This is a genomic window from Streptomyces sp. NPDC025651, from assembly GCF_055558735.1.
This window is the reverse complement of the sequence record NZ_JBVHLZ010000003.1, coordinates 1-115,343: the sequence shown is the minus strand read 5'-3', so window position 1 is coordinate 115,343 and position 115,343 is coordinate 1. Positions and strand designations below refer to the sequence as shown.

The 115,343-nt window shown below is 72.5% G+C and carries 87 protein-coding genes and 2 pseudogenes (1 of these 89 running past the window's edge); 51 read left to right on the top strand and 38 right to left on the bottom strand.

Going from position 1 to position 115,343, the window contains the following annotated elements:
* Nucleotides 1-199, top strand: partial view of a hypothetical protein gene (locus tag ACZ4D5_RS12765; protein WP_467772366.1) — the end only. It extends 209 nt beyond the left edge of the window; 199 of the gene's 408 nt are visible here — the last part of the coding sequence; the start codon falls outside the window, past its left edge; its stop codon occupies nucleotides 197-199.
* Between the two features lie 23 nt (nucleotides 200-222).
* On the opposite strand, the gene ACZ4D5_RS12760 is transcribed toward ACZ4D5_RS12765, so the two are convergent.
* From ACZ4D5_RS12760 to ACZ4D5_RS12745, 4 genes are all read right to left on the bottom strand, one after another.
* Entirely contained in the window at nucleotides 223-1,137 is a 915-nt protein-coding gene (locus ACZ4D5_RS12760) for a hypothetical protein (RefSeq protein WP_467772365.1), read from the bottom strand.
* Nucleotide 1,138: 1 nt separating this feature from the next.
* Nucleotides 1,139-1,636 carry a hypothetical protein gene (locus ACZ4D5_RS12755; RefSeq protein ID WP_467772364.1) on the bottom strand — a complete coding sequence of 166 codons (498 nt, stop codon included), beginning with the start codon at nucleotides 1,634-1,636 and terminating at the stop codon, nucleotides 1,139-1,141.
* A gap of 77 nt (nucleotides 1,637-1,713) precedes the next feature.
* Complete coding sequence (locus ACZ4D5_RS12750) at nucleotides 1,714-5,319, bottom strand: CHAT domain-containing protein (RefSeq protein ID WP_467772363.1); 3,606 nt, start codon at nucleotides 5,317-5,319, stop codon at nucleotides 1,714-1,716.
* 306 nt (nucleotides 5,320-5,625) lie between these two features.
* Nucleotides 5,626-7,521 carry an ATP-binding cassette domain-containing protein gene (locus ACZ4D5_RS12745; RefSeq protein ID WP_467772362.1) on the bottom strand — a complete coding sequence of 632 codons (1,896 nt, stop codon included), beginning with the start codon at nucleotides 7,519-7,521 and terminating at the stop codon, nucleotides 5,626-5,628.
* Nucleotides 7,522-7,902: 381 nt separating this feature from the next.
* On the opposite strand from ACZ4D5_RS12745, the gene ACZ4D5_RS12740 reads away from it, so the two are divergent.
* The gene (locus tag ACZ4D5_RS12740) at nucleotides 7,903-8,673 is read left to right on the top strand and encodes an SDR family oxidoreductase (RefSeq protein WP_467772361.1); all 771 of its coding nucleotides are present in this window, start codon (nucleotides 7,903-7,905) and stop codon (nucleotides 8,671-8,673) included.
* 69 nt (nucleotides 8,674-8,742) lie between these two features.
* On the opposite strand, the gene ACZ4D5_RS12735 is transcribed toward ACZ4D5_RS12740, so the two are convergent.
* Both ACZ4D5_RS12735 and ACZ4D5_RS12730 read right to left on the bottom strand, forming a co-directional pair.
* Nucleotides 8,743-9,642, bottom strand: a complete 900-nt coding sequence (locus ACZ4D5_RS12735; RefSeq protein WP_467772360.1) for a LysR family transcriptional regulator — start codon at nucleotides 9,640-9,642, stop codon at nucleotides 8,743-8,745.
* Nucleotides 9,643-9,787: 145 nt separating this feature from the next.
* Nucleotides 9,788-10,166, bottom strand: a pseudogene (locus ACZ4D5_RS12730) (cupin domain-containing protein); the annotation flags it as partial.
* A 2-nt stretch (nucleotides 10,167-10,168) separates the two neighbouring features.
* On the opposite strand from ACZ4D5_RS12730, the gene ACZ4D5_RS12725 reads away from it, so the two are divergent.
* Both ACZ4D5_RS12725 and ACZ4D5_RS12720 read left to right on the top strand, forming a co-directional pair.
* Complete coding sequence (locus ACZ4D5_RS12725; RefSeq protein ID WP_467772359.1) at nucleotides 10,169-10,324, top strand: hypothetical protein; 156 nt, start codon at nucleotides 10,169-10,171, stop codon at nucleotides 10,322-10,324.
* A gap of 132 nt (nucleotides 10,325-10,456) precedes the next feature.
* Nucleotides 10,457-11,296 (top strand): polysaccharide deacetylase family protein, encoded by an 840-nt coding sequence (locus ACZ4D5_RS12720; RefSeq protein WP_467772358.1) that lies wholly within the window; start codon nucleotides 10,457-10,459, stop codon nucleotides 11,294-11,296.
* Nucleotides 11,297-11,315: 19 nt separating this feature from the next.
* Here the strand turns inward: ACZ4D5_RS12720 and ACZ4D5_RS12715 are convergent.
* Nucleotides 11,316-11,450 (bottom strand): annotated as a pseudogene (locus ACZ4D5_RS12715) (RNA polymerase subunit sigma-24); the annotation flags it as partial.
* A gap of 515 nt (nucleotides 11,451-11,965) precedes the next feature.
* Between ACZ4D5_RS12715 and ACZ4D5_RS12710 the strand changes: the two are divergent.
* The 3 genes from ACZ4D5_RS12710 to ACZ4D5_RS12700 all read left to right on the top strand — a co-directional run bounded on the left by ACZ4D5_RS12710 (nucleotide 11,966) and on the right by ACZ4D5_RS12700 (nucleotide 15,242).
* Nucleotides 11,966-13,204, top strand: a complete 1,239-nt coding sequence (locus ACZ4D5_RS12710; protein WP_467772357.1) for a cytochrome P450 family protein — start codon at nucleotides 11,966-11,968, stop codon at nucleotides 13,202-13,204.
* A gap of 155 nt (nucleotides 13,205-13,359) precedes the next feature.
* A complete protein-coding gene (locus ACZ4D5_RS12705; protein ID WP_467772356.1) occupies nucleotides 13,360-14,595 on the top strand; it encodes a cytochrome P450 family protein in 1,236 nt (411 codons plus the stop codon).
* 116 nt (nucleotides 14,596-14,711) lie between these two features.
* Nucleotides 14,712-15,242 carry a nuclear transport factor 2 family protein gene (locus ACZ4D5_RS12700; protein ID WP_467772355.1) on the top strand — a complete coding sequence of 177 codons (531 nt, stop codon included), beginning with the start codon at nucleotides 14,712-14,714 and terminating at the stop codon, nucleotides 15,240-15,242.
* A gap of 80 nt (nucleotides 15,243-15,322) precedes the next feature.
* Here the strand turns inward: ACZ4D5_RS12700 and ACZ4D5_RS12695 are convergent, their stop codons facing one another.
* The 7 genes from ACZ4D5_RS12695 to ACZ4D5_RS12665 form a co-directional block, all read right to left on the bottom strand.
* The gene (locus tag ACZ4D5_RS12695) at nucleotides 15,323-17,188 is read right to left on the bottom strand and encodes an ABC transporter ATP-binding protein (protein ID WP_467772354.1); all 1,866 of its coding nucleotides are present in this window, start codon (nucleotides 17,186-17,188) and stop codon (nucleotides 15,323-15,325) included.
* A 223-nt stretch (nucleotides 17,189-17,411) separates the two neighbouring features.
* The gene (locus ACZ4D5_RS12690) at nucleotides 17,412-19,190 is read right to left on the bottom strand and encodes an ABC transporter ATP-binding protein (RefSeq protein WP_467772353.1); all 1,779 of its coding nucleotides are present in this window, start codon (nucleotides 19,188-19,190) and stop codon (nucleotides 17,412-17,414) included.
* Between the two features lie 71 nt (nucleotides 19,191-19,261).
* The gene (locus ACZ4D5_RS12685; protein WP_467772352.1) at nucleotides 19,262-20,482 is read right to left on the bottom strand and encodes a lanthionine synthetase LanC family protein; all 1,221 of its coding nucleotides are present in this window, start codon (nucleotides 20,480-20,482) and stop codon (nucleotides 19,262-19,264) included.
* Nucleotides 20,483-20,697: 215 nt separating this feature from the next.
* Nucleotides 20,698-20,874: a hypothetical protein gene (locus tag ACZ4D5_RS12680; RefSeq protein WP_467772351.1), complete on the bottom strand. Its 177-nt coding sequence runs from the start codon at nucleotides 20,872-20,874 to the stop codon at nucleotides 20,698-20,700.
* Between the two features lie 49 nt (nucleotides 20,875-20,923).
* Nucleotides 20,924-21,100 (bottom strand): hypothetical protein, encoded by a 177-nt coding sequence (locus ACZ4D5_RS12675; RefSeq protein WP_467772350.1) that lies wholly within the window; start codon nucleotides 21,098-21,100, stop codon nucleotides 20,924-20,926.
* Nucleotides 21,101-21,226: 126 nt separating this feature from the next.
* Nucleotides 21,227-23,734 (bottom strand): lantibiotic dehydratase, encoded by a 2,508-nt coding sequence (locus tag ACZ4D5_RS12670; RefSeq protein ID WP_467772349.1) that lies wholly within the window; start codon nucleotides 23,732-23,734, stop codon nucleotides 21,227-21,229.
* The gene (locus ACZ4D5_RS12665) at nucleotides 23,731-24,642 is read right to left on the bottom strand and encodes a thiopeptide-type bacteriocin biosynthesis protein (RefSeq protein ID WP_467772348.1); all 912 of its coding nucleotides are present in this window, start codon (nucleotides 24,640-24,642) and stop codon (nucleotides 23,731-23,733) included. The genes ACZ4D5_RS12670 and ACZ4D5_RS12665 overlap by 4 nt, the downstream gene beginning before the upstream one ends.
* A 183-nt stretch (nucleotides 24,643-24,825) precedes the next feature.
* On the opposite strand from ACZ4D5_RS12665, the gene ACZ4D5_RS12660 reads away from it, so the two are divergent.
* Complete coding sequence (locus tag ACZ4D5_RS12660; RefSeq protein WP_467772347.1) at nucleotides 24,826-25,608, top strand: helix-turn-helix transcriptional regulator; 783 nt, start codon at nucleotides 24,826-24,828, stop codon at nucleotides 25,606-25,608.
* A 46-nt stretch (nucleotides 25,609-25,654) separates the two neighbouring features.
* Here ACZ4D5_RS12660 and ACZ4D5_RS12655 read toward each other — a convergent pair whose 3' ends face one another.
* Nucleotides 25,655-27,757, bottom strand: a complete 2,103-nt coding sequence (locus ACZ4D5_RS12655) for a tetratricopeptide repeat protein (protein WP_467772346.1) — start codon at nucleotides 27,755-27,757, stop codon at nucleotides 25,655-25,657.
* A gap of 422 nt (nucleotides 27,758-28,179) precedes the next feature.
* Here ACZ4D5_RS12655 and ACZ4D5_RS12650 point away from each other — a divergent pair, with 422 nt between their 5' ends.
* Nucleotides 28,180-31,797: an AAA family ATPase gene (locus ACZ4D5_RS12650; RefSeq protein ID WP_467772345.1), complete on the top strand. Its 3,618-nt coding sequence runs from the start codon at nucleotides 28,180-28,182 to the stop codon at nucleotides 31,795-31,797.
* Between the two features lie 136 nt (nucleotides 31,798-31,933).
* Here ACZ4D5_RS12650 and ACZ4D5_RS12645 read toward each other — a convergent pair whose 3' ends face one another.
* Nucleotides 31,934-32,449 carry a lytic polysaccharide monooxygenase auxiliary activity family 9 protein gene (locus ACZ4D5_RS12645; protein WP_467772344.1) on the bottom strand — a complete coding sequence of 172 codons (516 nt, stop codon included), beginning with the start codon at nucleotides 32,447-32,449 and terminating at the stop codon, nucleotides 31,934-31,936.
* Nucleotides 32,450-32,544: 95 nt separating this feature from the next.
* On the bottom strand, nucleotides 32,545-33,465 hold the full coding sequence (cynR, locus tag ACZ4D5_RS12640; protein WP_467772343.1) for a transcriptional regulator CynR: 921 nt from the start codon (nucleotides 33,463-33,465) through the stop codon (nucleotides 32,545-32,547).
* A gap of 160 nt (nucleotides 33,466-33,625) precedes the next feature.
* Here cynR and ACZ4D5_RS12635 point away from each other — a divergent pair, with 160 nt between their 5' ends.
* From ACZ4D5_RS12635 to secD, 12 genes are all read left to right on the top strand, one after another.
* Complete coding sequence (locus ACZ4D5_RS12635; protein ID WP_467772342.1) at nucleotides 33,626-34,231, top strand: carbonic anhydrase; 606 nt, start codon at nucleotides 33,626-33,628, stop codon at nucleotides 34,229-34,231.
* A gap of 94 nt (nucleotides 34,232-34,325) precedes the next feature.
* Nucleotides 34,326-34,796, top strand: coding sequence for a cyanase (cynS, locus tag ACZ4D5_RS12630; RefSeq protein ID WP_467772341.1), 471 nt, complete (start codon nucleotides 34,326-34,328; stop codon nucleotides 34,794-34,796).
* 35 nt (nucleotides 34,797-34,831) lie between these two features.
* The gene (locus ACZ4D5_RS12625) at nucleotides 34,832-35,626 is read left to right on the top strand and encodes an aminoglycoside adenylyltransferase family protein (protein WP_467772340.1); all 795 of its coding nucleotides are present in this window, start codon (nucleotides 34,832-34,834) and stop codon (nucleotides 35,624-35,626) included.
* Between the two features lie 135 nt (nucleotides 35,627-35,761).
* On the top strand, nucleotides 35,762-37,057 hold the full coding sequence (locus ACZ4D5_RS12620) for an ABC transporter substrate-binding protein (protein WP_467772339.1): 1,296 nt from the start codon (nucleotides 35,762-35,764) through the stop codon (nucleotides 37,055-37,057).
* Nucleotides 37,054-38,028 (top strand): carbohydrate ABC transporter permease, encoded by a 975-nt coding sequence (locus ACZ4D5_RS12615; protein ID WP_467772338.1) that lies wholly within the window; start codon nucleotides 37,054-37,056, stop codon nucleotides 38,026-38,028. The genes ACZ4D5_RS12620 and ACZ4D5_RS12615 overlap by 4 nt, the downstream gene beginning before the upstream one ends.
* Nucleotides 38,029-38,041: 13 nt before the next feature.
* On the top strand, nucleotides 38,042-38,854 hold the full coding sequence (locus tag ACZ4D5_RS12610; protein ID WP_467772337.1) for a carbohydrate ABC transporter permease: 813 nt from the start codon (nucleotides 38,042-38,044) through the stop codon (nucleotides 38,852-38,854).
* Between the two features lie 30 nt (nucleotides 38,855-38,884).
* The gene (locus tag ACZ4D5_RS12605) at nucleotides 38,885-42,058 is read left to right on the top strand and encodes a glycoside hydrolase family 38 N-terminal domain-containing protein (RefSeq protein ID WP_467772336.1); all 3,174 of its coding nucleotides are present in this window, start codon (nucleotides 38,885-38,887) and stop codon (nucleotides 42,056-42,058) included.
* 107 nt (nucleotides 42,059-42,165) lie between these two features.
* A complete protein-coding gene (locus ACZ4D5_RS12600) occupies nucleotides 42,166-43,860 on the top strand; it encodes a class I mannose-6-phosphate isomerase (RefSeq protein ID WP_467772335.1) in 1,695 nt (564 codons plus the stop codon).
* Nucleotides 43,857-44,720 carry an ROK family protein gene (locus ACZ4D5_RS12595; RefSeq protein WP_467772334.1) on the top strand — a complete coding sequence of 288 codons (864 nt, stop codon included), beginning with the start codon at nucleotides 43,857-43,859 and terminating at the stop codon, nucleotides 44,718-44,720. Before ACZ4D5_RS12600 ends, ACZ4D5_RS12595 begins: the two co-directional genes overlap by 4 nt.
* 69 nt (nucleotides 44,721-44,789) lie before the next feature.
* Entirely contained in the window at nucleotides 44,790-45,863 is a 1,074-nt protein-coding gene (locus ACZ4D5_RS12590) for a LacI family DNA-binding transcriptional regulator (protein WP_467772333.1), read from the top strand.
* Between the two features lie 172 nt (nucleotides 45,864-46,035).
* Complete coding sequence (locus ACZ4D5_RS12585) at nucleotides 46,036-46,407, top strand: hypothetical protein (RefSeq protein WP_467772332.1); 372 nt, start codon at nucleotides 46,036-46,038, stop codon at nucleotides 46,405-46,407.
* A 99-nt stretch (nucleotides 46,408-46,506) separates the two neighbouring features.
* Entirely contained in the window at nucleotides 46,507-48,855 is a 2,349-nt protein-coding gene (gene secD, locus ACZ4D5_RS12580) for a protein translocase subunit SecD (RefSeq protein WP_467772331.1), read from the top strand.
* Between the two features lie 172 nt (nucleotides 48,856-49,027).
* Here the strand turns inward: secD and ACZ4D5_RS12575 are convergent, their stop codons facing one another.
* Nucleotides 49,028-50,512 carry a pyridoxal phosphate-dependent aminotransferase gene (locus tag ACZ4D5_RS12575; RefSeq protein ID WP_467772330.1) on the bottom strand — a complete coding sequence of 495 codons (1,485 nt, stop codon included), beginning with the start codon at nucleotides 50,510-50,512 and terminating at the stop codon, nucleotides 49,028-49,030.
* A gap of 222 nt (nucleotides 50,513-50,734) precedes the next feature.
* Here ACZ4D5_RS12575 and ACZ4D5_RS12570 point away from each other — a divergent pair, with 222 nt between their 5' ends.
* Nucleotides 50,735-51,472, top strand: a complete 738-nt coding sequence (locus ACZ4D5_RS12570) for a DUF1326 domain-containing protein (protein ID WP_467772329.1) — start codon at nucleotides 50,735-50,737, stop codon at nucleotides 51,470-51,472.
* 34 nt (nucleotides 51,473-51,506) lie between these two features.
* Here the strand turns inward: ACZ4D5_RS12570 and ACZ4D5_RS12565 are convergent, their stop codons facing one another.
* On the bottom strand, nucleotides 51,507-54,308 hold the full coding sequence (locus tag ACZ4D5_RS12565) for an AfsR/SARP family transcriptional regulator (protein ID WP_467772328.1): 2,802 nt from the start codon (nucleotides 54,306-54,308) through the stop codon (nucleotides 51,507-51,509).
* 235 nt (nucleotides 54,309-54,543) lie between these two features.
* On the bottom strand, nucleotides 54,544-55,137 hold the full coding sequence (locus tag ACZ4D5_RS12560; protein ID WP_467772327.1) for an acyl-CoA-like ligand-binding transcription factor: 594 nt from the start codon (nucleotides 55,135-55,137) through the stop codon (nucleotides 54,544-54,546).
* A gap of 118 nt (nucleotides 55,138-55,255) precedes the next feature.
* Between ACZ4D5_RS12560 and ACZ4D5_RS12555 the strand changes: the two genes are divergently transcribed.
* Nucleotides 55,256-56,191 carry an oxidoreductase gene (locus ACZ4D5_RS12555; RefSeq protein WP_467772326.1) on the top strand — a complete coding sequence of 312 codons (936 nt, stop codon included), beginning with the start codon at nucleotides 55,256-55,258 and terminating at the stop codon, nucleotides 56,189-56,191.
* Nucleotides 56,192-56,234: 43 nt separating this feature from the next.
* On the opposite strand, the gene ACZ4D5_RS12550 is transcribed toward ACZ4D5_RS12555, so the two are convergent.
* The 3 genes from ACZ4D5_RS12550 to ACZ4D5_RS12540 form a co-directional block, all read right to left on the bottom strand.
* Entirely contained in the window at nucleotides 56,235-57,068 is an 834-nt protein-coding gene (locus tag ACZ4D5_RS12550) for a DUF1206 domain-containing protein (RefSeq protein ID WP_467772325.1), read from the bottom strand.
* A gap of 56 nt (nucleotides 57,069-57,124) precedes the next feature.
* On the bottom strand, nucleotides 57,125-57,544 hold the full coding sequence (locus ACZ4D5_RS12545) for an STAS domain-containing protein (RefSeq protein WP_467772324.1): 420 nt from the start codon (nucleotides 57,542-57,544) through the stop codon (nucleotides 57,125-57,127).
* A 174-nt stretch (nucleotides 57,545-57,718) separates the two neighbouring features.
* Nucleotides 57,719-58,699: a GlxA family transcriptional regulator gene (locus ACZ4D5_RS12540; RefSeq protein WP_467772323.1), complete on the bottom strand. Its 981-nt coding sequence runs from the start codon at nucleotides 58,697-58,699 to the stop codon at nucleotides 57,719-57,721.
* A 70-nt stretch (nucleotides 58,700-58,769) separates the two neighbouring features.
* On the opposite strand from ACZ4D5_RS12540, the gene ACZ4D5_RS12535 reads away from it, so the two are divergent.
* The gene (locus tag ACZ4D5_RS12535) at nucleotides 58,770-59,105 is read left to right on the top strand and encodes a cupin domain-containing protein (RefSeq protein WP_467772322.1); all 336 of its coding nucleotides are present in this window, start codon (nucleotides 58,770-58,772) and stop codon (nucleotides 59,103-59,105) included.
* Between the two features lie 205 nt (nucleotides 59,106-59,310).
* Nucleotides 59,311-59,874: a DUF1062 domain-containing protein gene (locus ACZ4D5_RS12530; RefSeq protein ID WP_467772321.1), complete on the top strand. Its 564-nt coding sequence runs from the start codon at nucleotides 59,311-59,313 to the stop codon at nucleotides 59,872-59,874.
* Between the two features lie 165 nt (nucleotides 59,875-60,039).
* On the opposite strand, the gene ACZ4D5_RS12525 is transcribed toward ACZ4D5_RS12530, so the two are convergent.
* Nucleotides 60,040-60,819, bottom strand: a complete 780-nt coding sequence (locus ACZ4D5_RS12525; protein ID WP_467772320.1) for an SDR family oxidoreductase — start codon at nucleotides 60,817-60,819, stop codon at nucleotides 60,040-60,042.
* A 227-nt stretch (nucleotides 60,820-61,046) separates the two neighbouring features.
* Here ACZ4D5_RS12525 and ACZ4D5_RS12520 point away from each other — a divergent pair, with 227 nt between their 5' ends.
* Nucleotides 61,047-62,159: an ABC transporter substrate-binding protein gene (locus ACZ4D5_RS12520; protein WP_467772319.1), complete on the top strand. Its 1,113-nt coding sequence runs from the start codon at nucleotides 61,047-61,049 to the stop codon at nucleotides 62,157-62,159.
* Between the two features lie 18 nt (nucleotides 62,160-62,177).
* On the opposite strand, the gene ACZ4D5_RS12515 is transcribed toward ACZ4D5_RS12520, so the two are convergent.
* Both ACZ4D5_RS12515 and ACZ4D5_RS12510 read right to left on the bottom strand, forming a co-directional pair.
* Nucleotides 62,178-62,831, bottom strand: coding sequence for a M23 family metallopeptidase (locus ACZ4D5_RS12515; RefSeq protein WP_467772318.1), 654 nt, complete (start codon nucleotides 62,829-62,831; stop codon nucleotides 62,178-62,180).
* Between the two features lie 65 nt (nucleotides 62,832-62,896).
* Nucleotides 62,897-63,841 (bottom strand): beta-ketoacyl-ACP synthase III, encoded by a 945-nt coding sequence (locus tag ACZ4D5_RS12510; RefSeq protein WP_467772317.1) that lies wholly within the window; start codon nucleotides 63,839-63,841, stop codon nucleotides 62,897-62,899.
* Between the two features lie 107 nt (nucleotides 63,842-63,948).
* On the opposite strand from ACZ4D5_RS12510, the gene ACZ4D5_RS12505 reads away from it, so the two are divergent.
* Nucleotides 63,949-64,575: a TetR/AcrR family transcriptional regulator gene (locus tag ACZ4D5_RS12505; RefSeq protein WP_467772316.1), complete on the top strand. Its 627-nt coding sequence runs from the start codon at nucleotides 63,949-63,951 to the stop codon at nucleotides 64,573-64,575.
* On the opposite strand, the gene ACZ4D5_RS12500 is transcribed toward ACZ4D5_RS12505, so the two are convergent.
* The gene (locus ACZ4D5_RS12500; RefSeq protein WP_467772315.1) at nucleotides 64,559-64,696 is read right to left on the bottom strand and encodes a hypothetical protein; all 138 of its coding nucleotides are present in this window, start codon (nucleotides 64,694-64,696) and stop codon (nucleotides 64,559-64,561) included. The genes ACZ4D5_RS12505 and ACZ4D5_RS12500 overlap by 17 nt on opposite strands.
* A gap of 132 nt (nucleotides 64,697-64,828) precedes the next feature.
* On the opposite strand from ACZ4D5_RS12500, the gene ACZ4D5_RS12495 reads away from it, so the two are divergent.
* Entirely contained in the window at nucleotides 64,829-65,950 is a 1,122-nt protein-coding gene (locus ACZ4D5_RS12495; protein ID WP_467772314.1) for a hypothetical protein, read from the top strand.
* 20 nt (nucleotides 65,951-65,970) lie between these two features.
* Here ACZ4D5_RS12495 and ACZ4D5_RS12490 read toward each other — a convergent pair whose 3' ends face one another.
* The 3 genes from ACZ4D5_RS12490 to bdeA all read right to left on the bottom strand — a co-directional run bounded on the left by ACZ4D5_RS12490 (nucleotide 65,971) and on the right by bdeA (nucleotide 71,492).
* A complete protein-coding gene (locus ACZ4D5_RS12490; RefSeq protein ID WP_467772313.1) occupies nucleotides 65,971-67,557 on the bottom strand; it encodes a sigma-70 family RNA polymerase sigma factor in 1,587 nt (528 codons plus the stop codon).
* A gap of 137 nt (nucleotides 67,558-67,694) precedes the next feature.
* Nucleotides 67,695-70,532, bottom strand: a complete 2,838-nt coding sequence (locus ACZ4D5_RS12485; protein WP_467772312.1) for a helix-turn-helix transcriptional regulator — start codon at nucleotides 70,530-70,532, stop codon at nucleotides 67,695-67,697.
* Between the two features lie 99 nt (nucleotides 70,533-70,631).
* Entirely contained in the window at nucleotides 70,632-71,492 is an 861-nt protein-coding gene (gene bdeA, locus ACZ4D5_RS12480; RefSeq protein WP_467773010.1) for a bis(hydroxyethyl) terephthalate hydrolase, read from the bottom strand.
* Between the two features lie 296 nt (nucleotides 71,493-71,788).
* Between bdeA and ACZ4D5_RS12475 the strand changes: the two genes are divergently transcribed.
* From ACZ4D5_RS12475 to ACZ4D5_RS12435, 9 genes are all read left to right on the top strand, one after another.
* The gene (locus ACZ4D5_RS12475; RefSeq protein WP_467772311.1) at nucleotides 71,789-72,097 is read left to right on the top strand and encodes a hypothetical protein; all 309 of its coding nucleotides are present in this window, start codon (nucleotides 71,789-71,791) and stop codon (nucleotides 72,095-72,097) included.
* Nucleotides 72,098-72,258: 161 nt separating this feature from the next.
* Nucleotides 72,259-73,686 carry an MFS transporter gene (locus ACZ4D5_RS12470; protein WP_467772310.1) on the top strand — a complete coding sequence of 476 codons (1,428 nt, stop codon included), beginning with the start codon at nucleotides 72,259-72,261 and terminating at the stop codon, nucleotides 73,684-73,686.
* Between the two features lie 98 nt (nucleotides 73,687-73,784).
* Nucleotides 73,785-75,377, top strand: coding sequence for an FGGY family carbohydrate kinase (locus tag ACZ4D5_RS12465; RefSeq protein ID WP_467772309.1), 1,593 nt, complete (start codon nucleotides 73,785-73,787; stop codon nucleotides 75,375-75,377).
* A gap of 2 nt (nucleotides 75,378-75,379) precedes the next feature.
* Nucleotides 75,380-77,053: a glycerol-3-phosphate dehydrogenase/oxidase gene (locus ACZ4D5_RS12460; protein WP_467772308.1), complete on the top strand. Its 1,674-nt coding sequence runs from the start codon at nucleotides 75,380-75,382 to the stop codon at nucleotides 77,051-77,053.
* Entirely contained in the window at nucleotides 77,050-78,624 is a 1,575-nt protein-coding gene (locus ACZ4D5_RS12455; RefSeq protein WP_467772307.1) for an FAD-binding oxidoreductase, read from the top strand. Before ACZ4D5_RS12460 ends, ACZ4D5_RS12455 begins: the two co-directional genes overlap by 4 nt.
* A 7-nt stretch (nucleotides 78,625-78,631) precedes the next feature.
* Nucleotides 78,632-79,327 (top strand): glycerol-3-phosphate responsive antiterminator, encoded by a 696-nt coding sequence (locus ACZ4D5_RS12450; protein ID WP_467772306.1) that lies wholly within the window; start codon nucleotides 78,632-78,634, stop codon nucleotides 79,325-79,327.
* Nucleotides 79,328-79,334: 7 nt separating this feature from the next.
* On the top strand, nucleotides 79,335-79,637 hold the full coding sequence (locus ACZ4D5_RS12445) for a putative quinol monooxygenase (RefSeq protein WP_467772305.1): 303 nt from the start codon (nucleotides 79,335-79,337) through the stop codon (nucleotides 79,635-79,637).
* On the top strand, nucleotides 79,634-80,776 hold the full coding sequence (locus ACZ4D5_RS12440) for a zinc-binding dehydrogenase (RefSeq protein ID WP_467772304.1): 1,143 nt from the start codon (nucleotides 79,634-79,636) through the stop codon (nucleotides 80,774-80,776). Before ACZ4D5_RS12445 ends, ACZ4D5_RS12440 begins: the two co-directional genes overlap by 4 nt.
* 33 nt (nucleotides 80,777-80,809) lie before the next feature.
* Nucleotides 80,810-81,433, top strand: a complete 624-nt coding sequence (locus ACZ4D5_RS12435; RefSeq protein WP_467772303.1) for a hypothetical protein — start codon at nucleotides 80,810-80,812, stop codon at nucleotides 81,431-81,433.
* A gap of 25 nt (nucleotides 81,434-81,458) precedes the next feature.
* Here the strand turns inward: ACZ4D5_RS12435 and ACZ4D5_RS12430 are convergent, their stop codons facing one another.
* Together ACZ4D5_RS12430 and ACZ4D5_RS12425 are read right to left on the bottom strand one after the other, a co-directional pair.
* A complete protein-coding gene (locus tag ACZ4D5_RS12430; protein WP_467772302.1) occupies nucleotides 81,459-82,931 on the bottom strand; it encodes an SLC13 family permease in 1,473 nt (490 codons plus the stop codon).
* A 206-nt stretch (nucleotides 82,932-83,137) separates the two neighbouring features.
* A complete protein-coding gene (locus ACZ4D5_RS12425; protein WP_467772301.1) occupies nucleotides 83,138-83,992 on the bottom strand; it encodes an IclR family transcriptional regulator in 855 nt (284 codons plus the stop codon).
* Between the two features lie 97 nt (nucleotides 83,993-84,089).
* On the opposite strand from ACZ4D5_RS12425, the gene ACZ4D5_RS12420 reads away from it, so the two are divergent.
* From ACZ4D5_RS12420 to ACZ4D5_RS12400, 5 genes are all read left to right on the top strand, one after another.
* Nucleotides 84,090-85,262: a pyridoxal-phosphate-dependent aminotransferase family protein gene (locus tag ACZ4D5_RS12420; RefSeq protein WP_467772300.1), complete on the top strand. Its 1,173-nt coding sequence runs from the start codon at nucleotides 84,090-84,092 to the stop codon at nucleotides 85,260-85,262.
* On the top strand, nucleotides 85,255-88,167 hold the full coding sequence (locus ACZ4D5_RS12415) for an FAD-binding and (Fe-S)-binding domain-containing protein (RefSeq protein ID WP_467772299.1): 2,913 nt from the start codon (nucleotides 85,255-85,257) through the stop codon (nucleotides 88,165-88,167). The genes ACZ4D5_RS12420 and ACZ4D5_RS12415 overlap by 8 nt, the downstream gene beginning before the upstream one ends.
* A 151-nt stretch (nucleotides 88,168-88,318) precedes the next feature.
* Nucleotides 88,319-89,848 (top strand): MFS transporter, encoded by a 1,530-nt coding sequence (locus ACZ4D5_RS12410; protein WP_467772298.1) that lies wholly within the window; start codon nucleotides 88,319-88,321, stop codon nucleotides 89,846-89,848.
* A gap of 150 nt (nucleotides 89,849-89,998) precedes the next feature.
* The gene (locus ACZ4D5_RS12405) at nucleotides 89,999-91,624 is read left to right on the top strand and encodes a class I adenylate-forming enzyme family protein (RefSeq protein ID WP_467772297.1); all 1,626 of its coding nucleotides are present in this window, start codon (nucleotides 89,999-90,001) and stop codon (nucleotides 91,622-91,624) included.
* 84 nt (nucleotides 91,625-91,708) lie between these two features.
* The gene (locus ACZ4D5_RS12400) at nucleotides 91,709-91,936 is read left to right on the top strand and encodes a hypothetical protein (RefSeq protein ID WP_467772296.1); all 228 of its coding nucleotides are present in this window, start codon (nucleotides 91,709-91,711) and stop codon (nucleotides 91,934-91,936) included.
* Nucleotides 91,937-92,027: 91 nt separating this feature from the next.
* Here the strand turns inward: ACZ4D5_RS12400 and ACZ4D5_RS12395 are convergent, their stop codons facing one another.
* A complete protein-coding gene (locus ACZ4D5_RS12395) occupies nucleotides 92,028-94,913 on the bottom strand; it encodes an ABC transporter substrate-binding protein (protein WP_467772295.1) in 2,886 nt (961 codons plus the stop codon).
* A gap of 270 nt (nucleotides 94,914-95,183) precedes the next feature.
* Between ACZ4D5_RS12395 and ACZ4D5_RS12390 the strand changes: the two genes are divergently transcribed.
* Entirely contained in the window at nucleotides 95,184-96,995 is a 1,812-nt protein-coding gene (locus ACZ4D5_RS12390; protein ID WP_467772294.1) for a serine/threonine-protein kinase, read from the top strand.
* A gap of 21 nt (nucleotides 96,996-97,016) precedes the next feature.
* On the opposite strand, the gene ACZ4D5_RS12385 is transcribed toward ACZ4D5_RS12390, so the two are convergent.
* From ACZ4D5_RS12385 to ACZ4D5_RS12370, 4 genes are all read right to left on the bottom strand, one after another.
* Nucleotides 97,017-98,225 carry a cytochrome P450 gene (locus ACZ4D5_RS12385; RefSeq protein WP_467772293.1) on the bottom strand — a complete coding sequence of 403 codons (1,209 nt, stop codon included), beginning with the start codon at nucleotides 98,223-98,225 and terminating at the stop codon, nucleotides 97,017-97,019.
* A gap of 48 nt (nucleotides 98,226-98,273) precedes the next feature.
* Entirely contained in the window at nucleotides 98,274-99,113 is an 840-nt protein-coding gene (locus ACZ4D5_RS12380) for a phytanoyl-CoA dioxygenase family protein (RefSeq protein ID WP_467772292.1), read from the bottom strand.
* A gap of 88 nt (nucleotides 99,114-99,201) precedes the next feature.
* Entirely contained in the window at nucleotides 99,202-100,431 is a 1,230-nt protein-coding gene (locus ACZ4D5_RS12375) for a beta-ketoacyl-[acyl-carrier-protein] synthase family protein (RefSeq protein WP_467772291.1), read from the bottom strand.
* Entirely contained in the window at nucleotides 100,428-100,676 is a 249-nt protein-coding gene (locus ACZ4D5_RS12370; RefSeq protein WP_467772290.1) for an acyl carrier protein, read from the bottom strand. Before ACZ4D5_RS12370 ends, ACZ4D5_RS12375 begins: the two co-directional genes overlap by 4 nt.
* 396 nt (nucleotides 100,677-101,072) lie before the next feature.
* On the opposite strand from ACZ4D5_RS12370, the gene ACZ4D5_RS12365 reads away from it, so the two are divergent.
* The 6 genes from ACZ4D5_RS12365 (at nucleotide 101,073) to sbnA (ending at nucleotide 110,140) form a co-directional block, all read left to right on the top strand.
* Nucleotides 101,073-102,212 (top strand): cytochrome P450, encoded by a 1,140-nt coding sequence (locus ACZ4D5_RS12365; RefSeq protein ID WP_467772289.1) that lies wholly within the window; start codon nucleotides 101,073-101,075, stop codon nucleotides 102,210-102,212.
* A 117-nt stretch (nucleotides 102,213-102,329) separates the two neighbouring features.
* Nucleotides 102,330-104,279: an AfsR/SARP family transcriptional regulator gene (locus tag ACZ4D5_RS12360; protein WP_467772288.1), complete on the top strand. Its 1,950-nt coding sequence runs from the start codon at nucleotides 102,330-102,332 to the stop codon at nucleotides 104,277-104,279.
* A 536-nt stretch (nucleotides 104,280-104,815) separates the two neighbouring features.
* Nucleotides 104,816-107,065 carry a non-ribosomal peptide synthetase gene (locus ACZ4D5_RS12355; protein WP_467773009.1) on the top strand — a complete coding sequence of 750 codons (2,250 nt, stop codon included), beginning with the start codon at nucleotides 104,816-104,818 and terminating at the stop codon, nucleotides 107,063-107,065.
* Between the two features lie 4 nt (nucleotides 107,066-107,069).
* Complete coding sequence (locus ACZ4D5_RS12350) at nucleotides 107,070-108,059, top strand: TauD/TfdA family dioxygenase (protein ID WP_467772287.1); 990 nt, start codon at nucleotides 107,070-107,072, stop codon at nucleotides 108,057-108,059.
* Nucleotides 108,060-108,088: 29 nt separating this feature from the next.
* Entirely contained in the window at nucleotides 108,089-109,126 is a 1,038-nt protein-coding gene (gene sbnB, locus ACZ4D5_RS12345) for a 2,3-diaminopropionate biosynthesis protein SbnB (RefSeq protein ID WP_467772286.1), read from the top strand.
* Between the two features lie 15 nt (nucleotides 109,127-109,141).
* Complete coding sequence (sbnA, locus tag ACZ4D5_RS12340) at nucleotides 109,142-110,140, top strand: 2,3-diaminopropionate biosynthesis protein SbnA (protein WP_467772285.1); 999 nt, start codon at nucleotides 109,142-109,144, stop codon at nucleotides 110,138-110,140.
* Here sbnA and ACZ4D5_RS12335 read toward each other — a convergent pair.
* A complete protein-coding gene (locus ACZ4D5_RS12335) occupies nucleotides 110,122-110,490 on the bottom strand; it encodes a hypothetical protein (protein WP_467772284.1) in 369 nt (122 codons plus the stop codon). The genes sbnA and ACZ4D5_RS12335 overlap by 19 nt on opposite strands.
* 346 nt (nucleotides 110,491-110,836) lie before the next feature.
* Between ACZ4D5_RS12335 and ACZ4D5_RS12330 the strand changes: the two genes are divergently transcribed.
* Nucleotides 110,837-111,052, top strand: a complete 216-nt coding sequence (locus ACZ4D5_RS12330; protein WP_467772283.1) for an MbtH family protein — start codon at nucleotides 110,837-110,839, stop codon at nucleotides 111,050-111,052.
* Between the two features lie 166 nt (nucleotides 111,053-111,218).
* On the top strand, nucleotides 111,219-115,343 hold a 4,125-nt coding region (locus tag ACZ4D5_RS12325; RefSeq protein WP_467772282.1), incomplete at its 3' end, for a condensation domain-containing protein.

Genomic DNA, 115,343 nt, shown 5'->3' with positions numbered 1-115,343 from the left:
CAGGAAGCACTACCCCGATCTGGACCGCATCAGCGACGACGTGCTCGTCGCCCATGGCGACGCACTCTGCGTCGCCCGCGGGCAGGACCTCGTCGACCAGGCCATCGAGACCAAGAAGGAACTCGGCCTGACCGGGAAGCAGGCGTCGCGGATCCTCGGCACGGCGCACGGCGCTTGCGGCAGGGACGCGTTGGGCTGAGGTCCCGCGGAGTGCCGCGGCGCTCACTGCCCGCGCGCCTCCGGGCCAGGAACACCTTCTCGCCGGCACGGCACGGGCTCGGACGGATGGGTGTACCGCAGCGGATCCGCGGGTGGTTCGCCGCGGTAGAGCCACTGGGTGAGTTGCTCCCATTGCCGCCGTTCCGCCACCAGGTCGTCCGGCGGCGCGATCCGCATCGCCGTGAGGACATCATGGCGGTAGAGGTCGAAGGTGGTGCGGACGCACTCCGCGTACTGTCCGGCCTGCGCCAGCGCGGCGCGGTACGTCACGACGGCGACCAGCGTGGCGGACGTGCCGAGGACCGCGGCCGCGGTCCAGCGGCCGGAGGCGGCGAGGAAGGCGGTGCCGGTGCCGCCGCTGACGGCGAGGGACAGCGTGAGGCTCGTCAGCGAGGTCAACGGCAGGAGCGCCTCGTCCAGTTGGTCCCGGAACGCCTGGGGCAGGACGGGAGTGAACCTCGGCCACCAGATCACCGCGTCGATCCGGTAGCGCTGATAGGAGTGCTCCTCGGCGGCGGTGAGCAGGTTTCCCAGGCGGGTGGGGCGGATCAGCCGGCTGTTGCGCGGGTAGGCGCGCAGCGATGCGCCTTCGGAGAGCCGGTCGCGGCGACGCGTCTGCCGCGACCGGCCCCATTCCTTGATCCTGGAGGGCAGCGGATAGCCCTCGAACAAGCGGACCACCGGGGCCACATGGAGGAGGAACGCGATCAGCGTGACCCCCGCGACCGCGGCGATGCCCAGCCAGGTCTGGGCGACGGCCCCCAGCCCGGTCCATTCCTCGACGGTCGTTCGCCGGCCACGGGCCAGCGCGTAGGCACCGCAGAGCAGCAGCGCCCCGCAGAGGGAAGGGAACCAACTCCCCAGCAGGAACCGGCGATCCAGCAGGCTCCCGAAGCGGTTGACGAAGGCGCCGAGCACATCACTCCTGATCGTCGGCAGGAGGGAGGAAAGCGGTCATCAGCCTGCCGTCGAGCGGACAGCGGGCCCGCAGGTCGGTGGTCCACACCTCGATGCGTGACGGCGGGAAGACATGCTCACCGGGCTCCGCCGGGCAGCGGTAGGTCAGCCCGCTGGCCGGCGCGACCGGATCGCCCGGCAGACCGCCCCGGTCGGCCGCGGCTCCCGCGAAACGTTCGAGGGGCGGCGGCACCAGCTCCGCCCGGGCCAGCAGACCTCCGGCCTCGGACACCAGCCAGCGCATCTCGGAGTGGGCGAGCAGGACGTGGAAGGCCTGTTCCAGAGTGAGGTGCGCGGGTACCAGGAGCGCGGACTCGGCCGCCTCGGCGAGGGGCGTTCCCTCTTTGAGGGCGGCCAGCCGTTCGTACCGTACGACCCCTGTGATGACGCCCCGTGCCGGGTCACCGAGGACGGCCGGCCGACCGGGGGAGAGAACACCGAGGGCTTCGTTCGGGCTCATGCCGTCCGTGAGTACTGGGGCGGCCTTGCCGCATGCGTCGGTCACCGTGCGGGGAGAGGGCACACGGCCATCATGGGTCAGTCGGCGGTGAGCACGAAAGGGGCCCAGTAGAGGGAATGGTCGAACGGCCTGACGGCCGCCCACAGCGGGGCCGGCGGTGTCTCGTCGCCCAGCTCGGCTGCGACGTCGGCGAGGGTCAGTTCGCGCAGCCACCGCTGGGCCTGCCCCAGTGCGGTCGCCGACGGGTGACGGTCCACCAGGAGGTGGTGGTAGAACCGGCCGACGTACAGTGCGGTCGCCAGGTCGTCCACGCGCCACAGGGTGCCGAGCACGGCCTGGGCACCGGCGATGAGGAACCCCGTCGCCAGCGAGAAGGGTTCGTCCTTGAACGGGACTCCGGCGGGAACGGCGCTCTGGCAGGAGGTGAGCGTCACCAGGGCCACGCCGTCCAGCAGCCGGGTGTCGAGGAGGTCGCGCACCATCATCGGCCCGTCGGACAGTTCGATGCCGGAGTCGAGGGCGTACAGGTGATGAATCCGGCCGTGACAGGCGAAGTCCACATGGGTGGCGTCGGCGATGGCGGTGCGTACGGCGTCGCCGGTCGCGGCGTGCTCGGGGAGTTCGACCAGGGCGGCGCCACCGGCGTGGGCCGCCTTGGCCACCTCGGCCCGCTGGGTCGCGGCATGGGGGAGGGGCTTGGGGTTGGGCAAGGGGTTGGTGACGGTGACCATGCGGTCGCGGCCCGTTCGATGTGAGCGGGCCCGCAGGGAACGGAGTACGGCCGCGGAGGGCAGGTAGGAGGTGGCGAACTCTTCACTGAGGGGTGTCTGTTGCGCCTCGTCGACCGCGCAGGCATGCAGGGGAAAGGTGTTGAGGATCCCGCAGGCGACGAGATGGACCCGCGCGATGTCCGCGTCTCTCAGCTCCTCGGCCAGCGGCCCGCACACCAACTCACCGATGACGGGGAACGCCTTGTCGAGCGCTCGGCGGAGCAGTGGCACGAACTCCGGCGCGAATTGGTTCGGGAGCCAGGCACCGACGCCGTAGATCTCGGCCAATCCGCCGGAGCACCAACGCATCCGGACCGTTCCATCGGGAAGGACGAGCAGAATCAGCGGACGGTCCGTCCCGTTGGCGCCGTCGTCGTCGCACATGACGTACGCGATGGCGGCTCGGTCGTCCAGCAGAGCGGCGATCTCCGCGAGCGTCAGCGGCTCGACCGCCAGGTCCAGGCCGGTGCGGTCCTGGATGCGGGCCAGGACGTCCTTGTACCGGGCCCATGCCGCGCGTGCCTCTTCCCGGTCGGCGAGCCACTTCTCGGCGTCACGGATGACGGCAATGGGTTCGGTCCCGAGGGAGGAGCCGGTCAGGGAGGTGCGATCGGCGCGCCCCGCGGCCTGGAACCGTGCGGTCGCGTCCGTGTACTCCTGGTGCAGGCCGGGGTCGTGCGTCGCCAGCAGAGCGAGGTGCGTGGCCGCGTACTCCGGGAAGCCGTTCAGCCTGCCCGCCTCGGTGCTTTCGACCGCGAGCGTCAGCAGCCGCTGTCGTTCGCCCTCGTCCACCGTCCGCTCTGCCGCCCGGGCGAAGCACAGGCCGGCCTCCTCGGCCACGTTCTCGCGGAACCAGCCGCGCACCATCTCCTGGTCGGTGGGCAGCCGCGCGGCGCGCAACGCGTAGCGGCGGGCGGTGACCACGGCGCGGTAGGCGTGGCCCGCCCGCTCCTGATCGCCCTGGCTCAGATGGGCGTGGGCCAGCCACTCACTGGCGATGCCGAACTCACGTGGCGACACCTCCATGGGGGTGAGTCTGCGGGAGGTGAGAGCGGCCCGGAAAGAACGGGGGTCGGCCGGGCCGTAGGCGCGGGCCAGCCGCAGTTGGACACGGGCGAAGTCGTCGGCGCGGCCCAGCTCTTTGCAGGCGTCCCTGGCCTCCTCGAGCGGCGCGATCGCGGCCTCCCGGTGCCCATAGGTCAGATGCGCCTCACCGATGATCGCTTTCACGCGGGCGGTGCCCTCGGGGGATGTGGCGCTCTCCAGCGCTTCGTCGAGACGGCCGAGGACCTCCGCATAGCGTGCCTGCCTGGCCTCGTCCCCGACCTTCGAGCCGGATTCCCGGTCGATGACCCACGCGGCGAGCGAGGATTGGACGTGCGACCACAGCTCCGGCTCGTCCTCCCTGGTGATCTCCGTGAGCGCACTCTCCAGAGCCTGTGTCGCCAGCTCCTCGAAGCCACCGAACGGGTGCTGGGCCCAGGCGATTCCGAGCGTGACGAGGGCACGGGCCAGCTGTGGTCCCGATCCCAGGACGGGGAGTGCGGCCATCAGAAGCTGAACGGCCTGTTCGTGGCCGTCGGCCTGCGTGGGGCTCCCGTGGGCGAGCAGTGTCGAGGCAAGGGCCATCGCTTCGTCCGCCCAGGCCTGCGGGTCGTCGTCGACGGACACCAGGGCGAGGGCCGACCTCTGGTGCTCGACGGCGGCCTCCTGGGCGCCGGGGTCGGTGGTGCCCAGACGCAGGAGGACCTCGGCGAGGTGGTGGTGCACGTTGCGACGGTCGTCCACATCGGCGGTGTCCAGCGCCGCTTCCAGGGCCGTCCTGCTCGCCTCGAGGTCGGTCGGGGTTCCGGCCAGTTGGAAACGTGCGAAATACGCCCGGCCCAGGCCGTGTTGGCTGTGTGCGTGCTCCGGCCGATCCGGCGGGAAGACCCCCAACGCCGCGGTGAAGTGGCCGATGGCGCGGTCCAGGTCGGCGGCGCGCTCCGCCGGCCTGAGCCGGAGCAGACGGCACCAGCCGAGCCCGTCCTCGGTCATCGCCCAGCGCATCTCGTCCTGTTCACGGCTCCGCAGCCCTGCCACTTCCTCGAGGGCGGCCAAGCCTTGCTCGAAGTCGTCGGCACTGCCGCCCCGCAGCCCGCGGCTCACGTACGCGCCGCCTAGACCGTAGGTCGAGATGGCCCAGCGCTTCGGGCTCGACTCGCGCCCGAAGACGGACAGCGAGGCCCGATAGCCCGCGATCGCCTCGTCGTACCGACGCAGTCCCACGAAGCAGTTCGCGCGGCTCGTCATGACGAGCCCCCACAGCTCCGGGTCGTCTTCTCTGCGCCAGCCGTCCAGGGCCGCCTCACAGATCTCCAGCGACCTTACGGCGTTGTTCTCGCCGAGCATGACGACATGCGCGAGCGCCTGTTGGTACTGGGCCCTGGACGGCACATCGCCGTGCGCCGAAGCCAGTTCGACTGCCGCCTCCAGCAGTTCCCTGGACTGCCGGAGGTTCTCGTCCCGGTCCCCGAGCTGCCGTCGCATGAGCAGGATGCCCAGAGTGCCGAGGGCCGACGCCGCGGCCGGGTCCTCGCGGTCGCCGACGAGGTCGGCGAGGCGGGCCGCCGCCAAGAGCTGGTACTCGGACGGCAGCGCGGCGCCGGCACCCACGTGCGCGGACGTCTGCCACCGGGCGACGGCCGCGTCCACACCGGTGGCCCGGCATTCCGTGAGGAACTCGACGAGTGTTTCCAGCACCCACGCGTCTTCCTCGTGCACATGGGACCGGATCGCCTCCAATTGCTCGGGGAACTCACTCCCGAAGAGTTCGGGGTGACTGCCCAGGAGCATGTGCCATGCGCTCCAGTCGGCCTGGTCGGCCATGTTCACCAGCACCGACGCATGCGGTGAGCTCGTCAGCATCTCCATGAGCGACGTATCGGCGCCAACGATGGTCTGCCCCCGTAACGCCCGTAACACCTGGCTCACTTGCTCCAGAGCAACCACCAGGCGGACGTCTCCCTGAGCTGCCGCCGTCTGTCCCACCCCGGTGACCAACCGCTCGAATTCCGGGGCCATTGTTTCGGGGAAGTTTTCGACGACAGTCACGATCTGTTCGACAGATCCCGCATTCAAAAGCTTGACCAAGAGCCACTCTTGATGGCTGAGCATTGGTCCACGATAGGGCGCGGGCCGGCACGGGGGCCAGGTCACCGACAGGCGCCGAGCGGCAACTCACCGGTCCTTGGACAAGGCCACGAGTTCCGCGAACAGACCACCGGCGTTCTCCAGGTCCTCGTACGTTCCCTGCTCGATGACTCGGCCCCGGTCCATGACGAGGATGCGGTCGGCGAGTCGCGTGTTCTCCAGTTGGTGGGTGACGACGATCGTCATGCGGGCGGCGGCGATGCGCTTGATCTCCAGGAAGATCTGGTGTTCTCCGCGCGGGTCCATCTGGGAGGTCGGCTCGTCCAGGATCAGCAAGGGGGTGCGGCGGTACAGGGCCCTTGCGCAGACGAGTCGTTGCCACTGGCCTCCGGACAGCTCGGCGCCGCCGAAGAGCTCACGGGCCAGCAGCGTGTCGAGCTGCTTGGGCAGCTTCTCGATCGCCTCCCGCATCCCCACCGCGTCGACGGCCTGCCACACCAGGTCGTCGTCGAAGGTCTTGGGCTGGCCCAGGGTGACGTTCTCGCGGGCCCGCAGCGGCCAGCAGGCGAAGTTCTGCGGGACGAGCGCGGTCCGTGACCACACCGAGTCGGGGGCGGCGTCGGCCAGGTCGACGCCGTCCCAGCACACACGCCCCTTGTCGGCGAGCAGGATCCCGGTGATCAGCTTGGCGAGGGTGGACTTCCCGGACCCGTTCTCACCGACGACGGCCAGGATCTCACCGCGGCGCAGGGTGAGCGAGACGCCGTCGACGGCGGGCTCGCTCTTGCCGGGGTACTTGTACACGACCTCGTCGAGGCGGATCTCCTCCACCTGGTCGGGCAGGGTCAAATCGCCGCGTTTGGGGGCGCGTTCGGTGGCCATGTCCAGGAAGGACCGCATGTCGGCGAGGTACAGCGACGTGTGGAACAGCGCGGCGCCGTAGACGACGAACTGCGACAGCGCGGCCAGGGTCGTCTGCACGGCGACCACCGCGGTGGCCGCCACCGGAAGCGCGACACGGCCGGTCGTCGCCAGCCACGCGAGGGTGGCCCACGTGCCGAGCAGGAAGACCCCGCCGAGGGCGCTGGTCGCCAGGACGATGCGCAGCATGCGGGGCGCGGCGGTCAGGGTGCGCTCGTCGATGCGCTCGGACAGGGCCCGGTACCAGTAGATGACGTAGCCGGTCATGCCGTTGGCGCGGACCTCGTCCCCGTGCCGGGGGAAGGTCGCCCACCACCGCATCATGCCGCGTACGTTGCGGTCGCCGACGTTGGCGTAGTGGGTCTCGTAGTCGACGCGGGCGGTCAGGACGGCACCCAGGCCGGCCGGGAGCACGGCGAGCAGGAGCAGGGGCAGCATCATCCAGTGCAGCAACGTGATCACACCGCCCGCCGCGATCATGCGGACCAGGGACGCCATGAACCGCTGGGCGTCCTGGACCATCAGCCGCGTGCGCGTGACGCCGACCTCGGCCGCCTCCTGCCGGTCGGAGAACCCGTCCTCCCCGTACGTGGCGGCCTCGACCCGGCACACCGCGGAGACGAGGGCGACGTCCGCCTCCGTCATCAGGAGCGGCGTGATCCTTCCGTCGGCGTAGGAGGACAGGGCGCCGCTGACGCGGCCCGCGCTCGCGGCCGCCGCGACGACGACGAGTGCGGGCAGCGCGGCGTGCAGGCGTTCGGACACCTGCCCGCTGCCCAGGATGTGGGTCATGGCCTTCGCGGTGAACGCGAGGAGCAGGGCGGCCGACGCGCCGGTGAGCACCTGACAGGCGAGCAGGAGCACCACGGCGGTGCGGTCCACGCCCCAGGCCATGCGCGCGGTCTGCCGCAGCACCGAGGGGAGCCGCCCGCACATCTTCTTGAAACTGGCCTCCGCCAGCGGGTTCTTGGCGTACTTCCCCTCGAAGGAGAGGTGGGCGGGGGGAGGCGGGGGTGGCATCTCCCCGTTCGTGGTCGCGGCGTCGGCAGCAGTCACCTGCATCCCTCCCAGAGATCGATGCCGCACCTGGACGGCCCGGCAGTGCATGGCATAACGACGCGACCAAGGAATCGAACGCGCGCGAATTCGGACGTGCCACGCCCCTTGAACCGCAAGGGCTCGCACGCGCGACCGCCGGACCGGGGCACGTCGTGGGGCGACGGCGGTTGGCCGAAACGCCGGTTCTGAGACGCGTGTGGCGTGTGGGGTTCCGACGCCCGGACATTCCGTCGCCGCTGCCCCATAGGGATTCCCTATGGCGGCTGCTGATATTTCGTCTTTGCCGCGCGTTCTTTCCCGTACGTACGGTGAAACCGCTCAACGGGTGCTTCTCCGCAGAGCAGTTGACCATTACGTATACGCATTTTTGAGAGGACCGGTGGCATGACGACGATCGAGAACGGAGCGAGTGCGGGGGAACTGAAGGGAAAGCGGGCCCTGGTGACGGGTGGTACGCGCGGCATCGGCGCGGCCGTCGTGCGCCAACTCCTCGCCGCGGGCGCCGAGGTGCTCACCACGGCCAGGTCGGCGGCGGGCACGACGCCCGAGGGGGCCGGTTTCGTGGCGGCCGACGTGCGCACCCGAGTCGGCGCGGAAGCCCTCGCCTCGGCCGTGCGGGAGCGCCTCGGCGGGGTGGACATCCTGGTCCACAACGCGGGCGGGGCGGATCCGTTCCAGGGCGCGTTGGCCATTCCCGACGAGGAGTGGCGAAACGCCCTGGACCTGAACTTCCTCGCCTCGGTGCGGCTGGACGCCTTGCTGGCGCCGGGGATGCGGGAGCGGGGTGCGGGGGCGATCGTGCACGTCTCCTCGGCCGCGGTGCCCACCGTGGCGCCGCCGTTCCTGCACTACGTGGCGGCGAAGGCGGCGCTGGAGGCCTACAGCCGGGGCATGGCCGCGGAGTTGGCCCCGTTCGGCGTCCGGGTCAACACCGTCCTGCCGGGCCGGACCGCGACGCCAGGCGGCGAGCGGACGCGGGAGCGGTGGGCGCGCATGGACCAGGGGCCGGGCCAGGACACCACCACGCCTCCTCTGGGGCGTGACGGCCGGCCCGACGACATCGCCCACGCGGTGCTGTTCCTCCTGTCCGACCGGGCGAGCTGGCTGACCGGGAGCAGCCTCGTCGTGGACGGCGGTGAATTCCCCAGGGGCTGATGCCGACGGAATTCCCAAAAGCGATTCCTGACGAAGAGAATCAATCCGCACCCGCCTCCTTCTCGGCCGTCAGGGCGCTGCCGAGAAGGAGGCGGACGTGTACCAGCCCTCTTGGCGCAGGAATTCGAGCAGCGCCGTCTCCGCCGGGCCCGCGCCGGGCCGGACCGCGGCGACGACGGGCTGGGACACGGCAGGGAACACCGGGCGCGCGAGGTGTTCATGACCGTGGGGCACCGCGGAGGCGGGGACGAGCGTCGCCCCGAGGCCGTGCGCGGCCCAGCGCACGGCCGTCGCCGTCTGGGTCACGCGGGCGACGGTGGTCGGGGTCAGGCCGTTGTCCCGCAGGACGTCCTGGAGTACGTCGTCGAGCGCGCTGCCGTGGTCGAACCGGACCCACGCCTCCTGTTCCAGTGTGCTCAACTCGACCCGGTCCACGGAGAGTTGGCGGTGCCCGGGTTCAAGGACCACGACGAACTCCTCGTCGCCGAGGTGGTGTCCGTCGTAGACGGCCTCCCCGCACGGCCCGGCCATCAGGGCGAAGTCCAGCACGCCCCGGCGCGCAAGCCGCTCCAGCTCGGCGCGGTTCGGCTCCTCGAAGACGGTCACCTCAAGGCGCGGGAAGCGGCGGTGCAGCGCGCCCAGGGCGCCCGGCAGCTGCCGTGTGCCGAGGCCCATCTGCGCCGCGACCACCAACTCGCCCACCAGCTCGTCGGCGCCGGCCCGCGCCGTCGCTCTCGCCCGCCGCGCCGCGCGCACCGCGGTCTCGGCGTCCCGCAGGAACGCGCGGCCGACCGAGGTGGGCACCAGTCCGGTCGGCGTGCGGGCGAAGAGCTCCACGCCGAGCTCCCGCTCCAGGCCGCGGATCTGCTGGGACACCGACGGCTGGGCGACGTGCAGCCGCTGCGCCGCCGCCGTCACCGAGCCCTCCTCGGCAACGGCCAAGGCGTACTCGAACTGTCGAAGGCTCATGGGTTCCCCTCCCTTCACTGCCGTGGACCGCGGTCCACCCCGACGTCGTCCGTCGTCGCTGTAGGGGTAAGAGGCTCTGCCCTCCCGTTATTTCATGGAGTTCGCTCATGTCTTCGCTGAGGTTGCGTCGTTCCGTGCGCCTCGGTCAGGCGAAGTCGGTGGCGGGCTCGGTGGCGCAGCGGCTCATCGTGCGGATGTTGGCCTGCGGGGTCGGCGTCCCGCCGTCGGCCGTGCTGCCGTACAGGTCACGGAAGTACTGCAGATACAGGTCCGGCGTGAAGATGCTGAGCATGACGGCCGGTTGGCCGGTCGCGTTGGCGAAGGCGTGCGGGGCGCCGGGCGGGACCCTCGCGAACGTGCCCGCGGGCGTGTCGTGCTCGGTGTCGCCGACGGTGAACCGCACCGTGCCGGAGAGGATGTAGAAGCCCTCGTCGTGCCGGGGCATGCCGGTGCTGCGGCGGGCCCGGGGTGTGCGGCGCGAGGACGGACTCGGTGACCCCGAGGCGGTGACCGCCGCTGGTTCCGCTTGACGCCCCTGGGCCACGAGCCGCTGCCCGAGCTCACCGTGGTGCCACTGATCGACATGCCGCCGAGCCGCGTGGTGGTGGCGTGGAACGACGGCGACAGAAGCCCTTTGGTCCGCTCCTTCATCCGGGACGCGGTGCTCGCCTACCGGCACTGAGGAACCGCTCCGTCGTTCCGGCGCGAGCCCGCACCGGTCATGCGTGGGACCGGAGGGAACACGCGCGCTCGAAGGGGGTGTTGGCGAGAACACCACGATCAAACAGCCCCGGCACTCGACTGAGGAGTCTTCATGCCGCTCGACCTGCCCGAAGGCAAGCGTCTCGCCGTCAACATCGGCGTCGACTTCGACGCGCAGTGCGCGCCCGACGGCGACACCTCCAAGCTCAGCCCCGCCTTTTTGTCGCGCGGGGAATTCGACGTCGAGGTGGGCACACCGCGCCTGCTGTCGCTGTTCGAGAAGTACGAGATCCCGACGACCTGGTGCACACCCGGGCACACGTTGATCACGTTCCCGGACCGCATCCGGTCGGTGCTCGACCACGGGCACGAGATCGCCGCGCACGGCGCGTACCACGAGTCGGTGCCCTCGCTCTCGGAGCAGGAGGAACGGCGCCTGATGGAGCTGCAGCTCAGCCAGCACGAGAAGATCGTCGGCCGGCGCCCCCGCGGGTACCGCTCACCGGCCTGGGACTTCTCCGACTCCACGCTCGGCATCCTCGAGGAGTTCGGCTTCGCCTGGGACAGTTCGTTGATGGGCCGCGACTTCATCCCCTACCGGCCGCGCCCCGTCGTGGTCCACCGCGAGGAGCCGAACGAGTTCGGTCCGCCCGGCCCGGTGCTCGAACTGCCCGTCTCCTGGCACATGGACGACGTCCCCGCACTCGACCACGTCCCCGGGGCGCTCGCCGGACTCATGTCGACCGAGGGGGTCTTCGCGCGGTGGCGGGACACCTTCGACTACGCCTACGAGAACGAGCCCGGCGGCGTCGTGATCCTCACCGTGCACGGCCTCGTGAGCGGACGGGCACACGCGATCATGATGCTGGAGCGGTTCATCCGCCATGCGTCGCAGCACGACGATGTGTGGTTCGCGACGCTGAGCGAGATCCACGACCGCTGGAGCGACTGAGCCGGAGCGGCTGAGCCGGAGCGACTGAGCCCGAGCGACTGCGCGGTCCGTCCGCCTCGCCCACGGCCCCCGCGCGGTTGAGCCGCACGACCGGGCTGTCGGTGAGGCGGGCGAGCTCGTCGTACCACTCGACGATCTGCACCCAGTCGGTCGAGGGTTCTGGACATCGCCGCCCAAGAACTCTTCCGCTCGCACGGAACGACGTCCCCGGCGCGGGTCGCGGCCTTGATCCAGCACACACAACGGACCCAACAAGACGAACGCGTACCAATGGAAAGAGATTCGAAAACAATGGGTCTCGATCTTGGTTGACACCCGAGGAGGCAAGCCGTTTAACTGATGTCGCCATTAGTTGAACCCACTGATCCGGCGGGGGAAGCATTCGCATATGGATTCTCGGCTCGGCTGTCACTTGCGACGAGGTCCCGTCACCGGGACCCGATATTCGTGAGCGTCGCGACGGCTCACCCACGGCCTGTCCAGCGACCTTCTCCCGCGGCCCGGCGCCGGTCTGTTCAGCCGGGCGTCAGCGCCCTTTCATTTTGACGCGGCCCGCCCGTCATTGACGCGTACGTCAGCCGCTTTGCCCCCCCGCCGCAGATATGCATGCGCGGGTTCAACGTGTCTCCGAGTGTCTCCGATTGCACTGTGAAAATAAGGGACTGTTCCATGACCAAAACCTATGAGCCCAATCTTCTTGATCCCGCCATCATGGCCGATATCCGAGGGGAGTTCGGGCGGCTGAGGGACGAGTCGTCGCTGTGGCGCGGATGGGCCATGGACGGCACACCCGCCTGGTACGTGACGGGCGCGGCGGAGGTGCGCACGGTGCTGAGCGACGCGCGGTTCGCCACCCGCAAGGCGCCGGAGCCCGGCACCGAGGACCCGCTGATCAAGAACCTCACCGCGCTGGGCATCTCCGAGGACTTAATGGTCTACGTCACCGGGATGCTGATCAACTTCTCGGGGGCCGAGCACGCCCGACTCCGCAAGCTCGTCTCGTACGCCTTCACCGCCCGCCGGGTCGCGAGCCTCCGGCCGCGGATCGAGGAGATCGCCGAGAAGCTGCTCGACGACATCGACGCCGCGTCGGCCGGTGACGAACCCGTCGACCTGATCGAGTCGTTCGCCTACCCGGTGCCGATCGCCGTGATCTGTGAGCTCGTCGGCGTGCCCGAGAGCGACCGTCCGGCGTGGCGCGAGTGGGGCGACGCGCTGGTGTCGATGACGCCCGACCGTACGCCGGGCGCCCTGCGGTCGATGGTCGAGCAGGTCAAGGACCTGGTGAAGCGCCGACGCGCCACCCCCGCGGACGACCTGATCACCGCGCTGCTCAAGGCCCAGGCCGAGGACGGCGACCGGCTCTCGGACGACGAGCTCGTCACGCTCGTCATCAACATCGTCTTCGCCGGTCACGAGACCACGGCCCATCAGCTCGGCAACTCGATCGCCGCGCTCCTCACCCACCCCGACCAGCTGGAGCTCCTGCGCCGCGAGCCGGACCGCTGGCCCGACGCCGTCCACGAACTCGTGCGCCTGTGGACGCCGTTCCCCATCAGCCCGCTGCGGTACGCCCTCGAGGACGTCGAGCTCGGCGGCTTCACCATCGCCGCGGGCGAGGCGGTCCAGCCCGTGCTGATCTCCGCGAACACCGACCCGAAGCAGCACACCGACCCCGACCGCTTCGACATCGCCCGCCGTGACGGCGAACGAGCCGGCGGCAACATGGGCTTCGGCCACGGCATCCACTACTGCGTGGGCGCCCCGCTGGCGCGCATGGAGACAGAGATAGCCCTGTCGGCGCTGTTCCGCCGGTTCCCCGACCTCCGTCTGGACACCGATCCCCACTGGGCCCCGCACCCGCTGATGGTGCGCCTCGGGCAGCTGCTCGTCCACCCGCGCCCCTGACGTTCCCCTCGAACTCAGCCCAGCACCACCCCATTTGGAGGGCCCTCACGCGGAGGCCCTCCTTCAGCACGGCCCCCCCACCCAGTCGACCAAGAGCGGCGTCGTCGCGTTCGGCTTCCGTCCGCGGCGGCGTGCGCCTGAGGAGGCGCTGGCCGATGACCAGCACGTACGAGCCCAACCTGTTGGACCCCGAGCTGATGGCCGACCCCCACGGCGGTTTCAAGCGGCTCAGGGAAGAAGCACCGGTCCGCCGAGGCCGCACCATGGGCGGCGACCCGGCCTGGTACGTGACCCGGGCCGCGGACGTCCGCGCGGTGTTGAGCGACCCGCGTTTCGTGGTGACGAACATCAACTCGGCGCCGGACGCCAAGGACCCGAAGATACAACTCGTCGCCGGCCTCGGCGTATCCGAGGAACTCGCCACGTACATCGTGGACTTGCTCCCCGACCGGGACGGCGCCGACCACACCAGACTGCGCCGCCTCGTGGCGCCGGCCTTCAGCGGGCGCCGAATATCCGGCCTCCGACCACGGGTGTCGGAGATAACCGAGCAGCTCCTCGACGAGATGGAGGCCGCGGGACCCGGCCCGGTGGACCTCATCAACTCCTTCGCGTACCCGCTGCCGATCACCGTGATCTGTGAGCTCGTCGGCGTGCCCGAGAGCGACCGCCCCGCGTGGCGCGAGTGGGGCGACGCGCTGCTCACCCTGGACCCGGCACGCTTCGCCGACGCGCTCCAGGCGATGGTCGACCAGGTCGAGGAACTCCTTGAGCGCCGCCGTGCCGAGCCGGCCGACGACCTGATCAGCGCCATGCTCAAGGCCCAGGCCGAGGACAGGGACTACCTCACCGACCGCGACCTGGTCCGGATGATCATCACGCTGGTGAACACCGGGCACGAGACCACCGCCCATCTGCTTGGCAACGCCGTGGCCGCGCTCCTCGAAGAGCCCGCCCAGCTGGAGGAGCTCCGCAGGGACCCCCGGCGCTGGCCCGTCGCGGTGCACGAGCTGATGCGGCTGTGGACCCCCGTCCGCGTCACCGCCCTGCGGTACGCCACCGAGGACGTGGAGATCGGCGGTGTGCCGATCCGGGCGGGTGAGGCGGTGCAGCCGGTCCTCGTCTCCGCCAACACCGACCCCGCCGAGCACACCGATCCCGACCGCCTCGACCTCCGGCGCCGCGAGGGGGAGCGCGGCGAGGGACACGTCGGGTTCGGCCACGGCATCCACTACTGCCTCGGCGCCGCGCTCGCCCGCCAGGAGGCGGAGATCGCCCTCTCCGCACTGTTCGACCGCTTCCCGGACCTCGCGGTCGACGGTGAGCCCGAGTGGCTCGCCGGTCCGCTGATGGTCCGGATGTCCCGACTGCCGGTGTCGTTACGCCGGTGAGCTCCGCGGGGCCGGGGCCGAGGGGGCTCCGGTGCCGGTCCCGCGCGCTCTGCCCGATCGGCGCGGCCCCGACCAGGCCGCGCCGGCACCATCACCATCACAGGAGGATTCCCCTCGTGGCCGAGACCGCACCGCACGACACCGACACCCTGTCGGTGCTGCGCGACCATGCCTCGATCCTCAAGACCTGCACGATGTCGGCCTGGGTGACAGACCGCCGGGAGTGGTCCGTCTTCCAGGACCTGTTCACCGAGGAGGTCGACATCGACTACACCTCTCTCAACGGAGGAGAGCCCCTGCAACTGAGCCGCGAGAACGTCGTCTCCGGCTGGAGCACGGCCCTCGGCGGCCTCGACGCCACCCAGCACCTCGTCGGCAACCACCTCGTCACGGTGCACGGCGACACCGCCGAGTGCACCGCGTCCGTCCTGGCCACCCACATCCTGGCCAACGACAAGGGCGACCCCACCTGGACGGTCGGCGGGCACTACCGCTACAACCTGTGCCGCACCGCCGACGGCTGGCGCATCAGCGGCCTGAAGCTGGACGTGGACTGGACGGCGGGGAACCGGGACATCATGCTGCTCGCCATCCAGGACCAGCCCGATCACGTCAAGGAGTGGAAGCACGAGAAGAGTTCGTCTTAGAGGCACTCAGTCCCTCAGTCCCTCAGTCCCTCGGGCACTGAGGCGCTGAAGTGGTCGGACGCTGAGGCACCCGGGCACCCTCACTCGCTGCCCCGCATTCCCAGGCGGTACAGCTCCGCGTACACGCCGCCGCGGGCCAGGAGCCGGTCGTGGGTGCCCCTCTCGCGGATGGTCCCCTCGTCGAGGACCGCGATGAGGTCGGCCATGCGCACCGTCGCGAAGCGGTGGGAGACCAGGACCGTGACGGGCGGGGCGGCAGAGGCACGGGAGGCCGCCGTGTACCGCGTGAAAAGATCGTGTTCGGACGCCGCGTCGAGACTCGCGGTCGGCTCGTCGAGGATCAGCAGCGCGGGCCGTTCCCGCATCGTCGCGCGGCTCATGGCGACCTTCTGCCACTGACCGGTGGACAGGTCGACGCCGCCGGGGAAGGCCGCCCCGAGCTGTGTGTCAAGGCCCTGCGGCAGCACGGCGGGCAGGGCTGCGCCACCACCGCGGCGCAGCCCTTCTTCGACGGCGTGCGGAGCGTCGGCGCGCGGCAGGTCGCCGATGCCGACCGCCGTGCGCAGGGTGAACTCGAAGCGCTGGAAGTCCTGGAAGCAGGCGGTCAGCGCCCGGCGCCAGGCGTGCACGTCGTACGTGGCGATGTCCGTCCCGTCGTACGTGATGGTCCCCGACGTCGGCTCGTACAGTCGGCACAGGAGCTTGGCCAGCGTGGTCTTGCCCGCGCCGTTCTCGCCGACGACGGCGAGCGTCGTCCCCGCGGGGACGCGCAGACACACGTCGTCGAGGACGGGCCGTTCCGCTCCCGGGTACGTGAACGACACGTGGTCCAGGACCAGTTCGCCGCCCGGCCGCGGTGCCGTGCGCACCGACCCCGGCCGGGCGGCGGCGTTCTCCGGAAGGGCCGCGTGGTCGGCGAGCCACAGGAAGTGCCCCGCGGCGCGCAGGGCGTGCTGCAGCCACGAGCCGAGCGCGACCATTCCCGACACGGAGCCCAGGAGCTGCGCGCCGAGCACGAGGGTGAGCACCACGTCACCGGGCGTGCCCCGGCCCCGGGCCACCGCGACGACGGACAGGAGGACCCCGCCGAGATACCCGGCGGCGAAGACCAGCCAGCCGCCGCCCGACCACACCGCGGCCCGGGTGTCTGCCCTGCCGCGGCGGCGGATGACGTCGTCGTGCAACGCGTCGTGGCGGCGGGCGAGTTCGTCGGCGAGGCCGTAGATCCGTATCTCGCGGGCGGCCTCGGGGGAGCAGGACAGTTCGAGGAGGGTGCGGCGCAGCCGGTCCGCCTCGGCCGTCTCCTCCTCCGCGCGCCCGATGAGCGCGTTGCCCCGCTGGGCCGCGGCCACCGTGGGCAGCGCGAAGAGCGGCAGGGCGAGCAGCGCCGGGTGGACGGTGACGAGCAGGCCCAGGGTGGTGGCGAGCCCGAACAGCGCCCGCAGGTTCTCCACGAGCGCGCCGAAGGCCCCGCCGAGCTGCCCGCGGTGGGCGCGCAGCAGGTCCATGCGGTCGAGGTAGCCGGGGTGTTCGTGGTGGGTGAGGGTGGGGACGCCGCCCGTCAGCTGGATGAGCCGCCGGTCGAGGAGCAGCCCGACCTGCTGCTGAAGGTGGATGCGGAGCACGGAGACGAACGCGCCTGCCGCGTACGTGGTGACGATCGCGGCGGCGAGCAACGCGGCCGCCGTCAGCGCGGGCCGCAGCTCGTGGCGGAGAGCGGCGTCGGTGGCCTCGCGGATGGCGAGCCCGCTGATGACCCCGCAGCCGCCGACGACCGGGGCGAGCACCAGGACGAGGACGGCCCTGCGGGCGTCGGCACGGAACGCGGTGGCGATCAGCAGGGCCCCGGCCCGCAGCTGCGTGCGGGCCTGACGCGGGGGGCGTTCGGCGGGCGCGGGCGTCGTCTCGGGCACGGTCCCCTCCGGTGCGGGCGTCGTCTCGGGCACGGTCCCCTCCGGTGCGGGTGTCGTCTTGGGCGCGGTGCTCTCCCGTGTGGGCGTTGTGGTGGGCGCGGGTCCCTCGGGCGCGGGGGGTGTGGTGGGCGCGGTGGTCTCCCGTGCGGGCGTCGTCTTGTGTACGGGTCCCTCGGGCGCGCGCCTTGTGTTGGGCGCGGTCCCCTCCGGTGCGGGTGTCGTCTTGCGCGCGGGCTCCTTCCATGGAGGCGTCGTCTCAGGCACGGGCCCCTCCCGCGTATGCGGCACTCCGCAGTGCGAACGCCTTGGCGTACGGGCCGCCTTGGGCGACGAGTTCCTCGTGGCTTCCCTGTTCGACGATGCGGCCGCCGTCCAGGTAGCAGACGCGGTCGGCGAGGCGTACGGTCGCGAACCGGTGCGAGATCAGGACGGTCGTGAGCCCTCGGGTGAGGTCGAGGAACCGCTCGTACAGCTCGGCCTCGGCCCGCACGTCCAGGTGCGCGGTGGGCTCGTCCAGGACCAGGACCCGGGCGCCGTGCTCCACCGCGTACAGGGCCCGCGCGAGGGCCAGTCGCTGCCACTGGCCGCCCGACAGGTCCGTGCCGTCGGTGAAGCGCCGGGACAGGGGCGTGTCCCAGCCCAGGGGCAGCCCGGCGAGGACGGGGCCGAGACCCGCGAGGCCCGCGGCACCGGCCAGAGCCGCGTCATCCCGGGGCCGGTCCACCGCGCCGAACCCGATGTTGTCCCGGGCGGGGAGTTCATAGCGTACGAAGTCCTGGAAGACCACGGCGAGTTGGCGGCGCCATGCCTCGACGTCGTAGGTCCGCAGGTCACGTCCGTCCACGGTGACGAGCCCCGCCACCGGGTCGTAGAGCCGGGCGAGGAGCTTGACCAGGGTGGTCTTGCCCGCGCCGTTGCCGCCGACCACGGCCAGCGAACTGCCCGCAGGGAGCCACAGATCGAGACCGTCGAGCACCGGCTCGCGGGCGCCGGGGTAGGCGAACACCGTCCCCTCGAAGCGGATCCCGGCCCGCGGGAGCCCCGCGGCCTGCCGCACGCCGCTCACCACCGTGTCCCGCTCCGGGAGCGCGGCCACTTCGAGCGCGGGCGGCACGGCGGCGCTCGCCCGGTTCAGCGTCCACTGCAGATCGCCGAGCCAGCCCAGCGCGGCGGTGCCGACGACGGCCTGCAGGAACACGGTCGTGCGGGCCACCCCGACCTGGCCGTGGGCGGACTCCACGGCGAGCGGCACCAGGACCGCCGCGTGCGCGCAGACGAGCAGGGCGAACGACACCGCGTCGCGCGCCGCCGCCCGGCCCCGGCCCGCACCCACCTGCCCCACACCGGTGCGCCACGCGCGCGTGAACCGGTCCACCAGCCACGGGGTCAGACCGAACACGCGGATTTCCTTGGCCCCCGCCCCGCCGAGCGCCACGCCCCGTACGTACTCGGCGTGCCGCAGCTCGGTCGTCGAGCCCGCCTGGACGTCCACCGCGCGGCGGACCTCACGGTCCCGCCAGACGCCCGACAGCGTCCACGCCGCGATCAGCGGGAGCGGCGCCCACCAGTGGAAACCCAGGAGCAGCACGGCCGAAGTCGCCCCGGCCATCCGCGCGGAGACGAGTGTGGGGAGCGCCGTGACCGCCTGCGCCACGGGAAGCGTCCCCGTGCTCTGCCCCTGGGCCAGCAGCAGCCGGTCGGCGACCTTCGGGTCCTCCAGGGCCGCGATGCCCGCGGGGCGCAGCGTGCCGCGCAGGACGAGGCGCGCGGTGCGGGCCGCCACCCGTCGGCCGAGCCGGCCCGCGGTGAGCTCGACGGCGGGCTCCACCAGGACGCTCGCCACATAGACGGCGCACAGGACGGCGAACGCCACCAGCACGCCGTGCCCCGCGGCCGAGTCGAGCCCGGCCGTGACGTCGGGCAGTCGGCCCACCAGCACCCCGGTGCTCAGCATCAGAGCGGGCGTCAGGGCGGCATCGACGAGGACCAGCGCGAGCAGCGTGGCGGCCAGGGGAAGCGAGGCGTGGGGCAGCATCCGGAGTAGGGAGCGCACGGGCTTCGGTGACGGAGGCCGTGGCGTCGCCGGTGCCGCGCGGCGCATCCCCCTCACCGCAGTCCGAAGGCGGGCAGCCAGGTGCGGTTGCCGGTCTCCAGGGTGAGCAGCGCGGCGCATGCGCCGGTGGCACCGGTCAGCAGCGTGCCGTCCCGCTCGGCTAGCTCCGTCACCTCGTCGAGCCGCTCCATGAGGCGGCCGGCCAGACGGTCGCGCAGCGCCGCGGCCCCCGGCAGACGCGCGTGCCGGTCGAAGGCGTCGCACACCAGGGCCAGCCCCGGCAGTCCATGACACAGCGTCAGATCGGGCCGGTCGGCCTCCTCGTCGTAGCCGCGCAGGAAGGCGGCGGCGACGTGCAGCGCGAACTCCCGCAGCGGCGCGTCGTCCAGGACCCGCCCGGTCTCCCACAGCGCCCACGCGATGCCGGGCGATCCGTAGCACCAGGTCAGCGGGCGGCTCGGCAGGTGTGACAGCTCACCGGCCGGCGGCCACGTGATGACACCGCGGACCCCCGACTCGTACCGCGTGAGATACCAGGAGGCCAAGTGGTCCAAGGAGAGCGTCAGTTCGGGGGTGAGGCCCGTCGTGTCGGCGGCGCGGCACAGGGCCAGGGCGACCCCGGCGGCGCCGTGCGCGGCACCGGAGTTGACGCGGCCGTGGTTCCAGCCGCGCATGTCCTCGTCCTTGTACTGGCCGACCCGCAGGCGCGCCAGGCCGACACCGTCGCACAGGGCGGTGAGGTGCCCGACGGAGTGCGTGAGGTCGTCCCGGGTGCACGCCGGGTCCGAGGCGAGGGCGAGGACCGTCCCGGCCGTGCCGGTCACCAAGTCGTAGTCGTACCAGGCCAGTTCCTCGTCGTGCCAGCGGCCCGCGGTGCCCGCAAGCTCACGGAAGGCGAGGCCCGCGAGGCCGCGGAGTCCGGGCCAGACGGCCGCGGCGGTGCGCAGGCCGAGCAGATATCCGCCGAGGCCCCAGCCGAAGAGGCCCGGGTGCGTGCAGCCGTGCCGGAGCTGGCGCAACCAGGCCGCGAGGGCCCGGGACGGGGGCGTGTCCACCGGCGGCGGGCCGCCGTCGATCGAGGTGGCCGACGCGGTCAGGGCGGCGAGGACGGCGGGCCCGAAGTCGATGCTGTACTCCTCGCCCTGCTCGCCCCGGGGCGCGTGCGTGGCGAAGGCCGTCAGGGCGCGGGCCGAGGCGGAGAGCAGTGGCTCGGAGACCGACGAACCCGCGCGGGAGTCGGAAGGGGAGTTCGGCAACTGGTGGAGGGTGGTCATGGGGCGGCGGCCTTTCGCCATGAAGTGATCAAGAAAGAGGTGTACGCGGTGTACGCGGTGTACGAGGCGTACGAGGTGAACGCGGTGCGGGCGGGCCGCCGAAGCCGATCGGTGTACACGGCTCCGGCGGCCCTCGCGCGGGATGGGGAGTGCCCGCCGATCACTCCGGCGCGCCCGGCGGGCAACCCCGCGCGTAGGGGTGGGTCACCGTGCCGTCACTGGGTGCAGGGGCAGGAGCCGGTGCACCTCGTGGCCGCGGTACATCCCTGAGTGGTGCCCATGGTGCCGACCTTGAGGAGCTGCGCGTCGTCGAACTGGGTCTCCAGCTGGTCGATGAGCGCGTCGACGTCGTCGAGCACGAAGGAGTCGTTGTCGGTGGCGTTGTTGTCCATTGCTGTCACCTCCTTTCCATGTCCGTGGGGCGAGCGGAGCGTGGTACGCCTACTGGGCGCACGGGCAACTTCCCGTGCAGCCATCGACGTTGGTGCACCCCCGGGTGGTGCCCATGGTGCCGACCTTGAGGATCTGTGCCTCGTCGAACTGGGTCTCCAGCTGGTCGATGAGCGCGTCGACGTCGTCGAGCACGAACGCCTCTGCAGCGGTCACCTCACCGTCCATTGCTTTCACCTCCTTTCCATGCGTGTGGAGTTGTGGGTACTGCCACCGCCGGGAAACGACAGGAGCCGTGACGGGGCAGCGTTCAAGGGCCGGTCACGAGACCGGTGGGCCGCGCGGACCCGCAGGTCATACGGACCGATGGAGACGGACCAGCAGCTCCGCGGTCACCGGCGCCCCTGCCGGGTCGGCGAGGTCCGCGACGATCAGCTCGCTGGGGGAGGGCAGCATCTCCTCGGCCACCGCCGTGCCGCCCGCGGCGAAGGCCAGGTCGCCGGTCCGCTCCAGGACCGGCAGCGCCTGCAGGCTCTCCAGGTCGCAGGGCAGCGGAGAGTCCGCGCCGCTCGCCGCCGACAGGAACACCCAGCGGGGCAGGCCGAGCCGCCCGCGCAGCCGCGTGAGATGACGGGCCCGGTCGAGTTCATCGGCGGTGGTCGGCGGGAGCGCGGCCACGGGCACGCGCCACTGGGCGGCCGAAAGCACCAGCGATCCGGCCACCGTGATCCTGGGGACGTACTCCCGCTTGGGCAGGGCGCCCAGGGAGTGCCGCAGCCGGCGGCGCCGGGCGGAGTGCTGCGGCGACCCGCTCAGGAGCAGCGAGGCCACCTGGTCCCAGGGCCGCGGCGCGTTGCGCGCCGAGTGGTACAGCGGGCGGATCGGCCCGGATCGGTCGCTCACGACGACGCGCGTGCCGTTCCACCGGGCGGTGAGCTCGTCCAGCGGCACGAAGCGCGGCCGCGCGCCCGGCGGTCCCTCGCAGTAGCCGGGCAGATCGGGGTCGCCGGTCCAGGCACCCGTGTACAGGGGCCTGCGCACGGCGTTGGCGGCGAACCGGGACAGGGCGGGAAAGAGCAGCTCGACCGAGGGCACCCCGCTCTCCCGGTCGAGCCACCGGAGGAACGCGCGGTACGCCTCCACCTGGGGGAGCCGCCCGTGCAGCCGCTCCAGCGCGCCGACGAACCGGGCGTCGTACACGCCCGCGGGCACGGTGACGTCGAGCGCCCATCTCGGCCCGGGCAGGGGGCGTACGACACAGTCCAGCGGCCATGCGGGCCGCGCCTCGGGAGCGCCGAAGTGGTCGAGGACGTCCTTGCCGATGTCGATGGAGGCGCCGTCGCGCACCTCGTCGACGCGGCTGTCGAGCCACTCGACGAGCCGGGCGTACCCCGATCCGGGGGTACGGGGCTCGGGCCACTGCGCGGCGGGGACGTGGACGCTCACCGGGGTGTCCCCGGTGGCGGCGAGCCGGTCGCGCAGGATGTTCAGGACCGGGCGGTCCTGGCCGGTCAGGAAGTCCGGGGCCGTGGCCGGTCCGGTCTCCGCGTCCTCGTCCATGAGCGCGTGCAGGCGCAGGGCCTGCCCGATCGCCGCGCGCAGGCAGGCCAGATCGGCGGCCGGCAGCGCGTCCGGCATGCGGCGGTAGACGTCCAGATAGCCCCCGTCGACGCGTTCGAGCGGCGGGCCGTCCGCGTGGTCGGCCGCCGCCGCGTGCCAGGAGCGCCGCCGCTGACGGGCGGGCGGCCGCAGCTGCAGCACGCCCATCTCCCCCAGGCGCAGCAGGAACTGGCGCAGGACGGCCCGTTGCCCCGGGTCGGCGGACGGCGGAACCAGCGCGGACTCCAGCTCGCCGAGCGGCAGGGCGCCGCGCCGCAGCGCCGAGTGCAGGCGGTTCACCAAAGGGGTGCGCCGGATGCGCACGGGAGTGAGGAGCGTGTCGTCGCCGGGCTCCAGCGCGAGGGCCTCCAGGTGACCGGAGGCCACCCGCAGGAACGGGTTGAACGACACGCGGGTGGCGGCGTCGAGGAGCACGGATTCGCCGGGCCCGGCCGCATCGCCGGGTGCGGCGGAATCCGTGGCGGCGGCGTCGTCCGAGGCGGCGCCGGAACCACGTACCCCCGACCGCTCCTGGAGGTTCTCCGTCCACTCGGTGGCCACGTCGGCGGTGAGCGTGAGCGGACGCGCCGGTCCGGCAGGTCCGTCCGCCACGCCCACCACGGCCACATGGCCCAGCCAGCCGCGCGGGGTGACCTTCACCGCGCCACGGGCGATCATCCGCCACAGGTAGTCCGCGCGCTTGCGCATCTGACGGTCCGTCCAGGGACGTCCCGCGGCGAGTCGTTCGGCGACCTCGGCGCCCACCGGCAGCGTGCCGTCGAGCAGGGCCCGCCGCCCCATCGGTGAACTTTGCAGCAGGGCATGGACCGCCGGGGCGAGCCGCCGCTTCTCCGTGGCCAGGCGTCGTGCGACGTCGTTCCTGAGCCGCTCCAGGACACCGGCCTGCGCGTGCGCCCCCGTGAGGACCCGCGCCAGCGCGCCCTCGGGCGCCAGGCGCCGGGCCACGGCGACGAGCCGCCGATGGTCCGCCTCGGTGAGCGGACGGCCGCGGTGCAGCCGCCGCCGCGCGGAGAGCGCGAGACGGCGCTCGGCGACGGTCAGCGCGGGGTGGGGGACCAGGACGGAGCCGACGACGTCGGCGAGACGCGCGCTCATCCGGGCGAAGTCGCCCTCGGTGCGCTCCAGTTCGCAGACGAGACGGAACAGGTCCGGAGAGCCGCCCGCACACCACAGTCGCATCGGCAGCCCCGCGGTCCGCAGCAGTACCGCGTCGCGGTACGGGCGTGCGCCCCCGCCGCTCACCGCTGCTCTCCGCCCGGACGCGCCGTCAGGGCCTCCGCGATGAGGGTCTGCCGCAGGATCGAAAGGCCGGCCCGGTTCCAGTGGAAGACGATGACGAACGCGGCCGCCTCACGCGGCCCGATGAGCGCGTTCCCCGCGGTGAAGTACGTACGGAGCCACTGCTCCCCGGCCTCCATGACGGCCACGCGGAACTCCTCGGCCTGCTTCACCGCGCTGTCCGGCAGGCGCTCGGCCAGGGAGTCCGGGTCGGCCCAGCCCGCGCGCAACGCGGCCTCGATCCGGGCGACGTCGGCCGAGGGCTCCGGGGTGCCCGCTCCCCGCCCGTGCGCGGCGAACCGCCGCCCGGTCTGCCGGCGCAGCCGGTCCCAGACGTCGAGGTCCTCCCAGCCGACGATCTCCAGCGCGTCGAGGAGCGCACGCACCATCAGCAGCGACATGGCCCACGCCGGGCGGGCTCCCGCACCCTCCCGCCCGGCGGGGCTGCCCTCCGGGGCACTGTGAAAGCCGAGCCAGGCCAGCGAGTCGGCGGTGAAGACCCGGTGGACGCCGCGCATCGACACCGGGCCGCCGAAGAGGAACTCCTCGGGCTCGTACACCCCCGCGCTCCAGTCGGCGACCAGGCCCTCCTGGTGCCAGTACGAGAGCCGCTGCCGCAGGAGGGCGTCGACGTCCGCGCGGAACGCCCCCGCCTGGAAGCGCATCCGCACCCCCGGTTGCTTGTGCACGAAGAAGAACTCCTCGGCCCGCCCGTCGGCCAGCAACTCACGTGCGGTGACGAGGAGTTCGGCGTAGAGGTCCGTACGACGGCCCCTGGCCGGTGCCACACCGAAGTGCAGCCACGGGCCCGGACGGCGCCGCGCGACCGGAGTCACGATGTCCGGCGTGCGCAGGCAGCCGATGTCGTCCATGTCCCTCACCCCCGTGAGACGGAACGCGGCTCACCTCGGCCGCGTTGTCAGACTGCCGCCCCGCAGGCTGTGGGGGTATGCGTACCTGTGCGTAGCGGGCGGCCGGTCCGGGCCCTTGACAGGCGCGGCCCGACTCCTCTAATCCGGTGATGGTGCGGAGAGAGGGGGCTTTCCGTGTCCTGCATGTCGGCGCGTGACTATCAGCGCATGCTCGACCTCACCGTCGCGGTCCTGAACAGCCGCCAGTCGACGCTGCCGTGGCCGCTGGTGCGCGAGGAACTCGGCGACGTGCTCGACAGCCACGCGCAGGTCCTCTTCGCGTCGCGCGGCTGGCCGGAGCCGGACACACCGGTGCCGTGCCCGCCGCCCACGGCCGCCGTCGACGCGCGGATGCGCACGCTGGACGAGACGCTCCACAAGCACCCTCTCGTACGCCACTACCGGCGCACCGGGGACCGGTCGCCCCTGACCGACCGGCAGCTCGGCGGCGGGCGGCCGTGGCCGGACGCGGCCGCGCAGAGCGCCTTCGAGAGGGCGTTCGCGGCGGACCACCACCTGGCGCTCCCGCTGCCCGCACCGGCCGGCGCCACCCACCTGATCATGCTGGGCAGGTCCGGGGAGTCCTACGGAGACCGCGACGTGGAGTTCGCGGGCCGGATCCAGCCCCTGCTCGCGGCCGTCGTCGACCACATGACGCACGCCCGGCGACTGCCCGCCGTGTCCTGGGGCGAGGGCCCGGAGGACACCCTGGACCGGGCCGCCGAGTACGGCCTGACACCGCGCGAGACGGTCGTCCTGACCCTGCTCGCCCAGTCGTTGACCGCGGACACCATCGGGCGCAGGCTCGGCATCTCGCCGCGCACCGCGCACAAGCACCTGGAGAACGTGTACCGCAAGCTCGGCACGGGCGACCGCCTGGCCACCGTGCTGCACGCCCGCGAGGTGGGCCTGCTGCCCGGCCGCTGAGACGTGCGGCGTCCCGCGTCCGACGGCACGGCGGCCGGGCGGCCCCTCAGGAGGCGTCGGCCTCGCACTCGGCGAGGCGGCACCTCAGCTCGTCCCGGTCCGCGCCGGGCAGGCGCAGCGCCGCGGCGTAGTCGGCGCGCGCCGCGGCCGTCCGTCCGGCACGCTGATGCACGTACCCGCGGTTGTAGAGCAGGTCCGGGTCGTCGCCGTCGAGCGCGATGGCGTGCGTCAGGTCGTCGACGGCGGCCCGGTCGTCCCCGGCCTCGTGCGCGAGGGCGGCGCGGCCCGCCAGGGCGCTCACGAGCCGGGGATCGGCGGCGAGCGCCCGGTCGAAGTCCGCGCGGGCCCCCGACTCGTCACCGCTGTGCAGGGCGAGCAGACCGTGCGCGCACACCAGGCGTACGTCGTCGGGATGGTGCCGCAGCCCTTCGGTGATGTGGATCCGCGCGCCCGCCAGTTCACCCTGCTCCAGCAGGAGCCCCGCGAGACTCGCCCGGACGTCCGGCTGCTCGGGTTCGAGATCCGCGGCGTGGCGCAGATCGACGAGCGCGCCCACGGGGTCGCCCAACTCCAGGCGTACGTCGGCCCGGTTGAAGTACACCTCCCAGTAGGGCGGGGCCAGATCGATCGCGCGGTCGTAGTCGGCGAGGGCGCCGCGCACGTCGCCGACGCGCCGCCGGACGCCGGCCCGGTCGACGTGGTGCTCGGCGTGGTGCGGATCCATCGCGACGACCGCGTCGAAGTCGGCCAGCGCGTCGTCGAGCCGCCCCAGGGCGGCGGACACCCTGGCCCGGTTGTGCAGCAGCACCGACCGGTGCAACAGGTGGCTGTCGACGGGGAGTTCGCGACGCAGCCGGTCCAGGCCGCCCTGGACCAGGCGCAGCGCCTCGGCGGGGCGCCCCAGGTGGGTCTCGGCGAGCGCGAGGCCGTTCTCCAGGAACGTGGTGTGGAACGCCCGCTGTTCGGGCTGGGGCCACAGGGAGGCGAGGGCGATCGTGTTGTTCAGGAGGGCCTTCGCGGCCCGGTGGTCGAGGCGGTCCGGCGGATGGAAGCGGGTGAGCAGCATGGCCAGGGAGTAGCCGGTGACCAGCTGGACCAGCGGATCCGTGGACCGCTCGCGCATGCGCAGATGTAGCCGCTCGGCCTGCGCGGTGTCGCCCAACAGGGTCAGGGCGACGGTGACTTTGGTGTGCAGACCAAGGCGCAGGCCGAGCGGCGCGCCGTCCCCGGCCGCGTCCTGCGCGCGCCGCGCGGCGTCGAGCAGCGCGTGATAGGCCCCCAGGTCCAGTGCGTGCTCGGCGGCCGCGAGCAGGACGGGGCCGGCCGCCGCCGGATCGCTGCCGCGTTCCAGGTGGTAAGGCAGAGCCCCGAGCCCGATGCCGAAATCCCCCTTGTCCACCAGGGTCTGGAGCTCCGCGGCGCGGGCGTCGTGCAGTCGGGCGCGGACGTTTGGAGCGGTCTCCTCGTAGGCGGCCTGTTCCCCGGGTTCGTCCGTGACGCCGTCGCGCGCGACGAAGGCCCGCGCGAGGGCGGACCGGCTCCGCGGAGGGTCGGGCTCCGGGGGCGCCGACGGAGGGCCGGGCTCTGGGGGTGCCGATTCGACCCGCCGGGCGTAGCGGCGTAGGGACTCCTCCAACTCATCGGCTGAAGCGGGCAGTTCTGGGCCAGTCGTACGTACGGCAACGGTGATGCGTCCGGGGTCCGTGCGGCGCAGCAGCACCGCGAGGAACTCCTGGTCCGTCGGGTCGGCCGCGTCGACGTGCGCGAAGTCCAGGACCAGCGGGCGCAGTCGGTCGAGCCTCGCGAAGGACAGGAGCAGCTCCACCGCCCCGTGCGCGAGGCGGCGCGTGCGGGTGCGGGGGTGCAGCCGGGTCCGTTCCACGGGTGCGGCTCGCGCGGTGAGGGTCTCCGGTGGAGCGGCGACGAGGCCGCGCAGTTCGGGTGCCAGCGCGAGGACCTCCACCTTGTGCCGGTCCAGCAACTCCGGCCGGATCGCGTGTATACGAGGTGCCAGGGAGCGCAGCAGGCTCCCCGCTCCCGTGTACGGGCCCCGGAGCCGGCGGTGACAGTCGACCCGGACATCGGGCTCCGTCGCATATGTCGTCGCGCCGGCGGCGCGGGGTCCGGTCAGCCACAGATGTGTGCTCATGACGCCTGTGCCTCTCACGGAGCCGTCGGGAGGACGTAGGCGGCGGACAAGGCGATCCGGAGGGTGCCCGGACGGCGTGGAGCGATGAGCTTCATGACAAGAGTTCCTTTTCTGTACCAGGAGCTGCCCCCTCGCCCGGCGAGGCCGGCGGGAGGGCAAGGCGCGGTGGCTCCGTCTGCCGACCGCGCGCCCCCATGGTTCGAGGCCACAGTGGCCCCCGGCATGGGGGCGGCGCCCCCGCATTCACCGGTTGGTACGGACCGCTGAGCTCCGGTGCCGGCCGTCGGCGGAATTCCGGGGGGAAATTTCGTGCCCGGCTGAACGCGCGGCCCTCGGGGTCCGTATCCACTCAATGGCGTCCGGGCGCGGATGCGGCTCGGACGTGGGTCGTACTGGCAGGGAGCACGGGGGACGGGACGCTCATGGACGGACAGGACAGGACATCGGTCGGCACCTCGATCGTCGTCGGACGGGATGGTGAACTCGGTCTTCTGGACCGGGTGTTGACTGCCGCACGGGCAGGTGAGGGGGGAGCGGTCTTCCTGACGGGAGAGGAAGGGGTGGGCAAGTCGAGGCTGGCCGCGGAGGTCGCCGAGCGTGCGTCGGCCCGCGGGATGCGTGTCCTGCGGGGGCGTGCCGGCACGTTCGGGCGGCGTGCCGCGTACCGGCCGCTGACCGAGGCCCTCGTGGAACTCTCCCGCGACAGCCGGCTCGACCCGGAAGCGGCGCGTCTGTGCGGCGCGGCACTCGCGGGGCTGACCGAGGGGCCCGGGGCCGGGGCGGGGAGCCGGGCGCCGGGGGCGGGCTCGCTCGTCGTGCTCGGGGAAGCCGTGCTGCGCGCGGTCGCGGCGGCCGGCCGCGGCCCGGGCTGTCTCCTCGTCCTCGAGGACCTGCACGACGCGGACCACCTCACCCCGGCGATCGTCGAGTTCCTCGTCGACCACGTCGTGCGGGAACCGGTCGCCCTCGTGGTGACCTTGCGCGGCGAGCCGTGCCCCGCCCTGGAGCTGGCCCGCGCGATCACGCGCCGGGGCGGCGCGCGCCTCGTCACGCTCGACCGGCTCGGCCGCTCGGACGTGCGCCGGCTGATCGCGCACCGCCTGTCGGCCCGCCCGGAGGATCTGCCGGAGCCGCTGACCGGGCACATCCTGGCGCAGAGCGACGGAAACCCCTGGCTCGTCGAGGAGTTGCTGGCCCAACTGATCGACGAGGGAGCCCTCGCGTACGACACCGAGGGCCGGTGCCTGTCCGACCACCCCGGCACGACAGAGGTCCCCGACGCGCTGGTCACCAGCATCGGGCGGCGCGTCGACCGGCTGGGCGCGCGGGGGCGCGAGCTGCTGTGCGCGGCGGCGGTCATGGGCACCCGCTTCCCCGCTCCGGTGATCCAGGCGGCCACCGGCATGCCCGACGACGAGGCGCTGGGCCTGCTGCACGCCGCGCTGGCCGGCGGGCTCATCGGCGCCGACGAGCCCGGACCGGACTGGTTCGCGTTCCGCCACCCGTTGACGGCCCGCGCCCTGTTGCGCACGCTGACCCCGAAACAGCAGGCTCGCACGGCCCGGCAGTGCGCGGGCGCGGTGGAGGACCTGCACCCTCAACTCCCGGCCGAGTGGTGCCTCATGGCCGCGCGGCTGTGGTCCGCCACGGGGGAGCGGACCACAGCCGCCGGGCTGTACGCACGGGCCGGGTCCCGCGCCCTCGCGCAGGGCGCGGCGACGGCGGCGGCCGACGCCCTCGACCGGGCCCGGGCCCTTCTGGCCGGGGAGGACCCGGCGGGCGTCGGCCCCGCCGACCCGCGGCAGGCCGTTCCGTACGCGCACGTCCTCGACCTGCTCCTGAACGCGCTGACCGAGGCGGGCGAGAGCGAGCGCGCCTGGCGGCTGCGCGGGGCGGTGGACGGGGTGTGTCCCGCGACGGTCGGCGCGGAGCGGGCGGCCGGGCTGCACCTGCGCCTTGCGCGGGCCGCCGCGGCCTGCGGGCGCGAGGAGGCGGGGCGGGCCCAACTGAGCGAGGCGCGGCGCCTGTTGAGTGCCGACCCGGACGCGTACGCGGTCCTCGACGCGGCCGAGGTCGTGCTCGCCCGGCAGACGGGCGAGGTGTCGGCGCGTGCGGAGGCCCGCGCCCGGCGGGCCGCCGCGGCGGCCGAGCGCACCGGGGCCTGGGAGGCGGCCTGCCAGGCCTGGGACGTGCTCGGCGTCCTCGCCAGGTCGCGCGACGTGCGGGAGTCGACGGTCTGCTTCGACCGGGTCCGCAATGTCGCGGAGCGGCACGGGCTGCCGTTCTGGCGGCTGCGCTCGCTGTTCAGGCTGGGCGGGGACGACTGGCTCACCGAAGGGGACGTCGCGCGCCTCGAACACGCGCGGCGCGAGGCGGTGCGGCTCGGCGCGGGGGACATCGGGGCGTCGGCGGAGGCGGACCTCGCGCTGTGGTTGGTGCTCAGCGGCCGGTTCGAGACGGCGGCCCAGCTCATCGACACCTGCTGGACGCGGCCCGGCGGAGGGCGTGACGAGGACCGCGCCCGGCAACTCCTCGCCGCGGAGGCCGTGTTGGCGGCGCACCGCGGGAAGCGGGCCAGGATGGACCAGGCCGTCGCGGAGTTCCACCGCAGGGACGGCGACCGCTCCCCGGTGGCGACGCTCACCGCCGGGCTGGCCAGGTCGTTCTGCGCGCTCCTGGAGGAGGACCGGCCCCGGGCCCAGGAGGAGTTGGCCCGCACGGCACCGCGCGGCGCGGGTCACCCGTTGGACGGCAGGCACGGACTGCGGCATCTGCTGGACGCGTTGAGCGCCGGGGGCGGGACCGGGGAGTCACGGGGAGCCGGGCGGGTGAGGCCCACGAAGGGAGCGTCGGCCCGGGAGGAAGACGCACGCGCCACGGCTGCCGCGGCGCGGGAACAGCAGGAGCGGCGGGAGCGGCCCTTGCGGCCGGAGCGGCCCGAACTGCCGGTGGGGCCCGGGCGGTTCGCGGGGGACGGGCAGCCCATGGGGGCCGGGCAGCCTGTGGGGCCTGGGCAGTCTGTGGGGTTTGAGGAGTCTGTGGGGATCGGAAAGTCTGTGGGGGCCGGGCAGCCTGTGGGGCCTGGGCGGTCTGTAGGGCCTGAGGAGTCTGTGGAGGCTGGGCGGCCCGTGGGGCCTGAGCAGTCCGTGGGGCCTGAGCAGTCCGTAGGGCTCGGACAGTCTGTAGAGCCCGGGCGGTCCGTGCGACCTGAGCGGTTCGTGGGGGCTGAGGGGTCCGTGGGGCCCCAACTGCCTGTGGGGGCCGAGCAGTCCGTGGGGCTCGGACAGTCTGTAAGGCCCGAGCAGCCCGTGAGGGGCGAGCAGTCCGTGAGGGGCGAGCAGTCCGTGGGGCTCGGACAGTCCGTAGGGCCCGAGCAGTCCATGGAGCCCGAACAGCGCGTGAGGCCAGAACAACGCGTGGGGTCCGAACAACCCGTGGAGCCCGAACTCCCCGACCCGGACGGCCCGTTGGCTCGCCTCCGATGGAACCGGCACTTCGCGCTCCTCGCCCGGGCCGTCCACCTCGGCAGGGCGGGGCGCCGTGACGAGGCGGAGGCGGTCGTGCGGGCGGCCCGCCACGCGGCGGCGCCGTTCCCGCTCGCCCACCACCTGGGCCTGCGCCTCGTCGCGGAGGCGGCCCTGCGCGATCACTGGGGGGAGCCGACGGCGTGGTTGCACCAGGCGGAGGAGTACTTCCACCGGGCCGAACTGCCCGTGGTGGCGGGGGCCTGCCGGGGGTTGCTGCGGAGGAACGGCGTGGCGGTGCGGCAGCGCCGCAGGGGCGCGGACGCGGTGCCGCGCCCGCTGCGCCAACTCGGCGTCACGGTCCGCGAGTACGAGGTCTTCCGCCTCATGGCGCCCCGCCCCGCCAACCGGGACATCGCCGACCGCCTCTACATCTCACCGCGCACGGTCGAGAAGCACGTGGCCAGCCTCATCCTGAAGACGGGCCGCCCGAGCCGCGCGGCACTGAGCGAACTGGCCTCGACGGTGCTGCTCGACGACGGGGAGAGCGACGGGGAGGACGCCGGGGACGAGTGACGGGCACGCGGACCCGGCGGCCTGTGGGGGAAAGCCTGCCCCGCCGGACCAGGAGTCGGTCCGGCGGGGCAGGCACGGCATCCGCCCCGGCGCGTACCGCCGAAGTGTCGCCGGTGAAGTGTCGCCGGTGGCGACGTCAGCCCTTGATGTTCACGTCGATGCAGGCGTAGAAGGCGTTGGCGGTGTCCGCGATGTTCCACACCGCGAGGACCTTCTGCTTGCCGGTGAGTCCGCCGAAGTCGACGGTGTGGGTGACCGTCTCGCCCGGCTGGGCGCCGCCGTCGTCGACCTCGGCGATCTTGTTGCCGCCGACGAAGTACTGCCAGGTGCTCGTGCTGTGACGTGCCGTCAGCTTCCAGCTGAACTCCTGGGAGGAGCCGACGTCGGTGGCCTGCCAGCCCTTGCTGTCGTCGTCGAGTTCCTTGAACCGGGCGTTGCCGCCGCTGCAGGTCGTCTGGCCCTTGGGGCCCTCGACGCTCTGCGGCTCATGGGTGATCTCGCCGCACGACACGGTTCCGGCCGCGCACTGGGCCTGGCGGCTCGGGGGCGAGTTGACGTAGCCGTGGGCGCCGGCCGGGGTGACCGAGGCCAGGACCAGCAAGGGCGCGCAGCCCGCGCCGATGACGGCGGCCAGTTTCCGCTTCGAATGCATCTCTGCTCCCTCTGGGTGGGGGGATGAGGGGGAAGAGACAACCGGGCGCCTCGGTCGACTCATTGGCCTAGACCTTACTGATTGTCAGAACGCCGTCAACCCTTCAACTGATGTTCGTGGGAGAGAAGTTGTTCCCGTGACCACTCGTGGGCCAGCTCCGTGAAGGCGCGCGCCGCGGCGCTCTGGTAGCCGCTCTCGCGGCGCAGCAGCGTGACCGTCCGCGCGGACGGGGCGGGTTCGAGCGGGACGGTGTGCAGGCCGGGGCGGTCGCGGGTCAGGGCGTCGGGCAGGACCGTGGCCAGCGGAGTGTGCCGGACGATCTCGGTGAGCGCGTGGATCGACGTGGCCTCCACGGCGACGTCCGGCCGCACCTCGTGGCGGGTGAAGTGCGCGTCGATGTGCACGCGCGTGGCGAAGTCGCCGCTGAGCAGCGCCAGTTGTGCGGCGGTGAGCTCGTCGAGGGGGAGAGGGGCCGTCCGGCCCGCGTGCGGGTGGAGGTCGCCCACCACGAGGCTGAGCGACTCGGTGAACAGGTCCGTGGCCGACAGGCCCGGCAGATGCGGACCGTGGAAGGCGATGCCGAGGTCGAGCTCGTCGGCGAGGAGGTCGGGCTCGATGCGGTCCTGCGGCAACTCGCGCAGGCGCAGGGCGATCCCGGGATGGCGCTCGTGCAGCAGGGCGGTGAGCGGCCCGACGAGATAGGTGGTGAACGTCGGCGTGACGGCCAGGCGGAGCGTGCCGCGCGACAGGTCGGTCACGTCGTGCACGGCGCGCTCGGCCGCGGCCAGGTCCCGCAGGGCGCGGCGCGCGTGTGGGAGATAGGCGGCGCCGGCGTCGGTGAGGCGCACCGTGCGGCCGCCGCGGTCCAGGAGCGGGACTCCGACGGCGCGCTCCAGCTGACGGATCTGCTGGGACAGCGTCGGCTGGGAAATGTGGAGTTCCTCGGCCGCCCGCGTGAAGTTGCCGTGCTCGGCGACGGCGAGCAGATACCGCAGATGACGCAGTTCAGGGGCCATGCACGCCACTATAGACGCACCTATAGATGCTATCGATAGAAGTCATGGATAGTGCGTCTTGGACGCTATAGACGCAGGTCATACATGGTGGATCTCGTCAGCCCGACAGGGTGGACCCCCACCGGCCCGACAGGGCCGGCCCCTATCGAAGGGAGTGACCATGCGAGACCTCGCCGCGGGAGTGCGATGCTTCCAGCGGGACGTCTTCCCGGCCAAGGCGGAGCTGTTCGAGCGCCTTGCCACCCGCCACACGCCGGACACGCTGTTCATCGGCTGCTCCGACGCTCGCGTCGTACCCGAGCTGATCACCCAGCGCGAGCCTGGCGAGCTGTTCGTCATCCGCACCGCGGGCAATCTCGTCCCGGCCCACGCGCCGTACGCGGACGGAGTCGCCGCGAGCGTCGAGTACGCGGTGGCCGTCCTCGGCGTCACCGACATCGTGGTGTGCGGCCACTCGGCCTGCGGGGCGATGACCGCCCTCGCCGAGCGCCAGGACCTGACCGGCGCGCCCGCCGTCGCCGACTGGCTGCGCCACGCGGACGCCGCGGTGGCCCGTACGCCCGACTCGGCGGACGGCGGCGAGCGGGTGGCCGCCCTGGTGCGGGACAACGTCCTGGCCCAGCTCGCCCACCTGGCCACGCACCCCCCGGTGGCCCGGGCGCTGTCCCGCGGCGCGCTCGCGCTGCACGGCTGGGTCTACGACATCGCCACGGGCGCCGTCGAGGACCTCACGGCCACCAGTGCCGTCGCCGCGACCGCGGCCTGAACCACCTGCCCGCGGCCTGAACCACCGCGCCGCCCGAACCACCCCCGCGGCAGGACACCTCTGCCCGAACCCCTCCCGAAAGGACACCCCTCTCATGATCCACGCCCAGTTCGACGCCACCGCCCGCCAGGACCTCGCCGTCCGCGCCGTCGAGGCCAAGGTCCGCAAGGACCTGTCCTGGCAGCAGATCGCCGACGTCACCGGTTTCTCGGTCGCCTTCGTCACCGCTGCCGTCCTCGGCCAGCACGCCCTGCCGGAGCCCGCGGCCAAGGCCGTCACCGAGCTGCTCGGCCTGGACGACGACGCCGTGACGCTGCTGCAGACGATCCCGACCCGCGGTTCGATCCCCGGCGGCATCCCCACCGACCCGACGATCTACCGCTTCCACGAGATGCTCCAGGTCTACGGCACCACCCTGAAGGCCCTGGTCCACGAGCAGTTCGGTGACGGCATCATCAGCGCCATCAACTTCAAGCTCGACGTGAAGAAGGTCGCCGACCCCGAGGGCGGCGAGCGCGCGGTGATCACCCTGGACGGCAAGTACCTTCCCACCAAGCCGTTCTGACCCACTGGCACCCGCGTGCGTGGCGACTGTCTACCATGCGGGCGGGAGCTACGGACGGAGTGACAGTGACGCAGACCGACGACGTGGTCCACCTGGTCGGCGACGTGCTCGGAGCGGACGACATCGTGGGCGTCTACCTGCACGGCTCGGCCGTCCTCGGCGGTCTGCGTCCGCACAGCGACATCGACGTCCTCGTCGTCGCCCGGCGGCGCACCACCGCCGGGCAGCGGCAGGCCCTGACCGACGGTCTGCTCGAGATCTCGGGCAGCGGGGCGCCGGGCGAGCCCCTGCGCCCCGTCGAGCTGACCGTCGCCGTCCAGGACGACGTCCGTCCGTGGACGTACCCGCCCCGCTGTGAATTCCAGTACGGCGAGTGGCTGCGCGATGCGTACCTGCGCGGCGAGACACCCGAGCCCGAACCGAGCCCCGACCTCGCGCTCCTGGTGACGATGGTGCTGCGGGGGCGCGCCGCCCTGGTGGGACCGGCCCCGGACGAGATCCTCGACCCGGTCCCGCCCGGGGACGTCACCCGCGCGATGGTCGCCGGCGTCCCCGAGCTGCTCGCCGAACTCGACACCGACACCCGTAACGTCCTGCTGACCCTCGCCCGGATCTGGACGACTCTGGCGACGGGGGAGATCAAGTCCAAGGCGGGAGCGGCCGGTTGGGCCCTGGAACGGCTGCCCGCCGAGCACCGGCCGGTGCTCGAACGCGCCCGTGCCGTCTACCTCGGTGACGAGGAGGAGGGCTGGGACGACCTCCTGCCGCAGGTGAAGCCGCACGCCCGGTACGTCGCGCGGGAGATCGAGCGGCTGGCCCCGCGGGACTGAACCACCGTACGTACAACAGAAGTTCGCGACGCGAGCGGTTCGCGACCCATTGACATCGGACTCGGCCGCGGTGATGCTCCATCACGCCCGTGTTAACGATAACAGCGGGCTGAGGCACGCCTGAGGGAGTCATCCATGTCAGGTAGTCGTCACCCTTCCCTCGACCGCCGCGCCGTGCTCCTGGCCGCCACCAGCGCCACCGCGGGCGCCCTCGCGACCGCCTGCGGCACCGCTGAGGGGCAGCCCCGGGGCAAGGTCGCCGTCCTCGGCGACAGCGCGGCGTGGGAGAAGCCCATGGCCGCCGCCGGGTCGGCCATGAAGTCGGTGGCGGCGCTGAGTCTGGTGCCCGAGGTCAACCCGTCCCTGGAGTCGTTCGAGCAGATCGTCAAGTCCTCGCTGCGGACCAGCAAGACCCCCGACATGCTCAAGTACTGGTCGGGCTACCGCCTCCAGGACCTCGCCCGCACCGGCGGCATCGTCGACCTGACCCGGCAGTGGGAGAGCGCCGTCGCCAGGGGCTGGGTCGACGCCTCCCTGCGCGGCGCGTTCACCTACCGGCGGCGGGTCTACGGCCTGCCGATGAACCTCGCGTACTGGGTGTTCTTCCACAACCCCGAGGTCTTCCGCGAGCACGGCATCAAAGCCCCGAAGACCTGGGAGGACTTCCTCGCCGCCTGCGCGCGCCTGAAGAAGAACGGCATCGTCCCGCTGCACGGCACGGCCGACGGGCGCTGGCCCTCCTTCATCTGGTTCCAGGAGATCCTCAGCCGTCAAGACCCCCGTTTCTACGCGGACTTGATGAACGGCCGCGAGCGCTACACCGACCCGCGCGCCGAGCGGGCCCTGCGCACCATCGCGTCCTTCTTCGACAAGGGCTGGTTCACGCCCATGGACATGAACCACAACGACGCGGCCGCCGCGATGCTGCGCGGCAAGGTCGGCATGGTGCCCTGCGGCACCTGGCTCGGCTCCACCCTCGCGGCCGCGGGCGGCAGGCCCGGCAAGAACCTCGACGCGTTCGTGCTCCCCATGGCCGACGCGAGGGCCCGCCCCAGCGTCATCTTCGAGTCCAGCGCGCTCGTCGCCACCGTCAAGGGCCCCGACCGCGCGGAGGCGTTGAAGGCCACCAGGACCTGGCTGCACCCCACCGTCATGAAGGCGTTCTCGCACACCCTGCAGGACGGCTGCCCCAACCCGGAGGTCGAGCCCGCCAACCCCGTGATCGAAGGGCTCGCGAAGAAGGTGCGCGGCGACAAGTTGTGGCTGCTCAACCGCTTCTGGGAACAGGGCCCGCCCGAACTGGTCGAGGCGACCGTCGACGACCTCGCCGGGTTCCTCCTCGACCCGTCCTCGTACCGCAGGACGCTGCGCACCATGCAGGACCGCGCCGACGAGGCCTGGCGCGTGTGGCGGGAGGCGGAGGAGACATGACCGAGACCGTGACCCCCGCGCACGGCGCAGCGAAGGCCGCGCGCGTCCGCCGCAGGGTGCCCACCCGCACCCCGCACCAGGCCGCGAGGGCGGGCGGCGGCAGGCTCGGCGGCCCCCTCGCCGCCCTGCCCTGGGCGCTGCCCGCCTTCGCTCTCGTCGGCGTCCTCCTGGTGTATCCGTTCTTCCGCAGCGTCTACGGCAGCTTTTTCGAGGACAACGGCTTCACGAGCAGCTTCACCGGATTCGACAACTACGCGCGCCTCGCCGACGACCCGGTCTTCGGCCGGTCGGTGCTCAACACCCTGATGTGGGTGGCCGGCACGCTGCTGCTGCCCGTCCTCGCCGGGCTCCTCATCGCCGTCGCCACCCACCGGACGCGGTTCGGCGGCATCGCGCGTCTGATCATCGTCCTTCCGTTCGCGATCTCGGGCGCGGCCACCGCCGTCCTGTGGAACTTCATGCTGACCTCGGACGGCGCGGTCAACCAGGTCCTGCGCGGGATCGGCCTGGACGGCTGGGCGCAGACCTGGCTTCTGGAGTGGCCGCAGAACACCCTCTCGATGATCGTCGCGAGCACCTGGCAGGCGACCGGGCTGAACGTGGTCCTCTTCGCGATCGGGCTGCGCGCCATCCCGCGCGAGACCGTCGAGGCCGCCGAGCTGGACGGGGCGAGCGGCTGGCGGATGTTCCGGCACATCACCCTGCCTCAGCTGCGCGCCGTGACCGTGGTGGTGGTCGGCATGGCCATCGTCAACAGCCTCAAGGCGTTCGACATGATCTGGATCCTCACCAAGGGCGGCCCGTCCCGCTCTTCGGAGACCCTCGCCCTGAGCATGTACCGCGAGGCGTTCCGGCTGTTCCACGTGGGGTACGGCTCGGCCATCGCCCTCGTCCTGTCGGTGATCGTCGTCGCCTCGTCCTGGATGTACCTGCGCCGCCAGATGCCCGACACCGGCACGGCCGAGAGCTGAGGAGGGGAGTCCCATGGGACGCGCGGTACGCAACCTCTTCGTCGCCGCATGCGTGGTGCTCTGGCTGGTCCCGCTGTATCTGCTGATCGTCAACGCCCTGACCCCGGCGGTCGAGTACGCGGGCAAGCCCGAGTGGACCGTGCAGGGCTTCGACCTGTGGGAGAACGTGCGGACCGCCTGGGACGTGGCGGGCATCGGTGACAGCTTCCAGGCCTCGCTGCTCTACGCCGTCGTGTGCGGCCTGGTCGCCGTCCTGGTGGCGGCCATGGCGGCGTTCGCCGTCGTCGTGCTGCCCATCCCCAGGCCCGCGTTCTGGTTCTGGCTGATCTACTCCGGCACGCTCTTCCCGCTGCAGATGTTCCTCGCGCCGCTCTTCGGCCTGTACGCGGACACCAACCTGTACGACACCAGGCTCGGCCTGATGCTCGTGTACGCGGCCTGGGCGGTGCCCTTCGCCTTCTTCCTGATCCGCAATCAGATGACCACCATGCCTGCCGAGTTGACGGAGGCCGCGCTGATCGACGGCGCCTCCTTCTGGCGGATCTTCTGGCGCATCCACATACCGCTGATGAGGGCGGGGCTGGGTGCGGCGTTCATCTTCCAGTTCACGGCCGTCTGGAACGACCTGCTGCTCGGCATCACGCTCAGCCGCAGCCCCGAAGTGCAGCCGGTCATGGCCGCCCTCAGCACCCTGAACAACGCCTACTCGTCGACGGGTCCTCCCGTCATCCTGGCCGGCGCGCTGATCGTGTCCGTGCCGACCCTCCTCCTCTTCCTGGTGTTCCGCGGCCTGTTCCTGCGCGGCATCACCGCATCCGCACGCTGACCCGACCGCCCCACCCCAGGAGAGATCCGCATGACGACACGGGCACTGGTCCGCACCACCGACTGGGACAACGACCGGATCCGCGACAGCCTGCGCTCCAGCGTGGTCTCCGCGGAGGGCGGCCTGCCCGACGGCGCCGTCCTGCGGCTCACCGAGGAACCCCTCCTGCGGCGCGCCGAGGACGGCACGCTCCTCCAGTCGCTGCGCGTCGAGCCCGTCAACGGCACGGCGATTCCCGCCGAGTTGGGCGTGCGTACGGAATCGGGGACGGCGCTGCGCGTCGAGCGCATCGCGGGACCGGGACGGTCCGTGCGGCTCCTGCTGCCCGCCGTCGACGCGCCGACCCGCGTCACCGTCGGCCTCCCCGACGGACAGGACGGCATCGACGTGCCCCTGACCCCGCAGCGCCGCTGGACCCTGCACCTGGTCCACCACTCCCACCTGGACATCGGCTACACCGATCCCCAGGGCCGCGTCCTCGCCGAGCACCTGTCCTTCCTCGACTCCTGCCTGGAGCTCACCCGCGCCACCGACGACTGGCCGGAGGAGTCCCGGTTCCGCTGGTGCGTCGAGTCGTTGTGGTCCTTCCGGCAGTGGGCCGACGCCCGCCCCGCCGAGCAGGTCGAGGAGTTCGTGCGCAGGGTCCGCGAGGGCCGCATCGAGCTGACCGCGCTGCCGTTCAACCTGCACACCGAGACCTGCTCCACGGACGAGCTCCACGAACTCCTGCGCCTGGCCCGCTCCGTACGCGACGAGCACGGCGTCGACTTCACCTCCGCCATGCAGACCGACGTGCCAGGCGCGGTCGTCGGGCTCGTCGACGCCTTGGCTGCCGCGGGCGTCAGGTACCTCTCGGTGGCGCACAACTGGGCCGGGCGCTCCGTGCCCCACCTGGTCGGCGGCGAGAAGCTGCCCCGCCTCTTCCGCTGGCGCGCGCCCAGCGGCAACAGCGTCCTGGTGTGGGTCACCGACACCCCGCACGGCCTCGCCTACATGGAAGGCCCGCTGCTCGGCTTCGACACGGACTACGCGGACGTCGACGACCTGCTCCCCGCCTATCTGACCTCCCTCGCCACCAACCCGTACCCCTACCGCGGCGGCATCTTCGGCTGGGCCATGGACCACACCGAGGTCAAGCGCGAGCCCTACCCCTGGGACGTCCTCCACCTGCGCGTCCAGGGCAAGTTCGGCGACAACGCGCCGCCGCGGCGCATCATCGCCGACACGGTCCGCCGCTGGAACGAGACCTGGGCCCACCCCCAGCTGCGGCTCTCCCGCAACGAGGACTTCTTCACCGACGCCGAGGCCAGGCTCGGCGGCGAGATCCGCACCTTCGAGGGCGACTGGACCGACTGGTGGGTCGACGGGGTCGGGTCGGGGGCGCGTCCGCTGTCCCTGGCCAGGACCGCCCAGTCCGTGGTCGCCGACGCCCAGACCATCGGCACGTTCGCCGCCCTCCTCGGCGCCACGGGGGCCGAGGACGACAGCGCGGACGCCGCCGGGGTCTACGAGGCGGTGTCGCTCTTCGACGAGCACACCTGGGGCGCCGGCGACCCGTGGACCCACGGCGACGAGGGCGGTCACTCCGGCGAGCACCAGTGGCACTGGAAGTACGGGCAGGCGATGCGCGCCCACGACGACGGCAACGCGCTGCTCGCCCGCGCGAGCGCCCGCCTCGGCCAGCGCCTCGCCGCCGTGCCGGACGCGGACGCGACCTACCACGTCGTCAACACCTGCTCCTGGCCGCGCACCGACGTGGTCCGTGTCTTCCTGCCGGAGAGCACCGTGCCGCTGGAGCGCGAGGTGACCGTGCGCGACGCCCGCGACGGGCGCCGGCTGCCCCACGAGGAACAGCCGCAGACCAACGACGACCACCGCGACGCGGGGCGCTTCCTCCTCGTCCGCGTCGACGACGTGCCGCCCGCGGGGACGGTGCGCCTGGACGTCGCCGCCGCGGCCGGCGCCACCTCGCCGGACGCGGACACCACGACCGTGAAGGCCGCCACCGGCTGGAACCCGACCGGCGGCACCGAACGCGAGGACCCCGCCGAGAGCGCGGCCGAGGCTCTCACGCACCCTGCCCCGACCCTCCTGGAGAACGAGCACCTCGCCGTCCGCGTCGACCTCGCGCACGCCTGCGTCGCGTCGATCGTCGACAAGCGGACCGGCCGTGAACTCGTCCGTGAGGACGCCGTCGTGGGCTTCAACGGCTACGTCCACGACAGCTACACCACCGCCGGAGCCTTCAACCACAACTCCAGCCGCACCACGGCATCGGACCGCCTCGAACACCTCGGCACCCGCGCCGTGGCCCCGCCCGCCGCGCTCATCGCCCGCCGCTCCACCGCCACCGGTGAGTCGATCACGTACGAGACACGTCCGGCCGGCGCCAACAGGCTGCGCACCACGCTGACCCTGCCGCACGGCGTGCCCCGCCTCGACATCGAGAACCGTCTCGACAAGGACGCCGAACTCGGCAAGGAGAGCGCCTACTTCGCGTTTCCCTTCGCCTTCGACGACCCGGTCGTCCGCATGGAGGCCTCGGGCGGCGCCACGGGGAGCGGCCTGCCCGTGGTGCCGGGCTCCGCCCTGCACATGCGGGCCGTGCGGCGCTGGGTGACGCTGCACGACGACGACCTCGCCGTGGCCTGGTCCACACAGGACGCGCCGCTCGTACAGTTCGGCAACATCGCCCTGCCGTACGCGCCGTTCCCCAGGACGATGGGCCACGACGAGCCCGCCACCGTCTTCTCCTGGATCCACAACAACCTGTGGGACACCAACTTCCCCAGCCGGCAGGGCTTCGAGTTCACCTTCCGCTACTCCCTCGCCAGCGGCTCCAGCGCCGACGGCCTCGGTCAGCACACGGCCGCGGCCTGGAGCCGCCCGATGCGCGCCGTCCGGGCCAGGGGGGTCCCGGGCGGCGCGCGGGAGCGGCAGCACGCCTTCGTCGACGTCGGCGACCGGCGGGTCCGGCTCGTCGGCGCCACCACGCCCGAGCCCGGTCACGTCCTGCTGCGGCTCCAGTCGTTCGCCGAGGAGCCGGTGGCCTGCCCCGTCCGCGCAGGCTTCCCGGTCGCCGCCGCGCACCGCGCCGACTATCTGGGCACGGTGGTGGACGGTCAACTGCCGTGTGTGGACGGTGAGGTGACGGTGGATCTGCCCCCGCTGGGGACGACCGCGGTCCTTTTCGTGCGCCCTTGACGTTTCGTACGTCCTTGAAGTCCCGTTCCCGAACCACTGGTCCTGAAGCCCGCCTCCGATGTCCGACCCCGAGCGTTGTTCCCGTACGTCCGCACGAAGGAGAACGTGTGTACCGGCTCGACCCGCGCTACGCCCCCGCGCCAGGAACCGTCCTCGCCACCGGCTGGCAGGCCGTCGCCGCGCGGCTGCCCCAAGGCCCCGCGACCATCGCCGTGGACGGGCCGCCGACGGTGGACTGGGACGCGCTTGCCGCCCGCCTGACCGAGGAGCTGACCGCGCGCGGCGCCGCCGTGCGGACCCTCGACCTGCGCGCCCACCACGCCCCGGCCGCCGAGGTGCGCCGCCGCACCGAGTCCGCGCGCGACGCCGAGGACCCCTACTACTGCCGGCTCGCCGACACCCCGCTGCGCGACCTCTTCGACGACCTCCCGCGGCCGCACCCGCCGACGGGGCGCGAACTGCTGCTCGTCCACGGCCCCGGCGCCGCGCTTCTCCCGCACGACCTGCTCTGGTACGCCGACCTGCCCAAGCGCCACGCCGAGGCCGCCGTCGCCGCGGGCACCGGCCGCAATCTCGGACTGCCGTTTGAACGAGGCGACTTGAGGAGGCTCTTCTACATCGACTGGCCCGTCCTCGACCGTCACCGCGACGCCCTCGCCCCCCGCGTGGACGCCTGGCTGGACGTCCAGGACCACGAGGGCCCCACCTCCGTCGACGGCGCCGGACTGCGCGCCACCCTCGCCGGGCTGGCCCGCCGCCCCGTGCGTACCCGGCCGTACTTCAACTCCACTCCCTGGGGCGGCCACTGGGCCCAGCGCACGCTCGGCTTCGCCCCCGGGGCCCGCAACACCGCCCTCGGCTACGAACTCATCGCCCCCGAGGCGGGCGTCCTCATCGGCACCCATCCCGGCCAACAGGTGGAGATCCCCTTCCAGCTGCTGTGTGTCCTGCACCCCGACGACCTGCTCGGACCCCAGGTGAGCGCCCGCTTCGGTACGTCCTTCCCGATCCGCTTCGACTACCTCGACACCGTGGACGGCGGCAACCTCTCGGTGCACTGCCACCCCAAAGAGCCGTACATGCGGGAGAAGTTCGGCTGGGCCTACACCCAGCACGAGACGTACTACATGACCCTCGGAGGGCCGGACAGCCGTGTCTTCCTGGGCCTGCGCGAGGACGCCGACCTGGGCCTCTTCCGCAAGGAGATCGAGGAGGCCGCGCACGACGGGGTGCCGATGGACCCCGAGGACCACGTCATGACCTTCCCCGCCGAACAGGGCCGGCTCTTCATGATCCCGGCGGGCACCCCGCACGCCAGCGGAGCGGGAAACGTGGTCCTGGAGATCAGCGCCACCCCCTACCTGTACTCCCTGCGCTTCTACGACTGGCTGCGCCCCGACGCCGACGGCCATCCACGCCAACTCCCGTACGAACACGGCCTGGCCAACCTGGAGACCGGGCGCCGAGGGGCCGCCGTCGCACACGACCTGGTCCAGGAGCCGCGCACCCTGCGCCGCGGCGACGGCTGGCGCGAGGAACTCCTCGGCGCGCTCGATGAGATGTTCTACGAGGTGCGGCGCTACACCCTCGACGCGGACGCGGTGGCCGACGACGACACGGCGGGCCGCTTCCACGTGCTGAACGTCGCCGAGGGCGAGGGCGTCGTGCTGCACACCGCGGCGGGGGAGCGGCACACGCTCTCGTACGCGGAGACACTGACGGTGCCCGCCGCCGTGGGCCCCTACCGCCTCGCCGCGGTCGGCGAAGGCACGGTCAGGGTCGTGAAGGCACTGGTCCCATGAGGCCCGTCCTGGAGCTCGGCGGCACCCATGTGACCGCGGCGCTCGCGGACCCCGCCACGGCGCGTGTGACCCGGCGCGTGCGACGGCCCCTGGACGCCCGGGGCACCGCCGAACACGTCCTCGGCACGGTCGTGCGCTGCGCCGCCGACCTGGACGCCCCCGCCGGGTGCGTGTGGGGCGTCGCGGTGCCCGGCCCCTTCGACTACGACAAGGGCATCGCCCGCTTCCGCGGCGTCGGCAAGTTCGACGACCTCTACGGCATCGACGTACGCGCGGTGCTCCTCGACGGCATCTGGCCGCGCCCCACGGACGCGGTGTTCCTCAACGACGCGCACGCCTTCCTGCTCGGCGAGTGGCGGGCGGGCGCCGCGCGCGACCACCACCGCTGCGTGGGCATCACGCTGGGGACGGGCGTGGGTTCGGCCTTCCTCGTCGGCGGCGACATCCGGCACGCGGGCCCCGGCGTGCCGCCGCAGGGCCGCATCGACCTCGTCGAGGTGTGCGGCAGGCCGCTGGAGGACTCGGTGTCGCGGCGGGCCGTCCTCGCGCGCTACGGCTGTGACTCGGAACGGGTCCTGGACGTCTGCGATGTCGCCGAGCGCGCGCGGGCGGGGGAGCGGCGTGCGCGGGCCGTCCTCGACGAGGCGTTCCGCACCCTCGGCGGCGTACTCGCCCCGTTCCTGCGGGACTTCGACGCCACGGCACTCGTCGTCGGCGGCGCGATGGCCGCCTCGTGGGATCTGCTGCGGCCCGCACTGCGCGCGGGCCTGGGGGATACTCCGGTCACGCTGCGCGCCGCGGCGCTCGGCGAGAACGCGGCGCTCGTGGGGGCGGCGGCGCACACGGTGGCCGCGCGCTGACCACACGGTTGCCGCCAGTACGGTCGCCGTCGGCACGGCCGCCCAACGGAACGGAAGGACATCCGCACCATGCCCGGACCGCCGGATCCGCACAGCGGTCGCCCGCGGCGCGACGCCAGGAGCGGCCAGCCCACCCTGCGGGACGTCGCCGAGCGCGCGGGCGTCAGCGCGATGACGGCGTCCCGGGTGCTGCGCGACGACCCGCAGGTGCTGCCCGCCACCCGCGAGAGGGTCCGCGCGGCGGCCGCCGCCCTCGGCTACCGCCCCAACGAGGTCGCCCGCAGCCTTCGCCTCGGCCGGGGCAGCGGCCTGGTCGGGCTCGTCGTCACCAACCTCGCGAACCCCTTCTACTCGCGCCTCGCACTGGGCGTGGACTCCGTGGTCGCCGAGCACGGCCTGAAGACGGTGATCGGCAACACCGGGCAGGACCCCGACGCCGAGCGGGAACTGGTCGCGGACCTGGTGGCCCGCCGCGTCGACGGCATCATCGCCGTGCCCGCCGGCGCCGACCAGCGCCACCTCGCCGCGGCGGCCGCCGAGGGCGTGCCGGTGGTCCTCGCCAGCCGCCCGCCCGAGGGCTTCGCAGCGGACTGCGTCCTGGTCGACGACTTCGGGGGCGCGCGCGACGCCACGGCCCGCCTCCTGGACCGCGGACACCGCCGCATCGGCTTCCTCGGCTCGCCGCCCGCCGTGTACACCGGCATGGAGCGGGTGCGCGGCTACGCGGCCGCCCTCGCCTCGGCGTGCGTCGCCATGGACCCGCGCCTGGTGCGCCAGGGCCAGACGGAACCGGACCAGGCCACGCGCGCGGCGGCCGCGCTGCTCGCGCTGCCCGACCCGCCCACCGCGCTGTTCTGCTCGAACAACCGCAACACGATAGGGGCCTTCCGCGCGATCCGCGCCCTGCGCGCCTCCGGCGGCCCGCCCGTCGCCCTCGCCGGGTTCGACGACTTCGAACTCGCCGACGCGCTGGGGCTCGCCCTCACCCTGGTCGCGTACGACAGCGACGAGCTGGGCCGGGCCGCGGGCCGCCTCCTCGCCGACCGCCTCCACGACAGACGGCAGGGCGCCACCGGAGAGACCGGGCAGAGGCCGCCGCGGCACGTCGTGGTGCCCACCAGCCTGGTGGAGTACGGGACGTGAGTGGGAGGGGGATGCCGGGACCTGAGCGACCCGGGTGATCCGGGTGATCCGGGTGGCACAGGATCTTGGGGAAGTCCGAGGAACGCGGAACGGACCGGGGTGCCCCATACGTTGGGCAGGGCGGGGCCACGCCGTGCGCAGCCCGACGAGCACCGAAGGGACGGGGGGACGCGTGCCGCAGCAGAGCCGCTCCGCGCGCCTGGCCGCGTCCGCGCTGACCCTTGTCGTCACCGTCCTCGCGCTCTTCGTCCCGGCGGCCGGGGCACAGGGCATGCCCCCCGACGGGCCGCTCACCCACCACACGGTGGCGGCGCACGCCGGAAAGGGAGCCGGACCGGACGACGTCCCGGCGCTCCACGTCGCGGTCACCCACCGGCCCGACGCCCACATCCCCGGCCCGCAGCCGGCGGGCCCCGCGCGCACGGCCGTGGACACGGCCCCGCGCCGCGCCCTCGGCGGGCCCGACACGCGCCCCGCCACCGCACTCGCGCCGCCGCGTCGGCCGGCCGAGTCCGCCGCCCCGCGCGGCCCGCCCCACCGATGAGCACGCAGACCGTCATCGACGCCTGACCCCTCTGCCCCGGCGCGCACCGCGCGGGGCCGGTCACGCGTCCCTCCGTCCTGCCCTCATCGTGGAGTACGCATGTCTCGCCCACCCTTGTCCCGCGCACCACTGTGGAGGGCGATCGTCGCGCTCGCGGCCGTCGCCCTGTCCCTGTACATCGCCCTCACCCAGTCCGCCCGCCTCGGCCTCGATCTGCGCGGCGGCACCCAGATCGTCCTGGAGACCCGGGACACACCCACCGTCAAGGCCGACGCCGCGTCCACCGACCGCGCCCTGGAGGTCCTCAGGCAGCGCGTCGACGCGCTCGGCGTCTCCGAACCCGGCATCGCCCGCTCCGGCGAGAAGCGGATCATCGTCGAACTCCCCGGAGTGCAGGACCCGCGCGAGGCCGCCGAGGTCATCGGCCGCACCGCACAGCTCACGGTCCACCCGGTGACGGGGGAGTCCGCCGCCAAGGGCTCCGCGAAGCCCGCGGCCGACGGATCGCGCACCCTGCCCGACCCGGACCGGCCGGGCAGCCACCTGAAGCTGGGCCCCACCGCCCTCACCGGCGAGGGGGTCAAGGACGCGGAGGCGGTCCTCGACCAGCAGTCGCTGAGCGGCTGGATGGTCTCCCTCGACTTCCGCAAGGGCGCGGGCGACACCTGGGCGAAGATCACCTCGGACGCGGCCTGCGCACCTCAGGGCGCCCCGGAACGCCGCGTCGCCATCACGCTCGACAACAAGATCATCTCTGCCCCCGGCGTCAACGCGGACGTGGTGTGCGGGACCGGCATCACCGGCGGCTCCACGCAGATCAGCGGCGACTTCGACCAGGCCGAGGCGCGCGACCTGGCCGCGCTCGTCAAGGGCGGCGCACTGCCGGTGCCCGTCGACGTCGTGGAGCAGCGCACCGTCGGCCCGACGCTCGGCGCCGACGCCATCGAGGCGAGCACCGAGGCCGCCGTCATCGGCATCGCGCTGACCGCGCTGTTCATCACCGTCGTCTACCGCATCCTGGGCGCGCTCGCCGCCTTCGCCCTCGCGTTGTACGGCCTCATCTCGTACGCCGCTCTGGTGGCGCTCGGCGCGACGCTCACCCTGCCGGGGCTCGCCGGGTTCGTCCTGGCGATCGGCATGGCGGTCGACGCGAACGTCCTCGTCTTCGAACGGGCGCGGGAGGAATATCTGGGCGTCCGGTCCAAGGACCTGGCCAAGCCCGTGAAGACCGGCTTCACCAAAGCGTGGAGCGCGGTCATCGACTCGAACGTGACGACGCTCCTCGCGGCCGGGCTGCTGTTCTTCTTCGCCACGGGGCCGGTCAAGGGCTTCGGGGTCACCCTGTGCATCGGCGTCTTGGCATCGATGCTCACGGCACTCGTCATCACCCGCGTGCTCGCCGACTTCGCCGTCGCCCGCAGCTTCGTACGCAAGCGCCCCGGCCTGACCGGCATCGCCTCGACGGGCCGCGTCCGCACGTGGCTGGCGCGCCGCAACCCGAACCTGGTCCGTCACCGGCGCCGCTGGCTCGGCGCGAGCGCGCTCCTGGTGGCGGTGGCCGTCGCCGGAATCGTCATCCGCGGCCTGGACTTCGGCGTGGAGTTCACCGGCGGCCGCCTCGTCGAGTACAGCACCAGCAGGCCCGTCGACGCGGACACGGCGCGGAACGCCGTGTCCGACGCGGGGTTCCCGCGCGCGGTGGTGCAGGAGTCCGGCGACGGCGACATCACCGTACGCACGGAGAAGCTCACCGACGACGAGCAGCAGCGCGTCAAGGCGGCCTTGGCGGAGCCCGGCGGCACCGTCACGGTCGAGCGCGACGAACAGATCGGCCCGAGCCTCGGCAGCGAACTGCGCCAGAAGGCGCTCCTGGCCCTGGGCATCGCGGTGGCCGCCCAGCTGATCTACCTGAGCGTGCGGTTCCGCTGGACCCTCGCGGCCGCGGCCGTGTCGGCGATGGTCCACGACGTCCTCCTCGTGGTGGGCCTGTTCGCCTGGTTGGGCAAGCCGGTGGACAGCGTCTTCCTCGCGGCCCTGCTCACGGTGATCGGCTACTCGGTGAACGACACGGTGGTCGTCTTCGACCGCGTACGCGAGGGGCGCCGCAGGGACCCGCGGGGCGATCTGGAGAAGACGGCCAACCACGCGGTGGTCCAAACCCTCCCGCGCACGGTGAACACGGGCATGGGAGCCCTCTTCATCCTGACCGCACTGGCGGTGCTGGGCGGCGACTCGTTGGCGGACTTCTCCGTGGCGCTGATCGCGGGCGTCCTGGTCGGCATCGCGTCGACCGTCTTCACCGCCGTCCCGATCGCCGTCGCCCTGGAACACCGCAACCCGGCGCCGCCACCGGCGCGGGGCCGCCGCGGCGCGATGGAAGTCCCGGACGGATACAGCCCGTTGGAGGCGCGCAGGAGGAAGGAGAGGGGGACGGGCGCGGTCGTCTGAGCCCGCGCGGACGCCGCCGGAATCCCGCGTGGCACGCCGAGCGGTCGCTCGACGGCTCGGCGTGCCACTCGGGCGGATCTGTCCCCGGGCGCTGCGCCTCACCGCGCCCGGGGACACGGCGCTCTGCGCCGCCCACGGCGCGTGCGCCGTCACCGCTGATCACGGAGGCGCCTCAGCGGCCGCTGTTCCCCCACGGCGCCAGGAGGTCGGCGATCCTGCGTACCGACGCGATGACCTCGGCGGTGTCGACGGCCGTGTAACACAGCCGGAAGTAGCCCGGCTCGGCGCACGACAGGAGTTGCCCCGGGAGCAACTGCACCTGGGCGTACGTGGCGATGTACCAGCGCAGCCACTCCTCCTCGCTGGAGATGCCCGGGAAGAGGATCGGCAGCGCGACCGTCCCCTCCTTGTCGGCCTCCGCGCTCCTGTCGGCGAACGGTTCGGGTACACGGTCGGGTTGCGGAAAGTGCGGCCCGATCTCCGGCGGGATCGCCGTGCCCGCCGGCGGCAGACAGGCGCGCAGGTCGAGCCAGAAGAACTGCGCCGCGTTCTGCCCCTCGCGGTGGCGGTAGGGGATCCCACCGTCGTCGAGGGCGCGGTGGGTTTCCTGGAACGCGGTCGTCAGCCAGCCCCGGTACTGCTTCATCAGCTCGATCGGGTAGCTCTTGCCGCCGCTGGTGGTCGCCAGCATCTTCCCGACGACGAAGTGCTTGAGCGAGTCGAACGGGCTGAACCAGGAAAGGGAGTTCTGCTTGTCCTTGATGCCCTGCATGGCCTGATGGACCACCGGGGACTTCGAGATCACGACTCCGGCCTTGAGGCCGGAAATCCCGAAGTCCTTGGCGAACGAGTAGACGACGTGGACCCGGTTCCTCGCCTCCGGGTTGTTCCGGTAGGCGTCCAGTGCCAGGGCGCTGACGAACTCCGGCCGGGCCCCGGTGAGTTGGGAGTGGGCGTATATCTCGTCGGAGATGATGTGCATGCCCGTCTCGTCGAGCGCCCACCGGTAGACGCTCTCCAGCAGGTCCTTGCCGTAGTTGTCGCCCAGCGGGTTGTTGGGGTTGGTGAGGACGAGCAGCTTCGGCGGCTCCGGCTGGGTCCGGTAGGTGTGTTGCAGATCTGCCAGCGTGAGCTCGAAGTTCTCCCTGCCCCTCTCCAGGAGGTGCACGGGAACGGTGACCAGTTCGGGCCGTTGCTCGAAGGACCAGTTGAAGCCCTGCCAGTAGGGGGCGGGGAGCAGCACCCGGTCGCCGCTCCGCAGGATCCCGCCGTCCCTGAGCGCGAATGCCAGGCACTCCAGGGCGGCCGACGCGCCCGACGTGCCGAAGACGTCCTCGCTCTTCAGGTCCGGGGAGAACGCCGGGCGGAGCGCTTGGGCGATGTGGCGGCGGATCTCCGGACTGCCGTACGAAGGGGCGTACTTGACGTCCTCCTGCCCGAGGACGCCGAGCCTGTCGAAGACGTTGTCCCGCAGTGACGGATAGACCAGCACGTTCTCCGCCGTGGCGAGGTTGATCACGTCCGGGTAGAGCTCCCGGTGGACGGCCAGCCGCTGCTCCGGGTCGGCGGCCCCGGCGAGCAGTGCCGTGATCTCCTCGGGGCTCCGGCCCTCCGGACCCTGCTGCGGTGCCGTGGTGCCCTTCGCGTTCCTGGCCATCGTGGATTCCTCACTCGACAGGTGCGCTTTTCTGGCAAGCCACCATCTTTCGGGAGGATCGCGGAGGGTGAACAGGACGCGAACCGGCCATGTGGGGCGGCAGGAGAGCGGCAGGAGTGAGCGCGGATGCACGTCGGCATACCCCCTAGGGGTACTTGACGTGCGTGCGCGTCGAGCCGTAGCCTCGAGTTCGTCCACGAGAGGTACCCCCTGGGGGTATCCATGAGTCTGGAGGTCACCATGTGCACGACGCCCGTCCCCTCCCAGCGGGACTCCACTCGGCGTGACTCCGCCACCCCCGCCGTCGTCCACGCGGGTGCCGACGGCACGCTGCCCGACTGGCACGTGCGGGGTGAGTGGTTCGACGTCTGCAGCTGCGCGCTGCCCTGCCCGTGCACCTTCGCCCAGGAGCCGACCCACGGCGACTGCCTCTTCACGCTGGTGTGGCAGGTCCACGAGGGGCACTTCGGGGACGTACGCCTGGACGGGCTCGGCGTCGTCGCGCTCGGGGAGTTCACCGGGAACATGTGGGTCGGCGACCCGGACGCCACGATGAAGGTGATGCTCTACATCGACGCCAAGGGCGACGCGGCGCAGCGTGCCGCGCTGGAGCAAATATTCGCCGGGCACGTCGGCGGCTGGCCGGGCCAGTTCGGCTCGCTCATCAGCGAGTTGCGCGACGTGCGGTACGCGCCGGTGCACTTCGAGGCGGCCGAGGACCTCACGTACTGGCGGGCCGGTGTCGGCGACAAGGTCGCCGTCGGCGCCACCGCGCTCACCGGCCCCACGGCCGACCCCTCCCGGCGCGTCCAGCTGATCAACGCTCCCGGCGCGGAGGTCGGGCCCGGTCAGATCGCGACGTGGGGCGTCGTCGACGGCGATCACGCGGAGGGCTTCGACTTCTCCCATGAATACCGCGGGGGATCGAGCAAGCACTTCCCCTTCGACTGGCGGCCGTGACCTCGGCCCGGCCGTCCCGGCGCCGCCGCGCGCATCAAGCCCGTAGCCGAGCCAGCACCTGCTCGGCGGGACCGCTGCGGTGCTGCGCCCGGTACAGCGCCAGCGCCTCCTGCCACGCCTCACGTGCGAGGTCGGTGTCGCCCATGGCGTCATGCGTCTCCGCCAGGTTGGCCAGCGTGTCCGCCGTGTTCGACGCGTCCGCGTGGTCGCGGAAGAGGGACAGGGCCCGGCGGTAGTACTCCACGGCCTGCGCGTGTCGGCCGGTGTGGTGGGCGATGTAGCCGAGGCTGTCGAGCGTGGTCGAGGCGTCGATCGGGCGGCCGTGTTCCCTGTACAGGCTCAGCGCCTGCTCGCAGTACGCGCGTGCCTGCGGGTAGCGGCCCAGCTGGGCGTGCATCCAGCCGACGGCGTTGAGTTGGTTGGCCTGCCAGATGCGGTTGTCCAGCTGCTGGTAGAGGGCGAGGGCGCGCAGCGCGTGGTCCAAGGCGCGTTCGTCGTCGCCGTGTTGCTCCCAGACCCTGCCGAGCGTGCGGCAGATGTGTGCCTGGCCCGCGGTGTCGTCGGTGCGTTCGGCCAGGGCGAGGGCCAGGCCGAGATGGTCCAGGGCCTGTGCAAGATCGCCTGTCAGGGCGCGGGCGTGGCCGTAGCGCCAGTGGGCCAGGGCCTGGGGAGCGGGGGTGTCGCCATACTGTTCGGCCGCGGTCAGGGCGGCCCGCCAGACGGTGAGGTACTCGGTCAGGTGGTAGCCGCCCTGGTGGTACGAGATGAGGGACCAGGCCAGGCGCCACACCTGGGGGCGGCGGCCGGTGGCCAGGGCGAGGGACTGCGCGGCGAGGAGGCATGCGTGCTCCTCGTCGAACCACCGGACCGCGGCCGCGGTGTCCCCGAGGTCCAGAGGCTCGCACCCGGGGGGCGGGGAATCCGGCCGGACGTCGAAGGGCGTGTTCGGGCCGTCCAGGAGGCGGTTGGCCGCGTAGGCGCTGTGTACGTAGAAGTCGACCAGGCGGGTCAGCGCCGCTTCCCGGTCCTGGACGGGCTGCTGGTGGGCCAGTTCGGCGGCGTACAGACGTACCAGGTCGTGCATGCGGTAGCGGCTGGGGCGGTCCTGGCGTACCAGGTGGGCGGAGTCCAGCTCCATGAGCAGCGAGCGGGCCCTGGCCCGGGGAAGCGCGGCGAGACTCGCCACCGCCACCAGGCCGATGTCCGGGCCGGGGGCCAGGCCGAGGAGGGCGAACAGGGCGGCGGCCGGCGGGGTGAGGGCGCGGTGCGAGGCGGCGAAGGCCGCGCGGAGGCTGGCGGTGAGGTCGCCGATGTCCAGCGCGTCGAGGCGGTCGGCCGACTGGTTCAACTCCGCGGCCAGGACGGCCAGCGGGAAGTCCGGATGGGCGGCGGCGCGGGCGGCCACGACCCCCAGGGCCAGCGGCAACCCCGCGCAGTGGTCGATCAGCGCGGCCACCGAATCCGGCTCCGCCGCGACCCGGGACGCACCGAGATGGCTGACCAGCAGATGGCGCGCCTCGTCCCTGCCGAGGACGTCGAGCGGCAGCAACTGGGCGCCGTGCGTGGCCGCCAGGGCGGTCAGCCGGTTGCGGCTGGTGATCACAACGGTGCACGAGGGGCTGCCCGGCAGCAGCGGACGGACCTGGTCGGCGTCGCGGGCGTCGTCCAGGAGGATCAGCATGCGCCGCCCGGCGACCAGGCTCCGGTACTGCGCGGTCTGCGCCTCCAGGTCCGCCGGGATGCCGTCCGGATCGGCGTGCAGCGCGTCGAGGAGAGCGCGCACCGCGAGGGCGGCGGGCATGGGCTGCTCGGCCGGGTCGAACCCGCGCAGGTTCACGTACAACTGCCCGTCAGGGAACCGGTGCGCGTTCTCGTGCGCCCAGCGCAGCGCCAACCAGGTCTTGCCGAGGCCGCCGATGCCACCGATCGCCGAGATCACCACCGTCCCGCCCGGACCTCCGTCCGTCTCCGTCGAGGTGTCCAAGGCCTCGGAGAGCCGGCTCAGTTCCTTGCCGCGGCCGCTGAACACGCCGGGAGGCGCGGGCAGTTGGCGGGGCACGGGTGGGGGAGAGGAGGCCATGGGCGCGGGGGTGAGCGCGGGGTCGGCCGTGAGGATCCGCTGGTGCAGTTCCCTGAGCGGCGCCCCGGGGTCCACGCCGAGCTCGTCGGCGAGCCGGTCCCGGGTGCGCCGGTAGTGGCCCAGGGCGTCGGCCACCCGCCCCGATCCGTGCAGAGCGAGTATCAGTTGACCGGCAAGACGCTCGTCCAGCGGGTGTGCCTCGGCCCTCGCGGCCAGCTCGGCCAGCAACTCCCCGTGCCGGCCCTGGCGCAGCGCGAGGTCGTTGCGGTCCAGCTCGGCCGCGAGCCTTTCGCGTACGAGCGTGTCGCGCAGCGCGCCGAACCAGGGCGTGTCCAGGGCGGCGAACGGCTCGGCCCGCCACAGGCCGAGCGCCGCGTCGAGCAGGGCCGTGGCGCGCCGGGCGTCCTCGGTGGCTCTGGCCTCCGCCACCAGGTCACGGAACCGGTGCATGTCCACCGCCGCGGGGTCGACGGTGAGGTGGTAGCCGCCGGGTCCCCTCGCGATCCGCGACTCGCCGCCCTCGATCCGGAGCAGGGCATGGCGCAGGCGGGAGAGGTAGCTGTAGAGCGTGGTGCGGAACCGTTGCGGGGGCCGGTCCGCCCAGACGCGATCGGCCAGTTGGTCCACCGATACGGTGCGGTTGGCGTCGACAAGGAGCGCGGCGAGGACGGAGCGCTGCCGCATGTGCCCGATGTCGAGTGCCCGGCCGTCCACCAGGACCTCGATGTCGCCGAGCACGGTGAACTGAGCCGTCACCGCCCGAACCTCCTGTCGCCAGGGCCACCCTGACCTGGCCATTCAAGGTCTGTCCAAGGTTTGGCCACAGTCGGCCGGAAACAGTGGGCCGTGCGGCGCCCGTACGGGGGCGGGCGCCGCGTCGACGACCGGTGAAACGCCTGCGGCGGCGGCCGGGTGGTTGGTACGCCTCACTGACTCGGGGCGTCGTCCGCCCTTCGTCGCGCCTCTACCGCGACCGCCCTCCGTCGCGCCTCTACCGCGACTCGACCGCGTCCAGTGCCGGTGAGATCACCTCGAAGGCCCGGTCGAGCAGATCGGCCGGGTCCTCGGCGCCGTCGCTGTCGCTCCAGCGCTGCAGCACGGCGTCGAAGGCGTTGAGCGCCATCCCCGCGGCCAGGCGCGGATACAGCTCCGTGGCGGGGTCCAGGCCCAGGCGGCCGGCCAGTTCCTCGGTCAGGTCGGCACGCCACTGCGCCTGGCGCTCCAGGAAGCGGGCGAGCAGGGCGGGCGTACGCAGGATCAGCTGCACCACGCGCAGGGCCCGGTCGGAGTGGTGACCGGAGCAGGCCGCGAGCGGGACCCGGACCGCGTGCGACAGTGCAGCCGAAGGACGCTCCCGGGCGGGGCGGTCCGCGAGCTCCGCGCGCATGCCGGTGCCCATGTCGGCCAGGAACTGGACGACCACGTCCTCCTTGGACGCGAAGTACCGGAAGAACGTGCGCCGGGAGACGCCGGCGGTGGTCACGATCTCGTCGATGGTGACCGCGTCGAACCCCTTCGAGGCCAGCAACTGCAGCGCGGACTCGGTCAGTTCGTCCGACACGAGACGACGCTTGCGCTCGGCCATGGTCACTTCTGGGCGGGAACTCACCCGGCCATCCTACATGCCGGTCCTTCACATGATGCCCTCAGTGGCACTCGGTATCCCATTGACACTCAGTGCCATCGGGTGCAGTGTGTGCCACATGACGCAGCAGCACTGGAGCACCGACCAGATTCCGGACCAGACCGACCGGGTGTTCGTCGTCACCGGGGCCAACAGCGGCCTCGGCCTTGCGACCACCCGCGCGCTCGCCCGTCGGGGCGGGCTCGTGATCCTCGCGGTGCGCGACGAGGAGAAGGGCCGCAGGGCGGTCGCGGACATCACCGCCGAGCAGCCGGACGCACGCCTGGAGGTGCGCGGGATCGACCTCGCCGACCTCGCGTCGGTCCGCGCCTTCGCCGACGGGGTGCGCGCCGACCACGCCCGCCTGGACGTGCTCGTCAACAACGCCGGGGTGATGGCGCCGCCCCGCTCGCTCAGCGCGCAGGGGTACGAGCTGCAGTTCGCCGCGAACCACCTCGGCCACTTCGCGCTCACCGGGCTGCTCCTCGACCTGCTGAGCGCGGGGCTGGACTCGCGTGTGGTGACGGTGAGTTCGGTGAACCACCGCCAGGGTCGCCTCTTCTTCGACGATCTCGACGGCGAGCGCGGCTACAAGGCCATGGCCTTCTACAACCAGTCGAAGCTCGCCAACGCCGTCTTCGGGTACGAGCTCCACCGCCGTCTGACCGAGGCGGGCAGCCCCGTGCGCAGCGTGCTCGCCCACCCCGGATACACCGCGACCAACCTGCAGTTGAACGGCCCGATCGGCCTGTGGCGCGTGGTCTTCGGGCGCATCGGCAACCCACTGTTCGCCCAGAACGCCGAGGCGGGCGCGCGGTCGCAGCTGTACGCGGCGACCGACCCCGGCGTGCGCGGCGGCGAGTTCATCGGCCCGGACGGCATGGCGGAGCTGCGGGGCATGCCGAAGCGGGTGGAGCCGGCGCGCGCCGCGGTCGACGAGGAGACGGGGCGCCGGCTGTGGGAGGTCTCGCAGGAGCGGACGGACGTACGGTTCGTGTTCCGGACGCCGGTCTGAGGCGACCGCGCACTCTGACCGCGGGCCTTCGGCCCACCGCTCCTCAGAGCCTGCGCCAGCGCGCGTTCACCCAGGAGAAGAGCCCGAACGCGGCGAGGCCGAGGGCGATCAGAGCCAGCAGCCACGGCCCGGCGACGGTGTCGGCGAAGGACCGCAGGGTGTTGTCGATGCCCTTGGCCTCGCCGGGCTCGTGCTGCAGCGCGGCGGCGACGGCGAAGCCCCCGGCGACGGCGAACACGACGCCCCTGGCCGTGCCGCCGGTGATGCCGAGGATGTCGGAGCCCCGGCGCGCCCGCCGTGACATCTCGGCCAGGCGCAGCCGTTTGCGGAACTTCCGCAGCAGCGCGCGCCCGGCGATCCAGAGCCCCGCCCCGAGCACGCCGGCGCCCGCGGCGGCGACGATCCACTGCCCGGCGGGCCAGTCGAGGGCCTTGGCCGTCACGTCCTTCGTCTGCCGGTCGCTCGACCCGCTGCCGCTGCCCTGGTCGCCCGCCGCGAACGCCAGGACGGAGTACGACACGAAGCCGTAGAACAGGCAACGCGCCCCGGACAGAGCACGCTTGCCCGCGGCACCGCCGTCCGGCCCCGCCTGTCCGAAGAGGGCCTCCGAGAGTCGCCACAGGGCCATCCCGGCGAGCGCGATGCCGAGCAGCCACAGCAGTACGCCGCCGAACGGCCGTTCCGCGATCTCCGCGAGGGCACCGCCGCGGTCCGCCTGTTTGCCGCCGCCGTCGGAGAAGGCGATCTGCAGCGCGAGCGCACCGATCAGGAGGTACAGCACCCCGCGGCCGACGAACCCGGCGCGCGCCACCGCGGCGACGCCCCGTCCCTTCGCCGCCCGACGGGCCCGGCTCTTTCCACGCGCGGTCTTCGTCATCGCAGGTAGGCGCATGGCTCCCAAGTGCCCCCTGGGAGCCGCCTCATGCCGTCCGGTCAGCCGTACCCGCTTCTCGTACGCGCTCTTCCGCAGGGGACCGGCGCGCTGGCCGGGACGGTGAAGGCCCGGTCGAGTGAGGTGATGCACAGCAGACGCCAGTTGCGCGCGCTGCCGGGGACGAGCCACAAAGTGCCCTCGTTCCGCATCACTTGCTGCCGGATCCGGACCAGCAGCCGCAGGCCGCCGGCGTCCATGAACGTCACCTTGCGCAGGTCCGCGACGACCTGCAGGCCGACGCGGTCGAGGAGTGCCGTCACGCGGGGGGCGAGCTCCTGGTCGGCCCAGGCATCGAGTTCACCCCAGAACGCAAGGACATCTGTGCCGTTCACCACGCGGTGGTGCAGGCCGAAGGTGAAGTCGGCGGTGCCCGTTCCCCAGTCCAGCAGTGTCCTGCCTCCTTCACAGAGAGTAGTCATATGGGCGGTGGCGCGGCGTGCGAAGACCGGCGCCGGACGCCACCGGGGTCCTGGGCGGCACCGAGGTCATACGTCCATCGTTCCCGCTCAGCGCCGTTCGTACCCTCGTTCGGCGGTGAGATTGGCGGGTGTGCGGAACTGATCGGACGTCAACTCGTCGATTACGCAGCGTAGTTATGGTCGAGGTGGCTCGTGCGGTGCCGCGCGGAACGCCCGGCGGTAACCGCCCGGTGTCGTCCCCAGGGCGCGGAGGAAGCGCCTGCGGAGATTGGTCGCCGAGGAGAGCCCGGCACGCCGGGCCACGGCGTCCAGGGGGAGGTCGGTGGACTCCAGCAACGCCCGTGCGCTGCCTATTCGTTGGGCGAGCAGCCACTGACCGGGGCTGACGCCCAGCTGGTCGGTGAAGCGGCGGGCGAGGGTGCGCCCCGACATGCCCATGTGGGCTGCCAGGTCCTCGACGCCTATCGGCTCGTCGAGGCGCTCCGACGCCCAGGCGAGGAGCGGTGCGAGCGAGCCGTCGAACTGGGCGGGGTGCGCGGGCGCGGCGTACTGCAGCTGGCCGCCCTCGCGGTGCGGCGGCATCACCATGTTCCGCGCGACGTGTGCGGCGTACGCGGCGCCCTGGTCGGCGCGCACCACGTGCAGGCAGAGGTCGACGCCCGCGCCGGAGCCCGCACTGGTGGCCACGTCGCCGTGATCGACGTACAGCACGTCGGGATCGACCCGAACAGCGGGGAAGCGCTCGGCCAGCTCGTCCGCGATGGCCCAGTGCGTGGTCGCGCGCCGCCCGTCGAGAAGCCCCGCGTGCGCGAGCGCGAAGGCGCCCGAACAGATGCTGAGCACCCGTGCCCCGCGGGCGTGCGCGCGCCGCAGCGCGCGCCGCACGGCGGGGGAGGGGGACTCCCCGACGGGCTGCCACCCGGGGACGATCACGGTGTCGGCCCGGTCGAGCGCGTCGAGGCCGTCGGTCACCACCATGTCGTACCCGGCGCGCGTCGGGACGGGGCCGGGGTGCTCCGTGCACACCCCGAACCCGTACCGCCTCGGGAGCCCGCGCCGTTCGATCCCGAACACCTCGGCGGCGCAGGCGAGTTCGAAGGTCGACTGCGGCGCGTGGACGAGTGCGACGACGCGATGCGGGGCGGCAGCAGGCATGGCAGAAAAGTACCCTGGCATGACTTTCTCGACACTCGGCGGGGTGGCCGAGACCGGACAGGCTGGTGCCATGACCACAGAACGGAACACCGCGGCCGGCTACGCCTGGTCGGCCGTGCGCGACGCCCCCACCCGCCACCTCTTCCCCGGCATCCGCCTGCGCCCGCTGTGGAAGGGGGGCAACGGCGCGCACGCCCACGTACTCGAGATGGACCCGCACTCCCACTGGGAGGGCATCGACGTGCACGAGCCCGGCCCCGAGGAGGTCTACGTGATCTCCGGAGTCTTCAACGACGGCGAACGCGACTACCCCGCGGGCTCGTTCATCCACGCCCCCGCAGGCTCCTCGCACATCCCTCAGACGGAGACCGGCTGCACGCTGTTCCTCTTCTACCCGGAGGGTTAGCCGTCCCGGGGCGGCGGCGGGCGCCGGAAAACCGGTGGAACGGCGCCGCCGGCCTTCACTACCGTGCTGCCTGACCGAGTCGTCTGGGCAAGGACGTGCCGTTGTACACCCTGTGAGACCTCCCAAGCGCTGCACCGTCGCGCGACGCGCATGCGTGCCGCGCTGCTTTTTGCTGCGGACTTCTCACTGAAACCGGTGTACACCTGTGCTCAACAACTGGGTGGTCGCTCCCACCTGCCTGCCCGCCGTTCTCCGCCGATGCCACACCTGCGCATCCGAGCGCTTCCGGCCGAACGGCAAGTTCCGTGTCAATGCCAACCACAAGCGCATCGACGCCTGGCTCCTCGTGCTCTGCACCGTCTGCGGGGGCACGGCGAAGCTCACGGTCTTCGAGCGGATGAACGTGCGCTCCGTACGACCCGGGCTGCTGGACCGGATGCACGACAACGACCCTTCCCTGGCGGCCGAGTTGCTCCAGGACCCTGTCCTGCGGCGCCGCAATCGCATCGCCCTCGACTGGGAGGGCGCCTGGCGCCTCGACACCGGCGGGTCGGACACCGCCGGATCGGATCACCAGGACCGCGAGGTGATCGACGTCTCGGTGCGCTTCGCGGCGCGGATACCCGTCCGGCCCGTGCGGCTGATCGCTGAAGGGTGCGGCCTTTCGCGGGCCGAGGTCGAGAGACTGATCGGGGAGGGGAGACTCGTCTCGGCAGTCAGGCTGAGCGGCAAGCTCTCCGGCGACTTCACCTTCATGCTCAAACGCTGACGGGTTCGTCGCTCAGGTCACGGGGGGTGCCCGTCGCGCAGGGCGTGCTTCACACGCGCCGCGCGACGGGTGGCCCGACCGGCGTTGAGCGCTGCTCCTGTGGACTTGATGCCGGAATCGATGCCGGACTCGACTTCGGGCCCGGCTTCTGACCCGGCTTCGGGCTCAACCGGCGGCGATCGGCCCGAGGTAGGTGCCACCGGAGACGTCGATGGTCTGGCCGGTCACCCAGCGCCCCTGCGGGCCCGCCAGGAAGCCCACCACGTCCGCGACGTCCTCCGGCTCGCCGATCCGCCCGAGCGCGGTGATCGACTCGAGTCCGGCCACCGCTTCGGGAACCTCGGCGTAGTGGGCGATCAGGTCGGTCAGCACCACCCCGGGTTCCACCGTGTTCACGGTGATCCCGCGCCGGCCCAGTTCGTTGGCGAGCGATGGGGCGAGGGCGGCCAGCGCCGCCTTGGTGAGGGTGTAGCCGATCTGGAGGGAGTTCGCGATCCGGGTGGCCGCCGAGCCCATGTTGATGATCCGTCCGCCGTCCCGCAGCAGGGGCAGCGCCCGCTGCACCACGAAGACGGGTGTGCTCACGTTGATCGCCAGCAGCTGCTCGAACTCCTCCTCGGTGAGCTGCCCGATCGGGCTGGCCGAGTGGATGCCCGCGTTGTTGACCAGAATGTCCAGGCCGTCCGCGCCGTGGTCGGCCAGCCCGGCGGTGAGCCCCTCGAACAGCAGGTCCACCGCACCGCTTTCACCGAACCGGGCCCGCACCGTGAACGCCCTGCCGCCGGCCTCGGTGATCCGCTCCGCGGTCTCCTTGGCGGCCGCGTCGTTGCCGCCGTAGTGGACCGCGACCAGTGCCCCCTCGGCGGCGAGCCGCAGGGCGACCGCGCGCCCGATCCCGCGCGAGCCGCCCGTCACCAGTGCGGTCCTGCCGTCCAGTTCCCCCATGAAGGCCTCTTCCTCATGATGATGCTCGATATCGACTGCTGCATACGGTAGTTGGGGCCGGTCGAGCGAGGGGCCCTTCGTCGGCGTCACGGTCCTGGCCCGGTTGCTCGCCGACGCCGACTGAGCCGGATAATCGGTTGCTCGGCGCGGACGGCGGCCGGTGCAATGTCCGGCATGATCAGCCAGGTGCGCCCGGCAGGGAATCGGTACACGGGAGACGCCCACGTATGAGTACGTCACCATCGTCAGCCGGCGCGGCGCGGACTGACGCGGCATCCGTCCGGATCGGCGCTCTCGCGCCGCTGTCCCGTCCCGGCTGGGTCGAGGCCGGCCGGCACCTGCTCGCCGGGATCGAGTTGGCCGTGCGCGAAGTCAACGACGGCGGCGGGATCGGCGGAAGGCCGCTCGAACTGGTGGTCAGGGACACCGCGGCCGACCCCGAGAAGGCCGCGGCGGCCGTCGACGAACTGGCCGGCCTGGGCGTGGCCGCCGTGGTGGGGGAGTATCACAGCGTCGTCGCCCGCACCGCCGCCGCCAGAGCCGATGCCCTCGGCCTGCCGTTCCTCTGCTCGTCGGCCGTTCTCGACGCGCTCACCGAACAGCCGACGGAGTGGGTCGCGCGCATCGCCCCGGCCCAGTCCCGTGGCTGGCAGCGGTACGCGGACTTCCTGCTCGGCGCGGGGCACAGCCGTATCGCCGTGGCCGCACAGTCGAGCGTCTACTGGGCGAGGGGGATCCGCATCCTGCGGGACCACCTCACTCCGCGCGGCGGCACCGTGATCGAACTCGACATGGCCGCGCTCACCCCCGCGGCCGTGTGCGACGAACTCGTCGCCCACCGCGCGAGCGCCCTCCTGCTGCTGGTCGGCCTCCCGGATCCGGCGGTGCCGGTCGTCCGGGCGGTCCGCGGCGACCGGCGCCTCGCCGAGGTCCTGATCGGCGCTCCCGCCGGGCAGCCGGAGTTCGCCGAGTGGGCGGCGTCGCTGGGGGAGGACGGGGCGGGGGTCCCGTTCCTGCGCTATATGCCCGAGCGCCTCACCCCGCTCGGGGCGCGAGTGGAGAAGGCCCTCGGCGAGCGCCTTGGCCAGGCACCCTCCTTCGTCGGCTTCGAGGGCTACGACACGGTCGCCGTCCTCGCCGAGGCGCTGCGCGCGCACGGCACGGAGCGGGCGCGCGTCGCCGGCTCCTGGCCGGGCGTCGCGGTCGAGGGGACGCGCGGGCCGATCCAGTTCTCGCGTACGCCGGGCATCGGCGTGTGGCAGTGGGCCTGGCCGCCCGTCCAAGTCGTCGACAGGGACCCGGCGGATCCGGAGCGCTTCCGGGTGCTGGACGCCGGCTGAGGGTCCCGCGCGCCGGCATCACCACAGGCGCGCGCCCCGCCGAGCCAGGTAGCGGAAGGGGTTGACGTCCGAGCCGTAGTGGCGCCGGGCCCGTATCTCCAGGTGGAGGTGGGGCCCGGTGGCGCGTCCTGTGGCGCCGCTGCTGCCGAGCCACGCCCCGGTGCCGACGCGCGCGCCCTTGCGGACGCCGATGCGCGAGAGGTGCGCGTACACCACGAAGTGCCCGTCCGGCATGCGTACGGTGACGGCGTTGCCGTACGCCCCCGACCAGCGGGCCAGCACCACCACTCCGCCGCCCACCGCGTACACGGCGGTGCCCCGGGGGACCGCGAGGTCGATGCCGGTGTGGTACCCGGCGAGCCAGTTGCCGCGTACGCCGTAGTGGGTGGTGATCCGATAGCGTCTGCGCAGCGGAAGGGCGCATCGTCCGGGGGGCCCGACCGGGGCGAGGCCGCGGTCCTCGTCCTCGGGGAACTCCGCGTCGGCGTCGGCGAGCGCCGCCTCGAACTCGGGGTCGTAGGTGGCCGCGCAGGAGTCCTCGGACTCCCGTCCGGCCCGTGGCCCCGCCGCCCCCATGGAGAGGGCGCCGCCGGCCAACAGCACCGCGGCCATGCCCAGTGCGTCACGTCGTGTCGTGCCCGCCTGACGCGGGCTGTCTATGTCGTAACCCATCGCAGACAGCAGACCGTTCGGCGCGGGTGAACGCACGTTGACTGCGCCATCCGGCGTACAGGGACTCAGGGACAGGCCACGACCTGCCCCGCCCAGGACAGGCCGCCGCCGAAGGCCAGCAGCAGGACCGGGGCGCCCGCCGGGACCTCTCGGCGCTCGGTCAGTTTGGACAGGGCCAGGGGGACGGACGCGGCGGAGGTGTTGCCGGAGTCGACGACGTCCGTGGCGATCACCGTGTCCTCGGGCAGGTCGAGTTGGCGGACGACGGCCTCGATGATGCGCAGGTTCGCCTGGTGGGTGACCACGCCCGCGAGGCCGGCGGGGGTGAGCCCGGCGCGGGCGCAGGCGTCACGGGCGATGCCGGGCAGATGGGCGGTGACCCAGCGGAAGACCGTCTGGCCCTCCTGCGCGAAGTGCGGGTGCCAGTCGCCGCGCAGGCGCACGGCGTCGCCGCGGGTGGGGTCCGAGCCCCAGACGACCGGGCCGATGCCCGCCTGCTCGTCGGCGCTCACGACGGCGGCGCCCGCGCCGTCCCCGAGCAGGACGCACGTGCCGCGGTCGGACCAGTCGGTGACGTCGGACATCTTCTCGGCGCCGATGACCAGGGCGTGCCGGGCGGCTCCGGCGCGTACGGCGTGGTCGGCGCCGGCGAGGGCGGTGGTGAAGCCCGCGCAGCCGTTGTTGAGGTCGTAGGCGACCGCGGCGGGGATGCCGAGACGGGCGGCGACCTGGGCGGCGGTGGACGGGCAGCGGTCGACGGCGGTGCAGGTCGCGACGGTGACCAGGCCGATGTCGGACGGCTGGAGCCCGGAGGCGGCGAGGGCCTTGCCCGCGGCCGCGGTGGCCAGGTCGGTCACCGACTCGTCCGGCGCGGCGATGTGGCGGGTGGCGATGCCGGTCCTGCGGCGGATCCACTCGTCGCTGGTGTCCACCAGGCCCGCCAGGTCGTCGTTGGTCAGGACGCGGGAAGGCTGGTGGTGGCCCAGGGCGGTGATGCGGGATCCGGACACGGCGGCGCTCCTGGAGAAGAGGGACGGTATGGGTGGGCTGAGCTGTCCGGAATATAGCAACCGATCGATCGGAATCTAAATGAGGGGTGGTTGGTTACGATGGCCGCATGAGCCCCCGCAAGTCCGTCGCCGAGGCCCGCCGCACGCGGGAGCGCATCGTGGAACGTGCTGTCGCCCTCGCCTCCGTCGAAGGCCTCGAAGGGCTGACCATCGGACGCCTCGCCACGGATCTCGGCATGAGCAAGGCCGGAGTCCTCGGCCACTTCGGCACCAAGGAGACCCTCCAACTCGCCGCGCTCGACGGGGCGTCGGCGGTGTTCTCCCGGACCGTGTGGGAGCGGGCGCGGCACGAGCAGCCGGGACTGCCCCGGCTGCGGGCGGTCTGCGAGGCCTGGATCTCGTATCTGGAGACCGAGCGGGAGGCCTTCCCCGGTGGCTGCCTCTTCACCACCGCGGCCGTCGAGTTCGACGCCCGGCACGGCGCGCCGCGCGACGCGGTGGCCCGGCTGTTCAGGGTCTGGCGCCGACGCCTGGCGGGGGAGGTGCGCACCGCCGTCGAGGCGGGAGACCTGCCCGCCTCGACCGACCCCGACCAGGTCGCGTACGAAATCGGCGGGATCTACCTCGCCCTGAACCAGGAGATCCAGCTCTTCGGAGACCCGGACGGGGCGACGGCGCGCACGCGCAAGGCCCTGGACAGGATCCTGGCGAACACCGTCACGCCCTGTGCGTGACGGTGAACGGCCGTGCCGCGAACGTCAGTTGCACATGGTCCAGGACGACGACATCGTCGCCGCCGCACGGGCCCATCTCGAAGGCGGGGCTCACCGAACGGGCCGTGCTTGAATCGACCACGGCCCCGTGGTCCACGACGGCGCACACGTCAAATGTCCCTTATGGGGCGGCGGGTGCAGCCCAGTTGGCGCGGCGGGCGTGAGATGCGGATACGGTGCTGACGTGATGATCGAGAGGGAGGGGACCGGGACCATGCCAGGAACCGTGCTGCTCATCGCGGCCGCCCCGGTGGGCAGGGGGCGGCTCGTGGACGCGGCCTCCGTGCTTCCCGTCCTCGCGGCGGTGTCCCCGGAGACGCTCGCCGGGACGCCGACCGCCAGCATCGTGGAACTCGCGGACCCGCTGGACCCGCAGACCGTGCTCACCCGGCTGCGGGCGGCGGCCATGGCGCCGGGACCCCTGACGGTCTGCCTGATCGGACAGGTCCATCTCGACCGGCGCCAGCGGCAGTTGCACGTGGCGCTCGCCCGCACCACCACCGCGACGGTGCGGTACACCGGGTTCCCCTGGCACTGGATCACGCAGGAGCTGCGGATCCGCCCGGCGGGCACCACCACGCTCCTCGTCGACCTGCACACCGACCAGGAGAGCTGGCAGCACCTCACCGAGCACCCCCTCGACGCGGGGCCCGACGTCGCGCTGTACGGCCGCGTCGCCCCACCGGCCAAGCGCCGTGCGCCCGCTGTCCCCTCGTACATGAAGGCGCTCGCGACGATACTTCGCAGCGGTCACAGACCACCGCTGCTCCAACTCCACCAGCAGGCCGCGGCCCAGAGCGTCGGAGACGGCGCCCAGGACCTGCTGCCCGCCCGCGAGCCCGGCGCGCACCACCTCCACCCACAGCAGGCCCCGGCCCAGGAGCCGGCACCGCAGCCGGCCGAGCCCACCGACCCGCACGCCGCCATCACCGCGGCGGTCGAGGCCGGCCGGCACGGCGAGGCCGCTGCCCTCGCGGCGTCGTGGGAGCAGAACGCGCTGCGCGTGCACGGCCCCGGCTCGAAGGAGGCCATCCACTGGATGGAGGTCCGCGCGGACCTGGCCAGGTTCGCCGGTGATCCGGCGCGCAGCTGCGAGACCTGGCTCGCGGTGGCCTCGGCCCGCCTCACCGCGGGCCAGGCCCCCGACTCCCCGGACGTGGAGGCCGCGGTGGACCGTGCCCATCACCTCTGGGACCGGGTCCGCGACCCCGACGCCGTACGCGCCCTCGGCCCCGCCATGGTGGCCCTGCGCCGCCAGGTCCCCGGCCGCCGCCGCGACACGCTGACGCTCGCGCAGCGGCGCCTGGAGCAGTTCCACAGCCAGCACGTCGGCTGACCGCGCACCGCCGCGGAGCCTCAGAGGGCGGTGCCGAACGCCTGCGTCCACCACGGGCCGCCGGACCCGTTGTGGACGCCCACGCCCATCTCCTTGAAGTCGCAGTTGAGGATGTTGGCTCGGTGTCCCGAGCTGTTCATCCACGAGTCCATCACCGAGGCAGGGGTCTGCTGCCCGCGCGCGATGTTCTCGCCGTACGTGCTCCAGCGGTAGCCCGCGGCCGTGATCCGGTCGCCGGGGTCCGTGCCGTCCGGGCTCGTGTGGTCGAAGTAGTCGCGGGCGGCCATGTCCTGGGAGTGCTTGGCGGCCGCCGTGGCGAGCTTGCCGTTGGAGCGGACGGGGCCGCACCCCGCCTTGGCGCGCTCGGCGTTGACCAGCGAGAGAACCTGCTCGGCGGTGCCGCTCGGCTTCGACGGCGCGGGGTCGGGCTTGTCGGGCTTCGGGGTCGGCTTCGGCTCGGGCTTCGCCTTGCTGGGGGTCGGGGAGGGCTTGGGCTTCTTCTTTTTCGTCTTGCTCGGGGTGGGCTTCGCGCTGGGGGACGCGGAGCGCGCGGGGGAGGGCGATGCGCTCTTCGACGCCGAAGGACTGGTGGGGGAGGCCGGGGCCGCTGCCGTGGACGGCGCGCTCTCGTCCGTCTCCGGACCGGTGAGCAGATGGACCGCGGCGCCGCCGGTGACGAGGGCGGCGACCGCGGCGGCCACCCCGGCCGTGCGGCGGCGGCGCCGGGCGCGCTCGTGACGGGCCTGCGCCCGTGCGGAGACCGGTGCCCCGCCGCCGCTGCCCGAGGAGGTGGCGGAGCCGACGTTGACCAGGTCGGGCGGCGCGACCGTCACCGCGAGCGCGGCCCCCGCGGGCACCAGGCCGAGCCCCACGAGAAGGCCCTCGGCAGGCACCAGGTTCGACCAGTGGCCCTCGCACGCCGAGCAGTTGCGGGCGTGCCGTGCCAGACGCTTGCGCCACAGCGCCGAGGGCACGCCGTCCCAGCCCGCGGTGATCTGCCGAAGGCCCGCGCAGGGCGGGTTCGCCGACAGGGCGCGGACGACGACGCGCGCCGTCTCCAGCTGGGCCTTCATCCGCTGCACCCGCACCGCCGCGTGCTGCGGGGAGAGCTCGAGAGCGTCGGCGACCTCCGCCCGCGTCAGCTCGCCCGCGGACTCCAGCCACCACAGCGAGAGCAGTGCCCGGTCGTCCTCGTCCAGCCAGCGGGTGGCCTCGGCGGTCTCCCTGCGCTGTCCGGAGAGCCCGAGGCGGGTGATGGTCAGGTCCACGAAGTCCGCGCCCGGATCCACCACGTCGTACGCGTCCACGAGACCGCCACCGGCGGGTATCGCACCGGAGGCGCGCTCACGCCAGTGGCCGCGTATCTGGTTCATGGTGATGGCGACCAGCCAGCTGCGGAAGTTCTCCGCAGTGCGCAGTCCGTCCAGGCCGCCGAGCACGCGGAGCATGGTCTCCTGCACCACGTCGTCCACGTCGGCATGGCCGTTCATGGCCCGCCCGACGATGTTGTAGACCAGCGGGAGGTACTCCGCCACGAGCGCGTCCTGCGCCTGCTGGTTCCCGTCCTGCGCTGCCCTGATCATCGCGACTTGGCGTTCGCTGCTCACGCTGTGACCACTTTCTGTGTGGGGGGCTGTCTCCTCCGACAAAGAGGAGACGCGCGGCCCGGGCCCGGATAACAGAAACCGGCCCGACTGCCCGCCGCCGCCTCCGGGAGCGCCCTCCCGCTGTCAGCGGCCGTCCACTATGCCGTGCCGCCCACCCGGCCTTCACGCGGGGTGGCGGGCTCCGACCTGGCCACGAGCCGGGACAGCTCGACGCGCGAGCGCACCCCCAGCAGGGCGAAGACATTGCGCAGGTGGTGGTCGACGGTGCGGGGGCTCACGGACAGGCGCCGGGCCACCTCGCGGTTGGTGGCGCCCTCCGCGACACAGCGGGCGATCCGCAGCTGCTGCGGCGTCAGCCGGTCCAGGCACCCGGGCGGCTCGGGCTCGCGGGCCTCGCCCGTCGCGCGCAGCTCGGCCCGCGCCTGCTCGGCCCAGGCACGGGCCCCGCATCGCTCGAAGGAGACGAGGGCGTCGCGCAGCCGCCCCCTGGCCTCGCCGGGGCGGCGCCTGCGGCGCAGCCACTTGCCGTACAGGAGCTGGGTGCGCGCGCTCTCGAAGTCGCCGCCGACCAGTTCGTGGCGGGCGAGCGCGGCGGTGTAGTGGGCCTCGCCGTCCCCGGGGTCCGCGAGCAGGGCGCGGCAGCGGGCCAGCTGGGCGGGCGCCTGCGGGTCCGTGCCCTGGGCCGCCCAGTCGGCGAACTCCGCGACGCACCCGCGTGCCGACTCGCCCTCCCCCGCGAGGACGGCCGCCTCCACGAAGCAGGGCACGGCGAGCATCCGCACGGCGAAGTGGCCGCGGCGCGGACCCGGCCGCACCACGGGACCCAGGCGCGCGGCGGCCTCGCGTACGCGACCTAGGCCCAGGTCGACGCGGGCCAGCGCCCACTGCGCCAGCGTCGAGGCCTGTGCGAGGCCGTGCCGGTCCGCGGTCCGTGCGGCGGCGGACGCATGGGCCGCGACCTCTTCGGCGCCGCCCTCGACGGACGCCACCAGAGCGAGGACCGCGTGGTGCCGCGCCGCGATGTTGCCCTGCCCGGTGCGGCGGGCGCTGCGCAGCCCTTCCTCGGCATGCGCCCTGGCCCGCGCGTGCCGCCCGGCCCGCAGCTCGGCATAGGCCAGGTACTCCAGGGCCTGGGGTATGTGGATGTCGGTGCCCTGCTGTCGTGCGGCGGCCAGGGCGCGGGCGTTGATGCGGGACGCCTCGACGAGGTCGCCCACGACGAGCGCCGCGACCCCCGCCCGCAGCAGCCGCGCGGGATCGTCCGCCTGCCGGCCCCGGGCGACGACCTTGCGCAGCGCGCCGCCGGCGGCGCCGAGCCGTCCGCGCATGACGACGGACATGGCGGCGCGGTACTCGTCGGAGAGCGCGTCCGGGTGGGGCTGTCGACTCTCCGGCTCTCCCTCCACCGAGCCTTCGGTCTCGCCTCGAACCTCACCTTCGGCCCCGCCTTCCGTCCCGTGCCGCAGCGCCGCGAGGTACGCCGCGGCGTCCCCCATGTCCCACGCCGCGGCCATCGCGCACAGCTGGGCCTCCCGGGCCCGGAACGGGTCGTGCGGGGTGAGGAGTTCCGCCGCGAGGAGGAGCGCCTCGCGGGCGTCGGCGACAGGCCCGTCGCCCAACGCCAGGCGCCCCAGAGTCAGTTCGACGGAGCCGCGCACCTGGGGGTCCGTCGCGTCGGAGCGGGCGGCGAAGAGCAGGTCGCGGGCGCGCGCGGGCAGACCGGCGAGGCGGGCGTGGTCCGCGGCCGCGGTGCGGCGCAGGGCGCGTTCCCGCGCGTCCTCGGTGAGGTCGGCCGCGGCGGCCAGCGCCGCCGCGCGCTCCGCGTGGGACGGGGCCGCCCCCGGCGCCTTCGCGGCCGCTGCCAGCGTGGCCGCGAGGGCGGGGTCGCGCCCCTCGGTCGCCAGCGCCCGGTGCAGGGCGCGGCGCAGCGGTGACGCGCGGCTGTCGTCGAGCACCGAGGCGAGCAGGCGGTGCGCGGCCCGGCGCCGGGCGGGCGCGGCGCGCGTGTACAGCGCCCGGAGCGGTCCCGGGGCGTCGAAGCGGATCCGGTCGCCCTCGCGGTGCGCGACCCCGGCCGCTTCCGCGGGGCGCAGCGACGCGTCGTCGAGGCCGAGCGCGGCTCCGGCCCGCAGCACGAGCTCCGCGTCGGCGCCGGGCCCGCCGCTCCCGGACTCCTGGGAGGCGGCCGCGAGCAACAGCAACTCGGCTGTGTCCGCCGGCAGTTCAGCGGGATCGATGCCGCGGTACGGCGATGCGGAACCGTCGGGCGACAGCGGGGGCAGCGGAGCCCGTCCCGCCAACTGCTCGGGTGTCAACCGCGCGACGAGCGCGTGGAGGAGGGCCGGACTGCCGCCTGCCGCGTGCAGGATCTCCTCGCGTACGACGGCGTCCGCCCCGCCCCGCGTCAGGTCGTCGAGGAGCGCGGCGGCCTCCGGCGGGGCGAGCGGATCCAGGTGTACGACGGGCAGCGCGGCCAGGTGCGGATCGTCCCCGCGGTGCTCGGCGACGGAGAGGACGAGGCCCACGGGGTGTGTTCCGCCGAGGCGGCGGGCGGCGAAGCCCAGGGCGGCCCGGGACTCGGCGTCCCACAGGTGGGCGTCGTCCACGCAGATCAGCAGGGGGTGCCCGGCCGAGAGTTCGTGCGCCAGGTCGAGCAGGCCTGCGGGGTCCCTGGGCGCCGCGCGACGGCCCGGGCCCGCGCACCACAGGGCGTGGAGCCCGCTGTAGGGGATCAGGGCCTCGGCCGGGACGGCGCGCGTGCTCAGAGTGGTGCCTGCCGCGGGGGCGCGGAGGGTGCGGAAGGCGTGGGCGGCATGGGTGAGCAGCGCGGTGCGGCCGAGCCCGGGGTCCGCGGCGAGCACCAGGGCTCCGCCCCGGCCGCCGTGCACCTCGGTCAACAGGGCGTGGAGGGCGTCCAGTTGAGCGCTCCGGCCGTAGATCCGGAGGGGACTCGCCGCAGTCGTCGGTCCGGCCACGGCCGTCACGCTACTTCCGCGTAACACTTCCCGGAAGCCTGCTCGTAAGCCTTCGCGGCCGCCCGCGCGTGAGCCCACGTGCGGGCGGCCCGGGCGAATTCAGGAGGTGTGCGGGCAGTTGCCCCTGTACTCCTCGATGGTTGCGCCGGGGCGCGGCAGCGGGCAGAGGAACTGCTCGTACCGCACGTCGTTGTCGATGAAGCGCTTCAGCCAGGAAACGCTGTACTTCGCGATCGTGGTGTCGGCGGAGTTGGGCGTGAAGTGGCTCGCGCCGTTCAGCTCCAGATACGCCTTGTCGAGCGCGCCGGGAAAGCTCTCGTAGAACGGCTCGGAATGCGTGGCGACCGGGGCGATGGTGTCGCCGTCCGCGCCGACGACGAGGGTGGGCGTGCGCAGTTCGGGCCAGGTCTTGTCGAGGTTCCAGCCGGTCAGGGGTATCGCCGCCTGGAGGGCGGGGCGGCTCTTGGCCGCCTCCAGGCTGCCGCCTCCTCCCATGGAGTGGCCCATGACGCCGAGCCTGCTGCCGTCGACGCGGTCGCGCACGGAGCTTCGCTGCGTCAAGTAGTCGAGCGCGGCCAGGAGTTGGGCTCCTCGGCTCGCGGGCTGGTCGAGCGTGGTGAGGGTGTCGATGGTGAAGACGACGAAGCCCTGCGAGGCGAGCCGCGGCCCGAGCCAGGCGATGGACGACTGGGTGCCGGTGTAGCCGGGGGATATCGCGACGGCCCCGAACGTGCCGTTGCTCGTGGCCGTCGGGTAGTAGACGGTGCCGCCGCCGAAGCCGGTGACGCCCAGGGACGACACCCTGGTCTCGGACACCGCGTAGTGACCGCGCGGCGCCTCGATGCTCGACACGGTGGGCTCGGGGCCGCGTTCGTAGGGATTCCCCGCGGCACCGGCGCTGCCCGACTGGGCGGTGACGAGGCCGCCCGCGGCCAGGAGGACGGCGAGTCCCGTCCGCAGGAGGCGGCCGCGGCACCGGCGGGTTCCGTGGGCGGCACAAGGGCTTGCGGTGGTCTCTCCGGTGGACTGCTGCACGGCGGTTGCTTCCTTCCGGGAGGGCGATTGCTGGCAGCGGTCACTGTCCGGGCACCTGCGCCCCGGGCACATCGGCGAAATCACCGGTCTTCGTGTGAAGGGCGGGAGCCATCGCGGTGAACCGCCGAGCGGGCCCGCGAGACCCGGCCCGTCACCGGGAAGAGCCGTAGCACTCGGGCGCCGCTTGCCGTGCGGGCCCTCTGAACAAGGAGTCACCGCGCATGCCCCGTCCCCGCCGCCTCGCCGCTGCCGCCCTGACGGGCCTCCTGGCAGCCGCCTTCCTGACCCCGGCCACGGCTGCGACCGCCGCGACCGCCGCCCCCGACCCCTGCGCCGCCATCGAGGACCGAAGAGAGGCCGGACTCTGCTACTTCGAGCTCGCCCAGACCATGGAGGACTGCTCTCCCGAGTGGAAGCGCGCCATGGCCGAGGTCCTGGCTTCAGGGGCCATCCAGTTCTTCGTGAACCCCTTGGAGCACTGCGGAACCTGCGGCAGGGACCGCGGCGGAAAACTCACGGCGAACTCTTGACGCCGCCGACAGCCCGTTCTTAATCTCGCCCTGTACTTCCTGCCGCGGCTTCGACCGCGGTGCTTTGGCAGGCACAGACAAAGACCACCTGTCGGTGGTTTCGTCGTGCCTGCTTTTTGTTGTCGTCGTGCCACCGGCGGGTCTTTCCCGAAGGCGGATTCATGGCACAACGTACGAGCGTCAGAGGCGTCGCCGACGTCGTTGCGCTCATCGACGGCCTCGGCGCGATAACCGGCCGGGCGCGCGTGATCTGGTTCCTCGTGTTCGGCGGGCTTTTCCTCGACGCCTATTCCAATGCCGCACTGAGCGCCGGGCTCGGTCCCATGACGACGCAGATGTCGCTCAGCAGCACCCAGATCTCGGTCCTGACGGCCACCGCGCCCGCGCTCGCGATCGTCTTCAACCCCGTGGGCGGCTGGCTCGCCACGCGGATCGGCCGGGTGCCCCCGCTGCTCGTCGCCAAGGTCTTCGCCGTCGCGGGCGCCCTGCTCGCCGCGTTCGCCGGTGACTTCACCACGGTCTGGCTCGGCCGAGTCATGGTGGGCGTCGCGTACGGCATCGACTTCGCGGTGGCGATGGCGCTGCTCGCCGAGTACACCCCCGCCAAGCTGGGCGGCCGGCTCAACCTGTGGCAGGCCGTCTGGTACACCGCCACCACCGGCAACCTCGCACTCGCCCTGGTCTTCTTCCACTTCGACGTCGGCGACGACATCTGGCGCTGGTCCGTGGGCTCGGCCGCCGTGGTCGCCGCCGCGCTGCTCGTGCTGCAGTGGCTGAAGCTCGTCGAGAGCCCCGCCTGGCTCGCCGGGAGGGGCCGCCTGGACGAGGCGGTGCGGGGCCTGGACCGGATCTACGGCATCAAGGCGCGGGTCGGGACGCCGGACGGGCAGACGCGGGCCGAGGCCGTGGCGCCCGCGGTCGGGATGCGGCAGGCCGGGCTGCTCTTCAAGGGCGAGTACCTGCCGCGCACCGTGCTCTCCTCGGTGATCTCCCTGGCCCAGTCCATGCAGTACTTCGCCGTCGGCTGGTACCTGCCGGTGATCAGCCTCGCCATCTTCGGGGAGAGCTTCGAGAAGGCCACCATCGGCTCGATGGTCTTCAACGCCTTCGGCATCATCGGCGGCCTCGCCTCCGCCTACTTCGGCCGCAGGCTCGGCCTCCGGCTCAGCTCGGCCGTCGGCTTCGCGGGTGTCTTCGTCGCCCTGATCGTCATGGGCCTGACCTTCGGCAGGATTCCCCTCGCGGCGGCGTTCCTGCTGCCCGTCGTGTTCATCCTCTGCCACTCCGCGGGGCCCGGCGCCAACGGCAAGTCCATCGCCGCCCTCTCGTACCGCAGCGACGTACGCGCGCTGGGCACCGGCGTCACCGGCATGGTCGGCAGCTTCGGCAGCGTCGCCGGGCTCTACCTCTTCCCGCAGATCAAGGACGCGCTCGGGCTCGGCCACACCTTCCTCGCGCTCTCCGTCGTCCCGCTGCTCGGCCTGATCACCTGCCTGGTCATCACGTGGGACCCCACGAAGGCCGCCTCGCCCGACGACAGCGCGACCGCCCCCGCCCCGACACCCGGCAGGACTCCGGCCGCGCGCTGACCGGCGAAGGCCTCCGCGCGCCCCACGATGGTCCCGCTCCCCGAGCCCGCGAGGGCCCGAACCCGCACTGCCCCGAGCCCGCACTTGAAAGGCCCGCAATGACGCAGAGGTCCCACGGCGCCGCACGACGGCGCGGTGTGCTCGCCATCGACGAAGGAACCACGGGCACCCGAGCCGGCGTCGTGCTCGACTCCGGCGCCGCCCACCAGGTCTTCTACCGGCCCATCAAGGTCGGCCACCCGGACGAACTCTCCGTGGAACAGGACCCGATGGAGATCTGGACCGCCACCCTCGACGTCGCCCGGCACGCCGTCGGCCGGGCACGCGAGGAGGGCATCGAGATCACCTCCGTCGCCCTGTCCACCCAGCGGGCCACCGCGCTGCTCTGGGACCGCGTCACCGGACACCCCCTGCTGCCCGCCGTCGTCTGGCAGGACCGGCGCCACGCGCACGACCTCATCGCGTACGAAGAGGAGTGGGACGCCCGGCTGCTCGCCCGGCAGGGGCGGCCCGTCGGCTCCCGCGCCCCCTTCCTGTGGGCCGCCCGGCAGATCGCCGAGCACCCGGACGTCGCCGCCGCGCACCGCGAGGGCAGGCTCTTCTTCGGCACCGTCGACACCTGGCTGATCTGGCGCCTCACCGGCGGCGCCGTGCACGCCACGACGCCCACCAACGCCGCCTCCACCGGCGGCTATCTGCTGACCGAGCACGCCTGGGACGAGGAGTGGATCGCCGCCCTCGGCTTCCCCGTCGAGCTGCTGCCCGAACTCCGCGCCGACGACGCCGGGTTCGGCCCGACCGACCCGGCCGTCCTCGGCATCTGTGTCCCGCTGGCCGCGGCCATGGGCGACCAGCACGCGGCGCTCATCGCGCTCGGCGGGCTCGGCGCGGGTCAGGGCATGTGCGTGTACGGGACCGGCGCCTTCGTGGACGCCGCGACCGGGCCGCGCGCCGCCCTGCCCCGGCCCGACATCACCGGAGTCGTCGCCCAGCCCGCCTTCCGGCAGGGCGCCACCACGCACTACAGCCTGGAGGCCTACACCTCCACCGTGGGCTCCGCCCTGCGCTGGCTCTGCGACGACCTCGGCCTGTTCGCCTCGCCGCAGGAACTGACCGAGCTGGCCGGGCAGGTGGGCCACCGGCCCGGCCGCACCCCGTGGTTCGTGCCGTCGCTCGCGGGCGTCCGCACTCCCGTATGGCATCCGGAGGCCACCGCCGCGCTCACCGGCCTGACCCTCGCCACGACCCGTGCGGACGTGGCCCGCGCGGTCCTCGACGGCATCGCGCACTCCGTGTGCGACCTGATCGACGGCGTCGCCGACACCATGGGCGCCCCCTTCGAGCGGATCGGCCTCGGCGGGGGAGTGTCCGGCAGCGACCCCCTCATGCAGACCCAGGCCGACCTCACGGGCCTGCCCCTGGAGCGGGTCACCGACTCCGCCACCGCCAGCCTGCGCGGCACCGCCTACCTCGCCGGTGTCGCCCAGGGCCTGTGGTCCTCGCTCGACGAGGTCGTCGGGGCTCGGCCCCGCGGCCGGATCTTCACGCCCACCATCCACCCCGACGAACGCGCCGCCCGGCGCGCGCGATGGCGGCGGCTTCTCGTCGGGCATCTGTCGGACCCCGCGCCCGCCGCACCGAAGGCACCACCGACGGCTCCCGCGCCGTCACCCCGAACCACCAGGAGTTGATCGTGATCACCATGCCCGCCCGCACACCGGGACGCAGCGCCGCGGCCACCCGCCGCACCCCCCTGCTGCTGGACCGCACGGGCATCAAGCGCCGCCTCGCCGACGACACGTACGACGTGCTCGTCATCGGCGGCGGCGTCACCGGGGCCTACACCGTCCTGGACGCCGTCTCGCGCGGGCTGCGCGCCGCCCTCGTCGAGAAGGACGACTTCGCCTCCGGCACCTCGTCCAAGTCGTCGAAGATGGTCCACGGCGGACTGCGCTACATCGAGCAGGGCAACGTCAATCTCGTACGCCACTCGCTTCTTGAGCGCCACCGCTTCCGCAAGAACGCGCCCCACCTCGTGCACCGGCTGCCGTTCCTCTTCCCGATCCTGGAGAAGGAGGGCGTCTTCGACCCGCGCCTCGCCAAGGGGTTCGAGGGGCTCCTGTGGACGTACGACCTGGTGGGCGGCTGGCGGATAGGCAAGCTGCATCAGCGCCTGACCGTCCCCGAGGTCCTCTCGCACGCGCCGACGCTGCGGGCCGACCACCTCAAGGGCGGCCTCATGTACTTCGACGCGCGCGCCGACGACGCCCGGCTCGTCCTCACCATCGTCCGCACCGCCGCTGCCCTCGGCGCCACCGTGCTCAACGGCGCGACGGTGGAGGGGCTGCTGACCACGGGCGGGAAGGTCGGCGGTGCCCGCGCCACTGTCGACGGCGACACCCTCGACATTCGCGCCCGCGCCGTCGTCAACGCCACCGGCGTGTGGACCGACCAGGTCGACGCCATGGCCGACGAAGGACACCGGCCCCAGGTGCGGCCCGCCAAGGGCGTCCACATCGTCGTGCCGTGGGACAAGGTCCGCATCGACTGCACCGTCACCGTGCCCATCCCCGGGCGTGCGCGCCGCGCCACCTGCACCCGCTGGGGCAACAGGGTCGTGCTCGGCACCACCGACGAGGACTACCGGGGCTCCGCCGACGACGTGCACTGCACGCGGCAGGAGATGGACTTCCTCCTGGAGGGCGCCAACACCGCCTTCGAGGGCACGCTCACCCCCGACGACGTGGTCGGCTCCATCGGCGGCCTGCGCCCCCTGGTCGGCGGCAAGGAGGGCGCGACCCTCGACATGCGCCGCGACCACCACATCACCGTCGGCGCGGGCGGCATGGTCACCGTCACCGGCGGCAAGCTCACCACCAGCCGGCACATGGGCGAACTCGTCGTCGACAAGGTCATGGCCGTCCTCGGCCGCAAGGCGAGGAGCCGCACCGCCACGCTGCCGCTGCTCGGCGGCGCGGGCTACGACTCCGAGGCGGTCGCCGCGTCCGGCGGCATCGCCGCCCACCTCGGCGAGCGCTTCGGCACCGAGGCCCGGTTCGTCGGCGACCTCATCGCCGACGACCCCTCCCTCGCCGAACCGATCGTCCAAGGCCTGCCCTACACGCGGGCCGAGGTCGTCTACGCCGCCCGCGCCGAACTGGCCCGCTCCGTCGACGACGTCCTCTCCCGCCGCACCCGCGCCCGCCTGTTCGCCCGCGACGCGTCCGCCGACGCTGCCGTGGCCGTCGGCGCGCTGCTCGCCCGCGAACTGAACCTCACCGAGGCCGAGACGGAGCGCTCCGTCGCCGACTACCTCGCGTCCGTCGCCCACGAAAAGTCCGTACTCCTCGAAGGAGCCGCAGCATGATCAGCCGTCAGACCATCACCCACCCCTTCAACCGGGGCAACTACACCGTCGGCGCCCCCAGCCAGGCCAAGTGGGCCCGCACCACGCCCGTCGGCGACGGCGAGGCCGCCCTGCAGAGCGACCCGGTCGAGGTCCCCGGGCCGGTCGTGGACGCCCTGCGCGCCGCCGCCCGCGCCGTGCACGTCGAGCGCGACGAGGTCGTCACGCGCACCCGCGACTGGTGGGCCGGCTCGATGATCGGCGAGACCGAGGGCCGCCCCGCGACCCCGCACGCCGTCGTCGTCGAGGCGGCCGACGCCGACCAGGTCGCCGCCGTGCTGCGGATCTGCCACGGCGCGGGCATACCCGTCACGCCCTCCGCCGGGCGCTCCAACGTGACCGGCGCGGCCCTGCCCGTCTTCGGCGGCGTCGTCCTCGACGTCTGCGGCCTCGACCGGATCACCGGCTTCGACGCCGAGTCGAACATCGTCGACGTCCAGGCCGGCATGTTCGGCGACCTCTTCGAGAAGCAGCTCCAGGAGGAGTACGGCGTCACCACCGGGCACTGGCCGTCCGCCTTCGCCGTCTCCACGGTCGGCGGCTGGATCGCCTGCCGCGGCGCCGGTCAGCTCTCCACCCGCTACGGCAAGATCGAGGACATGGTCGTCGGCGTCGACGTCGTGCACGCCGACGGCACCCGCGCCACCTACGGCGACTACGCCCGCGCCGCCGTCGGCCCCGACCTGCGCCAGCTCTTCGTCGGCTCCGAGGGCACGCTCGGCGTCATCGTCTCCGCCCGCCTTCGCGTGCACCCGCTGCCCACCTACGCGGACGCCGTCGCGTACGGCTTCGCGACCTTCGCCGAGGGCCTCGACGCCTGCCGCGAGATCATGCGGCGCGGCGCGACACCGGCCGTCCTGCGCCTGTACGACGCCCTGGAGTCGGGCACCCACTTCGGACACCCCGACACCAACCTCCTGCTCATCGCCGACGAGGGCGAGCAGACCGTCGTGGACGCCTCGGTCAAGGTCGCCACCGAGGTCTGCGAGGCCCGCGGCTCCGCCCTCGACGGCAAGGCCGTCTTCGCGCGCTGGCTGGACGAGCGGATGCTGGTGGGCAAGTCGTCCGACGGCTTCACGCCAGGACCCGGTTTCGTCGCCGACACCCTGGAGATGGCCGCCTCCTGGAAGGACCTGCCCGCCATCTACGACGAAGTGGTCGCCGCCATCGAGGCCGTGCCCGGCACCCTGGCCGCCTCCGCGCACCAGTCGCACGCCTACACCGACGGCGCCTGTGTCTACTTCTCGCTGCGCGGCGACGTCGCACCCGAGGCGCGCCGCGACTGGTACCGCTCTGTGTGGGACGCCGCCAACGCCGTGCTCATCGAGCACCGCGCCGCCCTCAGCCACCACCACGGCTGCGGACTGCTGCGCGGCCCCTACCTGGAGGAATCCCTCGGCGCCGCCTTCACGACCTTCGTCGCCGTGAAGAACGCCCTCGACCCCGCGGGCATCCTCAACCCTGGCAAGCTGGGCCTCCCCAGCCGCTTCGGCACCTCCCCGCTGAGCCCCGCGGCCACGTCACGAGCCTAGGCAGCCCATGAACACCTCCCCCCGCTCCCGGCCGCTCGACGCCCGGCTCGCCACGGCCTTCGCCGAGGTGCCGGTCGTCGCGTCCATCGTCGGCGCCCAGCCGCTGCGGCAGTTCCTCACCGCACCGGCGAAGGTGTGCATCCTCGCCTCCTTCTCCGTCGGTCAACTGCCCCAGGTCGTCCCGGCGCTGCGCAAGGCCGGCAAGACCGTCTTCGTGAACGTCGACTCCAGCCCGGGCCTCGCGCAGGACCGCGGCGCACTCGACTTCATCAAGGAGATGGGCGCGAGCGGGGTGGTGAGCACCCGGCTCACCCTCATCGAGAAGGGCCGGCCGCTCGGCCTGCTCACCGCGCAGAAGGTCTTCGTCACCGACCGCTCCAACCTGCGCAGGAGCATGGACGCCATCTCCCGCGGCATGCCCGACCTGGTCGAGGTCATGCCCGCCCCGATCGTGGCGCGCATGACCCCCCAGGCGCGCCGCGCCATGTCGCCGACGGTCGCCGCCGGCTTCGTGGAAACCCCCGCGGACGTGGCCGCCGCACTGGCCCTCGGGTCGGTCGCGGTGGCCACGTCCGACCACCGCCTGTGGCGCGTGCGCCGCGACGAACTGCCGCGCGCCGCCGCCGACCGGCCCCATGGACAAGCCGGACAAGCCGACCGGTCCCCTGCACAAGCCGACCGGCCTCTTGAACAACAGGAGTAGATCCACCGTGAGTTACGTCGTCGTAGCCCGCTACCGCACCCTGCCGGACCAGGAGCGAGCCGTCCTTGCGCTGCTCGACACCATGGCAGAGGCGTCGCGCGCCGAGCCGGGCTGCCGCCGCTACCGCGTCCACCAGGGCACCGAGGACCCGCGCGCCGTCCTTCTCTACGAGGAGTACGACTCCGAGGCCGACTTCACCGCGCACTGCGCGTCCGCCCACTTCCAGGACCTCGTGCTCGGCAAGGTCGCCCCGCTCCTGGAGACCCGCGACGTCCTGCGCTGCGCGCCCCGCGAGGAGGCCGCCGCATGAGGACGACCGCCGCCGTCCTGCGCGACGTCGTACGCGAACGCCCCTACCAGGACAGCCGTCCCGTGACGGTCGAGGAGCTGGAGCTCGGCGCGCCCCGCGAGGGCGAACTCCTGGTCCGTGTCGCCGCCGCGAGCCTCTGCCACTCCGACCTCTCCGTCGTCAACGGCGACCGGGTCCGGCCGCTGCCCATGGCGCTCGGCCACGAGGCCGTCGGTGTCGTCGAGGAGACCGGGCCCGGCGTCCGCCGCGTGGCGCCCGGCGACCACGTGGCGCTGGTCTTCGTGCCCGGCTGCGGTTTCTGCGCGCGCTGCGCCGAGGGCCGCCCCGCCCTGTGCGACCGGGCGGCCGCGGCCAACGGCTCCGGCGGCCTGCTGCACGGCCCTTCGCTGCTCACCGACGCCGCCGGGGACACGGTCCACCACCAGCTCGGTGTCTCCGCCTTCGCCTCGCACGCCGTCGTCGCCCAGGAGTCGGTGGTGCCGATTCCCGAGGACGTGCCGTTCACGGTCGCCTCGATGTTCGGCTGCGCGGTGCTCACCGGGGCGGGCGCCGTCATCAACACCGCGGCGCTGCGGCCGGGCCAGTCCATGGTCGTGCACGGCCTCGGGGGCGTCGGCCTGTCCGCGGTGCTCGGGGCCCGCGCCGCCGGGGCGTACCCGATCGTGGCCGTCGACCCGGTCGCGGAGAAGCGGACGCTCGCGCTGCGGCTCGGCGCCACGCACGCGTACGCACCGGGCGACGCGCTCGTCGCCACCCGTGATCTGACCGGTGGCGGTGCGGAGTTGGCCGTCGAGGCAGTCGGCAGCCCGGCGGTCATGGGCGCCTGCCTGCAGTCCGTGGCGCGCGGGGGCCGTGTCGTCTCGGTCGGTCTTCCGGCCCCCGACCGTGTCCTGGACGTGCCCGCCCTCGCCTTCGCCGGCGAGGGCAAGTCCCTGCTCGGCTCCTACATGGGCGACGCGGTGCCGCGCCGTGACATCCCCCGCTTCCTCGACCTGTGGCGCGCGGGTCTGATGCCGGTCGAGGAGATGCACACCGGCACGGTCGCCCTGTCCGGGATCAACGAAGCCATGGAGGAGCTGGCGGCGGGGCGGGCGATCCGCCAGGTCATCGACACCTCGGGGGTGTTGCTCCCCGGGTGAGACGCTCAATGGGGGAGCGGTAGCGTCCCTGTCGTGGGAACGGACATTCACGGCGGAATCGAGTACCGCCATCCAGCGGTGGGCACCGACTTCTACGAAGGCGAGCCCTGGATCGTGGCCATGGACCTGTGGCCGCTGTACGACGAGGTCGACTACGCGGCCTTTGGGTGCCTCTTCGGCGTACGCAACGACGCGGGCTACCGGCCGCTGGCTGCCGGGCGCGGCCTGCCCGACGACCTGTCGAGCGGGCTGCGCGAGGACCTGGGGCCCTGGGTGGCCAAGGGCCAGTTGCTGGATGCCACGTGGGTGAGCTGGGCGGAGCTCGCGGGGCTCGATCCGCAGGCCGGTCCTGACCGCTATGTGGGCCGGCTGTCCTGGCAGGACGCGTCGAGTCCGTACGTGCGGCATCGTCGGATGCTGCCCGCACGGTGGCCCGAGGAGGTGGTGGCGATGGCGGGGCCACCACCACCCGGACTCGACGCCGTGGACAGCCGACTGGAGTGGAATGTCGGGGACGCGGTGTTCCGGTACGAGCCGCTGACGGCCGGTTCGGTGCTGGGCCCGGGAACCCACTGGCCGCACGTCTTCGCCGTGATGAAGGCCTTGGCGGGCCGCTTCGGCGACGACGGCGTACGGCTGGTGGTGGCCTTCGACTGACCGGAGCGAGGAGTGGCGGTGCCGGTCAGAGCGAGCCCGGCACCACGAGAAGAGCCCAGGTGACGAGCGGCCCCACCACCGCGATCCCGAGCCCCCACGCCATGAGCCGCCGGAAGACGAAGTCCCGTTGGGTCTCGGGGGTGTTGGCGGTGACCAGGGCGCCGCTGGTGGAGAAGGGCGAGGCGTCCACGACGGACGAGGAGATGGCCAGCGCGGTGATGAGTCCCACGGCCCCCACGTCGCCGTCGAGCAGGAACGGCACCGCCAGCGGGATCAGGGCGCCGAGCATGCCCGTGGTGGACGCGAAGGCGGACGCGACCGCACCGATCAGACAGATCAGCAGCGCGCCGAGCAGCGGTGCCTGGATGGACGCGACCTGCTTGCCCAGATAGTCGATGGTGCCCATGCGCTCCATCTGGCTCACGTACGTCACGATGCCGCAGACCAGCAGCACGGTGGACCACGCGCACCGGTCGACCGCGCCCTTGGCCGACTTCGGCGAGGCCAGGGAGAGCACGACGGTGACGGTGAGCGCCATGAGCCCGACGTCCAGGTCGAAGAAGAGGGCTCCGACGACCAGGCCGAGCAGCCCGAGGAGGGTCAGGGCGCGGGGACCGTCGAGGCGGAGGGGCTCGGGCGGGGCCGGGACGGCGCCGGGCGCGGTGACGGCAACCGTGCCCGGCGCGCTGATGGGCGCCGTGCCGGGCGTGGTGGCGGGTGCTGTGCCGGACGCGATGGCGGGTGCCGTGCCGGGCGTGGCGGTCAGGGTCGGTCCGGTGCCCCCGGCCGCCTTGGCCTCGGTCGCGGGTGGACCGTCGCTCGGCCCCGCGCCGCCCGTCCGCGGCCCGCTCGCGCTGCCGCCGCCGTCACGCTCGTACGTCTGCGCGCGTTGCCCCAGCAACTGCCGTCCGCCGAAGGCGAAGAAGATGATGGCGCACAGGGCGGCGTTGAAGAGGAACGAGGCGGTGAACAGCAGGGCCGGGTTGCCCGGCAGGTCGTTGCGCTCGACGACGCCGTTGGTGATGCTGCCGAAGACGCCGATGGGGGAGAAGCCGCCCGCGCTGGCGCCGTTGGCGATGAACAGGCCCATGAGCACGGGGTTGATGCCCTGGGCCGCGGCGAAGCCGAGGCCGATGGGGGCGATGATGCCGACGGCCGCGGGGGTGACGGCGCCGACCGCGGTGAGCAGGGCGGTGACGAGGAACATCACCCAGGGGATGAGGGCGATCCGGCCCCGCACGGCCTTGACGGCCGCGTCGACGAGCCAGTCGACGGTGCCGTTGTTCTTCGCCATGGCGAACAGCAGGGTGACGCCGACCAGGACGACGAACAGGTCACCGGGGAAGCCGGAGAAGATGTCGTCCGCGGATTCGTCCGCGACCGTGGAGCCGACGATGAACGCGGCCACGATGGCGAGCGCGCCCAGATGGACGGAGGTGAAGGTGGCGATGGTGAAGATCGCCAACAGGGCGACGACGGAGATGAGTTGATCTGACACGAGGGCTCCCTTGCGGTGGGCCGATGGCCGAGTCGCGGTGTGCCGTGGCGCGTGATGTGGGGGTGCGCGCGGCACCGGAGGGAGCGCGGTGCGAGGCGGCGCACGGCGTCCACCCCTGAGGCGCGAGGCGCAGGGGTGGTGCAGTTATTCCGCTAGGCGGAATGCGGCTTTCGCAAGGGGAGTATTGGAGGGCTTCTCCGGGGGCGTCAAGAGCTGCGGCGGACTCCGTCGGGGCGGGCCCCGCTGTCGGGGTGAGCCGCCGTCCCGTCCTCGACGGGCCGCGCCGCGCCACCGCCGAGTCCGCCCGTTCCGCCCTGTCTCGCATGCCCCAGCGCGGCGCTCACCTGCCGCGCCGTCTCGCTGACCAGCGCGCCGTGTGCCGCGCCGGCCTCCGAAGTCATCCGGCTCGTGGGCATGTTGACGCTGATGCTGGCGATCGGCAACCCCGCCCCGTCGAGCACCGGGGACGCGACCGCCGACACGTCGGTGCGCCACTCGCCGCTGTTCGTCGCGTACCCCCGCTCGCGGATCAGCGCGAGCTCGGCGAGCAGCCGGTCCCGCTCCGTGATGGTCGAATCGGTGAACTGCTCCAGGCCGTGGGCCAGGTGACGCTCGATCACCTCCGCGGGGCTGGACGCGAGCACGGCCTTGCCGTTCGCGGAGGCGTGGATGGGCAGGTGTGTGCCGAGGGCCAGGATGATCCGCACCGGCTTGGACGTCTCCAGGCGCTCGATGAGCACCACCTTGTCGCCGTTCGGGACGGTCAGGTGGACCGTCTCGTCGATGCGCCGCCGCAGCTCCTCCATCAGCGGCACGGCCACGTCGCGCAGCCCCAACTCCCCGGTCGCGCGCCGCCCGACCTGCAGCGCCTTGGGGGTGAGGACCCAGCGGGTGACCTCGCCGCCGGCCGGCCGGAGCCAGCCCGCCGTGTGCAGGGTGCGCAGCGCGCGCTGGGCGGAACTCTTGGGCAGGTCCAGGGCGCGCGCCAGCTCGGCGACGCCGATCGGCTGCCGTGCCGAGACCTCTTCGAGCACCCGAAGTGCGTTGAGAACGCTCTGCATCCGTTGACTCCCCCTGCGCTCGGCTCCTAAGCTCCGCGTGCCACCTTACGACACACCGTGCCACAATGTGGCACGCTTCTCAAGGGAGTTGGCCCCAGTGACCTCTCGGACCGGGCGGCACTTCTTACAGATCCCAGGCCCCACCAACATCCCCGACCAGGTGCTCCGCGCCATCGCGGCACCGACCATCGACCACCGCGGCCCCGAGTTCGCCGCGCTCACCACCGAGTTGCTCACCGCCCTGAAGCCCGTCTTCGGGACCTCGGGGCCCGTCGTGGTCTTCCCCGGATCCGGCACGGGCGCCTGGGAGGCGGCGCTGACCAACACCCTCAGCACGGGGGACCGGGTGCTGTGCGCCGAGACCGGCCACTTCGCCACGCTCTGGCAGCGCATGGCCGTCGACCTCGGCCTGTACGTCGACTTCATCCCCGGGGACTGGCGCCACGGAGCCGCCCCCGAAGCCATCGCCGAACGCCTCGCGGCCGACACCGTCCACACCATCAAGGCCGTCTGCGTGGTGCACAACGAGACGTCGACCGGTGTCACCAGCAGGGTGGCCGAGATCCGGCAGGCGATCGACGCGACGGGGCACCCCGCGCTGCTCCTCGTCGACACCATCTCCTCGCTCGGCTCCATCGACTACCGGCACGACGCATGGGGCGTCGACGTCACGGTCGCCGGATCCCAGAAAGGGCTGATGCTCCCGCCGGGCCTCGGCTTCAACGCCGTCAGCGACAAGGCCCTCGCCGCCTCCCGCACCGCACGGCTGCGCAGGTCCTACTGGGACTGGCGGCCGATCATCGAGGCCAACCGCCGCGGCTTCTTCCCCTACACCCCCAACACCAACCTCCTCTACGGACTCGCCGAAGCGCTGCGCATGCTGGCGGCGGAAGGGCTCCCCGCGGTCTTCGCGCGCCACGACCGGCACGCCGAAGCCACCCGAAGCGCCGTGCGCGGATGGGGACTTGAGGTGCTCTGTGCCGACGAACGCGAGTACTCGTCCTCGCTCACCGCCGTCCTCCTGCCCGACGGCCAGGACGCCGACAAGGTGCGGGAGGTCATCCTGGAGCGCTTCGACATGTCCCTGGGATCGGGCCTCGGCAAGCTCGCGGGACGCGTCTTCCGCATCGGCCACCTGGGCCACTTCAACGACCTCACGCTCGCGGGCACGCTGGCCGGCGTACAGATGGGCCTCCAGCTGGCCGGCGTACGCATCGACCCGAGCGGACTCTCCGCCGCCCTGGACGTCCTGCGAGAGCCCCATGGATGAGGCGCGCGCGGAAAGCCTCCGGCACAAGCTCGCCCAGGACCTCGACGGCGAGGTCCGATTCGACGACTACACACGGCACCTGTTCGCCCGGGACGCCAGCATGTACGCGATCACGCCCCTGGGAGTGGTCTTCCCCCGCCACGCGGACGACGTCGCCGCCGCGGTCGCCGCGGCCGCCTCCCACGACGTACCCGTCGTGCCGCGCGGAGCGGGCACGAGCCTGGCGGGCCAGACCGTCGGACCCGGCCTCGTCCTCGACCTGTCGCGCCACATGAACCGCATCGTGGAGCTCGACCCGAGCAGCGGAACGGCCCTGGTGGAGACGGGTGTCGTCCAGGACCAGCTCAACCGCGCCGCGGCCCCCTGGGGCCTGATGTTCGGCCCGGACACCTCGACCAGCAACCGCGCCACCATCGGCGGGATGATCGGCAACAACTCGGCGGGCAGCGGCTCCGTGCGCTACGGCATGACCATCGACCACGTCCGCGAGCTCGACGTGGTGCTCTCGGACGCGACCCGCACCCGCCTCGCCCCCGTCGACGAGGCCGAACGGGCCCGCAGGGCACGGCGGGTCACCCTGGAAGGCGCCCTCCACCGCGAACTCCCCGAGATCGTCAGGGCCAACGCGGCGGCGATCTCCGAAGGCTTCCCCGCCCACTGGCGGCGCGCCTGCGGCTACCGCCTGGACCGGCTCGCCCGCGAGGACACCTCCTTCGACCTGGCCAAGTTCGTCGTCGGCTCCGAGGGCACGCTGGCCGTGGCGACCACGGCCCTGGTCGACCTGGTGCGCAAGCCGAGCCGCACCGTGATCGCCGTCGGCCACTTCACGTCCGTGGCGCACGCCATCGCGGCGACGGAGGACGCCCTCGCCTGCGACCCGTCCGCCGTGGAGCTGATGGACCGCACGATCCTCGACCTCTCCCGCCGCAAGATCGAGTACGCGGCGCTCGGAGACCTCCTCAAAGGCGCGCCCGAAGCCCTGCTCTTCGTCTCCTTCACCGGCGACGACGAGGCCGAACTCGTCGACCGCATGCGGCGGCTGACCACGCTCTGGTCCCGGCACGGCCACGGCTACCACACCCTGCAGGCCGTCACCCCGGCCCAGCAGGGCTCGCTCCTGAAGGTCCGCAAGGCGGGCCTCGGCCTGCTGATGGCCGCAAGCGAGGGCACCAGGCGCCCGCTCGCCTTCGTCGAGGACACGGCGGTCGACCCCGCCCATCTCGCCGACTACACACGGCGGTTCAAGGACGTCCTGGACCGGCACGGCATGACGGCCGGCTTCTACGGTCACTGCTCGGTCGGCTGTCTGCACATCCGCCCCTACCTCGACCTCGCCGACCCGGCGGACGTCGGCCGGATGCGCGCCGTCGCGGAGGAGATCAAGGACCTGGTCGCCGAGTACGGCGGCGTGAACTCCAGCGAGCACGGCGACGGCCTGGCGCGCAGCGAGTTCAACCGCGAGATCTTCGGCGACAAGCTGTACGAGGCGATGCGCCAGGTCAAGTACCTCTTCGACCCCCACGGCGTGCTCAACCCCGGCAAGATCGTGGACGCGCGGCCCATGACGGAGAACCTGCGCGACGCGACGCTGCCGCCCGCCCAACCCCTGCGCACCCGTCTGTCCTTCGAGGTCGTGGGCGGCGGCGGGATGCGCGCGGCCGCAGACCGGTGCATGAACATCGGCCTGTGCCGCAAGACCGGCAGCGGCACCATGTGCCCCTCGTACATGGCGACCCGCAAGGAGGAGGACTCCACTCGCGGCCGCGCGGGCGCCCTGGTCAAGGCCCTGTCCGAGCCCGACCCGCGCACGGCACTCGGCGACGAGCGCCTCCACGAGATCCTCGACCTGTGCCTGATGTGCAAGGCGTGCAAGAGCGAATGCCCCCTCGGCGTCGACATGGCCACCCTGAAGAGCGAGACCCTCTCCCACCACCACGACCTGCACGGAGTGCCGCTGCGCAGCCGCCTGTTCGGCGCGATCCGCGTCCTCAACCGCCTGGGCTCGGCGACCGCGCCGCTGTCCAACCTGCCGGGACGCATCGCACCGCTGCGCCGCCTCGTGGACCGCCTGATCGGCATCGCGCCGCAGCGCCCGCTGCCGGTGTTCGTCCGCCAGAACCTGCTCCGCTGGTCGCGCCGCCGCACCCCCGCCCCGCGCACGCCCACCCAGGGCACGCTCACCTACCTCGCCGACTCCTTCACGACGTACACCGAGCCCGGCATCGGCCGCGCCGCCATCGAACTCCTCGAACTCGCGGGCTGGGAGGTGCGGTTGGAGAGCGGTGGCTGCTGCGGCAGATCGAGCCTGTCCAAGGGCTTGGTCGACGACGCGAGGAACAAGGCCCGCGGGCTCGTGCGCCGACTGCACGAGTCGACCGACCCCGGCTCGCCCATCGTGGGCTGCGAGCCCTCCTGCCTGATGACCCTGCGCGACGAGCACAGGGCCCTGCTGCCCGACGACCCCGCGGTCACGGACGTCGCCGGGCGGGTCCGCCAGGTCGAGGAGCTCCTGGTGGAGGCCGTCGACGCGGGCCGCCTGCGGCTGCGCGAGGACTCCTGGCTCGCCGGCCGCAAGCTGCTCTACCACGGCCACTGCCACCAGAAGGCGGAGGTGGGGACGGCCGCGACCGTCGCGCTCCTGGAGCGCGTCCCCGGAGCCGTGGTCACCGAACTGGACGCCGGCTGCTGCGGGATGGCGGGGTCCTTCGGCTTCGAGTCCGAGCACTACGAGACGTCGATGACGGTCGGCGAGGACCGCCTGTTCCCGGCGATCGAGGCGGAACCCGCCGAGACGGTCGTGGTCGCCACGGGCGTCTCCTGCCGCCAGCAGATCTTCCACGGCACGGAACGGGACGCATGGCACCCGGTGGAGCTGCTGCGGGAGGTGGTCGTGGAGGTCCCGTGAGCCCGGGGAGCGGGGGCGCGTGTCACTCAGAGGGCGCGTGTCACTCAAATGCGGCGTAGAGCTGCCGTCGGGACGAAGGTGCGGATAAGTGGTGGGAGAGCTCTGACGTGATTCCCCGGGCCCGCGGGCCTCCGAGAGGACGAGGTGGCGCATGCCGCAAGGAGCCCCGCACCCAGGCCCGGGCGCGCGGGAGGCCCCGTTGCCCAAGGGCGGACGGTGGGCGATGCTCGCCGTCCTGTGCGCCAGCCTCCTGCTGGTCGCGATGGACGCCACGATCCTCAACGTCGCCCTGCCCTCCCTCATCGACGACATGCGCCCCGGCGCCCTGGCGCAGCTGTGGATCATCGATGTCTACGGCCTGGTCCTGGGCGGTCTGCTCGTGGCCACCGGCGCCATCGGCGACCGCTACGGCCGCAAGCGCCTGTTCGTTATCGGCTTCCTGCTCTTCGGTGTCGCCTCCGTGGTGGCCGCGACCGCGGCGACATCCGGTCAACTCATCGCGGGCCGCGTGCTGTTGGGCATCGGCGGAGCCATGGTGATGCCCAGCACACTCTCCCTGATCAGAAACATCTTCGAGGATCCGCGGGAGCGCACCCTGGCCATCGGCATCTGGGCCGCCGTCGCCGGGGCGGGCGCGGCCGTCGGGCCCCTGATCGGCGGCGCGCTCGTCGGTGCGTACGGCTGGTCGGCGGCCTTCTGGGTCAACGTGCCCGTCGTCGTGGTCACCGTGATCGCCGCCGTCCGCCTCCTGCCCGAGTTCAGGGCCGCGGGAAGCAGCCCGCTGGACTGGCCGAGCGCCGTCCTGTCGGTCCTCGGCGTCGTGGCGCTGGCCTGGGGCATCAAGCACGTGGCCAAGGGCGGTCCGGCCGCCGCCGACGTCCTCGTCCTCGTGCTGGGGATCGCCGTGCTCGCGCTGTTCGCACGCCGCCAGCTGGGACTCGCCGACCCGCTCCTGGACGTACGGCTCTTCGCGAACCGTGCCTTCACCGCGGCCGCCCTCGCCACGCTCATGGCCATGCTCGCCATCGGGGCGGCCCTGTTCCTGATCTCCCTGTGGCTCCAGTACGTCCACGGGTACGCGCCGTTCGCCGCGGGCCTGCGCACCCTTCCCGCGGCCCTCGCCACCCTCGCGGGCTCCCTGCTCGCGCCCCGCCTCATGGAGCGCCTCGGGGTCCGCGTGGTGATGGCGCTCGGGCTCACCGGGCTGTCGTTGGGCTTCCTCGTCCTCGCCCTGTCGCCCGAGCCCACCACGTATCCGTACGTGGCGGTCGTCCTCGTCGCCATCGGTCTCGGCGACGGCCTCGCCATCACCGCGTCCGCCGCGACGCTGGTCTCGGCGGTCCCTGGCGAGCGGGCCGGGCAGGCGGGAGCCGTCTCCGAGACCACCTACGAACTCGGCGTCGGCCTGGGTGTCGCGATGCTCGGCTCTCTCCACGGCGCGGTGTACGCCCACCACATGGCCGGCGAGCCCGCCGCCGCGCGCGACTCGATCGGCGGTGCCCACGAGCAGTCCCAGGCGCTCGGCGGCAGTGCGGGCGAGCAGTTGATGCGGACGGCCCGCGAAGCGTTCGACAGCGCGCTGACCACCACGGCGTACGTGTCGGTCGCCATCGTCGCGGCTGTCGCTCTGCTCGTCGTATGGCTGGTGCCGCGGGGGTTCAGGGCGGGCTCGGCGCACTGAGGCGACACCGCGCGGGGCACCTCGCTTTGCGAATGGAGTATGAAGATTCAACTGTCCCTGCCGGGGAGGGGCATGGTACTCCGCCAGGTGGTGGCCGAATGTTGGCCCCTACAAGTACACGGCTCCTCGGTGGCATGTTTGCATGTGTCCATGATCATTACCGAACAGCGAACAACCGAGCCGCGGACGTACGTGGACCGCGTCCTGGAGCAGTGGAGCACGGACGAGGACACCGAGGCGCTCGTCCAGGGCACACAGCGACTGACCCGGGGAGAGGCTCGGCGGCGACTGTTCCGACTGGGGCACGCGCTGCGCGGCCAGGGACTCGAACCCGGCGACGGAGTAGGCCTGTTCCTCGCCAACCGCGTGGACTCCGTCCTGGTCCAGCTCGCGGTCCACCTCATCGGCTGCCGCGTCGTGTTCCTGCCGCCCGAGCCGGGCCCCGGCGAACTCGCCGCGCTGGTCGAGCAGTCCAAGGCGCGCGCCGTGGTCACCGACCCGCTCTTCGCGCGGCGCGCCGCCGACGCGGCGGGGCGCAGCGTCCACGCCCCCGTGCTGCTCGGCCTCGGACCCTGCGAGGAACAGTGCGCGGACCTGCTCGCCCTGGCCGACGAGTGCCCGTCGGAGCGCCCCGAGGGAGTGCCCGCCCCGGCGGCGGACGAAGCCGTCACCGTCCTCTACACCGGCGGCACCCTGGGCCGCCCCAAGCTCGCCGCACACACCCACCGGCTCTACAACGTGCTGGTGGACCTGGTGGACGACGCCCCGCAGGACCCCGACTTCACGGGCTTCTTCCCGACCATGGACCCGGGCACGGACCGGGTGCTCGTCTCCACGCTGCTCACCCACGGCAGCGGCCACCTCACCTCGCTCCAGGCGCTGGTGACGGGGTCCGCCCTCGTCGTGCTGCCCGAGTTCGAGGCGGGCGCGGCGCTCGAGGTGCTGCGCGAGGAGCGGATCACCGCCACCATGTTCGTCCCGCCGATGCTGTACGCGCTTCTCGACCACCCCGAGTGCGTGCCGGGCGCCCTGCCCGAGCTGCGCCGCATCGTCGTCGGCGGCGCGGCCTCGTCGCCCAGCCGCCTGCGGCAGACGGTCGAGGTCTTCGGGCCTGTGCTCAGCCAGGGCTACGGGCAGTCGGAGGCGCTCGGCATCGCCGCGTTCGACGCGGAGGAGCTCGCCTCGAAGGGGGCCGAGCGGCCCGAGCTCTGGCGCAGCTGCGGCCGCTCGATAGCCGACACCGAGATCGAGATACGCGCCGAGGACAGCACGCAGGCGCTGCCGGTCCGGCAGGTCGGCGAGGTGTGTGTCCGGGGCGAGGCGGTCATGCTCGGCTACTACGAGGACCCGGAGCGCACCGCGGAGGCGCTGCGGGACGGCTGGCTGCGCACCGGGGACATGGGCTACCTCGACGCCGAGGGCTACCTCTACCTCGTCGACCGGGCCAAGGACATCATCGTCACCGGCAGCACCAGCGACAACGTCTACTCCCGGGTCCTTGAGGACTTCCTGCTCACGCTGCCGGGCGTGCGCAACGCGGCGGCGCTCGGCGTGCCGGACGAGCAGTACGGGGAGGCCGTCCAGATCTTCCTGGCCACGGCCGAGGACGCCGACGTCGACCCGGACGCCGTCGGCGCCGCGGTCACCGCCGAGCTGGGGGAGCTGTACACGCCCCGCAGGACAATCCTCCTCGACCAGCTGCCGACGACGAAGGTCGGCAAGGTCGACAAGAAGGCCCTGCGCGCCGCGTGGACGACCGCACCCGCCGCGAGCTGACCACACCGGGGCGCCGCCAATCCGGCCGGGCGACCGCTACGAACCTCCCGCGACCAACACCCCATCGGCAGCAGGGAGTCACCCATGAAGCGGAACACCACCACCTCGGGTCGCAGCCGGGTCAGGAGGTTCGCCGCGGCACTCGCCGCCGTCGGCGCCCTCGTGGGCGGCGGGCTCGCCATGGCGGCCCCGGCGAGCGCCGACACCTTCTGCGGAGCGACGGGGGACGGCGGCTTCGGGTGCGTGATCGACCAGGGGGACGGAACGTTCAAGATGGTCAACAGCCACGGGGACATCGTCTACAACTGGTGACGCCGCACACCTGACACCCGGCGTCCATCCGACGACGGGCGGACACACACCCGCCGGTGTGTGTCCGCCCGTCCGCGCACCTGGCGCAGGCTCATCGGCGTACGTACGCGTTGATCGGCGAGATCCCGGTCAGATCGACCTGGAGCCCGCGCAGCGCCGGTGAGTACAGGTAGGTGCGCTCCGGCACGTACACCGGTACGGCCGCCGCCTGCTCCATCACCAGGCGGTTCACCTCGGACCACAGCTTGCCCGCCGTCTCGAGGTCCGCCGCGGCGTTCGCCGCGTCGATCGCCCGGTTCACCTTCTCGTCGTCGAGCCGGCTGTAATTGCTCGACGCCTCGGAGGAGTTGCGCCCGTCGAAGTAGTCGGGAAGGTAGTTGGAAGCCGTGGGCATGCCGCCGCCGACGGCCATGCGGAACATGTCGTACCTGCCGCGCGCCGCGTCCCTCCAGAAGGTGCCGGCCGGGACCTGCTTGACCGTCACCTTGAACCCGGCCTTCTCCAGGCCCTCCCGCACGACCTCCGCGCGCTGCTTGTCCATGGCGGTCTCCGGGTGGGCGAGGGTGAGGCGGTAACCGACCTTGTCCGCTTCCCGGAGGAACAGCCGAGCCGTGCCGGGGTCGCCGTCGCCGCCCGCGTGGTAGAGGTCGAAGTCGGCGGATCCGGGCACCCCCGGCGGCATCAGGTGAGAGGTCAGACGGCCTTTACCGCCGCTCGCCTTGAGGATCTGGTCGCCGGGCAGGGCGGTCGCGATGGCCTTGCGTACGTCGAGGTCCTTCACCCGGGCCGTGTTGATGACGTACGACTGCGCGTACCAGGTGGGGAACTCGACGGACTTCGCGCTGCCCGCGGGACCGCCCTGGATGCCGGCGGGATCGTCGGTGCCGGTGAAGGTCATGAACGCCTCGCCCGCGGGCGCCGAGCCGATGCGGTGCCGGATCTCCTGGAGCTGCACGCCCGTCCGGACGCGGTAGCCGTCGGGGTAGGCGCTGCGCACCGGGTCCGTCTCCCTGTGCCAGTTGGGGTTACGGGTGAGGGTGAGGTTCCTGACGTCGGTGCCGTCGCTGATCTGGTACGGACCCGTGGACGGCACCACCTCGGAACGGCCGGAGCCGCCCGTGGTCCCCTCCGGGAGCGGAGCTCCCGTCGGTCCCGCGAGGACGACGTTGAAGTCGCGGTGGACGCCGGCGAGATGGAAGACGATCGTGCGGTCGTCGGGGGTCTCGATCGCGCTCTTCTTCGGGGACGCGGCGTCGGCGCCCTCGATGCCGTACAGGAACGTGCGCAGGGTCCGGTCACCGGCCGCCAGGTCCGGCTTGAAGGTGCGCTCGATGGCGTACCGGAAGTCCTTGGAGCGCACCGGCGTTCCGTCGTTGTACTTGAGTCCGCTCTTGAGCCTGAACGTCCAGTCACGGCCGTTCGTCGTCCGCCCCGCGTCCTCGGCGAGGTCGCCGACGACCTTCACCGCGCCGCCGGGTTCGGTCTTGAACGTGGTGAGTCCGCGGTGCACGAGGCGGGCGAGCTGGTGGTCGGCGCTGGCCGGCCACATCAGGCCCGGGTCGAGGGAGGCGAACTCCTGCGGTTCGAGGACGGTGACCCGACCGCCCTTGCGGGCGCCCTTGACGGCGGGCGCCGGGCCCTTGGAGTCGGCGGCGGAGCCGATGGTGAGGTTCTGCGTCGTGGCCTGGGTGACCCCGTCGTCCAGCACGTCGCCGCCACCGCGGGAACTGCCGTTCCCCTGCCCCTGGGAGTCGCTGCCGCCGTCCGAGCCGTCCCCGAACGGGTTGAAGACCGTGAAGGCCGTCACCAGGGCACCCGCGGCCACCGCCACGACCGCACTCGTGCCCCAGACCTTGGCGCGCGACCTGCCGGTTGAGGCTGAGGGGCTCACGAAGGCGACGGGGGAGGGGACTTGGTCGTACGAGGACGGGCCGGTGGCCGGGGGCATCGACGGAGCGGGGGCCGGTGGTGCAGGAGTCACGGGTACGGGGGTGGACGGTGCGGCGGGGGCCGACGGTGCGGGGGCCGCCGTCTCGGCCGTCGGCGGGGCCTGCGGCATCGGGGGAAGCGGCGACGCGAGGTGGTAGGAGGTGGGGGAGGCGGGCGTGGGCGGCGGCGGGGCGGGTGTGTTCGGGGTCCGCGCGCCCAGGGCCTCCAGGGCGTCCCCCGCCTCCTTCGCGTCCGGCCGGTCGCCGGACTGCTTGGCCAGCATCCGCCCGACCAGGTCGTCCCACGCGGGGGCGAGGCTCGGGCGGCGGGCCGACGGCAGGGCCGGGGTCTCGTACACATGGCCGTGCATGAGCGCGGCGGCCGAGTCCGCGTCGAACGGCGGTGTTCCGGTGAGGAGTTCGTGCACCATGCAGCCCAGCGAGTACACGTCGCAGCGGCCGTCGTGCGCGCCCCGCGTGAAGCGCTCCGGCGCCATGTAGTGCAGGGTGCCCACCGGCGCGTCGGCCGTGCCCGTGAGATATCCGGCCGTGGCGGTGGCGTCGAGGAACTTGGCGATGCCGAAGTCGAGCACCTTGACCGTGCCCTCGTCCGTCACCATCACGTTCGCCGGCTTGATGTCCCGGTGGACGATGCCCGCCCGGTGCGCGGTGGCCAGGGCCCGGCAGACCTGCGCGGAGATCACGGCGACCCGCTCGGGCGCGAGGGGTCCCGCCTCCAGGGCCAACTCCCTCACGGTGCGCCCGGACAGCAGCGGCATCACCAGATACGGGACTCCGTCCGCCGACCCGTGGTCGAAGACGGGCACGATGTACGAGCTGTCGAGGGCCGCCGCGGCCCGCGCCTCGCGCACGAACATGGCGAGGAAGCGTTCCGCCTCGGCCTGCGTCGTCCCGCGCGGGGTGCTCAGGACCTTGACGGCGACGCGCCGCCGCAGCCGTGCGTCCTCGGCCCGCCACACCTCGCCCATACCGCCCGCGCCGATGCGCTCCACGAGCGTGTACCGGCCGTCCAGGACCGTACCCTGCATCCCCGCCTCCCCCGTCGACAGGGCTTCTTCGCCTGTCGTTGATCCTCAACCTACCGTCGGGAGGCAGGGGTTGTTCGCGCAGGGGTCAGGACAGGGCGAGGGCGTTGGGCTGCCGAGGATGTCAGTGAAAATCACCAGGATCCATACCAAAAAGTTCACCCGCTGTGATCGACCCGGAAGCCACGACATAGGCTGCTGCCGTGGTCGACCCACCGGTTGACCAGGGGATCAGGGGATTCAGGGGTTCAGGGGAGCAGGGGGGAACGGTCGATGAGTGAGACGAGTGCGGTGTTCCAGCCGCTGCAGGCGGACGACCCGTCCGTGGTGGCCGGCTACCGTCTGGCCGCCCGGCTCGGCGCGGGCGGCATGGGCCGGGTCTACCTGTCGCACACGCAGGGCGGCAGGGCGGTGGCGATCAAGGTCGTCCGTCCCGAGCTGGCCGACGACCCCGCCTTCCGGCGCCGTTTCCGCCGGGAGATGGAGGCCGCGCGGCGGGTCAGGGGCGCGTACACCGCGGAGCTGATCGACGGCGACGCGGACGGCACGCCGCCCTGGCTGGCCACGCTGTACGTACCCGGGCCCTCCCTGGCCGAGGCCGTCGGGCTGCGCGGCCCCCTGCCGGTGCCCGCGGTGCTCTGGCTGGTGGCGGGGATCGCCGAGGCGCTGCAGGCCATCCACGGCGCAGGGGTCGTCCACCGGGACCTGAAGCCGTCGAACGTCCTGCTCGCCTCCGACGGGCCGCGCGTCATCGACTTCGGCATCTCGCTGGCCTCCGGCGTCAGTTCGTACACCGCCACGGGGGCCGCCGTCGGCACGCCCCAGTTCATGGCTCCCGAGCAGGCGACCGGGGGTTCGGTCACGGAGGCGACCGACGTCTTCGCGCTGGGCCAGACCGCGGCGTTCGCGGCGCTCGGCGAGTCGTTGTACGGGGACGGCCCCGCGGTCAGCGTGCTGTACCGGATCGTCCACTCCGAACCCGACCTGTCCGTGCTGCCCGAGCAGTTGCGCCCCCTCATCGCGCGGTGCATGGCGGCCGACCCGGCGGAGCGGGCCACTCCGGCGGAGATCGTCGAGTGGTGCCGTCAGCGGCTGGGCACCGCGGCGGACGCGGGAGCCGGGCCGGCCGTCTGGCGGGAGGCGATGGGCCCGGAGGTGACGGTCCCGCCCCCGGTCCCCGAGCCCACCCCGGCGTACCCGATGCCGGCGCCCACGCAGTTCCTGCCGACGGGGCAGTACCCGACCGGTCAGTCCCCGACGGGGCAGTACCCGGCAGGGATGTACCCAGCGGGGCGGTATCCGGTGGGGCAGTACCCGGCGGGCCCGCACCCCGCAGGGCTGTATCCGACGGCACCGGACGGGTCGCCGTCGCGAAGACGCAGAGCGAGGCTGGCCGTCGCGGCGGGTGCGACGGCCGGCGTGCTGGTGCTCACGGCGCTGGCGTGGACGGTCGCGGACGCGACGGGTCTCATCGGCGACCGGAACCGGGACGAGGCGTCGAGGGGATCGGAGACCCACCGGACCGAGTCCGGCGAGCCGTCGGGCCCCGACTCGGCGTCGAAGCCGAAGTCCGGCGGCAAGAAGTCGGACGAGGCGTCCGCAGGCGGGTCCGGGTCCGGCTCCGGCTCCGAATCCGACTCCGAGGAAGGGGTGGGGAAAGGCTCGGGAAAGTCCGGCTCTCCCGCGGACGCCCTCGACTCCACGCAGGGCGAGCCCTACCCCGGGCAGTGGCTGGACGCGAAGAACTCGCTCAGCCTCAGGGAGCCGGCCCAGCGCAAGGACCGCAAGGGGGACATCCGTTTCACCTGCGCGCATGACGCGGGCTGCGCGCTGGAGAGCGACACCAGCGTGCTCCACCTGCGGTACTCCAAACCGGGTGCGGGCCTCGACACGTGCCGCTTCGAGCTGACCGGCGCGAAGTCGCACCGCCTCCCACTGGCCGCGGCCGCGGCGGGCAGCGAGATCTGCGTCAAGCACCGCAACGGAGACATCGCCCTGCTCTCGCTCCAGGTGAAGTCGACCGCGATGCCGGACATCGCCTTCCTGACCACGGACATGACGGTGTGGCGGCGGGCACCCCGGTAGTGCCCCACCGGGGTGCCCGCCTCAGGCCGCGGTCAGCAGCACGGGCAGCCGCTCGGGGCCGTTGACGACGATCGAGCTCAGCAGGGTCGGCTCGCCGTCGCGCTCGACGTGGATCGACTGAGCGATCAACTCGTTGTAGAGGTGCCGTAGTTCGACGCGGGCGAGCATGCTGCCGACACAGAAGTGCTCCCCGAAACCCAGCGCCAGGTGGCGGTTGGGGGCGCGGCGGACGTCGAAGCGGCCGGGGTCGGGGAACACCGACTCGTCGCGGTTGGCCGAGGGCAGCCAGAAGGTGACGCGGTCACCGGCGGCGATCTGCCGACCGTGGATCTCCACCGGCCGCGTCGCGGTGCGCATGATGTGCGTCGCGGTCGACGTCCAGCGCAGAACCTCCTCGACCGCGGTGGGCAGCAGGGCCGGGTCGTCCCTGAGGGCCTGCCACTGGTCGGGGTGGCGCAGGAACGCCAGCATGCCGCCGGAGGCGGCGATGCGGGTGTTCTCGGTGCCGCCGACGAGCAGGTTGTCGCAGTTGAGGATCACGTCGTCCGGGGTGAGACGCTCGCCGTCGATCTCGGCGGTCGCCAGGACGCTCACCAGGTCGTCGGAGGGGTTCTTCGCCTTGTCCGCCTGGAGCGCGTCGAAGTAGCCGAGGATGTCCAGATGCGCGAGGCGCTGCGTCAACGGGTCGCCGGCGCCGAACGCGTCGCTGGTCAGCGTGAAGAGCCGCTCCCAGTCGGAGTCGGGGATGCCCATCATCTTGCAGATCACGTAGAGCGGGACGCGCGCCGCGATGTCCGTGACGAAGTCGCAGGCGCCCCGTTCGAGGGCCTCGCCCACCACGCGGTGCGCGACGTCCTGGATGTCGCGCTCGATGGCCCGCACCGACCTGACCGAGAACCATTCGTCGACGAGTCCGCGCAGCTGACGGTGGCGAGGCGGGTCGGTCAGCGCGAGGGTGCGCCCGCCACCGGGGTCGGCACCGTGGCTGTCGGGACGCAGGAGGATCCCCTGGGCCGAGCTGAAGGTGGCCGCGTCCCGGTACGCCGTACGGACGTCGTCGTACCGGGTCAGGGCCCAGAAGCCGGGGAGGTCGGTCGGCTCGTGCCAGTACACCGGCTGATGGTCCCTGAGCCACTGCCACTGGACGAACGGGTCGCCCTTCGCGTACAGCTCGGGGTCCACCAGGTTGATGTGCGGCTGCTCGGCCGGTTCGGTCGGTGCGGTCGGCATGCGGGTGTCTCGCAATTCTCCTCGGCGCTGCTTCGGTTCGGCGCTGCTTCAGTACGACACGAGGCCGAGGCGCTCGTCGGCCCTGCGTTCCACCGGTTTGGTGTCCCGGGAGACCAGGAAGGCCGGGCGGGTGGGGCGTGTGGGGGAGTTGGCGACGGCGTTGTACGTGATGAGCAGCAGCGCACGGCTGTCCGGCGACACGTTGTTGGACGAGGAGTGGACGATGCTCGGGTGGAAGACCTGGATGGAGCCCCGCGGCCCCAGGAAGACCTTCCGTCCGCTCTCGTCCGCCATGGCCTGGGCCCGGTCGCCGTTCACGGTGTACGCGAGGTCGGCCGACACATGCGTGTGCCAGTCCGACTCCGGTCCGTCCGCGGCCCGTTCGGGAAGGTCGAGCAGTCCGAGGCGGTGCGAGCCGGGTATGGCCATGAGCGGCCCGTTGCCCTCGTGGACATCGTCCAGTGAGACGGCGATGTTGACGGCGTCGGGGCTCGGCATGCCGTCCTCCTCGTGCCAGAACGCGAAGTCCTGGTGCCACGGCCAGGCCGCTCCTTCGTGCGCCTGCTTCAAGTTGACCTTGAACTGGTATACGTACACGGGGCCGCCGGCGAGCTCCTCGGCGAGCTCCACCAGCTGGGGCAGGCGGACGAGGGCCGCGCACACCTCGTCGAAGTCGTGGCAGCCGTGAATGGCGCGGACGACGCCGCTGTCCTTCTCGTGTACGACCTCGGGCCTGCGCTCACGGCTGATGGAGTGCACACGTTCCCGGATCAGCGCGACGGCCTCGTCGTCGAAACGGTATGGCGGCTCGCACCAACCATCCCTTTGGTAGGCGGACTTGAGACCGGCGAGCGAGGTGACGGCGGTGCTCGCCGCGGTGCTTGCCATGAAAGGGAACCTCCTGTGCGACATCGGGAAGAGCGCGGCTCGGGGTGCCGGCCGTGTGGTCGGCGCCGTGTGGGGGGGGGCGGCCGGTTCAGGCAGAAGTGAGGACGAGGGCGGCGTTCTGGCCGCCGAAGCCGAAGGACGTGCTGAGCGCCCCGGCCGCGAACACGTCCCGGGGCTTGCCGGTGACCAGATCGAGCCCGGCGGCCGCATCGTCCACGCGGTCCAGGTTGGCGGTCGGCGGCACCTGTTGGTTCTCCAGCGCCAGGAGCGTGAAGGCCGCCTCGAGGGCACCGGCCGCGCCCAGGGTGTGCCCCGTCAGACTCTTGGTGGCGGTCACCGGCGGTGCGTGCGGGAACACGCGGGCGAGCATGCCTGCCTCCGCGACGTCACCGAGGGGCGTCGCGGTGCCGTGGGCATTGATGTGCCCGATGTCGGAGGCCGCGAGGCCCGCGTCGGCGAGGGCGGCTCGGGTGGCGAGTTCCGTGCCGCGGCCCTCGGGGTCGGGCGTCGTGTAGTGGTGGGCGTCGGCGGAGGCCCCGTACCCGGCGACGTGGCCGCGGACCCGAGCGGAGCGGGCCCGTGCGTCATCCGCCCTTTCCAGGACGAGGATGCCCGCGCCCTCGCCGAGCACGAACCCGTCCCGGTCCGCGTCGAAGGGCCGGGACGCCTCGGCCGGTGCCGCACCGCGCGTCGACAGCGCGCTCATACGGCTGAAGCCGATGCTCGCGATCCGTGCACGGCCCGACTCGGCGCCACCCACGATCGCCACGTCGCAGCTGCCTGCCCGCAGCAGGTCCCTGCCGAGGCCGATGGCCGTGGCGCCGGACGCGCAGGCCGTGCTCACGCTCAGGCTGGGGCCGAGCGCGCGCAGGTCCGTGCTGATCTCACCGGCCGTGATGCCGGTCAGGCAGCGCGCGATGAACAGCGGCGACACACGTGAGTGGTTCTCCGCGGCGAAGTGCTTGGACTGCCTGTCCCAGTGCTGGGTGCTGGTGCCGCCCACGCCGAGGACGACCGCTACCCGTGCCCCGTTCCAGGACTCCGGGTCGAGGCCGGCGTCGGCTACCGCCTGCCGGGCCGCGACGAGGGCCATCTTCGCGTAGGGCTCCAGGCGCCAGGAGAGCGCCCGGCCGAGCAGTTCGTCCCCGTCGAAGCCCGGTACGGCACAGCAGAAGTCGACGGGCAGGCCCTCAAGAAGGGGGTCGGTGGCGGCAGTTGAGACACCGGCGAGCAGTCCGTCCCAGTTGGCCTCGGCGCCGATGCCGAGGGGGGAGACCAGGCCGAGTCCGGTCACCGCCACCGGAGGGAAGGCGGTCACGAGGAGGCCTCGGTGGGCGCGCCGAGCGCGGCGTCCACGAGGGCCACGGCATCTCCGATGGTGCTGTCCGGCGTCAGCTGCAGGGGCGGAACGCCGTACTCCTCATCGAGGATCACCGAGAACTCGACGAGCGCCAACGAGTCGATCTTGAGCTCGACGAAGGTCACCTCCGGGGTGATGAGCGACTTCTTGATGCCCAGTGCATCCGAAAGCCGCTGGACGATCTCGTCATGAAGGCTGGACATCGGGAGTTCCTTCCGAGAATGGCAGGGCAGGGCGCGCGCGTCATCGTTTTCCGGTGCGCAGGAGTTCCGGTTGGGATACTCGGCGGAACTCCGGGGAGTGAAAAGGGGCGGCGTGTGGCCAATCCGCGGTAATTCATGCGGAAGTTGCCTGAGATTTCACGCACGTGGAAACGTCGTGACCCTAGGCCACGGATCTCCGCCGTGGCAAGCGGCGGCGTACCGGGGTATGAGGGCTTATCGGTCGACGGGACCGTTCAACAGGCGCATACCGGCTTTCGGCTCGTTCAGGTTTCACTCATTGATATATGAATGAAAACGAAGCGATAGATGCCAGGTCCATCGTGGCGGGTGGTGAGCTGCGACGGGGAGATTCAAATGATGCGGAATTCCGGAGACATGATCGAGGAGCTGCCGGTCGGCCCTCTGCCCATTCCCTGTGACCCCGACGACACGTCTCCCGTTCGGTGGGTGCACATGCCGAACGGCGTGGGGGTCTGGGCGGTGTCCGACTACCGCCTCGCCCGCCAGGTCCTCTCGGACCCGCGGTTCAGCCGTGCGGCCGCCGTCGCGCCGGACGTGCCGAACCTGGCGAGTATCGACCCGTCGCCCGACTCCATCGTCAGCCTGGACGGCAGAGCGCACGCCCGGCTGCGCAGGATCGTCGCCGGCGCCTTCACGGAGCGCCGCATCAGCGCTCTGCGCCCGTTCGTCGAGGCGCGCGCGACCGAGCTCCTGGACGCGCTCGCCGCGGAGGAACAGCCGGCCGACCTGGTCTCCGGGCTTGCCGCGCCGTTGCCGCTCAGCGTGCTCTGCCACATGCTCGGCATCCCCGACGTCGACCGCGAGAGCTTTCGGGAATGGGTGCCGGTCCTCTTCGATCTCGACGGAGAGAGCGCGGCCAGTCGGACCAAAGCGTTCCGTATCGCCGAATACATGACGAGGCTCATCAACCGCAAGCGCCGCGAGCCGGGCGAAGACGTCATCAGCGCGCTGATCCAAGCTGCCGACGAAGAGGGAAAGCTGACGAACCGTGAGCTTGTCACGCTGTCCCTGGCGTTGCTCATGGCCGGATACGACTCCACCGCCGATCAGATCACCCTCGCCTTCTTGAGCCTGCTGCACGACCCGTCTCGCGCCGCAGCCCTGCGCGCCGACCCCGGCCTCGTCCCCGCCGAGGTCGAGGAAGTCCTGCGCGCCAATCCATCGGCGCCCGTCAGCTTCAGCCGCGCGGTCACCGAACCCGTGCGGCTGGCGGATGTCACCATTTCTCCGGGGCAACCGGTCCTGGTATTCCTCATGGGTGCCAATCGCGCTGAGCGGGATTCCGGAAAGCAGGCAGGAAACCCCCATCTGACCTTCGGTCACGGCGTCCACCGCTGTCTGGGCGCCTCCCTGGCCCGGCTGCAACTTGCCACGGTCATCCGCCTGACCCTGGATCGCTTCCCGCACCTTGCGCTCGCCGATGACGTCGACGAGCTGCGCTGGAAGCCGGCCGCGGCGACCCGGGGCCTCGCGGCGCTGCGCGTGCGCTGGTGACCGGGATGTCGAACCGTCCGCGCACCAGCGAATCCCCCCGCTCTCCCGCGTGAACGGCATGCCTATAGTGATCCGGTAGTTCCACTTGCGACGGGGGTAACAGGGTGGATTTGGGGGATGATTTGCATGGCTTTCTATGATTCCGAGCATGAGACCATGCACGAAGCCACGCACGAAAGAATCGCGATAAGAGCTCTGGGCGCCCTGTCGGCGACGGTCAATGGGCACCCTGTCGTGATAGCGGGACCGCGGCAACGCACCATCCTCGCCATGCTCGTGCTGGCATGGGGCCGAGTCGTCTCCGTGGACAGCCTCGTGGACGCGGTGTGGGGGAACCGGCCGCCCAACACGGCACGCACCCAAGTGGCCATCTGCGTCGGGGCCTTGCGCAAGGCGTTCCGCGCGGCACGCATCGAGGACCCGGTCATCCAGACCACCCACCCTGGATACCGCCTCCTGACGCAGGTGTGTTCCTTCGACGCCCGTGACTTCGCCGCCCTCACCGCGGAGGCCGCCGAGGCCGCCAGGCTGGGGCACGAGGACGAAGCCGTCGGGCTGTACCGCAAGGCCCTGGACCTGTGGACCGGTCCCGCGCTGTCCGGCGTCGCCGGGCAGGTGGTGGAGGACGAGGCGACGCGTCTTGAGGCAGAGCGGCTCGCCGCCTACGAGGCGCTGTTCGACGCGGAACTCGCCCTCGGCCGGCACCAGGAGGTGCTGCCCGAGCTGTCGGCGATGGCGGACGACCAGCCTCTGCACGAGAAGCTGCGGCACAACCTGATGCTCGCTCAGTACCGGTGCGGGCGGCGGGCGGAGGCAGCGGAGGGCTTCCGGACCTGGCGCAAGCGGTTCGTGGACGAGATAGGCATGGAGCCGAGCGCCTCGATCCACCAGCTGCACCGCGCCATACTCCAGGACGCTCCCGAACTCTCCCTGCGGGGCGAGGAGCCGCCCAGGCCCGGCCGGCTCCTCGCGCCGGCGGAACTGCCCCCCGGCGTAGCGGACTTCCTGGGCCGTGAAGCCGAGCTCGCCGCGCTGGACACCCTGTTGCCCGAGCCGGTCGACGGGCGGCCCGCCGGCGGCACCGCGCCGTGCATGGCGATCGTCGCCGGCACCGCAGGCGTCGGCAAGACGAGCCTCGCCGTGCACTGGGCGCACCGTGCCGCGCGGCACTTTCCGGACGGAAACCTCTACGCCGACCTCTCCCAGTACGACTGGACGCAGGGATCCGCCACCGTGCACGCGCTGCTGAGCCGCTTCCTGCGGGTCCTCGGCATCGCGGCGGAGCTGGTCCCGGACCGCCTCGACGAGTGCGTGTCGCTGTACCGCAGCCTGCTCGCGGAGCGACGCGCCCTCGTCGTCCTGGACAACGTCCACGCCCTGGCGCACATCCAGCCCTTCCTGCCCGGCTGCGGCCGCTCGCGGGTCGTCGCGACCACCAGCGGACGTCAGGACCCGATGGCCGTGGGCCGCGGGGCGGTCCGGGTGGACCTCGACCCGCTGCCGGCCGCGCAGGCCGCGGAGCTCGTGGCGGGGATCATCGGAGAGCGGCGGGTCCGCGAGGACCCGCTGGCCGTACACGAGTTGGGGCGGCTGTGCGGTCGGCTGCCGCTCGCGCTGCGCGCCGCGGCGGGCCGCCTCGTGGCCAAACCCCACTGGTCGGTGCGGCGGCTCGTGTTCCGCCTGGCCGATGACCGCCGGCGCCTCGACGAACTCAGCGCGGGAGGAGTGGAGGTGCGGGCGGGTTTCTGGCGCGGCTATCGCAGCCTGCCCGAGGCGGCGGCCCGGATGTGCCGCATGCTGGGCCTGCTGGACGCGCCCGAGTTCACCGCCCGCGTCGGGGCCGCCCTGCTCGCCGTGGACCCCGTGGAGGCGGAGGACGCGATGGAGCAGCTCTTCGACGTCCATCTGCTGACCGCGGTCGGCGCGGACTCCGGGGGAGACCTGCGGTACAGCTTCCCCGAACTGGCGCGGCTCTTCGCCCACGAGCGGGCGCTGGCCGAGGAGTCCGACCAGACGCGGCAGGCGGCTCTCAGCCGTCTCCTGTGGACACAGCTGGCGAGCATCTAGCCGTGCCGGAGGCCGGAGCACACGGAATGCGCGGGCGGGGCGGGCGGCTCGCGTCACCTCAGTGCCGAACGGTTGCCCATCGATATCCCGCTGATAAGTGCGGCGCCTAGCGTCCTGTGCGTCATGGGGAAGTGCGGCCGCTGCGCAGGGACGGCGGCCGTTCCGTGGAAGTGGCTGTGTGCAGGAAAGGTTCTGGTGTGGAGACTGCGCCATCGGCGTTCTGGCAGCGCGTGCTCACGGGCGGCGGTTTCACACCGCTGCCCCGCTGGCCGGAGTGCACGGCCGAGCCCGTCGGCGCGGTCGGCCACGCCGTACGGCACGACTCGTCCGGCGCGACGGCCGGATGGCAGGCAGCGGTGCCCGAGCGCACGGCACAGGCGCTGAGGGGCCTGTGCGAGCGGTCAGGGGTGTCCCTGGACACGGCCCTCCTCACCGCCTACGTCAAGGTCCTGGCCCAGGTCACCGCTGACCCGGTGGTGACCTTCGGCTGCCTGCTTCCCCCGGCCTTCGGCGCGCAGGGCCCCGTGCCCTGCCGGATGCCGGTCGGCCACGGCACCTGGGCCCAGCTCCTCGACGAAACGGTCCGGAACCAGGCCGACGTCGTACGCCACTTGGCGGCCCTTCCCGAGGAGCAGGGGGCCGGCGCCCTCCACGACGCCCTCTTCGTCACCGGCAGGGCTCCCCGGGCGGGGGACCTCGCGGCGGACACCGTGCTCGCCGTCGGCCTGGCCCGGGACGGCGATGCGTCGACGCTCGTGCTCCACCACCGCCCCGAGGCCGTGGGCCCCGACCAGGCGGGCCGCTTCGCCGGGTACCTTCTGGCCGCCCTGGACGCGCTGAGCGACGGGCCGGACGAGGAGCACCACGCGTGGAGCCCCCTCACCGACGACGAAGTGACCCACCAGATAAGGGACTTGGCCGGCCCGGAACGGGAGCTGCCCGACCGGCGCGTCCACGAGCTCATCGAGGAGCAGGTGAGGCTGCGTCCCGACGACGTCGCGGCGGTCCACAACGGCACGTCGTGGACCTACCGGCAACTCGACCAGCGCGCCAACCGCGTGGCTCACGCCCTGATCGGCGCCGGGCTGCGCGCCGAGGACGTGGTCGCCGTGGTCGCCGAGCGCGACCTGGAGTGGCTCTCGGCCGTGCTCGCCGTCTTCAAGGCGGGCGGTGTCTATCTCCCGGTGGAGCCGCAGTTCCCCGCCGACCGCGTCGCGGGCATGCTGGAGCGCAGCGAGTGCCGCCACGTGCTCACCCGGCGGGGCGTCTCCCGCGGCCTCGACGAGGCGCTGGCCCGGCTGCCCGGGGTGCGCGTGGACGACCTCGACCGCCTCGCCGACCCGGCCGCGGGCCCGGACACCGCCCCGCGGGTACCGGTGGCCGCGGGCCAGAGCGCGTACATCTACTTCACCTCGGGCTCGACCGGCACGCCCAAAGGCGCCGTGTGCGAGCACGCGGGCTTCCTCAACCACGTCCTCGCCAAGATCGACGACCTCGGCATCGCGGCGGGCGGCGCGGTGGCGCAGACCGCGCCCCAGTGCTTCGACATCTCCCTGTGGCAACTCGTGGCCGCGCTCGTGGCCGGCGGGCGCACGGTCATCGTCGACCAGGCGGCCGTCGAGGACGTCGGGCGCCTCGTCGACACCCTCGCGACGGAGCGCGTCGAGGTTCTGCAGGTCGTGCCGTCCTACCTGGAGACGATGCTCACCGAACTGGACCGCACACCGCGTCCGCTGCCGTGGCTGCGCTGTGTCTCGGCGACCGGCGAGGCGCTCAAGAAGGAGCTGACCGAGCGCTGGTTCGCGGCCTTCCCCGATGTGGCGCTGGTCAACGCGTACGGGCTCACCGAGACCTCGGACGACACGAACCACGAGGTGATGCGGAGCGTCCCGGACGCCGCGTCGGTGCCCCTGGGCCGGCCCGTCGCCAACGTACGCGTGTACGTGGTCGACGAGTCACTGCGGCCCGTCCCGCTCGGTTCACCGGGGGAGATCGTGTTCTCCGGCGTGTGCGTGGGCCGTGGGTACGTCAACGACGAGGAGCGGACCCGGGCCGCCTTCCTCCCCGACCCGCACGTCCCCGGAGCGCGCCTGTACCGCTCGGGCGACATCGGGCGCCGACTGCCCGGCGGCAGCCTGGAGTTCCTCGGGCGCCGCGACGCGCAGGTGAAGATCCGGGGCTTCCGCATCGAGATCGGTGAGATCGAGAACCGGTTGCTGAAGGTGTCCGGCGTGCGCGACAGCGCCGTCGTCGTGGTCGGCGCCGACGGCGCCAAGCAACTCGCGGCCTTCTGGACCGGCTCGGCGGAGCTGACCGCGGACACGCTCTCGGGGGCGCTCGGGGAAACGCTGCCCACCTACATGGTGCCGCGCCACTTCCACCGCTTGCCCGAGCTGCCGCTCACCGGCAACGGCAAGACCGACCGCAAGGCGCTCACCCGGATCGCCGCCGAACGGGGCACGGGGCACGGTCAGTCGAGCGCGGGGAACTGCGTCGGCGAGCCGCCGGGCACACGGGCCGAGCGACGGCTCGCGGCGCTGTGGGCCGAGGTCCTCAAGGTGCCGGCCGAGCGGATCGGACGCGACGCGGACTTCTTCGGCCTCGGCGGCACGTCACTCACCCTGGTCCGCCTGGCCATCGCGCTGGACCGCGCGGTCTCCCCGCGCGAACTGCAGGAGACCCCGCGGCTCGCGGACCTCGCGGCGCTCCTGGACAGCCGTGGCACCGGGGCCGCGGCACGCGACGACGCGCCGACGGCGCCCGACAGCACGAGGACGGTCGACTGATCCCATGACAGACACCACTTCGACCCCCGACACGCTCCCCGACGGCTCCCGCCTCGTCGTCGGCCAGGGCCGCACGCCGCTGCTCGTGCCGGCCGGCCAGGACGTGCCCGCGAAGGACGTACGGGAAGCACTCACCCGGCACGGCGCGGTCCTCGTCCGAGGCCTCGGTCTCACCGGCGCCGCCGACCTGGCCGCCGTGGCACGCGCGCTCGACGTGACGCCGATGCGCGAAAGCGAGCGTTTCGCTCCCCGCGACGACCGGGGAGACGGTGTGTACTCCGCGTCGCTGTGGCCGGTCGACGAGCCGATGTGCATGCACCACGAGCTGAGTTACGCCGCCGAGTTCCCCCGTATCGCCCTCTTCGCCTGTCTGCGCGCGCCCCGGCACGGCGGCGCCACCGGCGTGGCCGACGCGCGGACGGTCCTCGAAGCCCTGCCCGCGGAACTCGTCGCGCCCTTCGAACGGGACGGCTGGCTGCTCGCCCGGCACTACGGAGACGTCGGCATGGGCTGGGCGGAGGCGTTCGGCACCCGCGACGCCGACGAGGTCTCGGCGTACTGCAGGGAGCACGCCGTCGATCACCGGTGGCTGCCGGACGGTTCACTGCGCACCGTGCAGCGCAGGCAGGCCGTCGTCCGGCACCCCGAGTCCGGAGAGCGCCTCTGGTTCAACCAGATCGCGTTCCTCAACGAACTGACGATGGACCCGGCGGTCAGGGACTACCTGATCTCCCTCTACGGCCCGGACGCACTGCCCTTCACCACCCGCTACGGCGACGGCAGGGCCATCCCGGAGTCCGTGGTCCAGACCCTCAACGACACCTACGCGGCCGCCACTTCGAGCGAGCCGTGGCAGGCAGGCGACGTGCTCGTCGTGGACAACCTCCGCATGGCGCACAGTCGCGAGGCGTACGAAGGGGAGCGCGACGTCATCGCGCTCTTCGGCGACCCGACACGGCTGCCCGGACACGTGTGGCCCGAGACGACCGACTGACACTCCAGGAACCCTCAGGGAGCCTTTCCATGCCCGAGCAGTACGCGGCACCTTCGTTCTCCGTGATCTCCGGGGCCCAGGTGCAGCACGTCCTCGACGGCCGGCACCGGGAGGTGGTCGACCTCATCGAGGCCGCCTACCGGTGGCACGGCGAAGGACAGACCGTCAACCCGCCCTCGTACTTCCTGCGGTTCCCGGACCGGCCGTCGTCCCGCATCATCGCCCTGCCCGCCTCGGTCGGCGGCGACGCCCCCACCGACGGCCTGAAGTGGATCTCCAGCTTCCCGTCGAACGTCGAGCGGGGCATTCCCAGGGCGTCCGCGGTGCTCATCCTCAACGACCACGACACCGGCTATCCGCTGGCGTGCCTGGAGAGCTCCATCATCAGCGCCGCGCGCACCGCGGCGTCCGCGGCGCTCGCCGCGGACCGGATCGCGGCGGCCCGCGGCGGCCGGCCGACCAGGATCGGGTTCTTCGGCGTGGGCCTGATCGCCCGTTACGTCCACGCGTATCTGGCGGGCACCGGCTGGACGTTCGAGGAGATCGGCGTGCACGACATCTCCCAGGAGCACGCCGCGGGGTTCGAGGACTACCTGCGCCGCGCCGGCGAGCCCGGACCGATCACGGTGCACGACGACGCGGAGGCGCTGATCCGCTCCTCGGACCTGGTGGTCTTCGCGACGGTGGCCGGGACGCCGCACGTCACGGAGCCCGCCTGGTTCGCGCACAACCCGTTGGTGCTCCACCTGTCGCTGCGCGATCTGGCTCCGGAGGTGGTGCTCGCGGCCACCAACATCGTCGATGACATCGACCACTGCCTCAAGGCCGACACCTCTGCGCACCTGGCCGAACAGCAGGTGGGCCACCGGGAGTTCGTCGACGGCACGCTCCACGACGTACTGACCGGCAAGGTGCGTCCGGGCACCGAACGGCCGGTCGTGTTCTCGCCGTTCGGCCTCGGGGTGCTCGACCTGGTGCTCGGCAGGCACGTCTACGACACCGTCAAGACGGCGGACGAGCTGCACGTCGTCGACGGCTTCTTCCACGAGATGCGACGCTACGGCTGAGGCGGGGAGGCCCACGTGCCGGTCATCTCGGCGCCCCAGGAGTTCAACCAGGACGACTTGTACGTCGATCTCGGTGCCGTGCTCGGCATGCCTCTGTTCCTCAAGTGCGAGGGCTTCAACTTCACCGGATCCGTCAAGCAGAAGGCCGCGGTGGAGATGGTGGAGGCCGCCGAACGGGACGGCCTGATCGCCCCGGACTCCGTCCTGGTGGAGTCCTCGTCGGGAAACCTCGGCATCGCGCTGAGCGTCATCGCGGCCGCCAAGGGCTACCGCTTCGTCTGCGTCACGGACTCCCGCTGCAACCTGGCGGCCAAGCGCCTCATGTCGGTACTCGGCGCCACGGTGCACACCATCACCGAGCCCGACGAGGACGGTGGCTTCCTCGCCGCGCGCATCAATCACGTGCGCGGCCTGTGCGCGGCGGACGACCGGTACGTGTGGCTCAACCAGTATGCGAACACGGCGAACTGGCGGGCTCACTACCGGCACACGGCGCCGGCCGTCGACCGGGCCTTCCCGGACCTCGACGTGCTGTTCGTCGGGGCGGGCACCACGGGCACGCTCATGGGGTGCGCACGCTGGTACCGGGAACACCGCCCGGACGTACGGATCGTGGCCGTGGACAGCGTGGGTTCCGTGGCGTTCGGGCATCCGCCGGGGCCGCGCATGATTCCGGGGCTCGGCTCCGGCCTCCGACCGCCCCTGCTGGACGAGGAGTTCATCGACGAGGTGATTCACGTGCCGGAGCGGGAGACGGTGCGGATGTGCCATCGCCTGGCCGGGGGCGGATTCCTCTTCGGCGGGTCCACCGGAACCGTGGTGAGCGGCGCCGGGCGGTGGCTCGACGCGACGCCCCGGCGGACCGGACTCGTTTGTGTGGCGATCTCGCCGGACATGGGCGAGCGCTATCTCGACACCGTCTACCAGGCGAACTGGGTGGAGGGGGTCTACGGCCGCGAGGCGCTGGGACCGGCGCGGCCGGAGCCGACGGAGCGTCAGATCAACTGGATCTGACCTCGTTCGGTCTCGCCCAGGGTGGCCGAGTAGCAGTACGAGGCGCGGCCGGTGGAGAGCAGCGGAGCGTCACGCACGCCCGCCACGTGGGAGGAGTGGCATGCCGCGAGGACCTCCGGGCCCTCGATGTGCCGATCCACGGCCCTGGCGTACAGCTTGCCCGCCGACGCCGCGTCCTGCGGGGTCAGTTCGAGCAGTTCGGCGCCGCCGCGGTCGACCAGGTTCTGCACGGCCGTACCGACGACGGTCTGATGGGATTTCGTGCAGAGTTCGTCCCAACAAGTGCGCATGGCGCAGGAAACCGCGAAGGTGACCGCGGGTATCACGAGTCGGAATTCTCCGGCGGTCATGGCCGCTTTGACGGAGGACGCGGCCGATGAGTGGCCGACCGCGATCTCGTACAGGGCAAAGGAATCGGGTACTGCGCACCCATCTGATGTTCCCAGAAGGTCTTGCAGTTTCACTGATGCTCCCCTCGGTCGCAGGGCAGTTTGTGTGATGGAAGGCAAAGGATAGCTTCCGGAGGCGGCGAGAAGACCCTCGAAGGCGAGTGGTGATCGGTGAATCACCGGGCGATAAGGAAGTGATGAAAGCCCGTGATGAGGTGGGTTCAACGGGCTTGTGAGCACTGCCGAGCCAGGTGCGGGGGCGCCTTCCCCGCGCCGTAGGACCCATTATCGAGAACGAGGTTGTGGTGTGACGAACCCCTTTGAGAACGCCGAGGGAAAGTTCCTTGTCCTCATGAACGACGAGGAGCAGTACTCGCTGTGGCCCAGCTTCATCGAGGTGCCCGAAGGCTGGCGGACCGTACTTGAGGAGACGGACCGGCAGACCTGTGTCGACTTCATCGAGAAGACCTGGACCGATATGCGGCCCAAATCCCTCAGGGATGCGATGGACGCGCACGCCTGAGGAAGGCATGTCGAGCCACGGCGGGTCACTCACGGCGTGACACCCGCCCTGGCTCGATTCTCTTTCCTCCCCGCCTCCAGTTCTTCCCTTTTCCCCTTTTCCTCCCGTCGTTCACAACTCATGGGGCAGGTAGCAGGTGTCTGACGCTCAAGCCGTTCGTCGACCGTTGTCCGCTGCGCAGAACGGTGTCTGGTTCGCCCACCAGCAAGGGCTCACCGACCTCGACTTCAGCCTCGCGCAGTGCATCGACATCCGTGGTGCGGTCGACGCGGACCTCTTCAGGACCGCCGTCACCACGGCCCTGAACGAGGCCGAGGCCCTGCGCGTCCGGTTCACCGAGGATGCCGACGGCGTCTGGCAGACGCCCCTGCCCGTCCCGCACGACGCCCTGACGCTCCATGACGTGTCGGCGGAGCCCGACCCGGCCGAGACCGCCCTGCGCTGGATGCGCGAGGACCGCGCCCGCCCCGTCGACCTCCTCGCGGAACGGCTGTACCACGTCGCCCTGTTCCGCCTCTCGCACGACCGTCACCTCTGGTACACGCGCGCCCACCACGCAGTCATCGACGGCCACGGCGCCAACCTGTTCACCCGCCGCGTCGCGGAGAGCTACACCGCCCTCGCGGCGGGCCGCCCGTGCGGTGACTCGGCCTTCGGGACGCTCGGCGACCTCCTCACCGAGGACGAGGAGTACCGCTCGTCGCCGGACCTCGCCGAGGACCGGGCGTACTGGGAGGCCCAACTCGCCGACCGTCCCGCGCGGTTCAGCCTCTCGCGCCGCACCGCCACCTCGCGCGGTTCGTCGCTGCGCGCCACCACGCGCCTGGCCACCGCACTCAACGACGACCTCGTCGCCGCCGCCCGCGCCGCCCGCACCCACTGGTCCGTGGTCCTCACGGCCGCCGTCGCGCTGTACGCGCACCGGATGACGGGCGCCGCCCGCGTCACGCTCGGTTTCCCCGTCACCGCCCGCGTCACCCTCACCGCCCGGCGCACCCCCGGCATGACGGCGAACGTCGTCCCGCTTCGGCTCACCGTGACCGCGGACGACGACTTCGGACAGCTCGTCGAGCGCACCACCCGGGCCGTCAGGGAGGTGCTGCGCCACCAGCGGTACCGCCAGGAAGACCTTCAGCGTCACTTCGCCCCGTCCCCCGACGCCTCCGGCTCCTTCGGCCCGATGGTCAACATCATGGGCCTGGAGGACGGCCTCACCTTCGGCGAACACTCCGGCAAGGTGCTCAACCTCGGCAACGGGCCGCTCGACGACCTGGCCTTCGACGTGTACGGGACGGCGCGCGGCGAACAGCTCGTCATCCACCTCGACGGCAACGAGACCCTCTACACCGACGACGAACTCACCTGGCACCTGGCCAGGTTCGAGCACACCCTGGCCGCGGCCCTGGCCGAGCCGGACCGCGCCGTCGGTGAGCTGGACGTGGTGCCGGCCCAGGAGCGACGGCTGATCCTCGGCACGTGGAACACCGCGGCCGGCCAAGAGCGGCCCGTGGCACCGGCGGAGCGGATCGAGGAGCAGGCGCGGCGCACCCCGGACGCGCCCGCGGTGATCGCGGAGGACGGCGTTCTCTCGTACGCGGAACTGAATGCCCGCGCCAACCGGGTCGCCCGGCTCCTCGTCGAGCACGGCGCCGGTCCTGAGCGCACCGTCGCCGTGACCGGGGCCCGGTCCACCGAGTGGCCCGTGGCCGTGCTCGCGGTGGCGAAGGCCGGCGCGGCGTGCCTGCTCCTGGGACCGGACGCCGACGCGGACGCCGATGCCCTGGCGGCGGTGCGTCCCGTGTGCACGCTCACCACGGCCCCGGCGCTCGGCGCGGTCGCCGGGCCCCTGCCCCACGTCGGCCTGGGGGAGCCCCACACCGAGGAGGCCCTGGCCGAGAGGTCGGACACGGACCTCACCGACGAGGACCGCACCGCGCCGCTGCGGCCGTCCCACCCCGCGCACGTGAGCCACCCGACGGGCCTGATCACCACGTACGCGGCTTTCGCGAACCAGCTCTCCTGGATGCGGACCCGCCACCAGCAGGGCCCCGGCGACCGCGTCCTGCCGCACGGCACCGTCACGCCGTGGGAGTGCCACTGGGCGCTGGGCGACGGGGCGGCGCTCGTCATCCCCGGCGAAGCACCGACCCCGCACGACGCGGGCCGTGCCGCCGCCACCCTCACGGCGGAGATCAGCACACGGCGGATCACGGCGCTGCGCACCACCCCCACCGTGCTCGCGGCCCTCCTCGCCCACCTCGACGAGCCGGGCGCCGACGCGTGCGCTTCGCTGCGCACCGTGGTCTGCGACGGGGAACCCCTGCCGGCCCATCTCGCCGCACGGTTCCGTGCCGTGCTGAGCGGTGTGGCCCTGTGCACCGCGTACAGGCCGGCGGAAGCGGCCGTGCACGCCACGGCCGGGGACGGCGAGACGGCGGCCGAGCCCGGCGCCCCCTCGATCGGCGGGCCCGTGCCCCACACCCGGGCGTACGTCCTGGACACCGCGCTGCGCCCGGCACCCGTCGGCGTGGCCGGTGAACTGTACGTGGCGGGCGCGCAGGTGGCGCGCGGATACGCAGGCCTTCCGGCGACGACCGCCGAGCGTCTCGTCGCCGACCCGCATGGAGCACCGGGCGAGCGGATGTACCGCACCGGTGACCTCGCACGGTGGCGCGCGGACGGCACCCTCGAACGTGTCGCCGCAGCAGCGGAGTTCGTTGACAGGGCCGACCTGCATGCGGACCTGGGCGCTGCCGAAGCCGTCGTGGCCGCCCACCCCCATGTAGGCCAGGCAGCGGCCGTCGTCCGCGCGGACGCGGACGGAACCACCGCGACGACCGTCTACGTCGTGCCGGCGGCCGGAGCCGAAGCCGATCCGGAGGCGATCCGGCGCCACGCGGCCGAGCGGCTCTCCGAGACACAGACGCCGACGGCCGTCGTCGTGCTCGACGCGTTCCCCGTCACCGCGGAACACACCCTGGACCGCGTGGCACTGCCCCTGCCGGCCCCGGTACGCGTACCGGCCGGGCGCACCGCGCGCACGCCGCGCGAGGAGGCTCTCTGCCGTGCGTTCGCGGAGGTCCTCGGTGTCGACGTGCCCGGCATCGACGTCAGCTTCTTCGACCTCGGCGGTCAGTCCTTGACGTCGATCCGGCTGTTGAGCCGGGTCCGTACGGAGCTCGGCGTGGAGTTGCCGGTGCGCGCGCTGTTCGAGGCTCCCACCGTGGCCCGGCTGGCGCGGCGTATCGACGAGGCGGAACAGGCCACCCGTGTCGGTCTGGTGCCGATAGAGCGGCCCGAACGGCTCCCGCTCTCCTTCGCGCAGCGCAGGCTGTGGTTCCTCAACCGCCTCGAAGGCCCGGCGTCGTCCGCGTACAACATGCCGTTCGCCGTGCGGCTCACCGGAGCCCTGGACCGGGGCGCGCTTACGGCGGCCATCGGCGACGTCGTCGCCCGGCACGAGAGCCTGCGCACCGTCTTCCCGGAAGGGCCGGACGGCACACCCCACCAGAAGGTCCTGGGCTCCGACGAGATACCCGCCGACCTCCTGGGCACCGCCTGCGCGAGCGCCGACGAGCTGGCGGACGTGCTGGCCCGGACCGCTGGGGAGGCCTTCGACCTGGCCGGCGAGCTCCCTCTGCGCTGCCGTCTGTTCACGCTCGGCGCGACAGAACACGTCCTGCTCCTGGTGCTGCACCACATCGCGGGCGACGGCTGGTCGATGGTGCCACTGGCGCGGGACCTGGTCGCGGCCTACGAAGTGCGCGTGGCGGGGGAGTCGCCGGACTGGAAGCCCTTGCCGGTGCAGTACGCGGACTACACCATGTGGCAGCACCGCACCCTCGGCGACGAGAGTGACCCGGACAGCCACATCTCCCGCCAACTGTCCTACTGGGCAGCGGCATTGGAAGGCCTCCCGGAACACCTCGACCTCCCCGTGGACCGGCCCCGCCCTGCGGTGGCCTCCCACCGGGGCGAGAGCGTGCCGGTCGAGATCCGCCCCGAGACGCACAAGGCCCTGGCCGCCTTCGCCCAGGAGAACGACGCCAGCCTGTTCATGGTGGTGCAGGCGGCGTTTGCGGTGTTGCTCTCGCGGATGGGTGCGGGGGTGGACATCCCGATCGGTACGCCGGTTGCCGGGCGTACGGATGAGGCGCTGGACGATCTGGTCGGCTTCTTCGTGAACACGTTGGTGCTGCGTACGGATGTGTCCGGTGACCCCACCTTCCGTGAGCTGGTGGAGCGGGTGCGTGAGACGGATCTGGCGGCGTACGCGCATCAGGATGTGCCG

Excerpts from the sequence above, each read along its gene's own strand:
- ACZ4D5_RS12755 (WP_467772364.1), bottom strand. The coding sequence starts at position 1,636 with ATGAGCCCGAACGAAGCCCTCGGTGTTCTCTCCCCCGGTCGGCCGGCC.
- ACZ4D5_RS12750 (WP_467772363.1), bottom strand. The coding sequence starts at position 5,319 with ATGGAGATGCTGACGAGCTCACCGCATGCGTCGGTGCTGGTGAACATG.
- ACZ4D5_RS12745 (WP_467772362.1), bottom strand. The coding sequence starts at position 7,521 with ATGCAGGTGACTGCTGCCGACGCCGCGACCACGAACGGGGAGATGCCA.
- ACZ4D5_RS12740 (WP_467772361.1), top strand. The coding sequence starts at position 7,903 with ATGACGACGATCGAGAACGGAGCGAGTGCGGGGGAACTGAAGGGAAAG.
- ACZ4D5_RS12735 (WP_467772360.1), bottom strand. The coding sequence starts at position 9,642 with ATGAGCCTTCGACAGTTCGAGTACGCCTTGGCCGTTGCCGAGGAGGGC.
- ACZ4D5_RS12720 (WP_467772358.1), top strand. The coding sequence starts at position 10,457 with ATGCCGCTCGACCTGCCCGAAGGCAAGCGTCTCGCCGTCAACATCGGC.
- ACZ4D5_RS12710 (WP_467772357.1), top strand. The coding sequence starts at position 11,966 with ATGACCAAAACCTATGAGCCCAATCTTCTTGATCCCGCCATCATGGCC.
- ACZ4D5_RS12705 (WP_467772356.1), top strand. The coding sequence starts at position 13,360 with ATGACCAGCACGTACGAGCCCAACCTGTTGGACCCCGAGCTGATGGCC.
- ACZ4D5_RS12690 (WP_467772353.1), bottom strand. The coding sequence starts at position 19,190 with ATGCTGCCCCACGCCTCGCTTCCCCTGGCCGCCACGCTGCTCGCGCTG.
- ACZ4D5_RS12685 (WP_467772352.1), bottom strand. The coding sequence starts at position 20,482 with ATGACCACCCTCCACCAGTTGCCGAACTCCCCTTCCGACTCCCGCGCG.
- ACZ4D5_RS12680 (WP_467772351.1), bottom strand. The coding sequence starts at position 20,874 with ATGGACAACAACGCCACCGACAACGACTCCTTCGTGCTCGACGACGTC.
- ACZ4D5_RS12675 (WP_467772350.1), bottom strand. The coding sequence starts at position 21,100 with ATGGACGGTGAGGTGACCGCTGCAGAGGCGTTCGTGCTCGACGACGTC.
- ACZ4D5_RS12665 (WP_467772348.1), bottom strand. The coding sequence starts at position 24,642 with ATGGACGACATCGGCTGCCTGCGCACGCCGGACATCGTGACTCCGGTC.
- ACZ4D5_RS12660 (WP_467772347.1), top strand. The coding sequence starts at position 24,826 with ATGTCGGCGCGTGACTATCAGCGCATGCTCGACCTCACCGTCGCGGTC.
- ACZ4D5_RS12655 (WP_467772346.1), bottom strand. The coding sequence starts at position 27,757 with ATGAGCACACATCTGTGGCTGACCGGACCCCGCGCCGCCGGCGCGACG.
- ACZ4D5_RS12650 (WP_467772345.1), top strand. The coding sequence starts at position 28,180 with ATGGACGGACAGGACAGGACATCGGTCGGCACCTCGATCGTCGTCGGA.
- ACZ4D5_RS12645 (WP_467772344.1), bottom strand. The coding sequence starts at position 32,449 with ATGCATTCGAAGCGGAAACTGGCCGCCGTCATCGGCGCGGGCTGCGCG.
- cynR (WP_467772343.1), bottom strand. The coding sequence starts at position 33,465 with ATGGCCCCTGAACTGCGTCATCTGCGGTATCTGCTCGCCGTCGCCGAG.
- ACZ4D5_RS12635 (WP_467772342.1), top strand. The coding sequence starts at position 33,626 with ATGCGAGACCTCGCCGCGGGAGTGCGATGCTTCCAGCGGGACGTCTTC.
- cynS (WP_467772341.1), top strand. The coding sequence starts at position 34,326 with ATGATCCACGCCCAGTTCGACGCCACCGCCCGCCAGGACCTCGCCGTC.
- ACZ4D5_RS12625 (WP_467772340.1), top strand. The coding sequence starts at position 34,832 with ATGCGGGCGGGAGCTACGGACGGAGTGACAGTGACGCAGACCGACGAC.
- ACZ4D5_RS12620 (WP_467772339.1), top strand. The coding sequence starts at position 35,762 with ATGTCAGGTAGTCGTCACCCTTCCCTCGACCGCCGCGCCGTGCTCCTG.
- ACZ4D5_RS12615 (WP_467772338.1), top strand. The coding sequence starts at position 37,054 with ATGACCGAGACCGTGACCCCCGCGCACGGCGCAGCGAAGGCCGCGCGC.
- ACZ4D5_RS12610 (WP_467772337.1), top strand. The coding sequence starts at position 38,042 with ATGGGACGCGCGGTACGCAACCTCTTCGTCGCCGCATGCGTGGTGCTC.
- ACZ4D5_RS12605 (WP_467772336.1), top strand. The coding sequence starts at position 38,885 with ATGACGACACGGGCACTGGTCCGCACCACCGACTGGGACAACGACCGG.
- ACZ4D5_RS12595 (WP_467772334.1), top strand. The coding sequence starts at position 43,857 with ATGAGGCCCGTCCTGGAGCTCGGCGGCACCCATGTGACCGCGGCGCTC.
- ACZ4D5_RS12590 (WP_467772333.1), top strand. The coding sequence starts at position 44,790 with ATGCCCGGACCGCCGGATCCGCACAGCGGTCGCCCGCGGCGCGACGCC.
- secD (WP_467772331.1), top strand. The coding sequence starts at position 46,507 with ATGTCTCGCCCACCCTTGTCCCGCGCACCACTGTGGAGGGCGATCGTC.
- ACZ4D5_RS12575 (WP_467772330.1), bottom strand. The coding sequence starts at position 50,512 with ATGGCCAGGAACGCGAAGGGCACCACGGCACCGCAGCAGGGTCCGGAG.
- ACZ4D5_RS12570 (WP_467772329.1), top strand. The coding sequence starts at position 50,735 with ATGAGTCTGGAGGTCACCATGTGCACGACGCCCGTCCCCTCCCAGCGG.
- ACZ4D5_RS12560 (WP_467772327.1), bottom strand. The coding sequence starts at position 55,137 with ATGGCCGAGCGCAAGCGTCGTCTCGTGTCGGACGAACTGACCGAGTCC.
- ACZ4D5_RS12555 (WP_467772326.1), top strand. The coding sequence starts at position 55,256 with ATGACGCAGCAGCACTGGAGCACCGACCAGATTCCGGACCAGACCGAC.
- ACZ4D5_RS12550 (WP_467772325.1), bottom strand. The coding sequence starts at position 57,068 with ATGACGAAGACCGCGCGTGGAAAGAGCCGGGCCCGTCGGGCGGCGAAG.
- ACZ4D5_RS12545 (WP_467772324.1), bottom strand. The coding sequence starts at position 57,544 with ATGACTACTCTCTGTGAAGGAGGCAGGACACTGCTGGACTGGGGAACG.
- ACZ4D5_RS12540 (WP_467772323.1), bottom strand. The coding sequence starts at position 58,699 with ATGCCTGCTGCCGCCCCGCATCGCGTCGTCGCACTCGTCCACGCGCCG.
- ACZ4D5_RS12535 (WP_467772322.1), top strand. The coding sequence starts at position 58,770 with ATGACCACAGAACGGAACACCGCGGCCGGCTACGCCTGGTCGGCCGTG.
- ACZ4D5_RS12525 (WP_467772320.1), bottom strand. The coding sequence starts at position 60,819 with ATGGGGGAACTGGACGGCAGGACCGCACTGGTGACGGGCGGCTCGCGC.
- ACZ4D5_RS12520 (WP_467772319.1), top strand. The coding sequence starts at position 61,047 with ATGAGTACGTCACCATCGTCAGCCGGCGCGGCGCGGACTGACGCGGCA.
- ACZ4D5_RS12515 (WP_467772318.1), bottom strand. The coding sequence starts at position 62,831 with ATGGGTTACGACATAGACAGCCCGCGTCAGGCGGGCACGACACGACGT.
- ACZ4D5_RS12505 (WP_467772316.1), top strand. The coding sequence starts at position 63,949 with ATGAGCCCCCGCAAGTCCGTCGCCGAGGCCCGCCGCACGCGGGAGCGC.
- ACZ4D5_RS12495 (WP_467772314.1), top strand. The coding sequence starts at position 64,829 with ATGCCAGGAACCGTGCTGCTCATCGCGGCCGCCCCGGTGGGCAGGGGG.
- ACZ4D5_RS12475 (WP_467772311.1), top strand. The coding sequence starts at position 71,789 with ATGCCCCGTCCCCGCCGCCTCGCCGCTGCCGCCCTGACGGGCCTCCTG.
- ACZ4D5_RS12470 (WP_467772310.1), top strand. The coding sequence starts at position 72,259 with ATGGCACAACGTACGAGCGTCAGAGGCGTCGCCGACGTCGTTGCGCTC.
- ACZ4D5_RS12465 (WP_467772309.1), top strand. The coding sequence starts at position 73,785 with ATGACGCAGAGGTCCCACGGCGCCGCACGACGGCGCGGTGTGCTCGCC.
- ACZ4D5_RS12455 (WP_467772307.1), top strand. The coding sequence starts at position 77,050 with ATGATCAGCCGTCAGACCATCACCCACCCCTTCAACCGGGGCAACTAC.
- ACZ4D5_RS12450 (WP_467772306.1), top strand. The coding sequence starts at position 78,632 with ATGAACACCTCCCCCCGCTCCCGGCCGCTCGACGCCCGGCTCGCCACG.
- ACZ4D5_RS12440 (WP_467772304.1), top strand. The coding sequence starts at position 79,634 with ATGAGGACGACCGCCGCCGTCCTGCGCGACGTCGTACGCGAACGCCCC.
- ACZ4D5_RS12425 (WP_467772301.1), bottom strand. The coding sequence starts at position 83,992 with ATGCAGAGCGTTCTCAACGCACTTCGGGTGCTCGAAGAGGTCTCGGCA.
- ACZ4D5_RS12415 (WP_467772299.1), top strand. The coding sequence starts at position 85,255 with ATGGATGAGGCGCGCGCGGAAAGCCTCCGGCACAAGCTCGCCCAGGAC.
- ACZ4D5_RS12410 (WP_467772298.1), top strand. The coding sequence starts at position 88,319 with ATGCCGCAAGGAGCCCCGCACCCAGGCCCGGGCGCGCGGGAGGCCCCG.
- ACZ4D5_RS12405 (WP_467772297.1), top strand. The coding sequence starts at position 89,999 with ATGATCATTACCGAACAGCGAACAACCGAGCCGCGGACGTACGTGGAC.
- ACZ4D5_RS12400 (WP_467772296.1), top strand. The coding sequence starts at position 91,709 with ATGAAGCGGAACACCACCACCTCGGGTCGCAGCCGGGTCAGGAGGTTC.
- ACZ4D5_RS12395 (WP_467772295.1), bottom strand. The coding sequence starts at position 94,913 with ATGCAGGGTACGGTCCTGGACGGCCGGTACACGCTCGTGGAGCGCATC.
- ACZ4D5_RS12390 (WP_467772294.1), top strand. The coding sequence starts at position 95,184 with ATGAGTGAGACGAGTGCGGTGTTCCAGCCGCTGCAGGCGGACGACCCG.
- ACZ4D5_RS12385 (WP_467772293.1), bottom strand. The coding sequence starts at position 98,225 with ATGCCGACCGCACCGACCGAACCGGCCGAGCAGCCGCACATCAACCTG.
- ACZ4D5_RS12380 (WP_467772292.1), bottom strand. The coding sequence starts at position 99,113 with ATGGCAAGCACCGCGGCGAGCACCGCCGTCACCTCGCTCGCCGGTCTC.
- ACZ4D5_RS12370 (WP_467772290.1), bottom strand. The coding sequence starts at position 100,676 with ATGTCCAGCCTTCATGACGAGATCGTCCAGCGGCTTTCGGATGCACTG.
- ACZ4D5_RS12365 (WP_467772289.1), top strand. The coding sequence starts at position 101,073 with ATGATCGAGGAGCTGCCGGTCGGCCCTCTGCCCATTCCCTGTGACCCC.
- ACZ4D5_RS12360 (WP_467772288.1), top strand. The coding sequence starts at position 102,330 with ATGATTTGCATGGCTTTCTATGATTCCGAGCATGAGACCATGCACGAA.
- ACZ4D5_RS12355 (WP_467773009.1), top strand. The coding sequence starts at position 104,816 with ATGCCGGTCGGCCACGGCACCTGGGCCCAGCTCCTCGACGAAACGGTC.
- ACZ4D5_RS12350 (WP_467772287.1), top strand. The coding sequence starts at position 107,070 with ATGACAGACACCACTTCGACCCCCGACACGCTCCCCGACGGCTCCCGC.
- sbnB (WP_467772286.1), top strand. The coding sequence starts at position 108,089 with ATGCCCGAGCAGTACGCGGCACCTTCGTTCTCCGTGATCTCCGGGGCC.
- ACZ4D5_RS12335 (WP_467772284.1), bottom strand. The coding sequence starts at position 110,490 with ATGACCGCCGGAGAATTCCGACTCGTGATACCCGCGGTCACCTTCGCG.